The organism is Bacillus sp. J14TS2, assembly GCF_018333015.1.
Lineage (GTDB): Bacteria > Bacillota > Bacilli > Bacillales > Bacillaceae_C > Lederbergia.
The window spans coordinates 1-115,343 of the sequence record NZ_BORE01000004.1; the positions used below are offsets into that span (position 1 = coordinate 1).

The 115,343-nt window shown below is 38.1% G+C and carries 110 protein-coding genes, 1 other RNA gene and 1 other annotated feature (1 of these 112 running past the window's edge); of the genes, 12 read left to right on the forward strand and 99 right to left on the reverse strand.

The annotated features are described in order from the left end of the window. Positions 1 to 443 precede the first annotated feature (443 nt). The 25 genes from KI375_RS07040 to rpsU all read right to left on the reverse strand — a co-directional run bounded on the left by KI375_RS07040 (position 444) and on the right by rpsU (position 24,602). A complete protein-coding gene (locus KI375_RS07040) occupies positions 444 to 1,562 on the reverse strand; it encodes a Nif3-like dinuclear metal center hexameric protein (protein ID WP_212972812.1) in 1,119 nt (372 codons plus the stop codon). Beyond that, on the reverse strand, positions 1,559 to 2,266 hold the full coding sequence (locus tag KI375_RS07045) for a tRNA (adenine(22)-N(1))-methyltransferase (RefSeq protein ID WP_212972813.1): 708 nt from the start codon (positions 2,264 to 2,266) through the stop codon (positions 1,559 to 1,561). Before KI375_RS07045 ends, KI375_RS07040 begins: the two co-directional genes overlap by 4 nt. Positions 2,267 to 2,618: 352 nt before the next feature. After that, on the reverse strand, positions 2,619 to 2,972 hold the full coding sequence (gene cccA, locus KI375_RS07050; RefSeq protein ID WP_212972814.1) for a cytochrome c550: 354 nt from the start codon (positions 2,970 to 2,972) through the stop codon (positions 2,619 to 2,621). A gap of 144 nt (positions 2,973 to 3,116) precedes the next feature. Next, complete coding sequence (locus KI375_RS07055; protein ID WP_212972815.1) at positions 3,117 to 3,656, reverse strand: hypothetical protein; 540 nt, start codon at positions 3,654 to 3,656, stop codon at positions 3,117 to 3,119. A gap of 145 nt (positions 3,657 to 3,801) precedes the next feature. Then, complete coding sequence (rpoD, locus tag KI375_RS07060; protein ID WP_212972816.1) at positions 3,802 to 4,932, reverse strand: RNA polymerase sigma factor RpoD; 1,131 nt, start codon at positions 4,930 to 4,932, stop codon at positions 3,802 to 3,804. Between the two features lie 175 nt (positions 4,933 to 5,107). Continuing rightward, a complete protein-coding gene (gene dnaG, locus KI375_RS07065; RefSeq protein ID WP_244852389.1) occupies positions 5,108 to 6,928 on the reverse strand; it encodes a DNA primase in 1,821 nt (606 codons plus the stop codon). Positions 6,929 to 7,069: 141 nt separating this feature from the next. Then, on the reverse strand, positions 7,070 to 7,489 hold the full coding sequence (locus KI375_RS07070; protein WP_212972817.1) for a YaiI/YqxD family protein: 420 nt from the start codon (positions 7,487 to 7,489) through the stop codon (positions 7,070 to 7,072). 261 nt (positions 7,490 to 7,750) lie between these two features. After that, entirely contained in the window at positions 7,751 to 8,560 is an 810-nt protein-coding gene (locus KI375_RS07075) for a pyruvate, water dikinase regulatory protein (protein ID WP_207452714.1), read from the reverse strand. Between the two features lie 444 nt (positions 8,561 to 9,004). Further along, positions 9,005 to 11,062, reverse strand: a complete 2,058-nt coding sequence (glyS, locus tag KI375_RS07080) for a glycine--tRNA ligase subunit beta (protein WP_212972818.1) — start codon at positions 11,060 to 11,062, stop codon at positions 9,005 to 9,007. Continuing rightward, complete coding sequence (gene glyQ, locus KI375_RS07085) at positions 11,055 to 11,945, reverse strand: glycine--tRNA ligase subunit alpha (RefSeq protein WP_212972819.1); 891 nt, start codon at positions 11,943 to 11,945, stop codon at positions 11,055 to 11,057. Before glyQ ends, glyS begins: the two co-directional genes overlap by 8 nt. Positions 11,946 to 12,004: 59 nt before the next feature. Continuing rightward, positions 12,005 to 12,178: a binding site (T-box leader), on the reverse strand. A gap of 75 nt (positions 12,179 to 12,253) precedes the next feature. Beyond that, positions 12,254 to 13,012 carry a DNA repair protein RecO gene (gene recO / locus KI375_RS07090; protein ID WP_212972820.1) on the reverse strand — a complete coding sequence of 253 codons (759 nt, stop codon included), beginning with the start codon at positions 13,010 to 13,012 and terminating at the stop codon, positions 12,254 to 12,256. A 51-nt stretch (positions 13,013 to 13,063) separates the two neighbouring features. Then, positions 13,064 to 13,210, reverse strand: coding sequence for a YqzL family protein (locus tag KI375_RS07095; protein WP_207451427.1), 147 nt, complete (start codon positions 13,208 to 13,210; stop codon positions 13,064 to 13,066). A gap of 129 nt (positions 13,211 to 13,339) precedes the next feature. Further along, entirely contained in the window at positions 13,340 to 14,260 is a 921-nt protein-coding gene (gene era, locus KI375_RS07100; protein WP_212973160.1) for a GTPase Era, read from the reverse strand. Beyond that, positions 14,247 to 14,654: a cytidine deaminase gene (locus tag KI375_RS07105; RefSeq protein ID WP_212972821.1), complete on the reverse strand. Its 408-nt coding sequence runs from the start codon at positions 14,652 to 14,654 to the stop codon at positions 14,247 to 14,249. Before KI375_RS07105 ends, era begins: the two co-directional genes overlap by 14 nt. A gap of 253 nt (positions 14,655 to 14,907) precedes the next feature. Next, the gene (locus tag KI375_RS07110) at positions 14,908 to 15,291 is read right to left on the reverse strand and encodes a diacylglycerol kinase (protein WP_244852391.1); all 384 of its coding nucleotides are present in this window, start codon (positions 15,289 to 15,291) and stop codon (positions 14,908 to 14,910) included. Next, the gene (gene ybeY / locus KI375_RS07115) at positions 15,281 to 15,751 is read right to left on the reverse strand and encodes an rRNA maturation RNase YbeY (RefSeq protein ID WP_212973161.1); all 471 of its coding nucleotides are present in this window, start codon (positions 15,749 to 15,751) and stop codon (positions 15,281 to 15,283) included. The genes KI375_RS07110 and ybeY overlap by 11 nt, the downstream gene beginning before the upstream one ends. Beyond that, the gene (locus KI375_RS07120; RefSeq protein ID WP_212972823.1) at positions 15,735 to 17,918 is read right to left on the reverse strand and encodes an HD family phosphohydrolase; all 2,184 of its coding nucleotides are present in this window, start codon (positions 17,916 to 17,918) and stop codon (positions 15,735 to 15,737) included. Before KI375_RS07120 ends, ybeY begins: the two co-directional genes overlap by 17 nt. A gap of 375 nt (positions 17,919 to 18,293) precedes the next feature. Then, a complete protein-coding gene (locus KI375_RS07125; protein WP_212972824.1) occupies positions 18,294 to 19,268 on the reverse strand; it encodes a PhoH family protein in 975 nt (324 codons plus the stop codon). Positions 19,269 to 19,271: 3 nt separating this feature from the next. After that, positions 19,272 to 20,468 (reverse strand): sporulation protein YqfD, encoded by a 1,197-nt coding sequence (gene yqfD / locus KI375_RS07130; protein WP_244852393.1) that lies wholly within the window; start codon positions 20,466 to 20,468, stop codon positions 19,272 to 19,274. A gap of 3 nt (positions 20,469 to 20,471) precedes the next feature. After that, complete coding sequence (gene yqfC / locus KI375_RS07135; protein ID WP_374706820.1) at positions 20,472 to 20,720, reverse strand: sporulation protein YqfC; 249 nt, start codon at positions 20,718 to 20,720, stop codon at positions 20,472 to 20,474. A 176-nt stretch (positions 20,721 to 20,896) separates the two neighbouring features. Then, complete coding sequence (locus KI375_RS07140; RefSeq protein WP_212972827.1) at positions 20,897 to 21,337, reverse strand: hypothetical protein; 441 nt, start codon at positions 21,335 to 21,337, stop codon at positions 20,897 to 20,899. Between the two features lie 27 nt (positions 21,338 to 21,364). Next, positions 21,365 to 22,357, reverse strand: a complete 993-nt coding sequence (gene floA, locus KI375_RS07145; RefSeq protein WP_212972828.1) for a flotillin-like protein FloA — start codon at positions 22,355 to 22,357, stop codon at positions 21,365 to 21,367. 32 nt (positions 22,358 to 22,389) lie between these two features. Continuing rightward, a complete protein-coding gene (locus tag KI375_RS07150; RefSeq protein WP_212972829.1) occupies positions 22,390 to 23,694 on the reverse strand; it encodes an NfeD family protein in 1,305 nt (434 codons plus the stop codon). A 273-nt stretch (positions 23,695 to 23,967) separates the two neighbouring features. Then, complete coding sequence (locus KI375_RS07155) at positions 23,968 to 24,414, reverse strand: GatB/YqeY domain-containing protein (RefSeq protein WP_207451443.1); 447 nt, start codon at positions 24,412 to 24,414, stop codon at positions 23,968 to 23,970. A gap of 14 nt (positions 24,415 to 24,428) precedes the next feature. After that, on the reverse strand, positions 24,429 to 24,602 hold the full coding sequence (gene rpsU / locus KI375_RS07160; RefSeq protein ID WP_057983047.1) for a 30S ribosomal protein S21: 174 nt from the start codon (positions 24,600 to 24,602) through the stop codon (positions 24,429 to 24,431). Between the two features lie 746 nt (positions 24,603 to 25,348). On the opposite strand from rpsU, the gene KI375_RS07165 reads away from it, so the two are divergent. Next, on the forward strand, positions 25,349 to 26,269 hold the full coding sequence (locus KI375_RS07165) for a Na/Pi symporter (protein ID WP_212972830.1): 921 nt from the start codon (positions 25,349 to 25,351) through the stop codon (positions 26,267 to 26,269). 3 nt (positions 26,270 to 26,272) lie between these two features. On the opposite strand, the gene deoC is transcribed toward KI375_RS07165, so the two are convergent. From deoC to gpr, 12 genes are all read right to left on the reverse strand, one after another. Beyond that, positions 26,273 to 26,923, reverse strand: coding sequence for a deoxyribose-phosphate aldolase (deoC, locus tag KI375_RS07170; RefSeq protein ID WP_212972831.1), 651 nt, complete (start codon positions 26,921 to 26,923; stop codon positions 26,273 to 26,275). A gap of 495 nt (positions 26,924 to 27,418) precedes the next feature. After that, complete coding sequence (mtaB, locus tag KI375_RS07175; protein WP_212972832.1) at positions 27,419 to 28,771, reverse strand: tRNA (N(6)-L-threonylcarbamoyladenosine(37)-C(2))-methylthiotransferase MtaB; 1,353 nt, start codon at positions 28,769 to 28,771, stop codon at positions 27,419 to 27,421. Positions 28,772 to 28,775: 4 nt separating this feature from the next. Next, positions 28,776 to 29,528, reverse strand: coding sequence for a 16S rRNA (uracil(1498)-N(3))-methyltransferase (locus KI375_RS07180; protein ID WP_212972833.1), 753 nt, complete (start codon positions 29,526 to 29,528; stop codon positions 28,776 to 28,778). 12 nt (positions 29,529 to 29,540) lie between these two features. Continuing rightward, positions 29,541 to 30,482 carry a 50S ribosomal protein L11 methyltransferase gene (gene prmA / locus KI375_RS07185; protein WP_212972834.1) on the reverse strand — a complete coding sequence of 314 codons (942 nt, stop codon included), beginning with the start codon at positions 30,480 to 30,482 and terminating at the stop codon, positions 29,541 to 29,543. A 19-nt stretch (positions 30,483 to 30,501) separates the two neighbouring features. Continuing rightward, positions 30,502 to 31,629 (reverse strand): molecular chaperone DnaJ, encoded by a 1,128-nt coding sequence (gene dnaJ / locus KI375_RS07190; protein WP_212972835.1) that lies wholly within the window; start codon positions 31,627 to 31,629, stop codon positions 30,502 to 30,504. 194 nt (positions 31,630 to 31,823) lie between these two features. Beyond that, a complete protein-coding gene (dnaK, locus tag KI375_RS07195; protein ID WP_212972836.1) occupies positions 31,824 to 33,662 on the reverse strand; it encodes a molecular chaperone DnaK in 1,839 nt (612 codons plus the stop codon). Between the two features lie 39 nt (positions 33,663 to 33,701). Next, positions 33,702 to 34,313 carry a nucleotide exchange factor GrpE gene (gene grpE, locus KI375_RS07200; RefSeq protein WP_212972837.1) on the reverse strand — a complete coding sequence of 204 codons (612 nt, stop codon included), beginning with the start codon at positions 34,311 to 34,313 and terminating at the stop codon, positions 33,702 to 33,704. Between the two features lie 102 nt (positions 34,314 to 34,415). Continuing rightward, positions 34,416 to 35,441 carry a heat-inducible transcriptional repressor HrcA gene (hrcA, locus tag KI375_RS07205; RefSeq protein ID WP_212972838.1) on the reverse strand — a complete coding sequence of 342 codons (1,026 nt, stop codon included), beginning with the start codon at positions 35,439 to 35,441 and terminating at the stop codon, positions 34,416 to 34,418. Positions 35,442 to 35,551: 110 nt separating this feature from the next. Beyond that, positions 35,552 to 36,682 carry a radical SAM family heme chaperone HemW gene (gene hemW / locus KI375_RS07210; protein WP_212972839.1) on the reverse strand — a complete coding sequence of 377 codons (1,131 nt, stop codon included), beginning with the start codon at positions 36,680 to 36,682 and terminating at the stop codon, positions 35,552 to 35,554. Between the two features lie 386 nt (positions 36,683 to 37,068). Next, positions 37,069 to 38,898, reverse strand: coding sequence for a translation elongation factor 4 (gene lepA / locus KI375_RS07215; protein WP_212972840.1), 1,830 nt, complete (start codon positions 38,896 to 38,898; stop codon positions 37,069 to 37,071). Positions 38,899 to 39,097: 199 nt separating this feature from the next. Further along, entirely contained in the window at positions 39,098 to 39,433 is a 336-nt protein-coding gene (locus tag KI375_RS07220) for a DUF3679 domain-containing protein (protein WP_244852395.1), read from the reverse strand. A 66-nt stretch (positions 39,434 to 39,499) separates the two neighbouring features. Further along, positions 39,500 to 40,627 (reverse strand): GPR endopeptidase, encoded by a 1,128-nt coding sequence (gpr, locus tag KI375_RS07225; RefSeq protein ID WP_212972842.1) that lies wholly within the window; start codon positions 40,625 to 40,627, stop codon positions 39,500 to 39,502. Positions 40,628 to 40,946: 319 nt separating this feature from the next. On the opposite strand from gpr, the gene rpsT reads away from it, so the two are divergent. Continuing rightward, positions 40,947 to 41,207: a 30S ribosomal protein S20 gene (gene rpsT / locus KI375_RS07230; protein WP_212972843.1), complete on the forward strand. Its 261-nt coding sequence runs from the start codon at positions 40,947 to 40,949 to the stop codon at positions 41,205 to 41,207. 31 nt (positions 41,208 to 41,238) lie between these two features. On the opposite strand, the gene holA is transcribed toward rpsT, so the two are convergent. After that, complete coding sequence (gene holA / locus KI375_RS07235; protein WP_212972844.1) at positions 41,239 to 42,261, reverse strand: DNA polymerase III subunit delta; 1,023 nt, start codon at positions 42,259 to 42,261, stop codon at positions 41,239 to 41,241. A gap of 347 nt (positions 42,262 to 42,608) precedes the next feature. Between holA and KI375_RS07240 the strand changes: the two genes are divergently transcribed. After that, entirely contained in the window at positions 42,609 to 42,743 is a 135-nt protein-coding gene (locus KI375_RS07240) for a YqzM family protein (protein ID WP_207451477.1), read from the forward strand. 95 nt (positions 42,744 to 42,838) lie between these two features. Here KI375_RS07240 and KI375_RS07245 read toward each other — a convergent pair whose 3' ends face one another. The 3 genes from KI375_RS07245 to KI375_RS07255 form a co-directional block, all read right to left on the reverse strand. Further along, positions 42,839 to 45,136: a DNA internalization-related competence protein ComEC/Rec2 gene (locus KI375_RS07245; RefSeq protein ID WP_244852397.1), complete on the reverse strand. Its 2,298-nt coding sequence runs from the start codon at positions 45,134 to 45,136 to the stop codon at positions 42,839 to 42,841. A 120-nt stretch (positions 45,137 to 45,256) separates the two neighbouring features. Beyond that, complete coding sequence (locus tag KI375_RS07250; protein ID WP_212972846.1) at positions 45,257 to 45,718, reverse strand: ComE operon protein 2; 462 nt, start codon at positions 45,716 to 45,718, stop codon at positions 45,257 to 45,259. Positions 45,719 to 45,796: 78 nt separating this feature from the next. Then, positions 45,797 to 46,414 (reverse strand): helix-hairpin-helix domain-containing protein, encoded by a 618-nt coding sequence (locus tag KI375_RS07255; RefSeq protein ID WP_212972847.1) that lies wholly within the window; start codon positions 46,412 to 46,414, stop codon positions 45,797 to 45,799. A gap of 86 nt (positions 46,415 to 46,500) precedes the next feature. Between KI375_RS07255 and comER the strand changes: the two genes are divergently transcribed. Further along, positions 46,501 to 47,322 (forward strand): late competence protein ComER, encoded by an 822-nt coding sequence (comER, locus tag KI375_RS07260; protein ID WP_212972848.1) that lies wholly within the window; start codon positions 46,501 to 46,503, stop codon positions 47,320 to 47,322. A gap of 123 nt (positions 47,323 to 47,445) precedes the next feature. Here the strand turns inward: comER and KI375_RS07265 are convergent, their stop codons facing one another. From KI375_RS07265 to KI375_RS07300, 8 genes are all read right to left on the reverse strand, one after another. Next, positions 47,446 to 48,186: a class I SAM-dependent DNA methyltransferase gene (locus KI375_RS07265; protein ID WP_212972849.1), complete on the reverse strand. Its 741-nt coding sequence runs from the start codon at positions 48,184 to 48,186 to the stop codon at positions 47,446 to 47,448. Next, positions 48,186 to 48,542, reverse strand: a complete 357-nt coding sequence (rsfS, locus tag KI375_RS07270) for a ribosome silencing factor (protein WP_212972850.1) — start codon at positions 48,540 to 48,542, stop codon at positions 48,186 to 48,188. The genes KI375_RS07265 and rsfS overlap by 1 nt, the downstream gene beginning before the upstream one ends. Positions 48,543 to 48,772: 230 nt before the next feature. Further along, on the reverse strand, positions 48,773 to 49,336 hold the full coding sequence (gene yqeK, locus KI375_RS07275) for a bis(5'-nucleosyl)-tetraphosphatase (symmetrical) YqeK (protein ID WP_212972851.1): 564 nt from the start codon (positions 49,334 to 49,336) through the stop codon (positions 48,773 to 48,775). Then, the gene (locus KI375_RS07280; protein WP_212972852.1) at positions 49,326 to 49,901 is read right to left on the reverse strand and encodes a nicotinate-nucleotide adenylyltransferase; all 576 of its coding nucleotides are present in this window, start codon (positions 49,899 to 49,901) and stop codon (positions 49,326 to 49,328) included. The genes yqeK and KI375_RS07280 overlap by 11 nt, the downstream gene beginning before the upstream one ends. 17 nt (positions 49,902 to 49,918) lie before the next feature. Then, complete coding sequence (gene yhbY, locus KI375_RS07285) at positions 49,919 to 50,209, reverse strand: ribosome assembly RNA-binding protein YhbY (RefSeq protein WP_212972853.1); 291 nt, start codon at positions 50,207 to 50,209, stop codon at positions 49,919 to 49,921. Then, on the reverse strand, positions 50,203 to 51,042 hold the full coding sequence (gene aroE / locus KI375_RS07290; RefSeq protein ID WP_212972854.1) for a shikimate dehydrogenase: 840 nt from the start codon (positions 51,040 to 51,042) through the stop codon (positions 50,203 to 50,205). Before aroE ends, yhbY begins: the two co-directional genes overlap by 7 nt. Before the next feature lie 28 nt (positions 51,043 to 51,070). Beyond that, on the reverse strand, positions 51,071 to 52,180 hold the full coding sequence (yqeH, locus tag KI375_RS07295; RefSeq protein ID WP_244852399.1) for a ribosome biogenesis GTPase YqeH: 1,110 nt from the start codon (positions 52,178 to 52,180) through the stop codon (positions 51,071 to 51,073). Further along, on the reverse strand, positions 52,177 to 52,698 hold the full coding sequence (locus tag KI375_RS07300; protein ID WP_212972856.1) for a YqeG family HAD IIIA-type phosphatase: 522 nt from the start codon (positions 52,696 to 52,698) through the stop codon (positions 52,177 to 52,179). The genes yqeH and KI375_RS07300 overlap by 4 nt, the downstream gene beginning before the upstream one ends. A gap of 321 nt (positions 52,699 to 53,019) precedes the next feature. Here KI375_RS07300 and sda point away from each other — a divergent pair, with 321 nt between their 5' ends. Next, positions 53,020 to 53,166, forward strand: coding sequence for a sporulation histidine kinase inhibitor Sda (gene sda / locus KI375_RS07305; RefSeq protein ID WP_207451493.1), 147 nt, complete (start codon positions 53,020 to 53,022; stop codon positions 53,164 to 53,166). 31 nt (positions 53,167 to 53,197) lie between these two features. Here the strand turns inward: sda and KI375_RS07310 are convergent, their stop codons facing one another. Then, positions 53,198 to 53,998: a phosphatidylserine decarboxylase gene (locus tag KI375_RS07310; protein WP_212972857.1), complete on the reverse strand. Its 801-nt coding sequence runs from the start codon at positions 53,996 to 53,998 to the stop codon at positions 53,198 to 53,200. Positions 53,999 to 54,090: 92 nt separating this feature from the next. Here KI375_RS07310 and pssA point away from each other — a divergent pair, with 92 nt between their 5' ends. Next, positions 54,091 to 54,627 carry a CDP-diacylglycerol--serine O-phosphatidyltransferase gene (gene pssA / locus KI375_RS07315; RefSeq protein ID WP_212972858.1) on the forward strand — a complete coding sequence of 179 codons (537 nt, stop codon included), beginning with the start codon at positions 54,091 to 54,093 and terminating at the stop codon, positions 54,625 to 54,627. Positions 54,628 to 55,058: 431 nt separating this feature from the next. On the opposite strand, the gene KI375_RS07320 is transcribed toward pssA, so the two are convergent. Continuing rightward, complete coding sequence (locus KI375_RS07320) at positions 55,059 to 56,855, reverse strand: M3 family oligoendopeptidase (protein WP_212973162.1); 1,797 nt, start codon at positions 56,853 to 56,855, stop codon at positions 55,059 to 55,061. A 158-nt stretch (positions 56,856 to 57,013) separates the two neighbouring features. Here KI375_RS07320 and sigK point away from each other — a divergent pair, with 158 nt between their 5' ends. After that, a complete protein-coding gene (gene sigK, locus KI375_RS07325) occupies positions 57,014 to 57,742 on the forward strand; it encodes an RNA polymerase sporulation sigma factor SigK (protein ID WP_212972859.1) in 729 nt (242 codons plus the stop codon). Positions 57,743 to 57,824: 82 nt separating this feature from the next. Here the strand turns inward: sigK and mtnN are convergent, their stop codons facing one another. The 19 genes from mtnN to KI375_RS07420 all read right to left on the reverse strand — a co-directional run bounded on the left by mtnN (position 57,825) and on the right by KI375_RS07420 (position 76,904). Next, positions 57,825 to 58,520: a 5'-methylthioadenosine/S-adenosylhomocysteine nucleosidase gene (gene mtnN / locus KI375_RS07330; protein WP_212972860.1), complete on the reverse strand. Its 696-nt coding sequence runs from the start codon at positions 58,518 to 58,520 to the stop codon at positions 57,825 to 57,827. 16 nt (positions 58,521 to 58,536) lie between these two features. Further along, complete coding sequence (locus KI375_RS07335; protein ID WP_212972861.1) at positions 58,537 to 59,190, reverse strand: YrrS family protein; 654 nt, start codon at positions 59,188 to 59,190, stop codon at positions 58,537 to 58,539. 80 nt (positions 59,191 to 59,270) lie between these two features. Continuing rightward, a complete protein-coding gene (locus KI375_RS07340) occupies positions 59,271 to 60,998 on the reverse strand; it encodes a penicillin-binding transpeptidase domain-containing protein (RefSeq protein WP_212972862.1) in 1,728 nt (575 codons plus the stop codon). 161 nt (positions 60,999 to 61,159) lie between these two features. Next, positions 61,160 to 61,636: a transcription elongation factor GreA gene (gene greA / locus KI375_RS07345; RefSeq protein ID WP_212972863.1), complete on the reverse strand. Its 477-nt coding sequence runs from the start codon at positions 61,634 to 61,636 to the stop codon at positions 61,160 to 61,162. Between the two features lie 194 nt (positions 61,637 to 61,830). Then, on the reverse strand, positions 61,831 to 62,472 hold the full coding sequence (locus tag KI375_RS07350) for an O-methyltransferase (RefSeq protein ID WP_306419790.1): 642 nt from the start codon (positions 62,470 to 62,472) through the stop codon (positions 61,831 to 61,833). Then, positions 62,469 to 63,638, reverse strand: coding sequence for an endolytic transglycosylase MltG (mltG, locus tag KI375_RS07355; protein ID WP_212972864.1), 1,170 nt, complete (start codon positions 63,636 to 63,638; stop codon positions 62,469 to 62,471). Before mltG ends, KI375_RS07350 begins: the two co-directional genes overlap by 4 nt. Before the next feature lie 213 nt (positions 63,639 to 63,851). Then, on the reverse strand, positions 63,852 to 64,136 hold the full coding sequence (locus KI375_RS07360; RefSeq protein WP_207451509.1) for a DUF1292 domain-containing protein: 285 nt from the start codon (positions 64,134 to 64,136) through the stop codon (positions 63,852 to 63,854). A gap of 12 nt (positions 64,137 to 64,148) precedes the next feature. Next, positions 64,149 to 64,565, reverse strand: a complete 417-nt coding sequence (gene ruvX, locus KI375_RS07365) for a Holliday junction resolvase RuvX (RefSeq protein WP_212972865.1) — start codon at positions 64,563 to 64,565, stop codon at positions 64,149 to 64,151. A gap of 3 nt (positions 64,566 to 64,568) precedes the next feature. Further along, the gene (locus KI375_RS07370; protein ID WP_207451511.1) at positions 64,569 to 64,835 is read right to left on the reverse strand and encodes an IreB family regulatory phosphoprotein; all 267 of its coding nucleotides are present in this window, start codon (positions 64,833 to 64,835) and stop codon (positions 64,569 to 64,571) included. Positions 64,836 to 65,016: 181 nt separating this feature from the next. Continuing rightward, entirely contained in the window at positions 65,017 to 67,641 is a 2,625-nt protein-coding gene (gene alaS / locus KI375_RS07375) for an alanine--tRNA ligase (protein WP_212972866.1), read from the reverse strand. 410 nt (positions 67,642 to 68,051) lie between these two features. Beyond that, positions 68,052 to 69,122 (reverse strand): AI-2E family transporter, encoded by a 1,071-nt coding sequence (locus KI375_RS07380; RefSeq protein ID WP_212972867.1) that lies wholly within the window; start codon positions 69,120 to 69,122, stop codon positions 68,052 to 68,054. Between the two features lie 438 nt (positions 69,123 to 69,560). Then, a complete protein-coding gene (locus KI375_RS07385; RefSeq protein WP_057989149.1) occupies positions 69,561 to 69,749 on the reverse strand; it encodes a hypothetical protein in 189 nt (62 codons plus the stop codon). Then, a complete protein-coding gene (locus KI375_RS07390; RefSeq protein ID WP_212972868.1) occupies positions 69,721 to 70,239 on the reverse strand; it encodes a PRC-barrel domain-containing protein in 519 nt (172 codons plus the stop codon). Before KI375_RS07390 ends, KI375_RS07385 begins: the two co-directional genes overlap by 29 nt. A gap of 26 nt (positions 70,240 to 70,265) precedes the next feature. Further along, positions 70,266 to 72,665 (reverse strand): SF1B family DNA helicase RecD2, encoded by a 2,400-nt coding sequence (gene recD2, locus KI375_RS07395; RefSeq protein WP_212972869.1) that lies wholly within the window; start codon positions 72,663 to 72,665, stop codon positions 70,266 to 70,268. A 20-nt stretch (positions 72,666 to 72,685) separates the two neighbouring features. Then, a complete protein-coding gene (locus tag KI375_RS07400) occupies positions 72,686 to 73,354 on the reverse strand; it encodes a tetratricopeptide repeat protein (protein WP_212972870.1) in 669 nt (222 codons plus the stop codon). Positions 73,355 to 73,514: 160 nt separating this feature from the next. After that, entirely contained in the window at positions 73,515 to 74,630 is a 1,116-nt protein-coding gene (mnmA, locus tag KI375_RS07405; RefSeq protein ID WP_212972871.1) for a tRNA 2-thiouridine(34) synthase MnmA, read from the reverse strand. Positions 74,631 to 74,644: 14 nt separating this feature from the next. Beyond that, positions 74,645 to 75,787 (reverse strand): cysteine desulfurase family protein, encoded by a 1,143-nt coding sequence (locus KI375_RS07410; protein ID WP_212972872.1) that lies wholly within the window; start codon positions 75,785 to 75,787, stop codon positions 74,645 to 74,647. A 41-nt stretch (positions 75,788 to 75,828) separates the two neighbouring features. Then, the gene (gene cymR / locus KI375_RS07415) at positions 75,829 to 76,248 is read right to left on the reverse strand and encodes a cysteine metabolism transcriptional regulator CymR (protein ID WP_207451526.1); all 420 of its coding nucleotides are present in this window, start codon (positions 76,246 to 76,248) and stop codon (positions 75,829 to 75,831) included. Then, the gene (locus KI375_RS07420) at positions 76,245 to 76,904 is read right to left on the reverse strand and encodes a YczE/YyaS/YitT family protein (RefSeq protein WP_244852402.1); all 660 of its coding nucleotides are present in this window, start codon (positions 76,902 to 76,904) and stop codon (positions 76,245 to 76,247) included. Before KI375_RS07420 ends, cymR begins: the two co-directional genes overlap by 4 nt. 602 nt (positions 76,905 to 77,506) lie before the next feature. Here KI375_RS07420 and KI375_RS07425 point away from each other — a divergent pair. After that, entirely contained in the window at positions 77,507 to 78,754 is a 1,248-nt protein-coding gene (locus KI375_RS07425; RefSeq protein ID WP_212973165.1) for a replication-associated recombination protein A, read from the forward strand. Between the two features lie 48 nt (positions 78,755 to 78,802). Here the strand turns inward: KI375_RS07425 and KI375_RS07430 are convergent, their stop codons facing one another. The 9 genes from KI375_RS07430 to KI375_RS07470 all read right to left on the reverse strand — a co-directional run bounded on the left by KI375_RS07430 (position 78,803) and on the right by KI375_RS07470 (position 90,344). Continuing rightward, positions 78,803 to 81,031 carry an AraC family transcriptional regulator gene (locus KI375_RS07430; protein ID WP_212972873.1) on the reverse strand — a complete coding sequence of 743 codons (2,229 nt, stop codon included), beginning with the start codon at positions 81,029 to 81,031 and terminating at the stop codon, positions 78,803 to 78,805. Between the two features lie 146 nt (positions 81,032 to 81,177). Next, entirely contained in the window at positions 81,178 to 82,680 is a 1,503-nt protein-coding gene (locus KI375_RS07435; RefSeq protein ID WP_212972874.1) for an extracellular solute-binding protein, read from the reverse strand. A gap of 83 nt (positions 82,681 to 82,763) precedes the next feature. Beyond that, the gene (locus KI375_RS07440) at positions 82,764 to 83,621 is read right to left on the reverse strand and encodes a carbohydrate ABC transporter permease (RefSeq protein WP_212972875.1); all 858 of its coding nucleotides are present in this window, start codon (positions 83,619 to 83,621) and stop codon (positions 82,764 to 82,766) included. A 25-nt stretch (positions 83,622 to 83,646) separates the two neighbouring features. After that, positions 83,647 to 84,612 (reverse strand): ABC transporter permease, encoded by a 966-nt coding sequence (locus KI375_RS07445; protein WP_212972876.1) that lies wholly within the window; start codon positions 84,610 to 84,612, stop codon positions 83,647 to 83,649. Positions 84,613 to 84,980: 368 nt separating this feature from the next. Next, complete coding sequence (locus KI375_RS07450; RefSeq protein WP_212972877.1) at positions 84,981 to 85,748, reverse strand: tRNA threonylcarbamoyladenosine dehydratase; 768 nt, start codon at positions 85,746 to 85,748, stop codon at positions 84,981 to 84,983. Positions 85,749 to 85,923: 175 nt separating this feature from the next. Next, positions 85,924 to 86,112, reverse strand: a non-coding RNA gene (gene ssrS / locus KI375_RS07455) — 6S RNA. 340 nt (positions 86,113 to 86,452) lie between these two features. Then, positions 86,453 to 88,222: an aspartate--tRNA ligase gene (gene aspS, locus KI375_RS07460; RefSeq protein WP_212972878.1), complete on the reverse strand. Its 1,770-nt coding sequence runs from the start codon at positions 88,220 to 88,222 to the stop codon at positions 86,453 to 86,455. 14 nt (positions 88,223 to 88,236) lie between these two features. Next, on the reverse strand, positions 88,237 to 89,499 hold the full coding sequence (gene hisS / locus KI375_RS07465) for a histidine--tRNA ligase (RefSeq protein ID WP_212972879.1): 1,263 nt from the start codon (positions 89,497 to 89,499) through the stop codon (positions 88,237 to 88,239). Positions 89,500 to 90,167: 668 nt separating this feature from the next. Continuing rightward, positions 90,168 to 90,344 carry a hypothetical protein gene (locus KI375_RS07470; RefSeq protein ID WP_207451543.1) on the reverse strand — a complete coding sequence of 59 codons (177 nt, stop codon included), beginning with the start codon at positions 90,342 to 90,344 and terminating at the stop codon, positions 90,168 to 90,170. Positions 90,345 to 90,749: 405 nt separating this feature from the next. Here KI375_RS07470 and KI375_RS07475 point away from each other — a divergent pair, with 405 nt between their 5' ends. Further along, the gene (locus KI375_RS07475; protein ID WP_212972880.1) at positions 90,750 to 91,997 is read left to right on the forward strand and encodes an N-acetylmuramoyl-L-alanine amidase family protein; all 1,248 of its coding nucleotides are present in this window, start codon (positions 90,750 to 90,752) and stop codon (positions 91,995 to 91,997) included. A 352-nt stretch (positions 91,998 to 92,349) separates the two neighbouring features. Here KI375_RS07475 and dtd read toward each other — a convergent pair whose 3' ends face one another. The 6 genes from dtd to KI375_RS07505 all read right to left on the reverse strand — a co-directional run bounded on the left by dtd (position 92,350) and on the right by KI375_RS07505 (position 101,385). Continuing rightward, a complete protein-coding gene (gene dtd, locus KI375_RS07480; RefSeq protein WP_212972881.1) occupies positions 92,350 to 92,787 on the reverse strand; it encodes a D-aminoacyl-tRNA deacylase in 438 nt (145 codons plus the stop codon). A gap of 111 nt (positions 92,788 to 92,898) precedes the next feature. Further along, complete coding sequence (locus KI375_RS07485) at positions 92,899 to 95,091, reverse strand: RelA/SpoT family protein (RefSeq protein ID WP_212972882.1); 2,193 nt, start codon at positions 95,089 to 95,091, stop codon at positions 92,899 to 92,901. 485 nt (positions 95,092 to 95,576) lie between these two features. Further along, positions 95,577 to 96,089 carry an adenine phosphoribosyltransferase gene (locus KI375_RS07490; RefSeq protein WP_212972883.1) on the reverse strand — a complete coding sequence of 171 codons (513 nt, stop codon included), beginning with the start codon at positions 96,087 to 96,089 and terminating at the stop codon, positions 95,577 to 95,579. Continuing rightward, positions 96,080 to 98,440 carry a single-stranded-DNA-specific exonuclease RecJ gene (recJ, locus tag KI375_RS07495; RefSeq protein WP_212972884.1) on the reverse strand — a complete coding sequence of 787 codons (2,361 nt, stop codon included), beginning with the start codon at positions 98,438 to 98,440 and terminating at the stop codon, positions 96,080 to 96,082. The genes KI375_RS07490 and recJ overlap by 10 nt, the downstream gene beginning before the upstream one ends. Positions 98,441 to 98,659: 219 nt before the next feature. Continuing rightward, complete coding sequence (secDF, locus tag KI375_RS07500; RefSeq protein WP_212972885.1) at positions 98,660 to 100,930, reverse strand: protein translocase subunit SecDF; 2,271 nt, start codon at positions 100,928 to 100,930, stop codon at positions 98,660 to 98,662. Between the two features lie 131 nt (positions 100,931 to 101,061). Then, entirely contained in the window at positions 101,062 to 101,385 is a 324-nt protein-coding gene (locus KI375_RS07505; RefSeq protein ID WP_207451558.1) for a post-transcriptional regulator, read from the reverse strand. Between the two features lie 114 nt (positions 101,386 to 101,499). Between KI375_RS07505 and spoVB the strand changes: the two genes are divergently transcribed. Continuing rightward, on the forward strand, positions 101,500 to 103,047 hold the full coding sequence (spoVB, locus tag KI375_RS07510; RefSeq protein WP_212972886.1) for a stage V sporulation protein B: 1,548 nt from the start codon (positions 101,500 to 101,502) through the stop codon (positions 103,045 to 103,047). Positions 103,048 to 103,436: 389 nt separating this feature from the next. On the opposite strand, the gene KI375_RS07515 is transcribed toward spoVB, so the two are convergent. Continuing rightward, the gene (locus KI375_RS07515; protein ID WP_212972887.1) at positions 103,437 to 104,090 is read right to left on the reverse strand and encodes a DUF421 domain-containing protein; all 654 of its coding nucleotides are present in this window, start codon (positions 104,088 to 104,090) and stop codon (positions 103,437 to 103,439) included. Positions 104,091 to 104,262: 172 nt separating this feature from the next. Between KI375_RS07515 and KI375_RS07520 the strand changes: the two genes are divergently transcribed. Beyond that, entirely contained in the window at positions 104,263 to 104,655 is a 393-nt protein-coding gene (locus KI375_RS07520) for a TIGR04086 family membrane protein (protein ID WP_244852404.1), read from the forward strand. 42 nt (positions 104,656 to 104,697) lie between these two features. On the opposite strand, the gene yajC is transcribed toward KI375_RS07520, so the two are convergent. The 11 genes from yajC to safA all read right to left on the reverse strand — a co-directional run bounded on the left by yajC (position 104,698) and on the right by safA (position 113,660). Beyond that, complete coding sequence (yajC, locus tag KI375_RS07525) at positions 104,698 to 104,976, reverse strand: preprotein translocase subunit YajC (protein ID WP_212972888.1); 279 nt, start codon at positions 104,974 to 104,976, stop codon at positions 104,698 to 104,700. 30 nt (positions 104,977 to 105,006) lie between these two features. Beyond that, positions 105,007 to 106,146 carry a tRNA guanosine(34) transglycosylase Tgt gene (gene tgt / locus KI375_RS07530; RefSeq protein WP_212972889.1) on the reverse strand — a complete coding sequence of 380 codons (1,140 nt, stop codon included), beginning with the start codon at positions 106,144 to 106,146 and terminating at the stop codon, positions 105,007 to 105,009. Between the two features lie 172 nt (positions 106,147 to 106,318). Continuing rightward, a complete protein-coding gene (queA, locus tag KI375_RS07535; protein WP_212972890.1) occupies positions 106,319 to 107,347 on the reverse strand; it encodes a tRNA preQ1(34) S-adenosylmethionine ribosyltransferase-isomerase QueA in 1,029 nt (342 codons plus the stop codon). 2 nt (positions 107,348 to 107,349) lie between these two features. Further along, complete coding sequence (locus KI375_RS07540) at positions 107,350 to 107,556, reverse strand: DUF2905 domain-containing protein (protein ID WP_212972891.1); 207 nt, start codon at positions 107,554 to 107,556, stop codon at positions 107,350 to 107,352. Continuing rightward, entirely contained in the window at positions 107,553 to 108,554 is a 1,002-nt protein-coding gene (gene ruvB / locus KI375_RS07545) for a Holliday junction branch migration DNA helicase RuvB (RefSeq protein ID WP_212972892.1), read from the reverse strand. Before ruvB ends, KI375_RS07540 begins: the two co-directional genes overlap by 4 nt. Before the next feature lie 223 nt (positions 108,555 to 108,777). Next, positions 108,778 to 109,386, reverse strand: a complete 609-nt coding sequence (gene ruvA, locus KI375_RS07550) for a Holliday junction branch migration protein RuvA (protein ID WP_212972893.1) — start codon at positions 109,384 to 109,386, stop codon at positions 108,778 to 108,780. A gap of 102 nt (positions 109,387 to 109,488) precedes the next feature. Then, positions 109,489 to 110,046, reverse strand: a complete 558-nt coding sequence (locus KI375_RS07555; protein WP_244852406.1) for a BofC C-terminal domain-containing protein — start codon at positions 110,044 to 110,046, stop codon at positions 109,489 to 109,491. Between the two features lie 203 nt (positions 110,047 to 110,249). Beyond that, the gene (locus KI375_RS07560) at positions 110,250 to 110,666 is read right to left on the reverse strand and encodes a hypothetical protein (protein ID WP_212972894.1); all 417 of its coding nucleotides are present in this window, start codon (positions 110,664 to 110,666) and stop codon (positions 110,250 to 110,252) included. A 176-nt stretch (positions 110,667 to 110,842) separates the two neighbouring features. Beyond that, positions 110,843 to 111,571 carry a YebC/PmpR family DNA-binding transcriptional regulator gene (locus KI375_RS07565; RefSeq protein ID WP_212972895.1) on the reverse strand — a complete coding sequence of 243 codons (729 nt, stop codon included), beginning with the start codon at positions 111,569 to 111,571 and terminating at the stop codon, positions 110,843 to 110,845. A 78-nt stretch (positions 111,572 to 111,649) separates the two neighbouring features. Next, a complete protein-coding gene (locus KI375_RS07570; RefSeq protein WP_212972896.1) occupies positions 111,650 to 112,624 on the reverse strand; it encodes a phosphotransferase in 975 nt (324 codons plus the stop codon). Continuing rightward, positions 112,617 to 113,660 (reverse strand): SafA/ExsA family spore coat assembly protein, encoded by a 1,044-nt coding sequence (safA, locus tag KI375_RS27920; protein ID WP_212972897.1) that lies wholly within the window; start codon positions 113,658 to 113,660, stop codon positions 112,617 to 112,619. Before safA ends, KI375_RS07570 begins: the two co-directional genes overlap by 8 nt. 186 nt (positions 113,661 to 113,846) lie before the next feature. Here safA and KI375_RS07580 point away from each other — a divergent pair, with 186 nt between their 5' ends. Further along, positions 113,847 to 114,401 carry a transcription repressor NadR gene (locus tag KI375_RS07580; protein ID WP_212972898.1) on the forward strand — a complete coding sequence of 185 codons (555 nt, stop codon included), beginning with the start codon at positions 113,847 to 113,849 and terminating at the stop codon, positions 114,399 to 114,401. Positions 114,402 to 114,508: 107 nt separating this feature from the next. On the opposite strand, the gene KI375_RS07585 is transcribed toward KI375_RS07580, so the two are convergent. Together KI375_RS07585 and obgE are read right to left on the reverse strand one after the other, a co-directional pair. Then, positions 114,509 to 114,979, reverse strand: coding sequence for an ACT domain-containing protein (locus KI375_RS07585; protein ID WP_212972899.1), 471 nt, complete (start codon positions 114,977 to 114,979; stop codon positions 114,509 to 114,511). Between the two features lie 12 nt (positions 114,980 to 114,991). Next, a protein-coding gene (obgE, locus tag KI375_RS07590) for a GTPase ObgE (protein WP_212972900.1) crosses the window boundary here: on the reverse strand, positions 114,992 to 115,343 show its 3' end. It continues 941 nt past the right edge of the window; 352 of the gene's 1,293 nt are visible here — the last part of the coding sequence; the start codon falls outside the window, past its right edge; its stop codon occupies positions 114,992 to 114,994.

Below are 115,343 nucleotides of genomic sequence, written 5' to 3' on the forward strand. Positions count from 1 at the left end.
TGGTGAATGAACATAGAGTTCACTGTTAGTTGCTACTTACTAAACCATTTTTTGGAAATTCACGGTGGTAGGTGTATTTCCTATACTTAAAAATGGGAAAAAAAGTATTTGACATAGTACGCTAAACAAGAACAAAAGCGCAAGCGCCCGTTTAGCGACGTACAAACTTTCATAGTAAGGATGAACAGCTAAAAACGCGTCGTCCTGGCGCAACGCTGTTCCGACCTACATCCTGTAGGCCTGAGATAAAGGATACACGGCGAAGCATGAGCCGATGTTGACTTATCATAGGAAGAAGCTGAAAGTTTGCTAGTCGCTGGGCGCTGGATCTAGACGACAAAAATCAAAATTATAACTTATCCACAAGCGTCAATTTTATAGTTTCCTTAACAATAGAAAAAGCACAAAATTCTTTATGAATTTTGTGCTTTTCTTCTATATTATCATAAAAAGATAAACGGGTTTGTATCTTCCTCTGATGGAAATATATTCACATCAAGTCGACTACTTTTACATTCATCCCTGAGGATCTCCGATACACCCTTCTTCATAATTTTTTCAACATTATGGCCAGGATCGACAATATTTAACCCGAGATTCATTGCATCATGGGCTGTATGATAATAGAAATCTCCTGTGACATAAACATCAGCCCCTTTGAATTTAGCTTGAGAGAAGTATTTATTGCCATCCCCGCCCAATACAGCGACTTTTTTCACTTTGTCCTCTAGATTACCAACAACTCGTATCCCAGGAGAATCCAATACTTTCTTAGTGAAAAGGGCAAAATCTCCTAGAGACATTTCTTCTGATAACTCCCCGATTTTTCCAAGTCCAAGCTCTTCCCCTTTTAAAGCAAGATCATAGAGATCATATGCCGGCTCTTCATAAGGATGTGCTTTCAAAATCGCTTTGATTACCCTTTTCTCTATTTCAACAGGGTAAACAGTCTCCACTTTCACTTCTGGAACGGCCTCAAGCTTTCCATACCGCCCAATATATGGGTCCGTATGATCGCCTGGTAAAAACCGCCCAGTCCCTTCTGCTGAGAAGGAACAATGACTATAATCCCCAATTGCTCCAGCACCAACTTCTCCTAAGGCAGTGCGTATCTTTTCCTCATCCTCTACGGGAACATAGACAGCTAATTTTCTTAGTTGCTGTTCATAAGTTGGAACAAGAATAGACGTATTTTCAAGCTTGAGCGCTTCAGCTAACATATCATTTACGCCCCCTTTTGCTATATCTAGGTTCGTATGGGCAGCATAAACAGTTATATCATGTTTTAGCAGCTTGGCCACAATTCTACCTTGGGCTAAGTCTGTTTGGATCTTTTTCATCGGCCGAAAAATCATCGGATGGTGCGCAATAATCAAATCGACCTCTTTTTCAATCGCCTCATCGACAACATTTTCTAATACATCTAAGGCAATCATAATATTTTTTACAGGCTTTTGAAATGAACCTACTTGTAGACCAATTGGATCTCCTTCAAACGCATACTTCTTTGGTGCAAACTGTTCAAATAATTGAATGATTTGACCTGCCTTTACTTCCTTCACATAATCTCCTCCCTTACTATGGCTATTTTGTTTATGAGCACTTGTTTTTTCTTCTCTATTACTTGATTCCGCTCTGCCTTATTTAATTCTAGTAACACTTTTTCCCATATTCGCAGTTCACCATGCCACTTTTGCTTAAAAAGGTCGTCCTTTTTTTTCAATAAGAATGGTCCTAATAAAAATTCCTTGCTTACATCTGTATAAGGAAGGGATGGATTACCATGTTCAGCTACAAGAACTTCATAATATTTCCCCTCTTCCTCTATCAACTGTTCAGCTATAAGCTGCCAGTTTTGCTCATAGAGCCACTTTCGTACTTTTTCAGCAGCTATATTGGGCTGAAGAATCAAACGGCTTACAGAGGCTAATTTTTGCTTCTGAGCCGATAATATTTCTGTAATTAGACTTCCTCCCATTCCAGCAATGATAATACAGTCTACTTGATCCGTGGATTGAAGCACTTCCAAGCCATTTCCCTTTCGAACCGAGATTTTGTCTGTTAAATGAGCCGCCTCAACCTGTTTAAGAGCTGATTGATAAGGTCCTTCTACAACCTCTCCAGCAATGGCGGAGATGGCGATTCCCTTTTTTACAGCGTAACATGGCAAGTATGCGTGGTCTGAACCAATATCAGCAATGCTCATACTTGATTTAATAAATGAAACAACGGTTTCCAATCTTTTCGACAGTTTTTCACTATTCATTCCATCACCCTTATTAGGAAAAGCGTAAGCGCCTTGGTGTAAGAAGAAAGGCTATGTTCGCGACGTCCTGTCACTTCGTCTGCACTCGTACTTCCTATATGTCGCAACGCCTTTCTGACCAACATCCTGTTGCCCTCTGACAAGCAAATATTGCTGAACCTTGGAAGGACGATCCTTCCCTTCATAGGTTTAGGCTTATTAAGCAGAACATCGACTAAAGGCGCGACATCCCGTGAGCTTCTCGGGGCAAGGCGCTGGAGCTAGATCCAGTATTAGCCAAATTTATACTTCTTATCTTTTAAAGTTAAAAGAGTTCCTTGCAAAATGCAAAGAACTCTTCTTACATACTTGGTTATTTTAGATTTGCCACATACTCAGCCATTTCATCAATATTATCTGGTTCTACCAATCCAGCTGGCATTCCACCATCTGTTCCATTGGTTAGAATCTCGGCAATTTCTTCTTGGGAAAGCCCTGTTCCATGAAGTGAAGGACCAGCACCGCCTTCTAGATTTTCACCATGACAGGAAATACAAGTTTGAGTTGCGTATGATTCAGGATCAAAAGCGACTTCTTCTTCGCCACCTTCTTCTCCTTCATTAGCTATTTCTTTAGCGTCCCCAATCCCTTTAATCCCGAGGAAAAAAATGATGACAAATCCCATTGCAAAAATTAGAAAATAGGGAACGAGTGGATTACGTTTCACTACTTAAGCCCTCCTTAGTAAGATCACTATGTATACAATATAAATTATGCTTCAAACAACTCTATTTTACTCGAAATACAAAAAAAGTAAAAGCTTTTGCAGTAAAATTCATGTATTATTCAATATTTAGCCAAAAATGACTTGCTAAATGATCATAACGAGAAGCAATAATAGTGTGGCGATAAAACCCGATAACGTGAAAAATAGCTTTTTCCCAATCAGTCCACCAACAATCCACATCATACAATTTAATAGTAGAAGCCAATATAAGCTAGCTGTCTTATTTTCAAAAAAAGCCGCATTGATTTGAACGGTATAAAAGAGTAGTAAAAAAGCTGCCGTAATATAGACAAGCATAGGATTTGATTTTTTTTTACGAAAATAAAACCAACAAAAAATAAGGACGACGACAAAAATAGACAGAAAAAGCGTTTGCATTCCAAATGAAATAGCTGTAATATATGTTATTACAGCCATTACTACGATAAATGTTACTAGCAGTAATGACAAAATAGCTTCCCATTGAAACATATTCTTGTTTCTTTTCCGTTTTTTGGGCTGTTGGTTTTCATCTCCCTGTGTATACAAGGCGATGAGGTAATCACAGTAATGCTCTGGAAGAATTTTATGCTCCTTCCAGAAATTGATTTCATGTAATAGGACGGTTTTTTTATCATCCTTCATTCGGAGTTGCCTCTCTTTTATATTATTGAAAAAGCATTATTATAAATCGTTAATAGGAAAGAGGGAGGGGGCAGACAACTGCCATCCCTCTCAGTAAAGAAAAAGTTTACTTCCGAAACCAGAAGTAAACTGTAAGTATTCCGGATTATTCTAAAAAGTCTTTTAGTCGCTTACTTCTGCTAGGATGTCTTAGTTTTCTAAGGGCCTTCGCTTCAATCTGTCTTATCCGCTCTCTTGTGACACCGAAAACTTTGCCTACCTCCTCAAGCGTGCGTGTACGACCATCATCAAGCCCAAAACGAAGTCTTAGCACATTTTCTTCTCGATCTGTCAATGTGTCTAATACATCTTCTAGCTGTTCTTTTAGAAGTTCGTAAGCAGCATGCTCTGATGGCGATGTCGCTTCTTGGTCTTCAATAAAATCACCTAAATGGGAATCATCTTCTTCTCCAATGGGTGTTTCTAATGACACAGGCTCTTGCGCGATTTTCAAAATTTCACGGACTTTATCTGGTGTCATGTCCATTTCTTCAGCAATTTCTTCTGGAGTTGGTTCACGACCTAAATCCTGTAATAATTGACGTTGTACTCTGATCAATTTATTGATCGTTTCGACCATATGCACGGGAATCCGGATGGTTCTCGCCTGATCAGCAATTGCTCTTGTAATAGCTTGACGGATCCACCACGTTGCATACGTACTAAATTTGAACCCTTTATCATAGTCGAATTTTTCAACTGCCTTAATGAGACCCATATTGCCTTCTTGAATCAAGTCTAAAAACAGCATACCGCGACCTACATAGCGCTTGGCAATACTTACAACAAGTCGCAGATTCGCTTCAGCTAATCGTTTCTTGGCTTCCTCGTCACCTTGTTCAATTCGCTTAGCCAATTCAACCTCTTCTTGAGCTGATAAAAGGTCTACACGTCCTATTTCCTTCAAATACATTCTCACTGGATCATTAATTTTTACACCTGGGGGAACACTCAGGTCATTTAAATCAAATTCTTCTTCACTTTCTTTTTGAATATCACTAACATTTGGAACCTCTTCCTCATCGGAATCTTCAACTAACTCTACCCCTTGATCTGTAAGATGCTCATAAAATTCATCCAGTTGATCAGAATCCAAGTCAAAATGACCTAGTTTTTCTCCAATTTTTTCGTATGTTAAAGTTCCAACTTTTTTACCTTGTTCAATCAATTGATCTCTCGCTTGATCTACAGTAAGTTCAGTATCAGTTTCATTGGAACGAGCTGATTTTTCAGCCATGCATTTTCCTCCTTCCAACATTAAGCTAACGCGATGCTTGTTTACGTATGCTAGGCTGTATTAATGCCATTAAGCTTCGTAAAACTCCTTAAACAATGGTTAGCTTCTACAGCATAAATATCATTTTTCACATGTATTCTTGCTCATCGAAGTAAAAGAATTAAGCTATATACAATCAAAGAGATCGGCGCAATTCCACTATTTCCTTAGCCAATTCTATTGCTTTCCCAAATTCCTTCTTTCGTTCAGCTGCTTTTTGTTCTGCTTGCTTTTCTTTTATCATTAACAATTTAGGATATTTCAACACATGGCCCACATAATCATTTAACTCTTTTTCACTATATTCATGATCAACAGCCAACATCTCTATTTCAGAAACAATTTTTCGTAATTTTACATCTGGAAGATAATTCATAAATAAACTTGAGTCTGGTTTATTTCCTTCCTCATAATAGCCAAGCAAATACGTAACGATCGCTTGATGCTCATCATAATGGAAGGCTCCATCCCCCATCATTTCCATGATTCGGTAAACTAATTCCTCTTGTTGCATCATTTTAGCAATTAATTGTCGTTCAGCTAATGCGATTGCTGGCAATCGTTGTTGTTTCGGAAGATCTGCTATTGGATGTTCTGATTGTCGCACCTCTGTCTGTTGTTGTTCGATTTCTTTAATGACAGGTGGTTGAATCCGATCATTTAGTTGCGACATTAAAGCTTCAAGAGACAGAGAAAATTCTTCAGACAACTGTCTTACATACATATCCCGTTCTACAGCGTTCCCTAACTTGGCAATTTCTATGATGGCACTATCGATAAAGCTGAGTAAATCCCCCTCATGTTGAAGGTTTTTCCCTCTTCGAAAATAAAATAACTTAAAAGCCATCCATGTTTGAGCATTCCCTATTACATCCGCACGGAATTTTTCTTCTCCATATTGCTGAATGTAGTCATCGGGATCCAATTGCTCAGGCAATTGAGCTACGGTCACATCCATCCCGAATCTTTCTAGTAAAGAACCTGATTTAAAAGCTGCCTCCACCCCTGCATCATCTGAATCAAGACAAAGGACAATGGTATTTGATAATCTTTTTAATAGCTGAATATGTTTTTCCGTTAGGGCTGTCCCCATAAGAGCGACACTATTGGAAACTCCAGCTCGATCGGCAGATATTACATCCGCAAAGCCTTCAAATAAAACTGTATATCCAACCCTGCGTATATGACTCCTTGCTTGGTAGTAATTGTACAAAAGTGAGCTTTTATGAAAAAGCAATGTTTCTGGAGTATTTAAATACTTTGGATGGTCTTCGTCTGAAAGGGATCTCGCTGAAAATGCGATAACTTTCCCTTTTTCATTTAGAAGTGGAAACATAATGCGATTGCGGAAACGATCAACAAAAGCCTGATCTTTGTTCCGACGAGCTAGCAATCCGGCTTTATCCATGGTTTCTAAAGAAAAGCCATGCTGTTCTAAATAATTCACCGCGAAATTCCACTCCGGCAAAGAATAGCCGATATTAAATTTTTGAATACTCTCCTTTGTAAAACCTCTTTTAAGTAAATGTTGAAGAGCATCGGCTCCTTCATTGGTGTTCAAGAGCAGATGATGGTAGAATTTTGTTAGCAATTCATGGGCCTTGATCATCTCAGCTTGCTCGGGAGGTAATGAACTCTGGTTATCGTTATAGGCGCTTGGGTCTATTTGAAGTTCAACATTTCCTTTCGCAGCAACCTTTTCAGCCGCTTCTTGAAAGGAGGTTCCTTCCATTTCCATAATAAAAGAAAAGGCATTTCCTCCCATCCCACAACCAAAGCAATGAAAGATTTGCTTTTCCTGTGAAACAGAGAATGATGGAGTATTTTCACCATGAAAAGGACACAGTCCAAAATAATTACGGCCCTGTTTTCTTAGCTGAACGTATTCACTAATTACATCAACGATGTCAACCGATTGTTTTATCTCGGCAATCTTATCCTCAGGAATCCTTGCCACACAGTCCATCTCCATCTATTAAAGTTAAACTTATTAACACGTTAAAGAAGATGTAAGAGATGATGAATTTTTTTATTTTCATCTAACTAGTTAAACATCCTCCTTATTCAATGAAAATAGCATATTTTTTGCCATTTATTTTTAATTCGACGCAAATGTTGAATCTCCTTCAAAATTCGACAACAATTCACAAAGAGTTTTTATAAACCTATTTCGATCACCATCAGTGAACGTCTTAGGCCCCTTACTGTAGTTCCCTTTTTTTCTTTCGATAGCAGATAAGTATCGAAAATCAAGGGCTGTTTGAATGGAGTCTTCTTTAAAAGGCACTCCACGTGGTGATAACACATGGACATTTCTCGCTAACGCTAAGCTAGCTAAGCCTATATCCTGTGTAATTAACAGATTGTTCGGGTGAAGATGATTTAAAATATAGAGATCTGCCGAATCCCTTCCAGGATCTACAAACACCCAATCTTCCTGATCATTTAAATCAGTAGGTTTATGATCGTAGGAAGCCACAAAGCGAACATGCCAGCCGTATTGATCTGCGGCTTTCATTATTTCCTTTTTTACAGGACATGCATCTGCATCAACAAATATGCGTTTATTATCTATAATTCTACATCACTCCGCTGATTCCTTCTTATTATGAAAAGTAATTAAGGAAACATGTCGTTTTTTCCCGTCTCCGGTAACTCTCCATTGTCCCTAGTGTATTCCTAAACGTTTTGCACTAAACCTTTTTTAGGCACTTATTGAACACAAAACTATATTATAACGTATTTCTAATAGTTTTGCCATGATTAACAACTGAATAATTTATCCTTTTCGGTGATTCATATAACTAATAATCAAATTAGCTGTTTCCTCTACCGCCTTATTCGTAACATCAATAATCGTACAACCAATTTTTTCGGAAATGAAATCAAAATATTCCAATTCTCTTTTTATTCTTTCGATGTTCGCATAACTTGCATTATCATTTAATCCTAGGGCGATTAATCTCTCTCGGCGGATATGGTTCAATTTTTCCGGACTAATTTTCAAACCAATACATCTTTTAGGGTCCACAGTAAACAACTCTTTGGGAGGGTCTATCTCAGGAAGAACTGGGACATTGGCCACTTTGATACTTTTTAATGCCAAGTGTTGGGATAAAGGTGTTTTCGAGGTTCTAGAAACTCCAATCAAAATAATATCAGCTCGCAGTAATCCCCGGGGGTCACGTCCATCATCATATTTAACTGCAAATTCAATTGCTTCAATTCGCTTAAAATAATCTTCATCTAACTTTCTTACTAAGCCAGGTTCATTTAATGGTGCTCTTTCAAATTTCTTTTCAAATTTATCCATTAATGGCCCCATGATATCAATCCCATTAATCTGATGCATGTATGTCATTCTTTGCATATATTCCCTTATCTCAGGTTTCACTAATGTGTACACAATCATTCCTTGATCCTTAATAGCTTTTGCTATGATTTGATCAATATCTTCCTTGTTCTCGATATAGGGATAACGATTAATTAAGGCATCTGAACCATTAAACTGCCTTAATGCTGCAATGGTTACAAGTTCAGCAGTCTCCCCTACAGAGTCTGATACTACATAAATAATAGGCTCAGTCACTAACTACACAACCCCTTTTGGAAGAGGCTGGGGCATAATTACAACGTTAAGCTCCAAAGACGAACAATGCATTACCTTTAGCGGAGGAAATATACGTAGACACCTGCGGGAAGTGAGAGTTCGGCAAAGCCTGAGGAAACTTGACACGCCCCGAGGAAAGCGAAGCATATTTCCGAAGCAGGGGTATATGCCCCCTAGTAATTCGATTTTTTCTTTGGTGCAAATACTTATGACCCAGTCTCTTTAATTTCAGACCCGCACGCAGCAGGTCAGAAGTCTTCAAATCATTACATCACTGAACAGGCGCTTGCGCTTTTGTTTCATCCAGCTCCAGCGCCTAGCCCCTCGAGGTCAAATAACCCTGAATCTAGAAAGGGAAAAACCCCCTTCCTAGTTTCAGGAACATTTGCTTGTCGGGGCTGATCAAGGCGCTTGCGCTTTTGTTTACTTCACGAGTATTTTATTCATATCTGCGAATTGATAGATGAGTTTAGCTAATTTTTTCATTTGTGCCAAGCGATTTGTTTTAAGTGATTCGTTTTCTGTCATGACCATAGTATGATCGAAATAAGCTGAAATCACTGGTTCTAAGGTGGCTAGTGATTGATAACGGGCTTCCACAGAGTGATCATTTGTCATTAAGGTTTCTACTTGCTGCCACTCTTCATACAATTTCTTTTCATATTCATTTTCGAAAAGATCCTTATGAATGTTTGCGGTTTGCTCTGCTTTGCTTGCGATATTTAGTACTCTTGATAATGATTCGACAATGGCCTTAAAGTTTGGTTGTTGACTATTTCGTTCCAATAGTTCAGCTCTTTGAAGGAGCTCTGGGATACTATTCCACTCACTGTCTAATATAGCTTCCACAATATCATATCGAATTCCTTTTTCTTCTAATAAATAATTTAATCTTAGTCTGAAAAACTTTTTAAGTTGTTCGTATAGTTCTTGATTACCTTCTTGATGATTTCCTTTTAAAACTAATTTGAATAGGGCTGGTAAGGTTATATCCCAGTTTTTCACCTGCAATATCTTTACGATTCCGGCAGCCTGTCGTCTGAGAGCATAAGGGTCCTGTGAACCAGTTGGCACTAAGCCGATCGAAAAGGAAGAAACGATCGAATCCAATTTATCAGCTATACTGATCACTGAGCCGACAATCGAACTTGGCGCCGGGTCCTCTGGATGAATCGGTTGGTAATGTTCTCTGATGGCTTGGGCTACTTCAGGTTTCTCACCGTGGAGCAAAGCATACTTTTCCCCCATAATTCCCTGCAATTCTGGAAATTCATCCACCATATTCGTCACTAAATCAAACTTACTAATTTCAGCCGCTCTGCTAATTGAGGCTTTTTCCAGCTCTGAAACATCCAGCATCTGTGCGATTTCTTCCGCGATCGATGTTACTCTCTTTACTTTCTCTGCAAGTGTTCCAAGCTTTTCATGGTACACAATATTTTTTAACTTCTCTAGTGCTTGGTCAATGGACAATTTTTGATCTTCATGATAGAAGAAATCCGCATCTTGCAAACGGGCACGGAGCACTTTTTCATTTCCTCTCATGACGGTTTCCAAATGTCGATGATCACCGTTTCGAACAGCAATAAAATGAGGAAGGAGCTGATTGTTTTGGTCTTCGACTGGAAAATATCGCTGGTGCTCCTTCATGGAGGTAATTAAGACTTCTTTCGGTAATTCAAGGAAGCTATTTTGGAAAGAACCTTGAAAAACAGTTGGATATTCCACAAGATTTGTAACCTCTTCTAATAATGTCGGGTCAACGGGAATAATCCAGTTTTGTTCATCCGCTAGTTTTGCTATTTGTTCTTTGATCGCTGCTTTCCTTTTTTCATAATCTGCAATCACATACTGGCCAAGTAACAGTTGTTCATATTCTTTTGGCGCTGTTAAGCGAATCCTCTCACCTAGAAAACGATGCCCATACGTTTGATTACCTGAATCCACATTGGCGACGGTGAATGGGATGATATTTTGCCCAAATAAAGCAACAATCCAACGAATGGGGCGGATATAACGTGTGTTTAAATTTCCCCAGTGCATATTATTTGGAAAATGAAGTGATGTAATAATTTCTTTCAGATCCGATAAGATTTCTTCCGTTGCACGCCCCTTTTCAAATTTCTGAACAAAAGCGTACTCTACCCCTTTTAATTCTTTAAAAAAGATATCACCTACTTTTGCTCCCTGAGATTTCGAAAAACCGACTGCGGCTTTTGACCAATTCCCTTCTTGATCCAATGCAATTTTCTTTGTCGGTCCCTTCACTTCTAATTCCGTATCTTCTTGGGATTCAGCTACATTGGATACAAGGACCGCTAACCTTCTCGGAGTCGAAAACGCGCGCACTTCTCCAAATTCTATTTTTCTTTCCTTTAACCACTCTTTAGTTTTTTTCTGTAATTGATCGGCAGCATCTAATACAAATCGAGCAGGAATTTCTTCAAGCCCAATTTCCAGCAATATATCTTGATTACTCATAATTGGCTTCCTCCTTTTGTTCTAGCATTGGAAAACCAAGTTTTTCCCGTTCCTCATAAAATGTTTTGGCAACTTGTCTAGCCATACTTCTCATTCTCCCGATATACCCGGTTCTTTCGGTTACAGAAATAGCACCTTTCGCATCAAGTAAATTAAAAACATGCGAACATTTTAAGATATAATCATAAGCTGGATGAACTAAACCATACTTCATCTGTTCCTTTGCTTCTGTTTCGTATGTGTTAAACAAATCGAATAACATTTTCTGATTCGATGTTTCAAATGCATACTTCGAATGTTCAAATTCTGGTTGGTAGAAAATGTCACGAATTGTAAATCCATTCGTCCATTCAAGATCAAATACATTTTCTTTATCCTGAATATAAGAAGCCAACCTTTCGATCCCATATGTTAATTCAACAGATACAGGTTTACATTCCAATCCACCCACCTGTTGAAAATAAGTAAATTGTGTGACTTCCATTCCATCAAGCCAAACTTCCCAGCCAAGACCCGCACAACCGAGAGAAGGATTTTCCCAATTATCTTCTACAAACCGAATATCATGCTCGAGTGGATCAATGCCAATTGCTTTTAAAGACTCTAAATACATTTCTTGAATATTGTCTGGAGATGGTTTCATAATCACCTGAAATTGATGATGTTGATATAAACGATTTGGATTTTCTCCATAACGACCATCTGCTGGTCTTCTTGATGGCTCTATATAGGCCACATTCCAAGGCTCTGGACCAATGGCCCTTAAAAATGTATAAGGACTCATGGTACCTGCCCCTTTTTCTACATCATAAGCCTGCATAAGAATGCACCCATAGTCAGACCAATGCTTTTGTAAGGTCAAAATCATCTCTTGAACATTCACTTCTGTTCATCCTCCATTCAATTTAAACATCAAAAAAACTCTCATCTCTATGCTTTTAGCATAGGGACGAGAGTTTACCCGCGGTTCCACCCTATTTGCTACTGTTAGCAGCCAACTTTTTCCATTTGCTGTTCAGGAATGCCGTTCACAGAATCTTCATACCTGGCTTTCACCATTCCAGGTTCGCTAAAATGAAACGATTTTCTGTTACTCTTTTCCTTCTTCACAGTCTAAATAAATGTTCTATAAGAAGAAAATAGCTGAAATTTGAGCAAAAGTCAATATTTACCGTTATATCAGTCAGTAAATTAGTCACCTAATTGGTTCTTCCACTTCCCTAATTGATCTAAAAAACGCTTCGTCTTTAAATTCAAACCAGAAAATTCATCGTAATAAGTGGAAATAACGTCTCGAAGTTCCTTTTTCGTTCCCTCTTTTACTGATATTGATCCTAGTCTATGGATATCAAAGAAATAAAATAATCTTAACAACTTAATCGTATTTTGCGAGACCGGAAAATAATGCGGATCCTTTTGGAAACAATTTTGACAGATTAGACCATTTTCTTTAATCGAAAAACCGAAGGATGCCTCAGTGTTTCCACAAAGAGCACAGTGATTCATCTCAGGATATAACCCAAAAACATTGAGCATTTTCATTTCAAATATATTTGTGATAATGTCAGGATCGTATCCTTCATTGATGTAGAGCAATGTTTGATAAAGTAATTCAAATAAAAATGGATTACTCTCTTTTTCTTCGGTTCCCTTATCAAGCAATTCGACAATATAGGAAGCATAAGCTGTTTTAAAAATATCTTCCCTTATATATCGAAGGGATGAAATCATTTCTCCTTGCTGAATTGTCCCTAATCCTCGTGTTCCGCTGATAACAAAGTATCCGTATGTAAAGAGCTGGGAAACGCTGGACAACCGATTACTTGGTTTCTTAGCTCCCCTGGCCATTCCAGCGATTTTTCCAGCCTCTCTTGTGTAGATTGTCACAATTTTATTTGATTCCCCATAATCTGTTGTTCTAATGACAATACCTTCAAATTTATTTACCATTGATTTTATCCCCTTTCACTGCATTCACAGCATTTGGGATAATTCACACGCTTAAGTCACTTGTGTGCAGTCTGCTTCGTCCGTATTTTCCCTACATGGCAGAATATTCAAATGCTCTTCTTTTTCAAGTTCTTTTAGAAGCAGATACGTATTGACATTACCTGTTTCTTTGAAAACTTTCCACGTAAATTCATACATTTTAAAATTCCCGCCTTTCCAAGTGATCAATTATTTTTCGTCTTCTCTAAGATAAAGCCGAATAAGATTATTTTCCCATCATCTCTTCTAACCATACTGTATAAAATTTGTCAAAGTTCCTTATATGTGTCAATATTCCTCTTCAGTAAAACCATAATCACGTAAATGGAACGCTTTATTTCGCCAATCCTTTTGGACCTTTACCCACAATTCTAAATAAACTTTTGACCCAAGTAACTTTTCAATATCCTCTCTAGCTCGTTTGCCGATTTCCTTTAACAGTTTCCCTTGTTTTCCGATGACAATCCCTTTTTGCGAGTCTCTCTCCACAATAATAGTAGCCATTACATCAATCATTTCTTTTTCCTTACGCCGTTCCATTTTATCAATCACCACAGCAAGGGAATGTGGTACCTCTTCCCTCGTTAAATGAAGCGCTTTCTCACGGATCATTTCCGATACAATGAACCTCTCAGGATGATCGGTAACCTGGTCTGCAGGATAAAATTGAGGACCTTCTTCAAGCCGTACCCGGATTTGTTCCAGTAGACGTTCAACATTATTTCCTTCTATTGCTGAAATCGGAATAATTTCTGCAAAATCATATTTTTCCTTATAAGTATCTATAGTGGTTAAAAGCGTATCTGGAGAAATAAGATCAATTTTATTGATCACAAGAAAAACTGGTGTTTGGATTCCACTTAGTTTATCCAAGATGAACTCTTCACCGCGTCCAAACCCTTCCTCAGCATTTACCATAAATAAAATAAGATCTACCTCTTTTAAGGAATTGACTGCAATTTTCATCATGAAATCGCCTAGTTTATGCTTCGGTTTATGGATGCCTGGTGTGTCTATAAAAATCATTTGTGCATCGTCTGTTGTTAAAACACCTTGAACTTTATTTCTTGTCGTTTGCGGCTTATCACTCATAATGGCAATTTTTTGACCGATTACGCGATTCAAAAAAGTGGATTTCCCCACATTCGGCCTACCAATGATAGAAATAAAACCAGATTTAAAAACTTCACTTTCTTCATTTCGATTCATCATGTATATCCTCCGCTGTAAATGCAAATGGCAATAGTTCTTCGACTGTTGTCTGTTGTTGATCTCCTTGGAGATTGGTTAAAATCACTGGCATATCCCTTGGACAGAACTCCGCTAAGACTTGGCGACATGCTCCACATGGAGGTACAGGCCGCGCTGTGTCAGCTATCACAAGTAATGTAGTAAATTCTGTTTCACCTTCTGAGACTGCTTTAAAAATCGCTGTCCGCTCTGCACAGTTCGTCATCCCGTAAGATGCATTTTCAATATTGCATCCTGTAAAAAGCTTTCCATCTTTGGTCAAAACAGCTGCCCCAACCGCAAATGTAGAATAGGGAACATAAGCTCTTTCTCTTGCATCGCTCGCTGCTGTTACCAATTGCTCCATATTCAAATAGTTCTCCTCATCTTTCATACCTTATTTTACTACAAATTCATTCAAAAGTTATCATTTTCAAGAAAGTTTTTTGAACATTTCCATTTCATGATCGAAAATGACCGTAAAATTATTTTACCGTACCTGCTTAACACATTCAAATTCTGGCATAGCTTTTTTTGCTAAATGGGTAAAAATGGGCGAATGCGCATACACCCTATTATATTTCTAAAAAAAAAAGAGCTTCAAAAAAATCAATTTTAGAAGCTACTTAATGAAATAACTGTATGATTTTTGGGCCTAAAATAAGGATACCGATTAAAACGGCCATCAGCGTATAAATTAACACTGCAGCGGCCGCTAAATCTTTTGCCTGTTTTGCTAAAGGCTGAATTTTGTCTGTAGCTAAATCAACAGCCCGTTCCATCGCAGAATTTACTAATTCTAAAGCCATTACGCCAAAAATGGAGATCATCATAAAAATCCATTCGATTTTATCAAGTCTTAAAAGAAAAGAGAGAATGATCACAATTACTGCAGACACAAGATGAATTTGAAAATTCTTTTCTACTTTAGCTGCATATTGAATCCCTTCTATCGCATACTTAAAGGCGGATACCAATCGCTTCAGAGATAAACTGCTCCTATCTTTCAAGACCAAAACCTGCCAATATGTCATTTTGCCTCATGAACATACGATTTTCATCCTCTCGGTTCATATGGTCATATCCAAGTAGATGTAAAAAGCCATGGACGGCTAGAAAGCCTAATTCTCGTTTAAAGGAATGTCCATATTCATGTGCTTGCTCCTTCGTTCGATCAAGAGAGATAATTATATCTCCAAGTACACGTGGTAACTGTGCACCTTGAATCAACTTCTCTCCTTCAGAATTCTCCTCAAGTGCGAAGGAAATCACATCCGTCACTTGATCCTTTCCCCGATATTCTTTATTGATTTCTTGTATTTTTGGGTTGGAAACAATCATTAAGGAAACTTCTGCGTCTTCACGAATTTCTTCTATTTCAGCCGCATACATTAATAGCTTTTCGACCATCTTTAAGTTTTCCTCTGTTAATTGTCCTGTCTCATCTATCGTATCAATTAGGAGTGCCACCATCTATCACCTTCTGTTGTTTTATGTCAGGATACTCAATTCGTGAATGAAATATGCCATTCAATGTCTCACAAAACACCTTTTTCGCCTTTTCAATTTCTTTTAAAGTTAGGTCGCACTCATTAAACTGGCCATCGAGCAGCTTATCTTGTGCAATCTGATGAACAAGTGTGCGAATTTCTTCTGGTGTTGGATTTGTCTTTGAGCGCACCGCTGCTTCTACACTATCTGCCATGCTAATAATCGCTATTTCTTTTGTTTGTGGTTTAGGCCCTGAATACCTAAACTCACTTTCAGCAATCTCTTCATTCTCTTTTTTTGCCTTATAGTAAAAGAATTTTAAAAGACTTGTTCCATGATGCTGTTCCGCAATATCAACAATCTCTTTCGGGAGCTTATGTTTTCTTAATTCCTCAGCTCCATCAGTTGTATGGGCTAGAATAATATCCCGACTCGTCTCAGGCGGAAGCTGATCATGGGGATTCTCGATATTTAATTGATTCTCAATGAAAAAAGGCGGTCTTTTTGTTTTTCCGATATCGTGATAATAACAACCAACCCTTGCCAAAAGTCCATTTGCACCTATTGCTTCACAAGCAGATTCAGCTAAATTGGCGACCATCACACTGTGATGATAGGTACCTGGTGTTTCGGTTAATATCTTCTTCAATAATGGATGGTTTGGACTCGACAGTTCAATTAATCTCATTGTTGATAAAATTCCAAATCCTGCTTCAAAAAATGGCAATAAGCCAATTGTGAATACAGCTGAAAGAAGACCAGAAACCACCGCATATAGAGCGTAATATAAATATTCCGTCGGTGTATACTGCCCACTCCCACTAAACATTAAAAACAAGATTAAGAGTAGGTTAATAAGGGAGATAAAAATCCCTGCACGCAAGATATGATTTCTTTCATTATGACCTGATAAAAACAAAATACCTGCTAGCCCACTAAAAAGAATATAGATGGCGACCTCAACATTGATCGTCCCTGCGATTCCATCATGAAAGACAATACTCCCACAGGTTGCAAGCATAATCGTCATAATCAAAGCCAACCGTTCATTCATCAATATTTTAATTAGCATCGGTGCCATTGCAGCTGGGAATATATATGCCATATCATTTATTTCTGCATCAATCAGACCAACAATTTTCATTACAACCAGAGAACAAATGAAAATGAAGCTTGATAGTAATAAGTAATTTTGCTTCTTATCTTCAGGCAAATCGATTCTTGAAAAATAAATATAAATCGAACCAATGACAAGGATAACAAGCAAAGCTAGTCCAATTAAAGGCTTGATGGTAGGATTACTTTTTAATAATCCGAGCAGCTCCAATTGACGATAGGAATCCCGATCAATTAAATGGCCTTCTTGAACAACAATTTGCCCTTGCAAAATTTTGACTGGCTCCACCTCAGCCATTGCTTGTTTTTTTCGTTCCTCCGTTAACTCTGGATCGTATAGATCATTTGGTACAATAGCGTATTGCCCCAATTCTTCTCCAGCCTTTTCCATTGCCTCAGGCAAATCTGCTGCCCTAATTTGATTCTGCACAAGCTTTTTCACATCATTTAAATCATCATCACGGATTTTTTCTGTCATCGCCGTTTCCACATTTTGGATCACGACATTTTTTGTTGTTTCTAAATCAGACTCTTCTGCCTGTAAAAGTGAATTTAATATCGTATCAGAAATGGAATCTGTAATATCCTCTGACACATTTTCCGTTAATTTCGATTTTAAGACTTTCAATCTGTCTTGTAATGGAATCTCTTCTGATTGTTCTTTTTTCTTTTTATCTTCTTCTTTTCCATTCTGATCTGATTCGTGGTTCGTTTCCGAAATAAAATCAAAAATAGAAGTTAGTAAAGAAACACGATTTTGTGCCATCTCTTTTTTAAACACATATACCTTATCTACTGCTTCAGATGCTTTTTCTCGCTCTTCTGCTGTTTTCATTTCATCTTCAATCGTCTTAGGTGAACGGATCGTTTTATCAGCGACTTGGAATTTTTCCATATCATATGTTTCAGGCTTCATATTATGATACAGAATTAACAGAAGCACTAAAGCCAATAAGCAATAAATCAATGTTGTGAACACTTTATAGCTTAGAAAAGAACGTATTTTACTTATGTATGCATGAAATTTCATAACATCCTCCATACCCTTTAATAGCTGACGGATATTCAGTTACTCAAATGATAGCAGTTTTTCACAACGAAAGCATTATTTTTTTAAGATTCCTAAGAAAAGCGCAAGGCACCCGTCTATCGGCGACAAGCAAATGTTTTGAAATCTAAGAGCCGTTTTCCCTTCATAGGTTTCAGGGAGGCTCAAACGCGACGACAATCGCTTCGTCTGCACTAGTACATCCTGTACGTCGCAACGCCGATGGACCCGCATCCTGCGAGCCTCTCGGGGCTAGGTGCTGGAGCTAGACCCTAACACTAGCCAATTTTTATACTTTCTTACCTTTTGTTAAAAAACCGTTTCACCCTTTTGGGCAAAACGGTAAAATGGCAGTGGTTAAGAACGTGGTAATTGATCATTACGTTCGTATGCTTGAATAATTCGCGAAACAAGTGGATGGCGAACAACATCGCTTTGATTCAGATGAATAAAAGAAATACCGTTTACATCTTTTAGAATCATTTCTGCCGCCATCAAGCCAGACTTTGCGCCTTTCGGTAAATCGACTTGGCTCGAATCCCCGGTAATCACCATCTTCGACTCGAAACCGAGACGTGTCAAAAACATTTTCATTTGCGCTTGAGTCGTATTTTGGGCCTCATCCAGAATCACAAATGCATCATCCAATGTACGTCCTCGCATATAAGCGAGAGGTGCTATTTCGATTGTACCACGGTCAATCAAGCGCTGGGTATGTTCTGCCCCAAGAACATCGTTTAACGCATCGTATAGAGGACGTAGGTAAGGATCAACCTTTTCTTTTAAATCACCTGGCAGAAAGCCAAGGCTTTCTCCTGCTTCAATTGCGGGACGTGTTAAAATGATTTTATTCACATGGTTCTTTTTCAGCGCATTCACCGCCATCACAACGGCCAAATAGGTTTTTCCCGTTCCTGCTGGCCCAATGCCGAATACAAGATCCTTTTTCCGAATCGAGTCTATATATTCACGTTGACCCAAAGTCTTTACGCGAATCGCTTTTCCTTTCGTATTTCGTGCAATCTCTTCATTAAAAAGATCAGCAAAATATTCAATTTTTCCAGCTTTGGCCATATTAGAAGCGTACGTTACATCTCTTTCGCTTACTTGAATCCCTTTTCGAATAACGTTTAGTAATTGATTAATGATTTGCTCGACTATTCCAATATCGGTGGTGTCTCCTGAGATTGTTATGCTTTCCCCGCGAGTCACAATCGACACTTTCCATTGTTCCTCAAGTAAGCGGATATGACTATCCGCATTCCCTAATAACCTATATGCTTCTTCTGCATTTTCTAATTCAATCTTTGCTGTTGTGTTTTCTTCAGACATCCGTCAGTCTCCTTGAATGATTGGTTTTTCTACGGCAATATTCTCTAAAACCTGAAAATTAATTGATAATGTAACTTTACCATTCTCGACTTTGTCTTGCAAAATTATTTCCTTATCAATACTGGCATCTGGAGGAATTTTCATTTCCAAGTCCCTTCTAGCCAGTTCCTTTGCCGCTTCTAGTGCTTCTTTTTGCTTTAAATTTCGATGAATTGCTTCTGTTTCTCGAATCGTCTCTTTTGAATACTGGATGGGAAGTTTTTTTCCCAAGAAAAAGATATCATTATTGTCTACTTCCGTTTCATATTTAGCAAATTCGTTTTTACCGAATCCCCAAATTGGCAATTGCAGCTTTCCCAAATGTAAAAAATACTTTCTCATTTCCCTTCCATTCAAAACCTTAAGAGGCGTATCCAGAGGGAAGCTCACCTTCGTATTATACCATGTGTATCCCCAAACCTCTCCCTCGGCAATAATCGCCCTAGACTTGTCTTCTTGGCCAATTTCACCTGAGACAAGCATTTGCCCTTTTTCAACCAATTGGTCTTTTTTCACAACTGCTTTTCCTTTTTCAACAAACATTTTCGCAATCACTGCTTTTTTATTTGCCACTAAATGACGTGGACTCGCCTCTTCTACTTTATCAGGCTCTGTTTTTTGTACGACTTGAAAATGATAAGTTGTCCCTTTTAATTCAACACCAACCCATGTAATGTTATCGATTTTATCTGTTAGCTTCTTTTGAATTTGATCTGGTTTTTCTGAAAACAAGTGCATAGATCCATTCACAATTCCCAGATTCGTCAATTCTTTTCTAATTTTATGTTCTGTTTCTGGATCAGCCCCTTGGATTTGAATCCCCCACGTAATATTAGATAAAAATAAAATGAGAACAAAAAAGAGTACAATTCCGATAGGAAACCCAATGTTTTTTAGTATCCTTTTCCAAAGGAATGGCAATCCTTCCCCACGTATAAAATAAAGAGTACAATCAGCTTTCCTTGCTACACGACGTAATCTGTGAAGATCAGGCCATGTAATATAAAAATACACTGTTCCTTCATAATTTCTTTTCACATTCCATATACTAAGTCCGGAACGAGCGAGCCGATTAATAAAGCGTTCCATTCCTGGTCCTGTCGCCTTCACTAGTACTCTGCCTGTCAAAAAAGTAATCCATTTATTTTTCAACCAAGCCACCCCCTATTCATTCAAATAAAGAACTTCTTCTATATTTCCTTCAAGTAAGATTTCTTCTGGCAGAATGGTTTTTAGAACAAAAGATTTTCCTTTTATTAATAGTTGCCCCTGTTTGAGGAGTAAGCGCAATTCATTATCTGTAAATACGAGCAGGCCGTTATGGTTTTCAATATAAATATGTAAATTTCCGACCATCGTTATCCTTGGAAGATCCATCATAATATCAGCGGGAAGTTCCATTTTTGATGTCATCCATTTTTTTATTTTCTTTGTCCACGTTTTACTCACATTAAAGAACCCCCTTTCCACTCATGTGTATGAGCAAAAAGGGGGTTTCATCACTTGTTTTTTATCTAAATTCGTCTTTGCGAGTCTCTAAATGAGAAGTACAAGGTATGACAAGCCTTCATGTACTGAATTGTGTTATCTTATGTCCTTCTTCGATTATAGGGTTTTCTTGCCCTCGGAGGCCCTAAAACCTCTGACATAATGATCCCATTTACGATATCTTTTTGTTTTAAGTCAAAATCTAGTTGTACCTCTTCATCGTATACTTCCGTATTGATAACTTCTATTTTTTTACGATGAAGTTCTTCCTCTCTATTTAGATCATTTAATTTAGCTGCCATTTCTTCTTGCTGTTTATAGAGATCAGGTTGAGTTTTAAGTTGATCTGCTGCGTCCTTCAATGTTCTAGCTTCTGTTGCTTCTGCAAAAGGAGAAGACTCTTCCCGTGCTTCCTCCATTTGCATCGGACGCGTTTGGACAGGTCTTGGTTGCTCTGATTGCTGCTTTTGGTTATTTATTTTACTTCGATTGAAAAGTAAACCAACGACCGCAACAATGATAAAAATGATAAATTGTTCCACAGGAGTTTCCCCCTTTCACTAGGGTTATTACTGGTCCTTACGATCATTCTTTGGTTTGGACATTTTTCCAATGGAATCTCTCATATCTGTATCAGCATCGATATTCTGGAGAGAATAATAATCCATTACACCTAGTTTCCCGGATCTAAGTGCTTCTGACATGGCTAATGGTACCTCTGCCTCTGCTTCTACCACTTTTGCTCTCATCTCTTCAACACGGGCTTTCATTTCTTGTTCATTGGCTACAGCCATCGCTCTTCTTTCTTCTGCTTTTGCTTGAGCAATCTTCTTATCTGCTTCAGCTTGGTCTGTTTGCAGTTGTGCTCCAATATTTTTACCAATATCTACATCCGCAATATCAATGGAAAGAATTTCAAAAGCTGTTCCTGAATCTAAGCCTTTTGTCAGAACCGTTTTTGAGATCATGTCTGGGTTTTCCAAAACTTTTTTGTGGTTATTGCTTGAACCAATTGTCGATACAACCCCTTCACCTACACGGGCAATGACTGTATCTTCTCCTGCACCCCCAACAAGGCGATCAATATTGGCTCTAACTGTGATACGCGCTTTCGCTTTTACTTCAATCCCGTCCATCGCCACACCTGCAATAAATGGTGTTTCGATGACCTTCGGATTTACGCTCATTTGTACAGCTTCTAACACATTTCGACCAGCTAGATCGATCGCCGCTGCGCGTTCAAATGTTAGTTCAATATTAGCACGTTGTGCAGCAATCAGGGCGTTTACAACCCTATCCACGTTACCACCTGCTAAATAATGACTCTCTAGTTGATTGGTTGTAGCTTGAATTCCTGCTTTATGTGCTTTAATAAGCGGGTTCACAACTCGCCCTGGAATAACGCGGCGCAGCCTCATCCCAATTAAAGTCACAATCCCAATTTTAACTCCAGCCGCTAAAGCTGAAACCCATAGTCCAATCGGTACAAAGGTAAATAGCACTAAAAGAACAATAATACCTACTACAATAGCTCCCAGCAAAAGTATCATATCCGTCGGCATATGCTTTCCTCCCTAAATCAATTTATTTTATGTTATATTTCGCGAACAACAATTCTTGAACCTTCCGCTTTGATAATTTTAACCTTTGTTTTAGCTTCAATATAACTTCCTTCTGCTACTACATCGATTCGTTCATCGTCCACCACAACTGTACCTGATGGCCTCAGATCGGTCAACGTAGTTCCTTCTCGACCAATCAAATCAAGTCGATTAACATTTGAGACATAGCCGCTTTCCGTATTTGTAGAATCGGTTAAAATGAGTTTTTTGAAAAATTTCATTCGTTTACCAAGCACCTTTATCATAATAATGATGGCTACCGCAGCAAGGAATAGTGCGATGATTACGGAAATCGCCATATAGACGGTGTTTTGCCCCGCCATAATAATACTACCAATAATTGCTACAGCTCCCAAGAGACCAGCAATGCCCCCTGGAAGGAAAAATTCAGCTACAATGAGAATGATTCCAAGAATAAACAAGATCAAGGTTTCATAACCAGCTAAACCGGCTATATAATGACCAAAGAAGAATAAGATTAGAGCTGTTAATCCCATCCCGCCGGCTACTCCAAATCCTGGTGTATAAAGCTCTAATACAAGTCCTAGGCTAGCGATTGACAACAGTATTGGGACAACCACTGGATTGGTCACTAGCTTTGCTAACGACTCCGCAAAGGTGCTCTCAACTGTTTGCGTATCTGCCCCTTTATATCCTAATGCTGTTAAAAGCTCATCGATATTTTTAACCGTACCGTCTGAATAGCCAACTTCTAAGGCATTTTCCGCATCCAAAGTCAATAAATCGCCTTCTTTTTTGAGCTCCGGAAGGGAGACATCCCCAATCGCCATCGCTTTCGCAATTTCTGGATCGCGATTCTTTTGCTTTGCTGCTCCCTCCATTGCAGCAATCCACATACTCTCTGCTTTTTCTCCAGCGGTATTCCCGTCTTGGTTGATAATAGCTGAAGCCCCCATTGTTGCATTCGATGTCATGTAAATCTCTTCTGTATGAAGGGCGATATATGAGCCAGCCGATAATGCCCGTGAATTGATAAATGTAACGGTTTTTATATGATCAATATCTAATATAAGATTGCCGATATCCATCGCCGCATCTACGGCACCACCTGGGGTATTCATATCAAAAATAATGACTTCTGCGTTTGCTTCCTTCGCTTCATTGATTGCACGATTCAAATATTTCTCTAGACCTTTTGTCACTTCTTCTTTGATCGGGATGACATAAACATTGGATTCTTCTGTCTCCGCAGACACAGGCACAAACGCAAGAATAGCTGCTAAAGAAAAACAAATGGCAATCAGAATTTTCCTCATCATTTTTCCCCCTTTCCGAAGCATATCTATCTTTCATACGAATAGGACTAAGAAAAGGATTCATTAATACTTTATTTTGCAGGTATTCCATTCAAAGAAATAAATCTGAGGATCTTTCATGCGAGATATGTGAAAAAAAAGCTGACAAGCTATCGCTTATCAGCTTTTCAGGGGACCCATAACCATAAGTTACGGGTCTGAAAGGACTTGTCACAAAATATGTGACGAATTTGGCCGTTCATCCATAAACGGCGATTCCGCTTTTGGGCTTCGTTATGATAAATGTTTTTGAACAAGTTTGCTAACCAATGAGCCGTCCGCTTTGCCTTTTACCTTTGGCATTAGTACACCCATAACCTTACCCATATCTGCTTTCGAAGAGGCATTGGTTTCTGCGATAGCAGCAGTGACAATCGCTTCTACTTCTTCCTCACTCAATTGAGTAGGCATGTATTCTTGTACAAAAACAAGTTCGCTTTGAATTTTTGTTACCAGATCTTCACGACCTGCTTTTTCAAATTCATGGAGGGAGTCCTTGCGTTGTTTCACTTCACGAGAAAGAACTGTCAATTCTTCATCCTCGGTTAATTGTTTTTTTCCGAGCTTTATGGCTTCATTTTGAATAGCTGCTTTCAGCATCCGAACGACAGATAATCTGTCTTTTTCTTTGCTTTTCATCGCTTGTTTCATATCTTCATTTAATTGGTCATGAAGACTCATGATCGCACCCTCTTTTAAAACTTACGTTTTCTTGCTGCTTCAGACTTCTTCTTACGTCTTACGCTTGGTTTTTCATAGAATTCGCGCTTTCTATATTCTTGCAAAGTACCAGTTTTAGAAACTGTACGTTTAAAGCGGCGAAGAGCATCTTCAAGCGATTCGTTTTTACGAACAACTGTTTTTGACATTTCTCTTTCCCTCCCTCCGAACATAACAATCACATGTTCATACATGAAAACCCATGTACCATGCAATTATATAATAAGCTGAATATATGGTCAACAATCTTTCACTTAATTATGCCTTTTCTTAATTGAGAAAAGGGAAGGATAGATTGTAGTTACGAGCCTACTCTTCGTATAAATTATCTTTTTATTTTTTGGAGGGGGTATGCAGTAGGCCTATAACTACACTCCCTGCAACATTAATTCCCTAAGAAGTCATCGACTTATGCTAAATTAACAACTAAAAATCAAAAATTATATTTCATTATCCCAGAAAACGACAATTGAACGAGCTTTACATGGCATAAAAATAATGGGAAGACCAAAATGTGGCTAGGAGGTGCTAATACAATCATTTTCTAGTTTTCTTTTTATAAAAAGAAACTTTTAATAGACTCTCGGAATTTCAACTTGTAAATCCGCTGAATTACCAAAAGCTTACTGGGAATCTAAGCTTTATTGAAGTCTCAGTATTCATTTTCATAATCTTTGTAAACATTTCCTACCAAGATAGTATGTGGTTGATCACCGCTACAGTTGCTCACTTTTCGCGGGGCTGGCAACGTCAAAAAATGAACTGCCCCCTGTAATGCGCTTTTTACAATAAGCAATTATGAAGTTGATTCAATTAGGTGAAATTAAAAGTCGATCCTTACTTGTTGGCATGTCCTCCATGTCTCCCCCATATGTTATATATAAGGGGGTTGGACATGCTACACATATTTATTTTTGTTTTATTAGCAAGCGCCTTTTTATTGGGCATGACATGGATGAGAGTTGGCCTCTTTAATTTATCTGGTAGTAGAATGGAAACCTGGTTGCAAAAATTCACTCGTTCACCCTTTATGGGCATGCTAGCTGGCATTGGAATGACCGCTGTCCTCCAAAGTAGTTCTGCCGTGACTGTGATTGCAGTCGGGCTTGTATCTGCGCGAATTCTCACATTTCCACAAACAATTGGCATTATACTAGGAACGAACATCGGCACAACGATCACATTGGAATTTTTCACTTTTGATTTAACTCGAATGGTCATCCCATTTATCATAGTTGGAATTTGCTTGCAGTTTTTCAAAAATACAAAATTCAAAAGCTCTGGTTTTATTTTCTTAGGAATTGGCATTATTTTTGCCTCTATGAACGGATTTGAACAATTAGCAAATTCAATTGAAGATGTTCCTTTTATGCAGAAACTCATATATACAATGAAAGATAATATTGCTATTTCATTCCTTACAGGAACATTCCTTACTGCATTCATCCAATCGAGTACTGTGATGACAGGAATTGCCATGACTTTTTTGACTTCTGGAACTTTCACATTGGATACTGGGATTGCTATTATGATCGGTGCTAATATTGGCACCTGTGCTACCGCATTATTAGCAAGTATTGGAGCCGGAAATGAAGCAAGACTGACCGCCTACGCCCATACCTGGTTGAACTTAATTGGTGCCATTATCTTTTTACCGTTCATCTCTATTTTAAGTCATACAAGTTCTATGCTTTCTGACCTACCAGCTACACAACTAGCACATGCAAGTGTTCTGTATAATATGGCCGTTTCTTTACTGATTTTACCGTTTGCTCGAAAATTCGGGCAGTATATAATCTGGCTTCACGGAAAATAGCTCTCATCCTTGAACAATGGCGACTCCGGAGCTCGTTCCAATACGGGTCGCCCCTGCTTCTAGCATTTTACAGGCATCTTCCTTCGTTTTAATTCCGCCAGATGCCTTGACGCCCATTTGCTCTCCTATTGTTACTCTCATTAACTTTATATCTTCAATTGTTGCACCTCCACCTGAAAAGCCTGTGGATGTCTTAACAAAATCAGCGCCTGCCTTTTTAGCCAGAATGCATGCTTGACGTTTTTCTTCCTCTGTTAATAGACTTGTTTCAATAATAACCTTTACCAAAGCTTTTCCAGTTGCAGCAGCACATACAGCAGCAATATCTTTTTGCACTTGATCATTTTCTCCAGCTTTAAGAGCACCAATATTGATGACCATATCGACTTCATCAGCCCCTTGTTCAATGGCGTGCGTTGTTTCAAACACCTTTGTTTCTGTCGTATTCGCACCAAGTGGGAAACCAACAACTGTACAAACCTTCACATTTGTTTTCTGTAAACATTGATTGGCCGTGGATACCCATTCAGGGTTCACACATACTGAAGCAAAATGATAATGACTTGCTTCCTCACATAGTTGGATAATCTGTTCTTTAGTTGCATCTGGTTTTAATAATGTATGGTCAATGATCTCTGCTAAATTCTCAGACATATAACAACACCCCTATCAATTTCTTTTAAATAAGCATACCATTTCTTCAGTTTTTGAAAAAGAAAAGCTATCCACCATAGAATGGGATAGCTTTTCAAAAGATCAGAAAGTATAAATTCAGCTAATTTCGGATCTAGCTCCAGGCCACCCGCTCGACATACAGAATGTCCTAATGCAGACGAAGCACTAGGATGGTGCGAACTTAGCCTTACTTCGCTTGCGCTTTTGTTCTAGTTTAGGAAATTTTAAAATTCTTGGTTTGTGGCTAACTGTTTACATTACGGTTGGTGTCTAGCTCCAGCGCCCAACGACTAGCAAACTTTCAGCTTCTTCCTACGATAAGTCAACATCGGCTCATGCTTCGCCGTGTATCCTTTATCTCTGGCCTACAGGATGTAGGTCTGAACAGCGTTGCGCCAGGACGGCGCGTTTTTAGCTGTTCATCCTTACTATGAAAGTTTGTACGTCGCTAAACGGGCGCTTGCGCTTTTGTTCCTACATAGCCATGGAATCTGTTTCTTGAATCTCATCCATTTCTCTTACGAATTTTCCCTCGTTGTATGGATAACCCGCTTTTGTAATTTTTACGCGAATTAATTTTCCAATCATGTCCTTCGTTCCTGGGAATACTACTTTCATGTAATTATCTGTATATCCTTCATACAATCCGCTCTCAGGATCCTCTTTATAAGGTTCCTCCGGGATAATCTCAAGAACCTCATTCTCAAAACGTGAAGCATATTCTTTTGCAAGCTGGTCTGATAAAGAAATCAAGCGATGCACACGATCGTTTTTCACATCTTCATCTATTTGATCCGTCATTCTTGCAGCAGGCGTTCCAGTACGCATGGAATATGGGAAGACATGAAGCTCAGAGAACTTATGTTTTTTTATAAAGTCATATGTTTCCTGAAATTCCTCTTCTGTTTCCCCAGGGAATCCAACAATCACGTCAGAAGTAACGGCTAGTCCTGGTAAAGCTTTTTTCAATCTTTCAAGTCTTTCCGCATAAAAGGCCATTGTATATTTTCTACGCATTCTCTTTAATACAGTGTCAGAGCCCGACTGAAGCGGAATATGCAGATGGCGAACAACAAGTTTAGAATTCTCCATTACCTCAATCACTTCATCCGTTAATTGGCTGGCCTCAATCGAGGAAATACGTAATCTTTTTAGACCTTTTACCTGTGATTCAAGGTCTCGCAATAACGCTGCTAAATTATAATCTTTTAAATCTTCTCCGTATCCACCAGTATGAATGCCTGTCAAAACAATTTCTTTGTATCCTGCATCCACTAATTGTTGGGCTTGGCGAATAACTTCTTGAGGATCACGGGAACGCATTAAGCCACGTGCCCATGGAATGATACAAAATGTACAAAAATTATTGCATCCTTCTTGGATTTTCAAAGAAGCGCGAGTTCGATCGGTAAAAGAAGGAACATCCAATTCTTCATAGACACGATTTTTCATAATATTGCCGACACCATTGATCGGTTGTCTTTCCTGTTTGTATTGCTCAATATATTCAAGCATTTTAATACGATCCTGCGTCCCAACGACAACATCCACTCCGGGAATAGCCATGATTTCAGCCGGAGATGTTTGGGCATAACATCCTGTTACACAAATAACGGCATCAGGATTTTTTCGGATCGCCCGTCTGATAACCTGGCGACTTTTTTTATCTCCAGTATTTGTGACCGTACAAGTATTAATGACGTATACATCTGAGCTATTTTCAAAATCGACACGTTCATATCCTTGTTTTTGAAACAATTGCCAAATCGCTTCAGTCTCATAGTGGTTAACTTTACAACCTAATGTGTGAAAAGCAACACTAGACATATCCTCACCTCAATAATTCAAAATGATAAGAAATGGCCGCCAATGTATATAACGGCGCTGTTTCTGTTCGTAAAATTCTCGGGCCAAGTCCACATATTTTAAAGTCATTTTCCAAAAGAAGGTTCTTTTCTTGATCTGTTATGCCGCCTTCTGGACCAAAAACAATAAACATTCTATCTCCAGCTTTCATTTCCGAAAGTATTTGAGCAAATTGGCTTTTCTCTCCTGCTTTTGCCGCTTCTTCAAAAGCGAGTACCTTCTGATCAAAGGCTTGGCTATATGCAATAAGCTCCTTTAGCCTTACTGGAGAATGAATAACGGGTAAGCGTTGACGATGAGATTGCTCAGCGGCTTCTTTTGCAATCTTTTTCCATCTTTGCCATTTTTTTTCTGCCTTTTTCTCTTCCCATTTCACTACAGATCGTTCGGCAATAAAAGGGATAAACTCAGTTGCTCCAAGCTCTGTCCCTTTTTGAATGATCCACTCTAATTTATCCACTTTCGGCAAACCACTTGCAATCGTTACATCGATAGGAAGCTCTTTGTCTTCTTGTTCCCACTCGATAATCTTTGCCTCTAACGATTCATCACTTATCGAATCAATTGTAACGAGTGCCGTTTTCAAATTGGAAAAGGCAACCCAAAAGCTGGCTCCTTCCTTCATCCTCATAACATGATTAATATGATGATACTCGTCACCTGAAAGAATAACCGATTTTTGTCCTTCATAGGTTTCATTTAGAAAATATCTTTGCATGGCTTTACTCCGTCATCTTTTTGTTGTAATAAAAGTGACCCAATCTTCCATTACGAGCGTTTCGACAATTTCAAATCCCGCTCGATTTAATGCCGTTTTGACGTCTTGTTTTTTCGGTTGAATAATCCCAGATGTTATAAAATATCCACCCTTACGAACAATCGATGCTGCGTCCTTGGTTAAACGGATTATGATGTCAGCCAGGATATTGGCTACAACGACATCTATATTATTCACTGAGAGACCAGTCAATAAATCGCCTTTACGAACTTCTATTTTTTCCTCTAAGTGATTTAATTGAATATTTTCTTTTGCCGATTCAACTGCCACTTCATCTAAATCAAGCGCCGTGGTAGTTTTTGCATTTAACAGGGCGGCAGCAATACTTAAAACACCAGATCCTGTACCAACATCAACGACTGTATCTCCGGCCTTTACCGTTTTTTCCAAGGCCTGAATACTCATGACTGTAGTTGGATGTGTGCCAGTACCAAAAGCCATCCCTGGATCCAATTCAATGATAAGCTCATCACTTGCCATCTTTTGATAGTTTTCCCAAGTAGGAACGATTGTAAATCGCTTGGAGATCTTAGCAGGGTGGTAATATTGTTTCCAAGCAGTTTCCCAGTCCTCTTCCTTTACCTCTGTTGTGGAAACATGATTTCTTCCAATGTCAATATTATACTTAACCAAATCAGAAATCTCTTTTTTGATCGAATCAATCGTCTCACCAATAAAATTATTGATGGGTACATACGCTTTAATGATGACTCCTTCTTCTGGATAATCATTTGGATTTAGTTCAATGATTTCTCCAAACCAATTCTCACGTTCTTTGGTTAATTCTAAAGGATCCTCAATAACGACCCCACTTGCACCAGCCTCATGGAAAATATTAGATATTGCCTCAACGGCTTCATTGGTTGTATGGACACTAATTTCATTCCATTTCAAATTGTCTCATTCCCTATCATCAGCTTTTAAAAGTCCGTTTCACTTTATCAAAAAAACTTTCGTGCTGCTCATCAGGAGTACTACCACTAAGTTCAGCAAAGTCACGAAGAAGCTGCTTTTGTTGGTCTGTTAGTTTAGTCGGTGTAATCACTTTTACTTGAACGTGCTGATCACCAGTCCCATAGCCACGAACATTTGGAACTCCTTTAGCACGTAAGCGGAATGTTGTACCCGTTTGGGTCCCTACTGGAATCTTTAATTTTACTTTTCCATAAAGTGTCGGAACCTCAATTTCATCCCCCAAAGCCGCTTGTGCATAGGTAATCGGCATTTCACAATAGATGTCATCACCATCACGTTCAAAGAACTCATGATTCTTTACATGGAAGACAACATATAAGTCTCCAGCTGGGCCACCTTTTGTGCCTGGTTCTCCTTCACCAGCGACACGCATTTGTTGTCCTTCATCAATACCTTTAGGGATCTTAATATTGATCTTTTTCCGTTTTTTGACTTTTCCGTCTCCACCACATGTTGTACACTTATCTTTAATAATTTCTCCAGTTCCTTGGCAATACTGACACACTCGCCGATTAACAATTCTACCAAAAGGTGTATTTTGTTCTACATTGAGTTGACCAGTCCCATTACAATGGGTACATTTTTCAGGAGAAGTTCCTGGTTTTGCACCACTACCGTGACAAGTTTCACAAGTTTCTTCCCTTGGTATTTCGATCTCTGTTTCCTTGCCAAACACAGCCTCTTCAAAAGATAGAGTCATTGTATATTGGAGATCCGCTCCTTGTCTCGGAGCATTAGGGTCACGTCGACCGCCGCCTCCTCCAAAGAAAGTGTTAAAAATATCTTCAAATCCACCGAAACCAAAGTCGGAGCCTTCACTAAAACCGCCTCCGCCCCCAAATCCTTGGGGACCAGCATGCCCAAATTGGTCATACTGAGCTCTTTTTTGGTCATCGCTCAATACTTCATATGCTTCCGTGATTTCTTTGAATTTCTCATCTGCCCCTGGTTCTTTGTTAATATCAGGGTGATATTTCTTCGACAAACGCCTATAAGCTTTTTTGATCTCATCTTTCGACGTATCTTTTGATATACCTAATACATCATAGTAATCCCTTTTGCTCATCTAAACACACTCCCGGATCCTTTTCACATAAATTCTATTCTAACATATATAATTTGTGGATTGAAAGTACTGATCTTAAGAAAAGCTCATACACACACTTTTAAGGGATAAGATTAGCCAGTCGATAGCCTTTCCACCCTTATAAGAAAAGCCAAAGCCGATTATGGGCTTTGGCTTTTTTCAAACCAATTCTTTTATTTTTTTTCTTCGTCGTCGTTAACTTCTTCATAATCAGCATCGACAATATTATCATCACTGTTTTCTTGTCCAGCTTCGCCGCCTTGGCTTTCTTGTGCTTGCTTAGCGGCTTCTTCATATAGCTTCATAGAAAGATTTTGGACAATTTCTTGTAATGCATCTTTCTTTTGACGCATCTCTTCAAGATCATTTTTTTCAATTGCGGACTTTAATTCCTCTTTTGCTTCTTCTGCTTTCTTGACCTCTTCTTCATCCACTTTTCCTTCAAGGTCTTTTAATGTTTTTTCAGTTGTAAAGACTAGTTGATCTGCTTCATTTCTCAGCTCAACCTCTTCTTTAAGCTTCTTATCTGCTTCAGAATTTTCTTCCGCCTCTTTTACCATTCTTTCGACTTCATCATCTGATAGACCGGAAGAAGATTTGATTGTGATATTCTGCTCTTTGCTAGTTCCAAGATCTTTGGCACTAACATTAACAATACCATTTTTATCGATATCGAATTTCACTTCAATTTGCGGCACACCACGTGGTGCTGGAGGGATATCCGTTAATTGGAAACGTCCCAAAGTCTTATTATCGGCAGCCATCGGTCTTTCACCTTGTAGCACATGGATATCAACCGCTGTTTGGCTATCTGCTGCAGTGGAGAATACTTGAGATTTTGCTGTTGGGATTGTGGTATTACGCTCAATTAATTTTGTAAATACTCCACCCATTGTTTCAATACCCAAGGATAATGGTGTCACATCAAGTAGGACAACGTCTTTCACGTCTCCTGTAAGGACTCCTCCTTGGATCGCAGCTCCCATTGCCACCACTTCATCAGGGTTCACACCTTTATGCGGCTCTTTGCCAACTTCTTTACGGATAGCTTCTTGAACAGCTGGAATTCTTGTTGATCCACCTACTAAAATAACCTTATCAATGTCTGAAGCAGATTTACCCGCATCTTTTAAAGATTGACGAGTCGGCCCCATTGTTCTTTCTACTAAAGAGGATGAAATTTCATCAAATTTTGCTCGAGTTAAATTAATCTCAAGATGAAGAGGACCAGCTTCTCCTGCTGTAATAAATGGTAGAGAGATTTGCGTTGAAGTCACGCCAGAAAGATCCTTTTTTGCTTTTTCAGCAGCATCCTTCAATCTTTGCAAAGCCATTTTATCATTAGCAAGATCAATTCCATTTTCTCGCTTAAATTCTTGTACAAGATAATCGATGATAACTTGGTCAAAATCATCTCCACCAAGCTTATTATCACCAGCAGTAGCTAGAACTTCAAAGACGCCATCTCCAAGTTCCATGATTGATACGTCAAATGTGCCTCCACCTAAATCATAGACAAGGATGGTTTGGTCTTCCTCTGTTTTATCAAGACCATAGGCAAGAGCTGCTGCTGTCGGTTCATTAATGATTCTTTCAACCTCAAGACCAGCAATTGTACCAGCATCCTTCGTCGCTTGACGTTGGGCATCATTAAAATATGCAGGAACTGTAATAACAGCCTTCTCGACTTTTTCACCTAGATAATCTTCTGCATATGATTTAAGATATTGCAAGATTACAGCAGATAGTTCTTGTGGTGTATAATTTTTTCCTTCAACTTCTGTCTTAAAGTCTGATCCCATATGACGTTTAATCGAGATTACTGTATTAGGATTTGTAATAGCTTGACGTTTCGCCACTTCACCAACTTGGCGTTCTCCATTTTTAAACGCAATAACAGATGGACTTGTTCTGTTTCCTTCTGGGTTAGGAATAACTTTAGGTTCTCCACCTTCTAGGACAGACACACAAGAGTTTGTTGTCCCGAGGTCAATTCCGATAATTTTGCTCATAATATTTTACCTCCAGTTAAATTATGTAAGACTTAACAATTATTGATTTACTTTCACCATTGATGGACGGATCACACGATCTTTTAAGATATAGCCCTTTTGGAGCTCTTCCACGATTTCATTGGATTCAAACTGTTCATCAGAAGTTTGCATAACAGCTTGATGATAATTAGGGTCAAATTGCTTTCCAACTGCATCAATTTGTTTAGCACCAGCTTTTTCAAGCGCATCTATAATAGATCGATAAACCATCTCAACACCATTTAATAAAGCTTCTGATTGCTCGTTTTCAGGTTCAAAAGCCAAAGCTCGTTCAAAGTTATCTATAGCGGGTAACAACTCTGTGATCAGTGTTTGCGATTTATATTTTTCACTTGCCTCCAGTTCCTGACGTGCACGGCGGCGTGAGTTTTCAAAATCAGCATATAATCTTACATAACGGTTTTCAGCCTCTTCAAGCTTAGCTTCCAATTCTTTAATTTTAGTACCTTCTTCTGTATTTTCTTGTTGATCCTCTTCTACCTTTTCGTCAGCTTGTTCAACCGTATTCTCATTATTTTCATCAACAAATTCGGTGTTGTCGCTGGTTTCATTCGTTATTTCATCTTCAAATTCTTTCTTTTCAGCTTGCTTACTCGCATCTTGTTGCATCACAGTCACCTCCTTAAAATAATAATCTGGTATTGCTTTTTGACAGCATTAACCAGTAGGAAACAAAATAAATTTCCTTCCTGATTGAACTTTGCACTCCCCTTAGCGGTATAATCTTGTCATCGCTAACGTCATATCTCTGCTCAAGAAATCTAATAAACTAATGACTCTAGAATATTCCATCCTCGTTGGACCGACAATAGCAATTGTTCCAACATTTTCATTCGCGATAGAATAGGTTGCTGTAATCAAGCTACAGTCTTCCATCATAATGTTATTATTTTCCTTGCCAATTTTAACATTAATCCCTCTAGGGGTGTGCTTGAAAAGTTCGTATATTCCTTTCCCTTCCTCTATCATATCCATGAATGACCGAATTTTTTCAATATCATTGAATTCGAAATGATTCAGCATGTTTAATTTCCCACCAAAGAAAAGTCGTTCAGATGCTGGAGAATCAACGGTTTCCATGATAATTTTAAAGAAATAATCATAACGTTCAATATTCTTCTTTAGAAGAGTTGCCACTTCTTTGTAGATTGTACGTCCTAATTCAGAAATAGGAATTCCAGAAAGTTTCTCATTTAATATATTGACCAACTTTTCAATTTCCCCAGCCGCAATATCATCAGGTAAAGTGAACAATCGATTTTCAACATGCCCCGTATCTGTGATGATGATTGCGACAGCCCTGTTATCATTCAAAGGGATAATTTGTAGACTTTTTAACTGATTTTCTTTTACAGCAGGTCCCAATAAAATCGCCGTATAATTTGTTAGCTCTGATAAAATTTGCGCCGATTTTTGGGCAATATTTTCTAGTTCGTAAAGTCGTTCACTAAATATCGAATGAATTTTATTCATGTCATCTTTTTTTAATTCTGGTGGTGATAACAAATGGTCCACATAATAACGATATCCTTTTTCAGATGGGACTCTCCCAGAAGATGTATGGGTTTTTTCTATAAAGCCCAGTTCTTCTAAGTCAGCCATCTCATTTCGAATCGTTGCTGAGCTAATCGCAAAAGGAATATTCTGTGATAATTTTCTTGAGCCGACAGGTTGGGCAGATCGAATAAAGTCATCAATAATTACCTGCAATATCAATAATTGACGATCTGTTAACAACTTTCATCACCTCTATTAGCACTCTATAAACTCGAGTGCTAAATCTATAAATAAAGTATCAAAATGACTAGATGATGTCAACGATTAATACTCAAAGGATACAAGATTTTTTAAGCAAGGAGAAATGCCTGGAAAACCACATTTCCTAAGAAACGGCCTTTTTCGGTTAGACGAATGTGATCATCAGCAATTTCTAGTAAGTCTCTTTCGATCATTTCCTTAATAGCCGACCGAAATGTCTGGAAAGGATCCAAGGAAAACTTCTTTTGGAAATGGGAAATGGAGACTCCTTTTGTTTTTCGCAGACCAAGAAACATCTCTTCTTCCAGTTTCTCTTTCATTGTCGGACTGTTTTCGGAGAAGATCGGAAGCTTTCCTTCCGAAATAGGTTCCATATATTTTTTTAATGGTCCTGCATTGGAATATCTTGTACCATTTATATAACCATGTGCTCCTGCTCCAAATCCGTAATACTCTTCGTTATTCCAGTATATAAGATTATGTTTGCTTTCAAATTCGCTTCGCGAAAAGTTGCTAATCTCATATTGCCGGAGCCCCTTCTTCTCCATTTCCTCCATTAGTAAACGATACATATCAGCCTCTTCGTCTTCACTAGGAAGCGGTAATTTACCTTTTCTCATTAGATTGTAAAAAATCGTTTTCGGCTCAACAATCAAGGAATATCCTGAATAATGTGGTAAATCGAGCGCAAGAGCTTTTTGAAGAGTATCTTGAAAATCTTCAATTGTTTGTCCAGGTAACGCATAAATCAAATCAATACTGATATTTTCAAATCCGACCTCTTTGGCTTGTTCAATAGAGCGATAGACATCATCGACTCGATGGGAACGACCTATTTTTTCAAGCAATTCATTGCTAAAGGATTGAACGCCAAAGCTTAAGCGATTCACTCCATAGTCTGCAAGAATTTTTAATTTTTCTTTGGACAAATCACCTGGATTGGCCTCAAATGTAAATTCGCCCTTTGTAAAAGGAAGACCTTCTCTAATGCCTTTACAAAGGCACTCTAATTGCCGCTCATTTAATGCTGTAGGAGTCCCCCCTCCCACGAAAATAGTTGCTAAGTCTTGCGTAGACTTTTGGTCCATCGTTAGCTTAAATTCATGAAAAAGTGATTGTAAATATTCATCAACAGGTTGTCCCTTTAAAAAGAATTTATTGAAGTCACAGTAATAACATATATGTTCACAAAATGGTATATGAATATACGCAGCTTTCATCTTATCACACCTTATCTTAAGAAAAGCGTAAGCGCCCTGATATAGGAAGAAAAACTAAGTTCGCGACAGCCTGTACGTCGCAGTGTCTTTCTAGCCAACATCCTGTTGCCCTCCGACAAGCAAATTTTCCTGAACCTTGAAAGGACGATCTTCCCTTCATAGCTTTAGGGTTATTAAGTTAGAACATCGGCTAAAGACACGACATCCTACGAGCTTTTTGGGGCTAGGCGCTAAAGCTAGATCCAGTATTAGCCAATTTATACTCTAACCTTTTAAGAAAAGCGCAAGCCTTTTAGGAGCTTTACGCTTAAAATTTTTCACCTTCTGCAAAAGGTCTAAACGAAAAAAGGAGTTAGCCTTTACGGGCTTATCTCCCTTATCAGCTTCTATTTTCCGTCTTCATCTCGCCTCAGTACTGCCATAAATGCTTCTTGCGGAACTTCTACTGAGCCTACTTGTTTCATTCGTTTTTTACCTTCTTTTTGCTTTTCAAGTAACTTACGTTTTCGTGAGATATCCCCACCATAACATTTTGCTAATACATTTTTTCCCATCGACTTAATCGTGGAACGGGCAATAATTTTTTGTCCAATCGCCGCTTGAACTGGTACTTCGAATTGTTGACGAGGAATTAAATCTTTTAATTTTTCAACAATTGATTTTCCACGCTCATAGGCAAAATCACGGTGAACAATAAAGCTTAATGCATCAACCTGCTCAGTATTTAATAGGATATCCATTTTTACTAAATTCGAAGGTTTATACCCAATCATTTCATAATCAAAAGAGGCATACCCTTTTGTTTGAGATTTTAATTGATCAAAAAAGTCAAATACAATCTCTGCAAGTGGAATTTCGTAAATAACATTTACTCGAATATCATCCAAGTATTGCATATCAACGAAGTTCCCTCTCTTCGCTTGAGAAAGCTCCATGACTGCTCCGACATAATCGTTTGGCACCATCATCGATGCTTTCACATAAGGTTCTTCCACATGATCAATTTTTTGCGGGTCAGGCATATTCGATGGATTGTCTACCTTTAACTCCGTTCCATCTGTTAAATACACCTTGTATACAACGCTTGGTGCAGTCGTAATAAGGTCAATTTTAAATTCTCTTTCAATTCGTTCTTGAATAATTTCCATATGAAGTAGACCTAAGAAGCCACAACGAAAACCGAACCCAAGTGCTTGTGAAGTTTCCGGCTCATAACCAAGTGCCGAATCATTTAGCTCTAATTTTTCTAAAGCTTCCCTGAGATCATTAAATTTATTTGAATCAATCGGGTATAGCCCGCAAAATACCATTGAATTTAATTTTCGATAACCTGGTAGAGGCTTATCAGCAGGATTATTCACTTGTGTAATGGTATCCCCTACTCTAGTATCTGCCACATTTTTAATAGAAGCGGTCAAGAAACCAACATCCCCAACAGTAAGCTCTTCTACAAGCATAGGCTTTGGAGCATGAACTCCAACTTCTAACACCTCAAATTCTTTCCCTGTGGCCATCATCTTAATTTTATCTCCTGGTTTAACAGTCCCCTCAGCAATTCGAATAGAGGCAATAACGCCACGGTACGCATCATAAATCGAATCAAAAATTAATGCTTTTAAAGGTGCATCAGGATCCCCAATAGGAGCTGGTACTTTTTCGACAACTTGCTCAAGAATCTCCTCGATTCCGATACCCGCTTTCGCAGATGCCAGTACAGCTTCACTTGCATCAAGCCCGATAACATCTTCCACCTCTTGCCTTACTCTTTCTGGATCGGCAGCAGGAAGGTCAATTTTATTAATAACAGGCAAGATTTCCAAATCATTATCTAGTGCTAAATAGACATTCGCCAAAGTTTGTGCTTCGATTCCTTGGGCCGCGTCCACAACTAATATGGCCCCCTCACAAGCAGCCAAACTTCGTGACACCTCATAAGTGAAATCGACATGTCCCGGTGTATCGATAAGATGAAAAATATAATCTTCCCCATCTTTCGCTTGATATTTTAATTGAACCGCATTTAATTTAATCGTAATGCCGCGCTCTCTTTCCAAATCCATGGAATCAAGAAGCTGCGCCTTCATCTCTCTAGCTGTTAAAGCTTTTGTTTTTTCCAATATTCTATCTGCCAATGTTGATTTTCCATGATCAATATGAGCGATAATAGAAAAATTCCTTATCCGTTCTCGTCTCTTTATCTTCTCTTCACGATTCATTCCGTTCACTCCTGTTAATCGACACATGTTTGCTAGGCTAAATTATAACAGCAGTATCGGGAAAAGTGAAATGGAAAAACGCTTCTTATTCTCTTATAAGCCATGAAAAAAGAACATCAGTGAACGGCAAAGAGCAATTTCCTTGCAAGCTTCACTCATGTTCGATTTCGTTTAGTCCACTACAAATCCTTATGCTGCCCTAAAAAAGACTTGCAAAGAAGTTAATAACTGCTTGGGCAATACTAGAAATTAAATCCGCTAATAACTTACCGATTTCTGAAAAAAAGTTAAACGATTTTGCTTCTTCCAGTTTTTCTTTTTTCTCATCTAAATTAAAGGAGGAGATTTCGTTTCCTAATACAGCAGCATTGAGAGATCCCTCATCCGTTGTTTCTATATTTACGGGGGTTTGGAAGGAGGAATCTGTATACCCTCTCATTTCGTTCATCCCTTGATTCGCTTTGTTCATACCGATTAAAACCCCTACAAATAAAATGGTAATCAGAAATATTGATTTGAATACAAACTTCCCCATTCCTTCCACCTCTCTATCATTTCCTCTACTAATCCGTATGCGGATAGAGAAAAGAGTAGAACAAAATTATCTTGTTTTAAACCCAGTATCTGTTTGATCCACTGCCGCATGTAAGGCTGCGTTTAAACCAGTTGACAATACATTTGCCATATCTTCAATAAACACATCTACTTCTTTTGGTGTCACCATTAAATTATGTCCTAAGGGTGCCAACACCTCGGAAATCAAACCTCTTTTCTCCTCTTCGTCCAAGATACCTAACATCCCTAAAAATGTTTGTCTTTCATTTTCCTCAGGTAGATCCTCTTCAGTCAATTTTTTCTTCTCTCCAAATGTCATGCCTGCCGGCGCCAAAGATTTTGAGGGCTGCCCTGACTCTCTTAATTCCTTACCAAAATGCTTTAAAATAAAATCAATGGTATCACTTGTAATCGTCACAGCATCTACAACAGTTGGGACTCCAATTGAAATCACCGGAACTCCTAGTGTTTCTTTACTTAGTTCTTTCCTTTTATTCCCTACCCCAGATCCCGGATGGATGCCTGTATCTGAAATCTGAATAGTCGCATTGACCCTTTCTATCGATCTGGAAGCAAGTGCATCGATCGCGATAACAAAATCCGGGTTAGACTTTTCTATAACGCCAAAAATAATATCACTCGTTTCAATGCCGGTAAGTCCCATTACACCGGGAGCAATCGCACTTACAGCTCGGTAGCCTTTCTCTACATTTTCCGGTTGTAATTGAAATAAATGCCTAGTTATGATTAAATTCTCACAAACACTTGGCCCTAGAGCATCTGGAGTAACATTCCAGTTTCCCAAACCAACAACTAAGCAAGTAGCATCTTTCGGAATTTTTAACATTTGTAAAAAAGAGTGGAACTCTCGAGCAAATATTTTTTCAACTTCTTGTTGTGTTTGACTATCTTGTGAGCGAATTCCTTGTACTTCAAGCGTAAGATAGTGACCTTGCTTTTTCCCAATTCGCTTTTCCCCTTCAGCTGTGACCGTTGCCATAGAAATCTTCATGTCCTGTTCCATTTTTTCCTGGATGATGACACCTTCAATTTCCTTTTTTTCGACCTTATCCTTTTTCTTTCCAGTTAATTGTTCTAAAGCTATTTCAAAAGCTTCTGTTGCAAGGTCAGTCCGAACAGAATATGGATTTAAATCTAAGTTTTTTTCTGTCATTTCTAGCTCCTCCATTCTAATGAGTGTTCAAAAGGAGGATAAAATGGACCAAGAAGTTCGAGGCGGTGACTTCGACGTTCGACACAGGACGTGTCGGTACTTAGCCGAAGATCTTTTATCTCGAAGTGTCATTTTTACCGGACTTTTTGAACATCCTCTTCTATTCTTTTCTTTTTCACATCATTTCCTTCCTTGGCAAATTTCATTCAGAAGTATTGCAATCCTGCTATCTGTTTGATAAAATATCCTTTGTTCTTATTGTTTATAATGGTATTGGTCGAGTGACATAGAATCTCGAGCTATACAGGAGGTGAAGAGAATGCCAAATATTAAATCAGCGATTAAACGTGTAAAAATCAATGATGCAAAAAGCGCACAAAATGCGGCAGCAAAATCTGCTATGCGTACTGCTGTAAGAAAGTTTGAAGCAGCTGCTACAGCAAACCAAGAAGATACAAATGAATTATTCAAGGCTGCAGTAAAACAATTGGATAAGGCAGCAACAAAAGGCTTAATTCACAAAAATACTGCTAACCGCCAAAAAGCTCGTCTAACTAAAAAACTTAGCAATTTGGCATAATTAAAAAAACGCCCCGTTTTGGGACGTTTTTTTAATTTTCATTTAGATTTCCTAGTTGTAGTAAAAACAATTCTAAAGCGACCTCTCTCCCTGCTCCACCTGTCTTAAGCTTTAGGTCTGTTTGCGATAAAAGATTGATTATTTTTCCTAATTCTGCTTCTGAAAAGGAACGTGCTTGTCCGGCGGCAAGTTTTACTCGAAAAGGATGAACCTTTAATGTACTGGCAATTTGCGGTTGTCCATATCCACGCTTCGTCAATTCCTTTACTTGATAAAGCAAACGAAATTGGCCGGCGATTAAGGCCAAAATTTTAATGGGCTCCTCATTTTGCTTCTGTAAATCGTAATATATTCTAAAGGCTTGATCCATTTTCCGTTGTACAACTTTATCAATTAGATCAAAGATATTTTGTTCTAATGACCGAGAAGCCAATTTTTCAATGGTATCTGTATGAACTTCCTCCTCGCTTCCAACATACAAAAATATTTTTTCGAGTTCAGAATGAAGTCGTGTTAAGTCAGATCCAACCAAATTTATTAGTAAATCAATTGCAGCTTGATCCATTTTGATTTGCTGGGCTATTGCTTGCTCTTGTACCCAAACAACCAGTTCTTTCTCATTTAGTTTTTTTCCTTCCACCACTTCAGCGTGTTTCTTTAGTAATTTCGTTATTTTTTTTCTTTCATCTAATTTTTCATAATCACCAGCAAATACTAAAATCGAATACGGCGCAGGTTCCAATATATAGGTCTCTAACTTTTTCAAATTATGTTCCACTTTCTCCTTCGGCTTTTCTGAGGTAAGAAAGATCGGATTATGTAAGATCACCAATTTTTTTTCTCCAAAAAACGGAAAGGTTTCTGCATCCTCTAACGCCTGATCTATCGAAGATTCCTCCATATCGTATACAGATAAATTAAAATCCATTTCTTCATCTGTTAACACATTTGTCACTATTTTTTGCTTTGTTTCATTGATTACATAACTTTCCGTTCCGTATAATAAATACAAGGGAGCAAATTGTTTTTTTTCTAATTGATTCCAAATTTTCATATTAGCCCTTCTCTCATTCATCTTCTTATTATATCGTAAGAAAGCTGAGCTCATTTGACAAGTACAAAGAGACAAATCAACTCATGCTGATTTGTCTCAGATCTATGATGAACGCCACAGAGAAAAGACCTAGGATTCTTTTTCTGAAGCGGAACATAGCACTGTGCTTATTACTGTTGGTTGTGATTCTGCAGAATATAAGAAGTGCTTCCTCATCTTCTTGTATCTATATTGTGACCTCATTGTTAAAAAGTATGGGTGTCAACTCTTGTCAACAGTGGTAATGGAAAAAGTGGATTTTTTTTAAGTCTTCGTCTATACTATAAGTGGAAATAGGAGGGGTAGTTGTGAACGAATTTGAAAAAAATGTACAATCGAAACGAAATGACGCGATAGACTCAGGTGTTGGTTTTGTCGTTTCTTTTGTTTTCTTCGCTGCTATTTTTGTATTAGGAACGGTCATTGAACTCGTAGGAAAATAACTTATTTAAAGAAAGTTTGCTTTCATGCAAACTTTTTTTATTTAGGGATAAGAAGACTGATTATGGATTATTTTCTTCTTTTGCTTTACAATATCTTATTGCGATATGGTTTGAAACGTTCCTCCTTCAGAAGAAAATTTATAATGTAAGGCTCCATGCTCATCGATCCGAAAAATCTTCACCTTGAACCTTTGAAGGTTTTCTAACACATCAGGATGCGGGTGTCCATAACGATTATTTTTCCCCGCAGATATGACTGCGTATTCAGGCTTGGTCCTTTCTAACAATTCAATACTTGTGGATGTCTTACTCCCGTGATGTCCGACTTTTAAAATATCCGTTGATAATTTTTCATAAGTCTGTAATAACTCCCTTTCTCCCTCTTTTTCCAAGTCACCCGTAAACAGCCACTTCATTCCCCCGAAGTCTGCCAGCAAGACAAGTGAAGAATCATTATCCAGATATTCTTCCTTTATAGGATAAATAAATGAAAATGAACCTGATTTATTTTGCCACTTTATCCCAGCTTTTGTAACCGCAATCTTCACATCCTTTTCTTCTGCCTTTGTAAGAAAAGCTTCCATCATTGGTTTCTCCCAAGAGTTCGGAGGAACATGGACTTCTTTTACCTTTATTTGTTTCAAAAGCTCCTCACCAGCCCCCATATGATCAATATCTGCATGTGTTAGGATTAATTTGTCTATTTTCTGCACCCCTTTACTTTTTAAAAATGGAATTAGAATACTTTTTCCTACATCAAATGGAGTTGCCCGCTCTTTCCACTCTTCCTGCGGAAAGTCAATCTGCCCTCCAGTATCAATTAGATAATTGCCACGATTATAGGGCAATTGAATAAAAATACTATCCCCTTGTCCGACATCAATAAAAACTACTTCTCCCTTTGGCGAATAATGTAATCCCACAAAATAGATGGTGAAAATAAATAGGAGTGGAAAAACCGCGACCAGCCGAAACTTTTTCTTTTCCCGTAAAAGAAAGTAGATCCCAATTCCTAATATGATAAAGAAAAGAGCCATGCCACTTGGCTTTCCTGTAATAACAGAAGAAAAATGCCATGAGCTTACATACATCACAAGATGTTCCGAAAAAATCAAGACCTTTGCTAAAAGATCCGTAAAATACCGAAAAATCTCATCATTCGCAAATTGTACTATCCAAGCAAAAATCGACGAAGGAAGGACAACCAGCGAATAAAACGGAACAAAAAACATATTTGCAACAAGACTTACGAGCGAGAATTCATAGAAATGCCACATTAAAATAGGGAGAGAGACGAGCATTGAAGTAAGGGATGTTTCAAACAAAGACTTAAGGAAAGATGTTTCTTTCGGTAAACTATTCGCCATTATGACTAAGCCCATTGATACGACAAAGGATAATTGGAATCCTGCTTGATAGACGATATAAGGATTAAATAGAATAAAGAGGATAAAGCTAATGGCAATCGTATCCATTGTTGTTAACGGCCATCGCCATTTTTTGGAGGACAAGAGGAGTAGCATCATCAGGATCGCCCTGACAACCGGAGGATTTGCTCCTGTGATCATGGCGTACATTGGCAGAGTAGCTACAAAAATCCAGTACGTGACTTCTTTAGTTAATCCGATCCATCTAAAAAAGTAATAAAGAAAACCCATTATGAACCCAACATGAAGGCCAGAAATAGCCAATAAATGGATCACCCCTAATCGCTGATAAGCGTTCAATAGATCTTCATCAAAAAAGCTTCGTTCTCCGAAAACTAGTGCATTCACATAAGGGAGTATAGTAGCGGGAAAGTTTTCTTCAACAAGTCGAATCCCCTGTTCGCGGATGTTGATGAAGTAACTAGAGAGGGATTTTTTACTAGAGGCGCAATTTTGAAGCATATTATTCGAAGGTTGGAAAATCCAGTGGATATCATGCCTTTTTAAATACTTAGCATAGTTAAAAGCATGTTCATTCGTGTTATTCATTGGTTCAAGCAGTTCACCTGAGATTTTACATTCAGTACCGGCTTGAATCGACGTTTTTAAGAATTCCTTTTCTTGCTCAGTTTGTATACGATACTGTAACTGAAGTTTTTCATGTTCGGTAACAACGACTGCTCGTAAACGATCTCCATCAATAAGAGGGTATTGTTGAAATGTAATGATCACGGTCATATCTCCTTGATTATAAATAGACAGATTGTTTTTTTCTTTTAGAAAACTAATACTTGAAAAAATCAAAAGGCATGTACAACAAGCGAGTAAGAGCCTTATATTTTTTTCAAGAATCACTCTAATTATGAGCAGGAGTATCAATAAAACAGAAAATACATGTAATTCAAATGTGAGTATGAGACCCGAAAGTGAAGCTAATGCTAAAAATATCCATCTGCCTGTAAACATAACATCTCCTTTTTCAATTTTATTGGATCATGCAGGAGCTGTTCAATCAAGCGAGACTACATGGCGCAGATCCCAACTCTTTTGAACAGTTCCATACCATAATCATTTAGAAAAAGCCTATTAGACACTCTCTGCAAATGCTAGAAAGACATCCTTATCTAGTGGAACTTTCTCTGTTTTCACATTTGCTTGTTCAAAGAGTTCTAGGGCGTAGGGATGATTTTTATAATCTTCCGCATAATAAACAGCCTTTATACCAGCCTGAATAAGGGCTTTACAACATTGCAAGCACGGAAAATGTGTAACATAAATTTCCGCTCCCTCTGTCGCTACTCCAAATTTTGCACATTGAAGGATGGCATTCATCTCAGCATGAATGGTTCTGACACAATGATTATCAACAATATAACACCCCTCATCAGCACAATGAGTGCCACCTGCAATCGAGCCATTATAACCGCCTGCAATCATCCGTTTATCTCTTACAATTGTGGCACCAACTGTAAGCCTTGTACAAGTGCTGCGAGATGATAGTAAGTGACTTTGTGCCATAAAATATTGATTCCAAGATATTCTTTGCATTCCTTTTACCCCTCTACTTTTTTCTCCTTATAACAGATTACCAAAAAACCACGTTTGAGTCAGTATATTTCTTCTGTGCTATTGGATTGTGATTTGTTCCTTTAATTTTTCGAATGTCTTTTCACCAATACCAGATATGTTCATAAGTTCTTCTATCTCTTTAAACAAACCATTTTCTTCACGATATTGTATAATCGTAGCTGCTTTACTTGGACCAATTCCCGATATTGTTTCTAGTTCGGTTGCATCTGCCTGATTGATATTCACTTTCTCATCATTACTCGAACTCATAGTGTCTACATGAGGCATTTCCATTTCTACTTCCCCGATTTCTGGAATATAAATCACCATCTCATCGGATAACTTCATTGCGAAGTTTATTTGCTTTTCATCAGCTGTTTTTAATAATCCACCTGCTTTTTCCACTACATCATCTACACGCTCTCCCTCGACCGCTTCATATAATCCGGGTTTCTGAACTGCCCCTTTTACATCGATAAAAATATTCTCAGGCGTAGATTTTACGTCCTGCATTTCCTTTTCAACTTGCTCTGACTCCAACTCCGATTCCGTCCAAATTGGTTCAGTCAACGCCTCCTCTTTCTGTTGGAACTTAAATACAAATAGAAGGAGTATAATCACTGCAATAATAACAATCACTATCATTTGTTTATATTTTTCAAACCAAATAAGCAATTATTCAATTCACCTCATATTATTATGAATATTTTGTGGGCACCAGCATACATTTGTTAGGAGTAATGGATGAAGGAGGGAGAAACGTGAAGGTCGGAATTATCGGAATCGGAAATATGGGTACCATTCTTTCTGAAGCACTTCTCACAGGAAAGGCCATATCTCCTTCAAACCTCATAATTATCAACCGCACAACAGCAAAAGCTGAGAGGCTTAGAGATAAATACCAAGGGATTACCATCGCAAATAATCCCAAAGAATTAATTGAAAGTTCCAACCTTATCTTTCTTTGTATGAAACCAAAAGATTTTTACAGTTTTCTGCAGGAAAACAAGCAATACTTTAGAACAGATCAATGTCTTGCCTCTATTACTAGCCCGATTCATACAGCTTGGTTAGAAAAAGTGGTTCCTAGTTCTTGTGTACGTACTATCCCAAGCATCACTAATCGCGCGCTCACGGGCGTTACATTAATTACTTTTGGAGAGCAATGTACAGATAAATGGAAGGATGACCTCCTTGAAATCTTTTCAATGATTTCTACCCCTCAGCTTATTCCTGAAGAAATCACACGTGTTTCTTCAGATATTGTAAGTTGTGGACCAGCGTTTTTTAGTTATATAACGAGGCGGTTCATTGAAGCAGCGGTCGCAGAAACAAAAATCGATAAAAAAACTGCTGAAATAATGTTTGAACATATGTTGGTTGGCTTTGGAGATCTCTTAAAAAAAGGGTATTATTCATTATCTGAGCTGGAAGAAAAGGTATGTGTGAAAGGTGGAATTACCGGGGAAGGCATTGATGTCTTAGAAAATGAACTAGGCGATACATTTGAAAAGGTCTTTCAAGCAACACATAAAAAATATACAAAGGAGGTGCAAGAATTAGAAAAGGATTTCATCGATTAAGTATAGTTTCGACGTGGTTCGCGATAATCCTGCTATTTTTTTAAATTTTTTCGATATTCAATCCCAGTGAGGGAGGGATGTGCGCCTTCCCCACTGGGATTAAATTCCCTTTAAAGATCGCTTTTACTTTTGACAGACAAAAAAGATTCTTTCTGACTCTTCTTGTGGGGCGTCTTTCGTAAAATCTGCTGTAATAGAACGTATTTTAAAGCCAGTTTCTTTTAACCATTTCGTAAAGTCAGCTACTGAATAGGTCCTTTGTGTATGAAATTCATCAAATCGTTCATATTGACCAGTAGCATGATCTTTTAGAAAAAAAGTAAGATCATGCTCTACCGTATAGGAAGTCTCTCCCGGATAACAATCCCATATATAAGAAATATCTTCATCTACATATGAAAAAGTTTGATCCATAAAGATTTTTTCTATTTTATACGGAGAATGAATATCAAAAAGGAATAGTCCATCTTGATCCAAGTGGGTAAAAACCCGTTGAAATGTTTGTACAACTTGGTCAGATGACTGCAGATAATTTAAAGAATCACAAAAAATTGTTACAATACTATATGTTCCTAAATCTTCTAGCTTGGACATATCTTGCTCATAAAATTGGATATTTTCACGAATACTTTCTGTCTTTTCGTGGGCAACCATTAACATATCCGAGGATAAGTCCACACCTGTCACTTCATAACCACTTTGTGCAAGTAATACAGACAATTCTCCTGTCCCACACGCAATTTCTAAGATTTGTTTTCCATTTACTTGATTGGCTTGTGTCTCGCGTTCCACCAATTGAAGCCATTTATGATAAGGCACATCACTCATTAACTCATCATAGACATAAGCAAAGCGACCATACATTACGGATTCACCCTGCTTAATACATCGATCATAGGTGCATCTCCCCAAAGTTTTTCTAAATTGTAATAGCTACGTTCATCTCGCTGGAAAATATGAGCGATCACATCCCCAAAATCCATGAGAATCCACTTTCCTTCATCAAACCCCTCTACTTTTTTAACATCTATTTCCATTTCTTCAGAAACATCTTTCATTTCTCGAGAAATTGCTTGCACTTGCTTGCCAGAATTGGCATGACAAATGATAAAATAATCCGCAATCAAGGATAAACCTTTCATATTAAGAACAACAATATCTTCTGCTCTCTTATCGTCAGCTGCTTTTACAAGAGTATCTAATAGCTTTTCTGTACTCAAAAACGAATTCCTCCCTTTTTTTAAATAGAACGAGATCATCTATAAATGGCAAGTCTACTAGTCACCGTTGATTTCCGTTCAGGTGGACGCTTTCCGGAGGCCTGCAGAATGTAGGTCGCAAAGGCACTGCGACGTACAAAGATGTACTAGCAGGCGAAACAACAGAACGTTGCAGTTTAAGTCTGCCGACAGAATGTCGCGAACTCAGTCATTATCCCCATGCAAGGTGCTTACGCTTTTCTAATTAAATCATTATAAGCTTCAAATGTATCTGGATAAATAGTGGCCTTTTTTGTTAATAAAAATGCGATTGTATTACTTAATGCTTTTAGCACCGATTCATCCAAATTTTTGCGAGCTAGTTCTCTCGTTTCGTTTATTCCTGGAAAATCTCTTTGCGGCTCGATATAGTCTGCCAAAAATATTATTTTTTCAAGACGAGACATATTTGCCCGACCAGTTGTATGGTAACGAATCGCATTTAATACATCATTGTCTTCTATCGCAAATTCCTCGCGAGCCAAATAGGCTGCTACTGGTCCATGCCATAACTCGGAATGATACTCTATTAGCCGTGAGTCTTCATTTGCTTTCAACAGCAACTTTTTTAACTCGGCCACAGCCATCATTTTCGCATAATCATGGAAGATTGCTGCTAATTCAACCTTGGGTACATCTTCCCCATATCTGTCTGCTAATATTATTGCTGTTTCCAAAACTCTAACGGTATGTTGATACCGTGGTCCAGCCCCTAATGATCTCTGAACAATTTTTAAAGCTTGATCACGATTCATATAAACCCTTCTCCTCAATATACTGAATCACATTATCAGGCAACAGATACCTAATAGAAAAAGACTGCCTACATCTTTCCCTAATGAGCGTAGAAGATATATCCACTTGGGGAATGTCGACATATTGAACCGGATAAGGGCTTTGCAGCTCATATTTCGGACGATTCACCCCTATAAAGGAGACAATATTAACTAATTCTTCAATGCCGTGCCACTTCGGCAAATACTCTACCATATCTGCTCCAATAATGAAATAATACTCCACCTCTGGGTTTCGTTTTTTTAACATTTTCATTGTATCAAGTGAATAGGATTTTCCTTGTCGCTCCAATTCAATTTTTTCAATGACAAAGCAAGGGTTCCCCCCAATAGCTAATTCTAGCATCCGCACCCTGTCTGACTCGGTTGTACCACTTTTCCTTTCCTTATGAGGAGGCTCTTGGTTAGGCATAAAAGCAATTTGATCTAATTTCAAAGTATGCAATACTTCATTCGCGATTACTAAATGACCGAAATGCGGAGGATCAAAGGTGCCACCTAAAATGCCTATTCGCTGTTTTTGCATGTTACAATCTCCTCATACTATGGTAATTCAAGTCGTTTATTTTCCTGCGATTCTTTATATAAAATGATCGTATTCCCAATAATTTGCACAAGTTCAGCATTAGCCCCTGCGGACAAAGCAGTGCCCACTGTTTCCCGATCTTCCTCACAATTTTGTAGGATGCTAATTTTAATTAACTCCCTTGCTTCAAGGGCTTCCTTGATTTGCTTAATCATATTATCATTTACTCCGCCCTTCCCTACTTGGAAAATCGGCTGAAGATGATGAGCTGTCGATCTTAAATAGCGCTTCTGTTTTCCGGTTAACATATGTTTCCTCCTAAATGTTTCATTACGATTTCAGTCATTCTTTGTGTATTAGGCATATCCCCTGTCCACTTCTCAAATGCCAAGGCACCTTGGTAGACAAACATCCCTATACCATTTTGTGTTTGGGCCCCTTGTTTCTTAGCCTGTTTTAAAAAAGTCGTTTGAAATGGATTGTAGATGATATCAGAAACAAAAGCCTGAGGGTTTAATCGAGCTAACGAAAAAGGGCTTTGATTCATTTCTGGGTACATCCCAATAGAAGTCGTTTGGATCACTAATGTATACTCATTTAGTCTATCTTCCGCTTCCGCAAAAGTTAAAGCAGACGAATGACCTTTATAAGGACACATTTCCATGAGATTGAGCGCACGTTCGACCGTACGATTGCAAATATCAATATGCCCAATCCCTTTTGATAATAATGTATAAAAAATTGCTTTTGCTGCCCCACCGGCTCCTATGATTAAGACCCGTTCATTCTCTAACCTTTCTTTCCATTCTGCTTGTAAAGCCTTAATGAACCCTTCCCCATCTGTATTAAAACCAACCCATTGCTTCCCTTCCCTGACCACCGTATTAATCGCTCCAATAGCTTCAGCTAATGGATCAATTCGATCTAAGAAAGGGATAATCGCTGTTTTATGTGGGATCGTAATATTAAAGCCTTCTACCCCTATTGCTTTCATTCCTTTAATGGCTATCTCAAGATCAGTTCCTTTAATATGAAAGGGATGATAGTAAGCTTCCATCCCTAATTCTTTAAATTCTTGATTATGCATTAGAGGAGACAGAGAATGTGCGATCGGATCCCCAATCACTCCATATAATTTCATCGTCAACATTTCCCCTTTTTTCTCTCTATTAAATAAGCGATTTTCGTAATAATACACTAACGCCTTTCGGAACATAGGCGGCGATTTTGGCTCCAGCTTCTGGCACAGTCACCCACCCGAGGCCCGAAAAGACAATATCTGTTTTACCTTCACGAATCGTAAAATCATGACGAATAAGCTCTGGGAATTCTTCAAGTTCATTTTTTCGTGGTGGTTGAAGCATGTCTCCAACATGATTTTCATATAAAGCATCAGCATTTTCTAATTTTGTCCGATGAATATCGAGTTCATTTCCCATATAACAAACAAGAGATCGACGTCCACCTTTTTCATAGTCTAGTCGAGCTAATCCGCCAAAGAACAAGGTTTGTTGTTCATTTAACTGAAATACTCTTGATTTTATTTCTTTTTTCGGTGTGATCATTTTTAAATCCTTTTTCCCTACAAAGTGAGCAATTTGATGATGATTTATAATTCCTGGCGTATCAATTAATGATTGGCCATCCTGTAAAGGAATTTTGATCATATCTAATGTTGTCCCAGGGAAATGAGAAGTCGTAATTAGGTTTTCCACTTCCGCCGCTTCATGCAAAATTCGATTAATCAGTGTGGACTTCCCTACATTTGTACAACCGACAACATATACATCTTTTCCCTGTCGATACTGATCAATTTTCTCAAGTACCTCTTGAATATGAAACCCTTTTTGCGCACTTGTCAGGAGAACATCGACCGGTCTAAGCCCTAATTGTTTTGCTTCACTTTTCATCCATTGAATCACTTTATTCGCTTTTACTGATTTGGGAAGCAAATCCGCTTTATTGCCAATAAGTAAAATCGGATTTTTTCCTACAAAGCGATGAAGTCCTGGAAGCCAACTTCCATTAAAATCAAAGATATCAACGATTTTGACAATCAAGCTATCCGTTTTCGCCAACTGATTTAAGATATTCAAAAAGTCTTGATCTGTAAGAGATACATCCTGAACCTCATTATAATGTCTTAAACGAAAGCATCTTTGGCAGATAATTTCTTCTTTTTCTAGTGAAGAACTTGGTGCGTAACCGACCCCTTTAGGATCTACAGTCTGGATCACGGCACCGCACCCATAACAAATATATTCTTCGGTATTACTCAATTTGATTCCTCCCAATCAATCAAGCCTTTTCGCTTGAAATTCGCCATTATCTTACGTTCAATTTTACGATTGAATTGAGTAAAAAAACCATCCGAGCTAGCAACTGGTACCACTAAAATTGTGTGTAATCCCATGCGATTCCCACCCAATATATCTGTGAGCAATTGATCTCCAATAATGACTGTTTCTTCTTTTTTCAAATTCATCGTTAGCATAGCCTTCTTAAAAGCCGTACGTAGCGGCTTTCTCGCCTTAGAGATAAAAGGTATTTCCAATGGATCAGAAAAAATCCGCACTCGTTCTTCATTATTATTAGACACAATGGTAATTTTAATCTGATGTTGTTTCATGTCATGTAACCACTCAATCAATGGTGGGGTCGCATTCGGTCGATCCCATTCAACTAATGTATTATCAAGGTCTGTGATAATCCCTTTGACCCCTTTTTCTTTTAATACGCTTGGAGAAATATGATAAATACTTTTGACATATTCTCCTGGCAAGAATTTTTTCAGCAATGATTTGCACCTCTATTAAAAAAATATATAAATGTATCTTACCTAACTTTTGACAAAATCGCACCTTTTTTGTTAATACCAAATACTTTTCGACATTTTCTAACAAACTCGAATCTGTGGATAACTTTATTCACTTTATTATAGTGGTTATATCAAGCTTAAACAGATTTATCCATACGTTGCCCACAAGTTATCCACTTCCACCTGTGGATAAAGGAACACTTGTTCCAACGATTTAATTTTGTTAAAGTAACAATAACGTTTAGACAACCTATTATTTTATGAATGCATGTTGAATTAAAATTGCTGGAGGTGAAGCTGATGAATAAGCTATCAGACGAACTATTGATTGAATCTTATTATAAAGCAAAAGAACTCGAATTGAGTTACGACTTTATTCAGCTAATTGAATTGGAGCTCCACCGGCGATCACTAGAAGAGTATACGGAAAAAGTAACTTTAAACTAACGAAAATGAACTTGATTCGTACGAAGCGTCTCTATCTTAATTTATGGCGCTTTGTTTTTATTTTCCCAATTGGCTCCCCGTATTTCACAGGAAGAGGCAGGTCTTGTTGTAATAGTGATTCAAAGGTTGCTTTTGGAAACAATAATATAACTGTCGAACCAAAAGAGAAGTAGGCAATTTCTTCCCCTTTTTTCCAAGTCTCATTGTGATTTGTCACCTGTACCGAATTGATCATCATCGCTCCAACTTTTATCATCCCCAAACGAACATCTTCGTGCTGTAATAATGTTATGATTCGGTAATTGCTCGCTAAAGTATCCTTCCCGTATTTTAAACCTAATGCATTTACAGGGAAAGACCTGTCGCCAAGGCTGTATTGATCCATTTTTTCCACTAATAATGGAGAATGTATTCTATGATAATGGGACGGACTTAAATAAATGATCATATACGTTCCTTCTACAAATTCCTGGGCTTGCTCCTTTCCACCAAGCATTTCCGCGATGGAATATCTTTTCCCTTTTACCATGATATCTTGATTTAAATCAACCGTCCCCATCTCTTTAATCACACCATCGACTGGACTCACGACCGTATCAAATTGTTCATTGATTGAGCGGACACCCGCTTTCAACCTCCGTGTAAAAAATGTATGTAAATTCGGATAGGAGCTCCATTGACCGGCCATTTCATCCAAATTGATTCGGAAAATTTTTGCATAAGGCTTAATAAGGGGTCGACTTATATTCGATTGTGCAAATCGTGAAAGGGTCTTTGAAAAAATCGGACCATTTGTCGCTCTAATCATAGCTCGGTATAATAGCTCTTTCAAAATATATTCCTCCGGTAAATAATTTTGTTAACATTTTCGTTGGAAAGTTTTATAATTATAAAGAAGACCTGTAATTAAAAGGAGGTGCTGTAATGTTAATCAATGTAATGGATATGACAGTTCGGTTGTTGAAAGCAAATGCTGCAAATTTTTTAACACTTATCAATTTAGGATTAGGTGGTTTTGCCATTATAGCCTGTATCAACGGTCAATATCATTTAGGCTTACTCTTCATATTTATTGCTGCATTGGCTGATCGATTCGATGGAATGACTGCCCGAAAGTTTCATATTGAATCTGATTTAGGAAAACAACTGGACTCAATGAGTGATATTATTTCATTTGGGGTCGCTCCTGCATTGTTATTATATCAGGGAATTCTTCATCTGTTTGGTTTTCCAGGAATATTTTTTACTGTTTTCTATATTGCTTGTGGAGCTTTTAGACTTGCTAGATTTAATATTACGGAAAATGAGGGGCATTTTACGGGACTCCCTATCACAGCCGCCGGATGTTTGCTTACATTGAGCTACCTTACTATTCCTTACCTACCATCGCACTCTTTTATTCTTATTAGCCTTCTTTTATCCATCATGATGATTAGTACTTTTACAATAAAAAAGGTTTAATATAAGCCGGTTCACCTCGAAAGAGTTGACCGGCTTAATTTAAACCAACAGGATGTTGATCTGAACGGCGTTGTGACGCACAGGATGTACGAGTGCAGACGAAGCGACAGGACGTCGCTGAACAGGCGCTTACGCTTTTCTTGTCTAGCTACAGCGCCTAGCGACTAGCAAATTTACGGCTTCCTCCTACGATAAGTCAACATCGATTCGTCCTCTGTCCTCATCGTGTTTCCTTTATCTCGTCTAAATCCTTTAAATTTGTACGTCGCTGAACAGGCGCTTACGCTTTTCTTGTCTAGCTACAGCGCCTAGCGACTAGCAAATTTACGGCTTCCTCCTACGATAAGTCAACATCGATTCGTCCTCTGTCCTCATCGTGTTTCCTTTATCTCGTCTAAATCCTTTAAATTTGTACGTCGCTGAACAGGCGCTTACGCTTTTCTTGTCATCTTCATAAATTCTTTTACGTCTTGGATGCACAGTTGGATGCCTTGTTCCCAGAAGTCTTTTTTGGTTAAATCGACATCTAGATGTTTTTTCGCGAGTTCTTCTACTGTCATGGCACCTGTATCCTGGAGAAGCGAGATATAGTTCTGTTCATAGCTTTTCCCTTCTTTTAACGCTTTGGCGTAAATGCCAAGTGAAAATAGATAACCAAAAGTATAAGGGAAATTATAAAATGGTACGTCTGTGATAAAGAAATGTAATTTTGAGGCCCAAAATTGCGGATGATATTCTTTTAGAGCATCGCCGTAAGCCTCTTTTTGTGCCTCTGTCATCAACTCATTTAGACGGTTTTTATTCACGATTCCATTTTTACGTTCCTCATAGAAACGTGTTTCAAATAAAAAACGAGCGTGAATATTCATTAATAGGGCAACAGATCGTTGAATTTTATCTTCCAAGAGGGCAAGCTTTTCATCATCATTTTGCGCTTCTTTCACCGATGCATCGGCAACAATCATTTCCGCAAATGTTGAGGCTGTTTCAGCCACATTCATCGCATAGTCACGATTAGCAGGATTCACTTCTTCTAGCACATAAGAATGAAATGCATGACCTAATTCATGAGCAAGGGTTGAGACATTCCCTGGTGTTCCAGAATAGGTCATAAAAATTCTTGATTGCTGACTATTTGGGAAAGACGTACAGAATCCTCCCGGCCGTTTGCCTGGTCGGTCCTCTGCTTCAATCCATCGCTCTGCAAAAGCCTTTTCCGTAAACTGAGGTAATTTATCTCCAAATTCACTAAAATGCTTTAAAATAAAATCTGCGCCTTCTTGATAGCTATATGTTTTATTGGATTTCCCAATCGGTGCATCTAAATCTTGCCAACTTAGCTGTTCAACACCTAGAATCTCTGCTTTACGTTGAAGAAATTCTACAAATGGTTGTTTATGAGCAGAAATCGTCCCCCACATTACATTTAGGGTCTCTTCACTCATCCGATTATACGTTAGAGCTTCTTTCAAAAAATCATCCCATTGTCTTTGGTGGTAAACAGATAATCGAAAACCAGCAAGATGATTTAATGTATCCGCCAATACATCAGATTCTTGCTCCCATGATTCTTCCCAAGCAGTAAATATTTGTTGACGTACTTGTGGATCAGGAGACGAGAATTTATTGGCAGCTTGCCCAACAGATAGCTCCGTTATTTCTCCATTTTCTCCAAAAGGAATCTTTATTTTGCCAACAATTGTATCATATAGTTCTCCCCACCCATGATAGCCATCCACACTTAAAGCATGGATAAGGGCTTCCTGTTCTTGTGGTAACTTTTCAGATGCCTGTTGTCTTTTTTCATTCAATACGAATGTGATTTCTTGAAAATCAGGCCTTTTTAATAAGCTTAGCCAAATATTTTCTTCGATCATGGATATTTTTTCATCGAATACGGTCAGAAGCGTTTCAAATTGGGCACGTAATGTTGTGACGATTCCACGCAATTCATTTGCCTTTGCATCGTTTAAATTTTGGGCTTGCAAACAACTGACAAATGCTCCTGCCTGTCCCATATTATCAGCGACAGTTTGCATAGTTGCTAATAATTCCAAAAGCGATGTATCATTGTTGCTTGTCGGAATTGTCCAATGTTCAACACGATCTTTAAATTGGTTCAATTGTGAATGTAAGCTTTGTAAATGTTTGGCAAATTGGGGTGATTCACTTCCCCCTTCGAAAAAAACATCTAAGTCCCAAATCTCTTCATAATGACTTCTCAATATGATTCCTCCTCAACCTTGTCTTCCAATTCATTATAAAAGACTTATCCTATTTTTCATAATTTTAGAGGTTCTTCAAGTTTTTAGCCTGGACAAGCAAAACTATTCAAGTGGACTCATATACATGAGATATAGGCGAAAGCGGAGATGGAGGTGAGGATTTGTCCGGGATACTAGCGGCAATTGGGTATTTATTCAAAGAGCTAATGTTCCTTGTTTCATATGTAAAAAATAACGCTTTTCCACAACCTTTATCCCCAGAAAAAGAAAAACTCTACTTAGAACAAATGGCTGAAGGAGATGAAACAGCACGTAACCTTTTAATTGAACATAATTTACGGCTTGTTGCCCATATCGTAAAAAAGTTTGAAAATACTGGTGAAGATGCCGAAGATCTAATTTCTATCGGAACAATCGGATTGATTAAAGCAATTGAAAGTTATTCCTTCGGTAAGGGGACCAAGTTGGCTACTTATGCTGCCAGATGTATTGAGAATGAAATCTTGATGCATCTACGGGCATTAAAAAAGACAAAAAAAGATGTGTCATTACACGATCCAATTGGTCATGACAAAGAAGGGAATGAAATTTCCTTGATCGATGTTTTAAAGTCAGAACTGGAGGATGTATTTGACACCATTCAATTAAATATGGAATTGGAACGAGTTAAAAAATATATTGATGTTTTGGATGATAGGGAAAAAGAAGTGATTGTCGGCCGCTTTGGACTAAACTTAAAAAAAGAAAGAACACAGAGAGAAATTGCAAAGGAGTTAGGAATATCAAGAAGTTATGTATCACGAATTGAAAAACGAGCGTTGATGAAAATGTTCCATGAATTTTATAGGGCAGAGAGAGAAAAACTCAAAAAAACGCAGGGAGATGATTGATGAATACCTTTATAAAGAATCATAATTTTCACAACAACAGGGCAACCAAAGTGACATTGATTGCCCTGCCCTCTTTGCATTTTCAGGATATTTCCTTGATCATTTCTACTACAAGCTGAGCGGAATGAACAGCAGCAGTCTCAAGGAATTGATCAAATGAAATATTGGAATCTTTTCCCGCTATATCAGATAAAGATCGGATGACGACGAAAGGAACATCAAATTGCCATGCTACTTGTGCAATCGCAGCTCCTTCCATCTCAACCGCATAAAGATCCTGAAATTGTTGACGAACAAACTCCACTCTTTCAGGGTCATTCATAAATGAATCACCTGTTGCAATCAGTCCTTCTACTGTCTGAATCTCGTCAATTTTCTCAGCGGCTCTTACCGCCTTCTCTACAAGAAAAGGATCTGCCTTAAAAGCTGGTGGCATTTGTGGAACTTGACCATATTCATACCCAAAAATAGTGGCATCAACATCATGATGGCGAACCTCTGTTGAGATCACTAAATCTCCAATATTTAAGTCAGGGTGATAACCACCAGCCGAACCAGTATTAATTACAATATCTGGTTTGAATCTTTCCAATAATATCGATGTTGACATTGCTGCATTGACTTTTCCAATGCCAGATTTCAATAAGATTACTTGCTTGTCCTCTATTTTCCCAACTGTAAACTCACAATTAGCAACAATCTCTGTTTTTATATCGACCATTTGCTTTCTTAATATCGAAACTTCTTCCTCCATTGCACCGATGATTGAGATGACCATGCTGCATACCCCATTCCTATTCTTGACCTTTATCGTTTTCGATTAACTTCTTCACTTCTGTCGGTTTCCAACCCTCGCCATCAACCCATTCAAGATAGACCCGATAAGCTTCATTTGGCTTACTTGATTCAGATACTGTCATAACAGCTTGACTTCCTGTATCGTCGCCTTTTCTAGTCCACCAATTTGTCATACTGTCTGGGGAGATTCCAATGGCATAGGCAGCAGCCTTCTCTTTTTCATTCCAATCTGTCGATCCCATTTCTGAAGAATATTGATGATCACCTGATTGTTCTGTGCCAACTGGCTTCCATGAAGGATCATTGATCACTTTATCAACATTTGCTTCATCACTATCTTCTTCAATTACCTCTTCGTCCTCTGCATTCTCATCCGTTTCTTTCTCTTCATCCGCATCTTCTTCTTCTCCTGCTTTATCTGTTTTGTCTTGCTTATCATCTGATTGTTGATTTTCCTTTGTTTGTGCTTCTGTTTTAGCTGCCTCTTTCATTTCTTTCTCTGTCTTACTATCTGTTAGGAAAATATTGCCACCCACTATCAGAATAAGAATGACTACGATCGCAATCAATGTATTTAGTACAATATTTGTTTTCCTTCGCTTTGCACGTTGTTCATAACGTGAATTGATCCGATTAAATTTATCTGGCATATAATCCACCCCATTTCCATTGTCTTTATCATATCATGGACAGGAAAAAACGTGAATTAAATTTTCTCTTATTTGCTATTCTATTTCTCCTCCTCATGGATCATCTCAACTAAATCAGCATAAAGACTTGTTACTGAGCCTTGATCATCTTTCACCCCTAAATTAACCGTCACAAGAACGTATTTGGGATTTTCAAAAGGAAAATAACCAGCAAACCATTTGTTATACAACTGCTCATCCTCAGCTTGCATACCCGTTTGTGCTGTACCGCTCTTCCCTGCTACATCATAAGGGAGATTTTGAAAATAAGCACCCGTTCCTTCTGGATCTGTCACAACTTTTCGAAGTAATTGCTGCATTTTTTGTGCAGTAGCAGTTGAAATCGATACGTCTTTTTTATCCTGCGCAGGAAATTCAAACATTGAGCTTCCGTCCGCATATTGTATCTCGGATGCAATCCTAATCGATTTCCCTTTCCCTCCCCTTGCAATCGTCGCCATCATATTGGCAACTCCAATTGGCGAGACACGAACCTCATGCTGGCCGATTCCAGTTTGCGAAATAAAATTATGGTCAACTTGATCATGATTTTGCAAAAATATTCTTCCTGTTGAAGCTGTAAATTGTTTGAAGTCATTTAGATAAAAAACATCACCTTCCCAGCTCTGAGATCCAATTAAACCTAATTTTTCGGCATAAGCTTCTAATAAATGGGGGTCCTTGTCCTGAATCTTATTAGCAACTTCTGCAAATGTGCGATTGCAACTACGCGCAAAGCTATCTTCTATATTCAACTCACCTAATTGGCGCTTAGCACTATTGCCCCTAATATCGAGGTTACAATCAAAATGGTCCGAATTCGTTATTAATCCTTCTTCAAATGCCGCTGTAGCCACAACTGTTTTAAAAACGGATCCCGGAATCTGCGCTTCAAACATTTGATTGACCACCCCTTTATCATCAAAAGGGCTTTGACTGTTAAGAACAGGACGAGATGCATCCGCAATCACTGTACCTGCTTCGATATCCAATAAAATAGCCCCACCATTCTCAACTTCATATTGATCTAGTAGCGATTCCATCTTTTCTTGTATCGTTCGATCAATCGTTGTTTTCACATTAAGGGGATAATACGGATTATTCTCACCTGTATATTTGACATCAACGCCAAACAAAGGGTTCCCTATTGCATCCACATGAAAAATTAACTTTGTCGGTGTATCAGGTAATAAAAACTCATCGAATTGCGCTTGTAAGCCGGTAACTCCTATTTTTAAATCACTGATGTTTTTATCCGGATATCTTTCTTTAAGTTTCTCATTATTTTCACCAACTACACCAATAAGTTGGGCTGCCGGTAATGTATCGGGAATCCATTTTCGTTTTAAGGAAACAACTCCAGGAATATTTAATTCGTTGATCTTATTAGCTTGTAACTCGGTTAATTCCCCATAAATAAAAGGAGATGCAGCATCCTCTATTTTCGCTGCTAACTGTTTTGATGGAACTTGTAAAATTTCAGCTACTCCGTTTTGATCCCACTCAATCCCTTTTAAAAAAGGGAATAACACCAGAACCATCTCTTCACGATGTGAAAGTGGCTTATCCTTTGAATCTAAAAACAGCCCGCGTCCATCATCAATGAATACTTGCTGTGTCCTTTGCTTCACACTTTCTTCAAAAAGATTAACCTCATGTTTCGAAAAATGTTCGGTTTGAAATAATTGAATTTGCATTAATCTTCCTAATAATAGTCCTAATCCTAATAAAATACTGATTGATAAAAAGACAACACGTTTCTTGCTCATGCAACCACCTCAAGAACAGTGTAGCCTTTTTAACAATTAATCAACCTACAGCTGGAAAATAAAGGGTAAATTGCAGCTTCCATCACTAGACCAAGAACTATTGAAGAAGGAGCCTCCCAAAAGTCCATTGACTGACTTTTGAGAAGCTCCCTCTTTATTCTTTATTGAATTGAAACAAGTCGTACTTTCATTTCTCCACCAGGTGTTTGCACATTCACTTCTTGATCTACCTTATGCCCCAATAAACTTTTCGCGATTGGAGAATCGTTTGATATTTTCCCTTCAAACGGATCTGCTTCCGCACTTCCAACAATCGTATACGTTTCCTCGTCACCATCAGGAAGTTCAATAAATGTGACCGTTTTCCCTAATGTGACCGTATCTGAATTCAGATCATCATCCTCAATGATTTTCGCATTACGGATCATATTTTCTAAAGTTGTGATACGTCCCTCTACAAAAGCTTGTTCTTCTTTTGCAGAATCGTATTCCGAGTTCTCAGATAGATCTCCAAAACTACGAGCAATTTTAATACGTTCCACAACTTCTTTTCTTTTAACCGTTTTTAATTCTTCTAGTTCTTGTTCAAGTTTTTCTTTACCTTCTTCTGTCATTGGGTAAACCTTTTCGACAGCCATTCCCTTCACTCCTTATCTGTTTAAAACCTCTATATATTAAATATTGAATGTATACATGATAACGCGCCTATTTAGAGGCGCGCATGTTCTTCATGTGAGTACATGTATATATAGTATCTATGCTATATTATTACAAAAATAACTTTTGTTCAAGATAGGCTTATCTTTACACAATTACAAATGAATATCAATATTTATACTTTCCGACTCACTGCCAAGCCATCCCCAACTGGGAGAATAACCGTTTCAAATTCATCTTGGCTCATTAGCCATTGATTAAAATTTTCCAGCTTTTCTGCTATTATTGTCAATCTTTTATTTTCCCCAATAGTTGGATCTGCTACTAATCCTCTGAATAAAACATTATCAATATAAACACATCCTGATGGTGCCAGTAAATCGCTGTACATTTCAAAGAATTTTTTATATTGTCCCTTCGCAGCATCAATAAATATAGTATCAAAGGGACCGTATATGCTCACAGTTTCAAAAACATCTAATGCATTTCCATGAATGATGTTGATTCTTTCTTCAAAACCAGCTTGCTGGATATAGTATTGAGCTCTTTCCACCTTTGATTCGTCGATTTCTATGGTGACGATCTGGCTATCCGCTAAAGCCTCTGCCATTCTAAGAGCGGAATATCCAATAGCTGTGCCGATCTCCAAAATACGTTTCGGTTTTTGGAGCTTCATCATGTGTAACATTACTTCTATACCGGCTAAATCCATAATAGGTACATGTTCATCTTTGGCATATTGCTCCATCTCATAAAAAATACTTGGACGAGTACCCATAAGAGAGTGGAGATAATTTCTTACCGATTCATCTATCACTCCGAAGCTTCCTTCCTTTTATCTGTTATATGTTTTTTCTTTAAAGCATTATGCTCTTCCAATGTTTTTGCGAAATACACATCCCCTGTCCCATATTCTGCTAGGAAGTAAAGATAATCGGTATCAGCAGGGTTCAAAACAGCTTCGATCGACTCCTTACCAGCATTTGCAATGGGGCCTGGCGTTAATCCTTTATGCACATACGTATTGTAAGGAGAATCTACTTGCAGATCTTCATACATTGTCCTTACTTGATGTTCCCCTAAGGCATAAGCAATTGTTGGATCTGTTTGTAAAGGCATATCTTCCTCTATACGATTTACAAAGACGCTTGAAATCTTTTTGCGATCGGCTTTAGCTGTGGCTTCTTTTTCAATTAAAGATGCCATCGTCAACAATTCATGAACACTCATTTTTTTCTCAGAAAGCGCTTCGTTATAGTTCGCTAATACAATTTGCGTTTGCTTTATCATTGGATCAATAATCGCATCTAATGATGGCTTTTCCTCATAAAAAGAATATGTTGCAGGATAGAGGTATCCTTCAAATGGATGCTTAATTGCATCAGCTTTCATATCATCTGTAATAATTTCCGGATATTTTTCCGCAAATTCATCCACTGTTTTAGGATCGTCTAATTTTTCCATAATCTCCTTTGCTGAATAATCCGTTTGTTTAGCCATTACTTCTGCAATTTGCTCTAGTTGAAAACCTTCAGGCACAGTGATTTTAAATACTTCTTTGCTGACTAATTTCCCGGTTTGCAGTGCATCCGTAATTTCCGCTAATGTCATAGAAGGAGAAAATTTGTAATTTCCCGCTTGGAATCCAGAAATGTTATTAAATTTTACATAATATTTGAAAATCGTTCCATTTTTAATAATTTTCTTTTCTTCTAATAATTGTCCAATCGAGCTCGTGGAGGATCCAATAGGGACTTCAACTTCTTTTTGCTTTTGATTATCAGGATCAAGTGGTTTCAATGATGATTCAATATATATATATCCCCCCAAGAAGACTCCCCCCGCAGCCAATACTAAAATCAGGGCGATAATGGCTACAATTCTCCTAATGGTTCTCGCCTCATTTCCTCTCTCAATCAAATTATTTTTAATGATCGTCTTTTTGGATAATTTATTGTTTTTCTCGCGACTTTTACCCGCCACGTACAATCCCCCTTATGAAGCAAAAAAGCTACTCTATATTTTTCCTGTTCATTATACTATAAAAAATGTCTAATTTACTCGTAAAATGAAATATAACATTAAAAACCGAAGTATAAAAGGGAGATACTGCCTGTTAATGCGGGATAAAAGAGATGGACCTAGCTTTTATTATGAGCTAGGTCCATCTCTTTCATTATTCAGAAGATTGTTCTGTTATTCCTCTTCTTCAGCCAGAAAAGTATTTAGCATTTCTTCAATCATATCCCATTCTTCTTCTGTTTCAATGGGTTGAAGATTTCCACCATCACTCTCATTATTTTGGTTGTAAGCAGACGCATGAATTTCGATATCTTCCTGCTCATCTTCTTCCGCTCCTGCTGGGAAGTACAATACGTACGATTTATTGAATTCTTCCGAATCAAAGGTGAATAAAATTTCATGTAACTGTTCATTTCCCTCTTCATCTACAACTGTAATAAATTTATCTCCGTTTTCCATATCTTCACCTCATTATTGTTGGCTATCTAAATAGCCCTGTAAAATCATACTAGCGGCCATTTTATCGATAACCTTTTTTCTTTTCTTTCGACTTACATCTGCTTCAAGTAATACGCGTTCCGCCGCCATTGTACTTAAACGCTCATCCCATAATAAAACTGGTAATTGAAATTGCGTCTCTAATTTTTCTGCATAGGATTTGGAAGCTTCCCCTCTTGGACCAACCGTATTATTCATATTTTTCGGGAAACCAACGACAATTTTTTCTACAGCGTATTCGTCAATGATTTGTTTAATTCGCTTCAAACCAAAATGCTTTTGTTCTTCATCAATTGGGATGGTCTCGATCCCCTGGGCCGTCCATCCCATTTCATCACTGATCGCTACACCAACTGTCTTGGATCCTACATCTAAACCCATGATTCGCATATATTATTCCTCTCGATGCTGCTTTAAATACGATTTAACCAGCTCTTCAATGATTTCATCTCTTTCTAGCTTTCGCATCATATTCCGTGCATCCTGATGACGTGGAATATAGGCTGGATCCCCGGAAAGTAGGTAACCAACGATTTGGTTTATCGGGTGATATCCCTTTTCTTGAAGAGCTCCATATACCTGTAATAAAACCTCTTTTACTTCCCGCTCCATCGGATCCTCATGAAAATCAAATCGCATTGTTTTATCAAAAGAGCTCAATATATAACACCTCTCTTAAGACATATCGTAAAAGTGATGTTCAAAAAGGAGCAAGTCGGCTACGACACTGACATCAAACACCATCTGCCGACATATTTTTCACTGGACTTTTTGAACATCCTCTTAAAGATATGCCCAATTGTTAAACATTACCTTTATTGTACATGATTTCGACTTGGAATCAAACGGATTTCACCCAATCCTTGACATAGTTTAACGCTTCTTCCAATTTTTCGGGGTTTTTCCCTCCAGCCTGAGCCATATCTGGACGACCGCCGCCGCCGCCGCCACAAATAGCTGCAACTTCCTTTACTAATTTGCCGGCATGATATTTTTCAGTTAAATCCTTCGTAACTGCTGAGATAATATTCACTTTTCCGTTATGACTTGAAGCCAAAACAATGATACCTGAAGTTATTTTTTGTTTTAAATCGTCAACTGTTGTTCTTAATGTATTCATGTCCGTTGAATGAACTTGACTCACCAGAACTTTAACACCTTGAATCATTTCGACTTGATCGAGTATTTCCCCTGCTTCTTGATTCGCCATTTTGGCTGATAAAGATTCATTTTCACGGTGAACTTCTTTTAATTCATTTAACAGGGATTCCACTCTCTGAACGAGATTTGTTGGTTTTGTTTTCAGACGTTCTGCTAACGTATCAAGCTTCTTTAATTCGCTATTGACGAGTTCATAGGCAGCCTGACCCGTTACAGCCTCAATTCTTCGTGTTCCAGCCCCAATTCCACTCTCAGAAAGAATTTTGAAAAAGCCAATGGAAGCACTATTTTTGACATGACATCCACCACATAATTCAAGACTATAATCACTAATAGAGACAACGCGAACCACTTCACCATATTTCTCACCAAATAAAGCCATGGCTCCTTTTTCTTTCGCCTGGTCAATCGCCATCGTTTCAATCGTGACAGGTAATGATGCCCAGATCTTCTCATTCACAATATGTTCAATTTCTGCTAATTCGTCTGGTTTTATTTGCCCAAAATGAGAAAAGTCAAAACGAAGCCGATCGGGGCCAACATAAGAACCTGCTTGGTTTACATGTTGCCCAAGAACATCTTTTAAAGCTTGATGCAGTAAATGAGTAACCGTATGATTTTTTTCAGTATGACGACGCTTCGTTTCGTCTACTTGAGCATATACTGCCATGCCTTCCTTCAATACTCCTGCCTCCACCTTTGCTTTATGAAGATTTTGCCCATTTGGCGCCTTCTGAACTTCTGTTACTTGTACGAGTAAATCCCCGCTGGTTAACTGCCCATGATCCGCAACTTGACCACCACTTTCCGCATAAAAAGGTGTCTTTTCAAGAATAAACTCCACTTCATCTCCGGTAGCTGCAGATACTACTAGCTTTCCATCCTTTACAATCGCTTGGACTTTCGTTTCCACACTTAACTGTCCATAGCCGATAAATTCACTTTTTACATTGATATCACCTAGTACGCCGCCTTGAATATGCATTGATGCTGAATCTTCACGAGCAGATCTGGCCCTTTCCCTCTGCTGCTCCATGGCCTTTTCAAAACCTGAGTGATCAATGCCCATTTGTTCTTCTTCAGCATACTCCTCCGTTAATTCTACAGGGAAACCATACGTATCATACAGCTTAAATACATCTGCCCCTTCAAGCACTGTCTTACCTTCCTTCTTAGCCTGACGGATCATAGCAGATAAAATCTCTAATCCATCATGTAATGTCTCATGAAAACGATCCTCTTCATTCTTCATCACTTTTTGAATAAAATCCGTTTTCTCTATAACATTTGGATAGTAATCCTTCATAATATCTGCAACGGTCGGGACTAATTGATACATAAACGGTTTTTCAATTTGAATTTGTTTAGCATATCGTACAGCCCTTCTCAATAAACGGCGTAATACATAACCACGGCCTTCATTGGAAGGTAAAGCCCCATCGGCAATCGCAAAGCTTACTGTACGAATATGATCCGCAATGACTTTAAAGGCTGTTCCTGTTGCTGCCTCATAGGTTTGACCAGAAATCTTCTCTGTTGCACGAATAATCGGCAAAAATAGGTCTGTGTCAAAGTTGGTTGGAGCATTTTGAATAACAGACGTCATCCTTTCCAAGCCCATCCCTGTATCAATGTTTTTCTTTGGTAAAGGCGTATATGTTCCATCAGGATTATGGTTAAACTGGGAAAAAACTAAATTCCAAATCTCTAAATAACGTTCATTTTCTCCTCCTGGATAAAGTTCGGGGTCATTTGGATCATCGCCATACTCAGGACCTCGATCATAGAAAATCTCCGTATTAGGACCGCTTGGGCCTTCTCCAATATCCCAAAAATTTTCCTCTAAGCGAATAATTCGCTTTTCCGGTAAACCAATTTTCTCATGCCAAAGGGCAAAAGCCTCATCATCCTCAGGATGGATTGTCACTGATAATTTTTCACCCTCGAAACCAATCCATTTCGGATCTGTTAGGAATTCCCATGCCCATTCTATCGCTTCTTCTTTAAAATAATCACCGATCGAGAAATTACCGAGCATTTCAAAAAAAGTATGATGTCTTGCTGTTTTCCCTACATTCTCAATATCGTTTGTGCGAATTGATTTTTGCGCATTGACAATACGAGGATTCTCAGGTTTTACCCGGCCATCAAAATATTTCTTTAAAGTGGCAACTCCGCTGTTAATCCATAATAATGTTGGATCATCTTGAGGTATTAAAGATGCACTCGGTTCGATTTTATGGCCTTTTTCCTGAAAAAAGTCCAAATACATTTGCCTAATTTCTGCTCCTGTTAATTGTTTCATCTCTTTCACTCCTTAAAAAAATTTGCGCTCACTTGCAGGATCTGGTAAAACATCTAGCCATCCTTTGCTTTTCAAACAAAAAAAGCCCCGCCCCTATGCAGGGGCGAAGCTATATTCACGGTACCACCCTGATGAGTCAACTAAAAAAGCGTTAACTCTCTCAGTGCTTTAACGTAGCAAACGGCAGGAATTAGCTGCTCTCAGGATTGGCGTGTTGTTAATGTTCCGAATAGAATTTCTTTCAGCCTTGGAAATTCCTCTCTAGTATCCGTCCTTTTTTAACAACTAGATCCTTCATCAAGTTCCATTTATTAACTTAGGCCAACAGGATGTTGGTCAGAACGGCGCGATTTTAGCCGTTCAACCTTACCTATAATCGCATTATAGAAAGAGAAGCATGATTTGTCAATCTATGACTGTCTAGTTTTTATTAAATAGTCCCTAGAATGAACAATCGCGATCTTTATTACAGCCAAAATGGGGATGGATAATATCATTCCTATCACTCCAAAGACCTCCCCTCCAACAACTAAGGCTGCCATAATAAATAGCGGATGCATATGAAGGGATTTCCCAACAATAAATGGTGATAAAACATTCGCTTCTAAAAATTGAATAATCAGCATCGCGATCGTGGTAATAATCGCTAATTTGGGTGAAGTTAATAAAGCGATTGCCACTGTGGGCACTAAGCCAATAATAGATCCAAAATAAGGAATAATATTCGTAACGCCGATAAAAATTCCTAACATAATTGGATAATCTACTTTTAAAATGACCAAGGTGATAGCCGATAAGATAGTGACTAAAGCACACACTAAAATTTGACCGCGAATATATCCACCCAATGATTCATTTACCGCCTCGAGAAATTTCTGTCCATTTCCACGCCATTTTTTTGGTGCTATGTACCACGCGGCTCTTTTTAATAACGAAATGTCTTTGAGCATATAAAAGGAAATAAACGGAATGACCGCTATGATCACAAGATGGTCGATTAACTTAACAAGAGAATTAATGCTTTTTTCAATCCAATGATTGAACCAATTCTCTAACGCGTCAATCTTATCATCAATTTGATCTTGAATGCCGTCGGGAAAATGAGATGTTGATACTTCAAGATGGTGAATCCAGTCTCGGTATTGTCCGATAAAAATCGGGAGCTGGTCTGAAAAATCTCGAAGTTGGCGAATAAACATTGGAATTCCAGCATAAAGCCCATAACCCATTCCTACAAAAAAGACCACATAAATAATCGTAATTGCTAATGTTCTATTGACACCGAACTTCTCTAAACGAATAATAATCGGATGCAGAAGATAAGCGATAAATCCACTTAATAAAAAAGGCATCACTCCAATCATTATCGCTCTTAATAAAGGTATCCATACTGGTTTGATCAATAGGAAGCAATAAAGAGTTAGAAAAATGAGTAACACAATACTAAGCTTTAATATAAATTGGAGATGACGCTCTTTCAAAAATTCTCCCTCCTCGCCGTAAGATAAACCCCCGGGCATTCACCGAGTTGGATAATACAAGATTTTCTTGTAACTACTTTTTTGGGATATTTCACTTTTTTATTGAACTACCATTTTATATTGAACGAAATCGCAAATGGCGAATCTGCTAATCACCATTAATCTCCGCTCCAAGCGGAAAGCGAGCAACTGTAGTGGAAATCAACCACACACTATCTTTGTAGACAATGTTTACAAAAACATAAAAGAAAACACACTTGTGCCGCTTCTTTGACATGTCTTTTTTTGAAAAGGTTTTGAAAAACCTCGATTCTCAGTAAACTTTTGGTAATTCGGCGGGCTTATCCTTGAACTTTCAAGATTCTATTTAGTTTCTCATGCAAAGGGAGAATTTATGTAATAAAAAAAGGGAAGCCCCAAAACAGGCTCCCTTGCTAATTAACTAAGCTTGCGGAGTTGCTCATCAAATAAATCATCCAATGAACTAAGGCTTCCATCCTCTTCGACTTGATGAGTATGGATTGTTTCCTTTCCAATGGATAATTCAATAAAGCAATTCCAACAATAATATTGATTGACGCCGATCTTACCGAGATCCTTACTTTGGCAATTCGGACATTTCATCATCATCATGACCACCTCGTAACTTATTCACTGACATTACGAGTGTCTCTTCTCTAATCTGGGGTGGAAGTGAAGTCCGAATGATTCGTTTTCCTTTGGTGATATCAGAAAAGAAACCATCTGTCAGCTCATACCCTACGATGGTGCCCATCTCTTCTAAAAAATATACATCATCTAATAAACCTAAGGTTTCTCCTTCTTGAGAAATGGTCTTGATTTTTGTTAGGGGCTGATCATGTGTCATGGTATATGTCCGTTCATCTTTGCTATAGGATCTAAGTTTGTCGTCAGAGCGAAGCGTGATCCCGCTCTCTTCCCAAGCAGTTACTTCTTCCATTGGCAAAATAAATTTCTTCCCCATTAACCCTTTTTTCTGTAATAATAAATGAGTTACACGGCCATTCTCATCAATACAAATATCACAAACTGAGCCGAAAAGCTCACCTTGATGATCATATATAGGCGTGTCCTTTAAGAGGGAAAAGGTCCGCAAAAGAATCTACTCCTTTCCGAACATCTTTATTTTCCCTCTGCCTCCATAAAATCATACGGCGTAACATTTTCCATTCCAATCATCGGATCAATCATCATCCACGTCTCTTCTGATAATTCATCGCCAACTTCTTTTTCCTCGTTCAATTGCAATGAACTCAATTTTTCGTAAAGGGATGTTTTCCTTTGTTGATCATCTTCCCTCTGGATCCCGATTTGGAATGCTTGTTCTTCCCCACATAAAACTAAAGACTTTTTACTTCTGGTAAGCCCTGTATATAATAGATTTCTTCTTAGCATGCGATAATAACTACGCACAACTGGCATAATGACGATTGGAAATTCGCTTCCTTGAGATTTGTGTATAGAGCAGCAATAAGCAAGCGTAATTTGATTCAAATCTGTTCTTGTATAAGTGACTTCTGTTCCTTCAAAGGATGCAATCACCATATCCTGTTTTTCGGTTGTTTCCTTTGCCGTTAGAATTGAAATAATTTCACCGATATCGCCATTAAAAACATTTTTTTCAGGCTGATTGACAAGTTGTAAAATTTTATCTCCAATTCGATATTTCGTTTCCCCAAATGAAAGTTCTTTTCTTTTTTGATCTTCATTTGGATTAAATATTTCTTGTAAGATTTGATTCATTGCATCAATTCCTGCAGGTCCTCGATACATCGGAGCTAACACTTGGACATCCATGGCGGTATATCCCTTTTTTTTAGCACTTAAAACAATTCGTTTGATCACATCACCCATTTGATCTGTATGACATTTGATAAAAGAGCGGTCTTTTTGCGGCTCTAATAGATCAGTAGGGATTTCACCTTTTTTCACTTGATGTGCAAGCTCGATGATGGAAGAACCTTCTTTTTGCCGATAAATATCCGTTAATTGAACAACTGGAACAGCATGTGATTTTAATAAATCTTTTAATACTTGTCCTGGTCCAACAGAAGGTAATTGATCTTCATCACCTACCAGTACCACTTGAATTTGAGAAGGAAGTGCTTTAAATAATTGATGTGCTAGCCATGTATCAACCATCGACATTTCATCGACGATCAATAATTTACCTTCTAATTCCCGCTCTCCATCAGAATCTAGATTCTCCTGTGCAGTCATTCCTAAGAGCCTATGAATGGTCATGGCTGGTAATTCCGTTGACTCTGACATTCTTTTTGCGGCTCGACCTGTTGGTGCTGTTAACAGAATAGGAAACGGCTCTTCTTGTTTATACGCTTTTGGGTCCAGCGAGCAGCCATGCAGCTCACCATAAAGTTCGACAATCCCTTTAATAACGGTTGTTTTCCCAGTACCTGGCCCACCTGTTAAAATCATGATCGGGTTGGTCAAAGCCGTTTGTATCGCCTCTTTTTGTGACGGGGCGTATTGAACATTTAGTCGTTCCTCCAACTTCCCTAATGCTAATAAAAATTCCGATTCAGGAAATTGATCAGCATATTCCGTCTGTTCCATCACCCGGTTAAGATTTGTTACAATTCCCTTTTCAGCAAAATAAAGCGAAGGTAAATAGATCCTCTTTTTTTCACCTATAATTTTCCCTTCTTCTTCAAGACTAATAATCTCTTGTGCAATATTATCATAGGGAATTTCTATATGTTGACTATCTTCCAATAATCCTTTTACTTTTTCTAATAATTCTTCTGCTTCAAGGTACACATGTCCATTTTTCAAACAATCTTGTTCAAGAAAATAGAGACAACCCGCTTTAATCCGATCAGGATGATTCCCAGTAATCCCTAATTGTGAACCTAACTCATCTGCTCGTCCAAATCCAATGCCTTCTACATCTTCAATTAATTGATAAGGATTTCTTTCCAAAATAGTCAAGGTTTCTTCCTTATATACCTGGTAAATTTTCATAGAGATTTGTGGACCAAATCCATATTGGTTTAACCCTACCATAATTCTTTCAAGCCCCTGGTGTTCCAGTAATGTCTCATACAAATCTTTTGCCGTCTCTGGGGCTAATTTTGGAATCGAATCAAGTAAGGATGGTTGTTCAAGAATTCGACTAATCGCAGCTTCTCCAAGCTCTTCTACAATTCTTTCGGCGGTCTTTTTGCCAATTCCTTTAAATAATTCACTGGACAAGTAAGTGATAATCCCTTGCTTGGTTTGCGGCATTACCTTTTTAAAATGACTTGCACTAAATTGTAGACCAAATTTAGGATGCTCCTTCATTTGCCCATAGAAAACATACGATTCTTCGTCCTGTAATTTGGGAAAATGGCCAACAATTACGGCTTCTCTATCTTTTATTTCCATATCTGTTTTCTCAATCCTTATTCTGACCACAGAATAGAAATTTTCTTCATTATGAAAAATAGTCACAAGATGATGTCCTTGGATATATTTTTCCTGCTCAGAAAAAAGATCGAGCGAGTCTTGCCGCACATCCATACTTCTCTCTCCTAACAGCTTTATTTCTTACTTTCCAATAATTCTACAACAGCCTTTCTTGCATTTAGGGCTAATACATGATCTGGTTGAATGGCTACTGCTTGATCTAATAATGAGAGGATGTAATCGGGGTCTCCTTCTGTAACCGCATGAGCGATTGCTACATTATAATAAGCATCCGCATGTTGTGGATCTTTTTCTATGACGATTTGTAGTTGGTTGATCGCTTCTTTATAGGCTTCAGCTTGGGCTAATGCCAAACCATATTGAAATCTTGCTTCTACATCATCCTCATTTAATTCTATACTTCGTTGTAAATAGGGAAGCGCAAGGGTAAATTTACCTAAGGACATAAAACACATACCAAGCATATAATACAAATCATTGGTATCCAATCCATTTGCGAGCGCCTTCTCAAACATCCCTACAGCTTGATCATATTTTTCTTGATTGAAATAATAATTTCCATAGCTATAAAAAGCAGCCGCAGCCTGATCATCAAGTTCAATCGCTTTTTGTAAAAACGATTCAGCACGTGCTGTTTCTCCAATCGAGATCAGTACATTAGCAAAATTCACGTACCCGACGGGATCCTTAGGGTTCTCTTCAATCACTTCAGTAAATAATTGAACTGCTTTTTCAATCTTTCCTTCTTGTAATAACTCGATTGCCTGTTTATTTTTATCCATACCTCACACTCCGAACCATTTTCTAATGAAATTATAGCACAAAATTAATCGCTGATGGTTTCTCAACTATCTCATTCCTGGATTAGAAACATTAATTTTTATATCAAAAATGTCAGCCGTGATCGACTGACATTTCTAGAAGTTATATAGTGTATATTGTCTATCCAACATACATAAGTTGAGAATCCTCTTTATAAATCTGATCAATTGTTCCGCCACCTAGACATTCTTCTTCCTGATAGAAAACGACCGCCTGTCCTGGTGTAACAGCTCTTACGGGCTCTTTAAAGATCACCTTTGCTTCTTGTCCTGGTAAAATATGCACTTCCACCTTTACATCTGGTTGGCGATAACGGAACTTAGCAGTACATTCAAAAATTGCCGGTTTTGGTATAGTAGATATCCAATTGATATTTGTCGCAATCATGGAATCTGAGTATAGAGTTGGATGATGAAATCCTTGTTCAACAAACAATATATTTCTTTCTAGATCTTTTCCAACCACAAACCATGGCTCACCTTCTCCGCCAATCCCAAGGCCATGACGTTGACCAATCGTATAATACATGAGTCCATCGTGTTGTCCCATCTTTTGTCCATTTAATGTCTCCATCCGGCCTTTTTGTGCAGGTAAATAGTCTTGTAGAAACTCCTTGAAGTTTCTTTCACCGATAAAGCAAATGCCAGTACTATCTTTTTTCGAAGCTGTAGCAAGCCCAGCCTTTTGAGCTATTTCACGTACTTCTTTTTTACGTAATGACCCTAATGGAAACATGACTTTTTCCAATTGTTGCCCACTTAATTGATTTAAAAAATATGTTTGATCCTTATTTTCATCCAAGCCTCTTAACATTTTAACTTCTTTTCCATCATTAACTACTTGAGCATAATGTCCTGTAGCAAGATAATCCGCCCCAAGATTCATGGCATGATCTAAGAAGGCTTTAAATTTAATTTCTTTATTACACATCACATCTGGGTTAGGTGTTCTCCCAGCTCTATATTCATCGAGAAAGTACGTAAATACTTTATCCCAATATTCCTTTTCAAAATTCACGGCATAATAAGGAATGCCAATTTGATTACAGACTTTGATGACATCATTATAATCCTCTGTTGCTGTACAGACTCCATTTTCATCAGTATCATCCCAATTTTTCATAAAAATACCGATAACTTCATAGCCTTGCTCTTTTAATAAAAGAGCGGCAACAGAAGAGTCAACGCCACCAGACATACCGACAACTACTCGGGTATCTTTTGGTGCTTTTTTCATCTTAAATCTTCCTTTCAATTTTGAAACCTGCGAACAATTTTGGCGATTTCCTTTCCTGCTTTCACCATTTGTTCTTCTGTATTATCAATCCCAAAACTAAAGCGAACCGAATTGCGAACCCGCTCCGATCCTTCGCCAAACATCGCAACTAAAACATGGGAAGGTTCAACTGAACCTGCTGTACAGGCTGAACCACTAGATGCCGCAATCCCGACTAAATCAAGATTTACAAGCATTGATTCCACATCTGTCTGCGGGAAACTAATATTCAGGATCTGTGGCAAACCTTCAGCAAGCGCACCATTTATATTCCAATCAATTTTTTCCGCTTCAAATGTTTTGGTCATTGTAGCTTTTAGCTGTGAAAAAAATCCTGCTTTCTTCTCTAAATCATCCATTGCTATTTGAGATGCCTTGGCAAAGCCAACAATGGACGGCAAATTCTCCGTACCGGCTCTCCGCTTTCTTTCCTGCTCTCCGCCATATAAAATAGGAACGATACCTGTGTCAGCCTTTATATAGAGCATACCAATTCCTTTTGGACCATTGATTTTATGAGCTGTTACCGACAGCAAATCAACGCTTAACTCGGTGACATCAATCGGTTTTACTCCATATGCTTGAACAGCATCTGTATGAAAAAGCGCTTGATGGGATTGTAATAAAGAAGCAATCTCCCTTATTGGTTGCAATGATCCGACCTCATTATTTCCATACATAATTGTCACTAAAATGGTATCAGGACGGAGTGCCGCTTTCACTGAGTCTAGAAGTATTTCTCCTTGCTCATTAGGACTTAAATAGGTGACGTCAAACCCTTCTTTTTCCAGATACTGACATGTATGAAGAACAGCATGATGCTCGATTTTAGAGGTAATAATGTGTTTACCCAAATGTTTCTTTGCTTGAGCTGTTCCTAAAATGGCTAAGTTATCTGCTTCTGTTCCCCCACTCGTAAACACGACTTCATCAGAATTAGCCCCGATACTTTGAGATAAAATCAACCGCGCATCATCCAATTGTTTCCGTGATTCTCTGCCAAAAGAGTGAATACTAGAGGGATTTCCGAATGTTGTATTTAGGACCTCTGTCATTTTATCTAGTACGAGTGGATGCAGCGGAGTCGTTGCTGCATGATCCAAATAAATTCTTTCCAATTCTCTCACCTATTTCATTTCAAACTGACCTTTGAACAGATTTAAATATAAAACATATAAGGGGTCTCTGTTCCATCCTCTTCATAATTAGCTAAATCCTCAATGGTCGTGTTATCTAAAACATCTTTCACTGCATCGCGGACTTTCATCCATAAATTGCGTTTGGCAGGTTCTTCTTCTTCAATGCCTTCAACCGGACTAATCGGCCCCTCTAATACACGAATAATATCGCCTGCCGTAATCTTCGCTGGTTCATTAGCGAGGATATACCCTCCATAAGCACCACGGACACTTTTCACTAAACCAGCATTTCGTAATGGCCCAGCAAGCTGCTCTAAATAATGTTCAGAAAGGTTATGTGTTTTGGCAATTGATTTTAGTGAAATCGGGCCCTCTCCATATTTCTTACCTAATTCAATCATAATAGTTAATCCATATCTTCCTTTAGTTGAGATTTTCATAATTCTGCACTCCGTTCTATTCTTTGATCTAATTTATTATTCACCTTTAAAAACTTTCTTGCTATAAACTGACATTGAGGTAATGCAAATCCAATAAAAGTACCTACCGTTAGGCTAAAGATAATCGTTCCATAAAAAACAGGTCCTCCTAAAATCCAACCAACTGCAAGGACAATCACTTCCATGATTCGCCTCACTGTCGCAATTTTCCAGCCTGTTTTTTCCTGTAAAGCAAGCATAAAGCTGTCTCGAGGACCAGCCCCCATTTCAGCTGAAAGATAGATTCCCATTCCATATGCGTTAATGATCATCCCAATAAAAAACATGAAAAACTTCTCAACCATATGATCTGGTTCGATCAGAAAGGGAATTTTCATATACATATCAATGAACAATCCAACAAGAATCATATTCAAATAGGCGCCAAATTTGGGCCATCTTTTCATTAATAAAGACGAGCTTCCTAACACAATGAATCCAATGAGAATAGACCATGTTCCAATTGTTAAACCAAGTTGATAATAGAGCCCAACATGTAAAACATCCCATGGAGATACTCCAAAATTTGATATAATCATAAGGACAATCCCAAAAGACATAATGAGAAGCCCGATCACAAAAAGGAAGAATCGTTTATATAGCTCTACATTTTTCACCACATCAGACTCCTTCACATTTCACTATTATAGCATATCCATCATATTTAATGCATATATCTGACTATTTTGGTATGATAAAAACAAAAGTGTAAGCGCCCGTTTAGCGACGTACAAACTTTCATATTAAGGATGAACAGCTAAAAACGAGCCGTCCTGGCGGCAGACTCAAACGCGACGACAATCGCAACGTCTGCACTAGTACCTCCTGTACGTCGCAACGCTGTTCTGACCTACATCCTGTAGCCCTGAGATAAAGGATACATGAAATGCGAAAGACGGCTGATTAGGAGCGACAAGCAAATGTTCCTGAAACGAAGAAGGGTTATTTTGCGGAACATCGGTTAAAAGCTCGACGTCCTGTCGAAACACCGATGGACTCGCATCCTGCCAGTCTCTCGCTCCTGCCGTCTGTAGCTAGACAGCACGGCGAAGCATGAGCCGATGTTGACTTACGCAAACAGAAGCTGAAAGTTTGCTAGTCGCTAGGCGTTGAAGCTGGATGTCAATTACAACCTTAAAGTTATCCATAAGCTAAGATTTTATATTACTCTAAGCAGTTTGGAGAGATATTTGTGAAGAAACAACCTTTAGCTTTTAGAATGCGTCCCAAAAACATCGATGAAGTAATGGGACAGCAACATTTAGTTGGTGAAAATAAGATTATAGCAAGAATGGTCAAGGCAAAGCAATTATCGTCCATGATTTTATATGGTCCTCCTGGAATCGGTAAAACATCGATTGCCAGCGCGATTGCCGGAAGCACACAATATGCTTTTCGTGCTTTAAATGCCGTGACAAATAATAAAAAAGATATGGAAGTGGTCGCCGCTGAAGGAAAAATGAGTGGAAAAGTGATCCTATTGCTTGATGAGGTTCATCGTCTTGACAAAGCGAAACAAGATTTCTTACTCCCCTATTTAGAAAACGGTACAATTATTTTAATTGGAGCCACAACAAGTAATCCTTACCATGCGATTAATCCGGCAATCAGAAGCCGCTGTCAGATTTTCGAATTATTTCCATTAAGTGAAAATGAAATTAAACAGACATTAAAACGTGCATTAGAAGATCCAGAGAGAGGGCTTGGTACTTATTCCATCTCCATCGAAGAACAGGCTCTAGAGCATTTTGTTACGGCAAGCAATGGGGATGCTAGAAGCGCTTTAAATGCTTTAGAGCTAGCTGTTTTATCAACTGATCCTGCTGAAGACGGACAAATTCATATTACGGTGAACGTCGCAGAAGAATGCTTACAGAAAAAAAGCCTAGCCCATGACAAAGATGGCGATGCTCATTATGATGTTTTAAGTGGTTTCCAAAAGTCGATTAGAGGCAGTGATGTCAATGCAGCTCTTCATTATTTAGGGCGGTTGATCGAAGCTGGGGATCTGCCAAGTATTATTAGAAGGCTTTTAGTAATTGCCTATGAAGATGTCGGTCTTGCCAATCCTCAAGCGGGATCTAGAACCCTTGCCGCGATCCAAACAGCTGAAAAAATTGGATTCCCCGAAGCGCGTATTCCGCTGGCCAATGCTGTGATTGAATTATGTCTGTCCCCTAAATCGAATTCAGCCATAACCGCTATAGATCAAGCACTTAGTGATATTAGAGCAGGACAAAGCGGGGAGGTTCCTCTTCATTTAAAGGATGCACATTATCAAGGAGCCAAAAAACTCGGCAGAGGGATTGATTATAAATATCCTCATAACTATGAGAGTGGCTGGGTGAAACAGCAATACCTCCCTGATAAACTAAAGCACAAACAATATTATGATCCTAAAAAGACAGGGAAATTTGAACAGGCCTTAGCAACGGTCTATGAGAAAATTAGGAAGAATAATCGTTAATAAAAAATAGCACAAACTTAAAAGCTGGAGGCATCATTCCTGGTAGCATTATGAATGGTATTTTTTTCGATATTGTCCAGGTGTCATGCCTTCCACCTTTCGAAATGAACGAATAAAAGAAGCCGAGCTATTGAAATGAAAGATCTCCGCAATCTCAGAAACCTTCAAATTTGTTTCTCTTAACATTTGTTTCATTTTTTTTACTCTAAACTTTAAAAGGTATTCACTGAAGCTTAGTCCTGTTGCCTTTTTAAATACTCTGCTAATATAACTAGGATGGAAATTTATCTTAGCAGCTATCATCTCAAGCGTTAAATTGCTAGTAAATTCCTTTTCTATAATGGATATGACACTTACTGTGATATTAATTTGTGCGCTCCTTTGTTTTTCGGCATACTTTTCCAAAATCGGTGGTAGTATAGTCTTTGTTAACCAATTTCTAACTTCATCTATATTCTTGTGTCGTAGTATCTCCTCAAATAATAGTTTATTGCCGAAAAGAGCTTCCAAAGTTTCATTCAATTCTTCAACAAGCTCCAAAAGCTTAGAAAGTAATTGCACCATTATGTTTTGATATTGCTGAAAAGAAACATTATCTTTTGTAACCGTTGTCATAAATTCGTTTATTAATCGTTCAGCCTCTTCTGTATGTGCACCCTTTATCGAATCTATTAGCTCCTGACAAACCTGTTTCGGAAAAATGCTTTTTTCAGTGTGATCTAGAACAACATCATCAATACTTATGATCGTTCTAGGTTCTATTTTCTGATAAAACCTAAGTGCCTCTGTTGCTTCCTTGTAAGCATGTTCGGTGTTAGCTAGATTTCTATAAGGGCGACTAATTCCAATACGAATGTTTAATTCATGATAGTTCTGAACCAAACGATGAATTTCTTCAGCCAAACTGTATAAATATTTATTATGATCTTTTGGATTTTTTTCATTGATTTGTATGATGTTCACTTGGTAATCATCCAAAACTACCGGAGGAAAGCGTACTCCGATAGGAACCGATTTGCTGATTAGATTCTTAATTGAATATAATATTAATTCATTATCTGCTTCTTTGTATTTAGCTTTTTCCGGCACATCATTTTGAATAACGAGGACAGCCAGTGATTGCCAATCTATATTAAATTCTAGATCCTCTACCATTTCATTGATTTTTTCAACTTTTAGTTGTCCCATAAACAAACCTAAAACAAAGAATTCTTTTAAATGTTCTCTTTGACTTTTAATCTGATCCTGAAATTGAGAAATCCCATTCCGTATACTTATAAATTCATCCTTTAGATTTAAAATGTTTTTACTACCTTCGTGAGACACAACAGATTGATACATGTGAAGAATTGGCTGATACAAATGCTTGGAAGATAAGAAGACAGCAATAATTGTAGCAAGCAAAATAATTCCACACACAATTGCCGTATACCAGCCGATATCCTTTGAGTCCTTAGTGATAGCTCCTATCGGGACAATGGATAAATAGGTCCAATAATTATAAGAAGATTTACTAAAATTAACGCCAACATGCTCATCATTTATTTTCAACGTAAAGTAACCATTTTCCATTTCTTTTCTTCTGAGTTCATTAATCAGCTTATCCGATGTAAGAAGGTGATTCCAAGATCTACTTTCAGAAATTAGTTGGTAATCACTATCCAATACAAAAAAATTTTCTATATTTTTATTTCCATTCATTAGCTTGCTAATTTCCTTCTTGGGAATTGATATCCTTATTAGCCCTTTTGGTTCATTCGTTAACAAAGGTAGTTTTTTTACTAAGTTGACAGATTCCACATTGTCCTGCGAAATCGTCATCCAAGCTGAAGAATTGGGAATTTCTTTTACAGTGGAGTATTTTCTAAAATATCCCGTTTCACTAGGATAATTTAATCCAGCTTTTGTAATCATCCAGTTTTCTCTAAAATTAATTAGTTCTATCTCGTCACTCCATAATTTGTTTGTTTGGAATCTTTTCATCGCAGCTAATAAATCTCGATATGTTACAAAATCTTTAGAAGTTAACCTACGTTCATAGTTAGAGGTAAATAAGGGGGACAAAATAAATTGTGTTACATTATTATCTAGTGTCTCTAGGTGATATTCTAGACTCATCCTAGTCTGCTGTAAAACTTGCATATTTTCTTTTGCAACTTTTTCTTCTATTTCGCTCGCTGCTTTGTAGTAAGATAGAACGCCTAATATAATAACAGGGATAGTTGATAATAATAGACTAAATATAAATAGTTTTTTATAATATCTTGATTTTTTCATAAAGATCCCCCTTATTCCACCATAGTATTCAGGCTCTCCTAATATATTAATCTTAATATTTCAAAAGTTACAAGTGACTTTTAGGGGATTCCATTGTAATAAGACAGGCAGCAAGAGATACCTGTCTCAAATTTTATAAGCCAATATTATTGTTCTAATTTAGCATATTCTGCGGCATACTCTTCTCCCATTTTGTCTCCGCCGCTAGCTCGCCATTTTTCTATTTCTTTTTTCCAACCATCTTCATCCAATTGCCCCATAATAAACTTTATATTTGCATCAGAAATGGTTGTATTTAATTGTGGTCCTTTATCGGCTTGTGTGTCTGAAATTAATCTAGTTGCAGGATTATGAATAGCAAAAGATTCATTTTCAATCGGAAGTTCTATTTCTAACTTCTCTAGCGCTGAAATATCACCTTCTAGCGCATTCGTTTCCGCTGGTACAATTCCAAGTGGTAATGTGTAAGGAAGAATGACATCATTATGAAGGTCTGCTCCCTCATTTAAAACAGGCTTTTCATCAACCAAGTCATAATGCTTTCCTTCAATTCCCCATTTAAATAATGTATGCATTGGCTCTTCCTGAAGTTTTTCAAAAAAGGCTAAAACCTGAAGTAATTCCTCTTCTGTTTTTATAGCTGACTTTGGAAAAACAAATATCCCATTATGTCCTCCTCCTGCAGGAACCCTCTTTCCATGAGGTCCCTCAAGTAAACTGAATGCTCCCAATTCTGCATTTGGGTCATGTTCTCTAATTCGATTATACATACGTACAATCGAATTACTCGTATCAGGCCAAACTCCTGCTTTTCCCAGAGAAAAGGCTTCTTCCCATTGAGAACGCTCAATAACAGCAAAATCTTCTGTAATTAATCCATCGTCATATAACTTTTTAAAGAATTTCAACCCATCCAAATATTCTGGAGTGGATGTTGTATGAATAAACTCTCCATCTTTCTCTTCCCAACCATTTGGTGCCCCAAATAGAGGAGCAAACCGATTAATCAATCCTTCCTTTTCCACAGTCATACCGTACGTATCATCCTTCCCATTCTGATCAGGATCATTATAGGTAAAAGCATGGAGCATTTCGTAAAACTCTTCAATCGTTTCTGGTTCCTTCATTCCCAAGTTATCCAACCAGTCCTTTCGGTAGGTATAGATATCACGGGCTAAAGGTCGAATCCGTGGAAGTCCATAGGTTTTTCCATCGGTGGAAATATTTTCGAAAATAATTGGATTAATGCTTGATAAGTTTGGAAATTGATCTAAGTAAGGGCCAATTTCCCAAAACAGATCGCCCCTAAACGCATTAATCATATATGGCTCTCTGAACTGATTCATACCGATGACCATAGGCATATCTCCTGAAGCAATGACAGCCGGTAACTTTTCTGAAAAGGTTGCACCTGGAGCAGCTTGGATATCCAATTTTGTATTTGTATATTTCTCTATCGCTTTTTCAACATCATTTCCTTTTTGCGGGAATTCGATGCCATCGAAATGCATCATAATACTAATTTCTAATTCTCCATCCTGGTTAGAACTAGGTTTTTCACTAGCCACTTGCTCTTTCCCACTACAACTTACTAAAAAAATTACAGGTAACACCAACCCAATCATAAAAACAAGTAATTTCTTCAACATGGCTCTTTCTCCTCCTTTTTTCAGACAAAATTGATTTATCCTGTCTTAACTGTCTGTTACAGCCTGCCGATTAAAGTTTCACCTTATCCTTTAACAGATCCTAGTAGTACCCCTTTTGCAAAGTGTTTTTGTAAGAAAGGATACACTAACAGGATAGGGACGGTGGAAATCACAATAACTGCCATTTTAATTCCTTCTGAAAAAACAACTGCATCATCTGCAATTTCAGAAGAATCTCCAATTGAACCTTGAGCTAAGATCACAACTTGTCGAAGCAATACTTGCACAGGCCATTTTAATGGATTATTAATATATAAAACAGCATTGAAATACTGATTCCATAATCCAACTGAGTAAAAAAGACCAAAAGCAGCCATTGCTGGCAATGATAGAGGGATGACGATTCTAAATAAAATACCCACTTCATGACATCCATCTATTCTCGCCGATTCCTTCAACTCTTCCGGTATCCCTTGAAAAAAGTTTTTCATAATTATAAGGTAAAAAGCACTGATAGCATTAGGAATCATTAATGCCCATAATGAATCTATTAGTCCCGTCCCTTTGACGATAAAATACGTAGGGATCATCCCCCCATTAAATAACATTGTAAAGATTACGAGCAGCAAAATGATCCGCCTGCCCGCAATATGAGTATGTGCTAAAGCATAGGCCATTAACGAGGTAAAAAATAAGTTAATAAATGTTCCTAAAATAGTGATATAAACCGAGACGCCCATACTTCTTGCAAATGTTTCAGTTGAAAAAATATAACGGTATGCATCTAAAGAAAAACCTGTTGGAATGATCGATGATGAATTGGAAAAAGATGTCATTACAACATATAAAAACGGAAGAACAGTTACCATGGCAATAATAAATAAAATCAGGTGGTTAAATACATCGAATATTCTACTTCCAATCGTTTTATCCTGAATCAAGAGCTATACCTCCCCCCGCTATTTACTAATAAATCCCCTCTTCACCAAATTTCTTTGCCAATGAATTGGCACCTATAACTAATATAAAACCTACAATCGATTTAAATAGACCGACCGCTGCACTGTAGCTAAATTGTCCTTGTCTGATTCCAACTTGATATACGTAAGTATCAAAGACTTCTCCAACTTCACGGTTCATTGCATTTAACATAAGGAAGATTTGTTCAAAGCCCAAATCCAAGAAATTCCCAAGACGAAGAATAAGCAAGATCACTATGACACTACGGATAGAAGGTAAGGTAATATGCCACAATAGTCGCCACCGATTGGCACCGTCAATCCGCGCAGCCTCATATAATTGTGAATTCACACCCGCTAAAGCAGCAAGAAAGATAATTGTTCCCCATCCAGCATCCTTCCAAATCATTTGAATGATGATAAGTGGACGGAACCAATCCTGGCTCATTAAAAACGGGATCTTATCGCCTCCCACCCAAGAGATAAGTTCATTTATGATTCCACCTTCTGTAGTTAATAAAATATAGCTGATCCCAACAACAACAACCCATGATAGAAAATGGGGAACATAAACCATGGTTTGAACAAAACGTTTGAACATTTCTTTTCTAACTTCATTCAATAAAAGGGCAATAATAATGGTGATAGGGAAGAAAATCATTAAGTCTAGAAACGCAATATATAGGGTATTTCTAAACAACATCCAAAACTCTGGTTCACTAAAAAACCTTTCAAAATGTTTGAATCCTACCCACTGGCTATTCCATATACCTAGGTGGGGCTGGTAATTCTGAAAAGATATTAAAACGCCCCACATTGGCATGTATTTATAAACAAGAAAATAGACAAGACCTGGTAATAAAAATAAATAAAGCCATCGATCTTTCCACAAACGAATTGTAAGCGGTTTCCTTTTTGGCGTTAAAAACTTCTGCTTAGTAGTCTCAGCTAACGGCGTTACTTTAGAACTCATGGATAAACCTCCTTTTCTTGTTTGATTTTCGAATTTACTAAAAAATCTATTCCCAATAGGATTATTGCCTATATATAAATTAACAAAGCCCCTAATTACAGTCTATATCCATCTTATAACCTTATTTAGTGAATCTTTATGAGTCATACAAAGCCATACATTGCATTTATAAATCCAAAAAATAAACATACATCTCTTAACCTTAACTATCCATTTCATGATTTATAGAAGAATAGGAGCGGCCGCTATGTGCCACTCCTATTTCTCCAAATACCCAAAAAAGAAAATAAGACCGAAACAAAAGAAACATAAATCGAAAATAATTTATGTTTCTTCGTTTCGGTCCATTAAAAAACTCATTTGTTCAACTATTTACGATCCTTTATTCGTTCGATTGTAATATCTTTAATAATTTCCCTTACGACATAACTAGCCGCAATTAAACCCGCTGTTGAAGGAACAAAGGCATTGGAAGAAGGAGGCATTTGCGCTTTACGAATATCCGATTCGTCATTCCCCACGGTCTTTCGAACATCTTCCTTGATCACAATTGGGCTCTCATCCGAAAAAACAACCGGGATTCCCTTTCTGATCCCTTCCCTCTTCAACCGCGTCCGAATCACTTTCGCAATCGGATCCGTATGGGTCTTCGAGATATCACTTATCTTCAAGCGTGTAGGGTCCATCTTGTTTGCTGCACCCATGGAAGAGATTATCGGAATTTTCCGCTCTAAACATTCCTTCATTAATAAAATTTTGTAACTGATTGTATCTGAGGCATCTACTACAAAATCAGGTTGTTGTTCAAAAAACAGGTCCGAGGTTTCTTCTGTATAAAACATTTTCAAGGAAACTACTCTACATTCGGGATTAATATCTTGAATCCTTTTCTCCATTAAATCAACTTTCGGTTGACCGACAGTTGATAATAACGCAATCAATTGTCGATTGACATTGGTTATATCTACATCATCTTTATCAACCAAAATCAGTTTTCCAACTCCAGATCGAGCTAAAGCTTCTGCTGCAAAAGTACCTACCCCACCTACTCCTAGAACAGCTACTGTACTGTTCTTCAGCCGCTCAAGCCCTTCTTGTCCAATCGCTAATTCATTGCGCGAAAATTGGTGTAACATCTTGTTCAACTCCGTATAATCAGTTTACTTTCAAAAAATATAATATCGTCTCATAGATTTCACTGCTAGATAACATAACGAGATCGTGTGAAACATCGCAAGCTAATAGAGTCCATTTTACACAGTAAAAAACAACCAACGTTTCTCCAGCTGGTTGTATCATTGAAAAAAATGGATAAATCCCGATTATGCCGTCTTTTTAACCTTTGTTTTGAACCCGCTCTAGGCAGGTGGGTGTCCTGCTACAAACCTCATATGTCCTCTCAAGCGGAGGCTTATACTCGGAAGGTAGACAAACAGACTCCCGTAATTATAACTTGTCGGTCAAAACGATAAGGCATTAGGACGAACACATCAGGATTTATCCTGTTAATAAAATATTATCACAGGTTATTTATTTTTTCAAATGGAGCGAAATGGGGATTTATCCCTGTTTTAAGATAAGAAAGTATAGATTTTGGCTAATGCTTTATTTAACTCCAGCGCCCAACGACTAGCAAACTTTCAGTACCCTCCTACGATAAGTCAACAACGATTCCTCTGCAATCTCATCGGATTTCCTTTATCTTTGGCCAACAGGATATTGGTTAGAACGGCGTTGCGACGTACAGGATGTACGAGTGCGGACGAAGCGACAGGACGTCGCGAGTTTAGCCGTTCAACCTTTAAGTTTGTTCATCGATAAACGGACGCTTGCGCTTTTCTTAATCCTCTTTCACCAAATGCAAATGTAATTCCTGTAACTGTTGTTCACTTACGATGTCTGGCGCCTTCATTAATAGGTCACTCGCACTTGCTGTTTTCGGAAATGCAATCGTGTCACGCAAGCTGCCACTACCGGAAAGAAGCATGACTAGACGATCTAAACCAAGGGCGATTCCACCATGTGGAGGAGTTCCATATTCAAATGCTTCAAGCAGGAAACCAAATTTTTCTTTCGCTTCCTCTTCTGAAAATCCAAGTGTCTTAAACATTTTTTCTTGGATATCTTTTTCAAAAATTCTCAAAGATCCTCCACCAAGCTCATATCCATTTAACACAAGGTCATAAGCCTGTGCTTTTACTTCTGCGGGATTTGTTTCTAGCTTATCAATATCCTCACGAACAGGCATCGTAAAAGGATGATGGGCAGCGGAATAACGACCTTCCTCCTCGTCGTATTCTAATAATGGCCAATCCACAACCCAAAGAAATTGATACACAGATTCATCAATTAATTTCAGGTCTTTTCCTAATTTTAAGCGTAAAGCCCCTAAGGCATCTGCAACAACGGAACTCTTATCTGCCACAAATAAAATTAAATCTCCAGATTGAGCGGAGAGCGTTTGACATAATTCAGCTTGCTCTGATTCCGAGAAAAATTTCGCAATCGGCCCTTTCAAAGTGGTCTCTTCGACTTTCATCCAAGCCAATCCTTTTGCTCCATATCTTGCTGCAAATTCTCCAAGGGCATCAATATCTTTACGGGAATAGTGCTGATTGCCATCTTTCACCACAATTGCCTTTACTTGTCCCCCTGATGACACTGCTCCTGAAAATACCTTAAAGCCGCTATCCTTTACAAGTTGAGATACATCATTCAGTTCCATTCCAAAACGAGTATCAGGCTTATCAGAACCGAATCTTGCCATTGCATCGTCATACTTTAGAATTGGAAATGGTGTTTCAATCTCAATATTCTTCGTTGTACGCATTATTCTTTTCATCATTGCTTCCATCATGTTTCGAATATCATCTTGACTCATAAAACTAGCTTCAATATCCACTTGTGTAAATTCTGGCTGTCGATCTGCTCTCAAATCTTCATCTCTGAAACACCGGGCAATCTGATAATATTTATCAAATCCACTTACCATCAATAATTGTTTAAACAGCTGTGGAGACTGAGGCAATGCAAAAAACTCGCCAGCATGTACCCTACTTGGAACTAAATAATCCCTTGCTCCTTCAGGTGTGCTCTTTGTTAAAATCGGTGTCTCCATATCTAAGAACCCTTCGTCATCTAGAAAATTACGAATCGTTTTCGTAATATCGGAACGCATTTTAAATACGGAATACATATCGGGTCGACGTAAATCAAGATAACGATATTTCAAACGAATTTCCTCAGCGGCATCTGTTCGATCTTCAATCATAAATGGTGGCGTTTTGGCTTCGTTGAGCACGGTGATATCTGATACGAGCACTTCAATTGTCCCAGTAGAAATATTCGGATTTATTGTGCTATCCTCTCTCTTCACAACCTGGCCACGTACATCTAGTACATATTCATTTCTTACTTTTTCTGCTTTTTCCAAAGCTTCTTTTGACATATCAGGGTTAAATACAATTTGAACAATTCCTGAACGGTCACGTAAATCAATAAAGATTAGCCCGCCTAAGTCTCTTCGTCTTTGAACCCAGCCTTTTAAAACAACGGACTCTCCAACAGCCGATTCTGTTACTTCTCCACAATAATAAGATCTTCCAAACATCTCTTTTCCCCCCATCAACTTAACAATTCCTCTTTAAGATGCTCCAAGACGACTTCTTTTTGTTCTCCGGTCGCAAGGTTTTTCACTGTTGCTACACCTGAGGATAATTCATCATCCCCAATGATCACGGCATGTTGCGCACCAAGACGTTCTGCAGCTTTAAACTGTGCTTTTAATTTCCGATTCATATAATCTCGTTCAACAGATAGACCATCACGACGTAAATTTTCCAACAACGCAACCGAATAATCTTTTGCTTTTTCGCCTAGAGCGATAATATAAGCATTGATTTGTTTGTTGTTTTTCATTGGAACAGCTTCTGCCTCTAAGGCTTGAATTAATCGTTCTATACTTAAAGCAAATCCGATCCCAGGAGTGTCAGGTCCCCCCATTTCTTGTACGAGGCCATTGTATCTGCCACCGCCGCAAAGAGTTGTAATCGCTCCAAACCCTTCCGCTTCACTCATAATTTCAAAAGCAGTGTGATTATAATAGTCCAAACCTCTTACAAGAGTAGGATCGACAACAAATTCAATGTTCATGCCCTGTAAATAATGCTGCACTTGCTTGAAATAAGTGGCTGAATCATCGTTTAGAAAATCGAGAATAGATGGAGCTGAAGCCATTAACTCATGATCACGATCCTTTTTACAATCCAAAATCCGAAGCGGATTTTTTTCTAATCTTTCTTGACAATCTGAGCAGAATTCATCAATGCGTGGTTGGAAGTGTTGAATCAATGCATCTCGGTGAGCCTTTCTGCTTTCTCGATCACCAAGACTATTTATAACAAGCTTCAATCGTTTAAGGCCTAAGCTACGATAGAATTGCATTGCTAGAGCAATCACTTCTGCATCTATGGCTGGATCCATACTGCCTAGTGCCTCTACACCAAACTGTACAAATTGTCTGTATCTACCTGACTGTGGGCGCTCGTAGCGAAACATAGGTCCGAGATAATAAAGCTTAACAGGTTGATTAGGTAACCCAAACATTTTATTTTCCGTAAAAGAACGCACAATCGCAGCTGTTCCCTCTGGACGTAATGTCAGATCTCTTCCCCCACGATCCTGAAAGGAATACATTTCTTTCTGAACAATATCAGTCGTATCCCCCACACTTCGTTGGAATAATTCTGTTTGTTCAAAAATGGGTGTTCTTATTTCTTGATACTGATATAATTGACATACTTTTTTAGCTGTTTCCTCAATCCATTGCCATTTCTCTACTTCCCCTGGCAAAATATCCTGTGTGCCTCTAGGTATTTGAATCGCCAATGTTTAATCCCCCTTACATTTTTTCATGACTATATAGCTAAACGGACATTTTTTCTACAAAAAAACTCCCGTCCCTTGTTCCGAAAAACAAGGGACGAGAGTTTATTTCCCGCGGTGCCACCCTTTTTAAAGCTATATATTTAACAGCTTTCACTTTAACCGTTATCGCCTGCGTACGTCCAACTTCTACTATCTTTAAGAGGATGTTCAAAAAGTTCGGTAAAAATGACACTTCGAGAATAAAGGATCTTCGACTAAGCACCGACACGTCCTGTGTCGAACGTCGAAGTCACCACATCCTGTGGAAGTTCGTTGGCTTGTTTCTGCACTGCTCATGTATCAGGTGATAAGGATCCTCCGTGTTGCCCACGTCCTGTGGGTAACACGGAAGTCAGTACATCCTGTACAAGTCCGCTGCTTAAAACTGCGCCGCCTTGAACTTCTTGGTCCTTTTTATCCTCCTTTTTGAACACACACTTTATGGGTTCGAAGAGGAAGCCTACGGAATGTGCTTCATTAAGAAATATATCAGAGAAATGCTTTCAACCGAGGCATTTCCTCTCTTTCTGACCATTCTTAATTACTTTTTCCCTCATCAGCTTAATATTGTAATTTGATTATTTTATCATACGAATTTCGCGCTTCTTTGTCAATAGCTTCCAAATATTTTAAGAACGATAAAGACTTTTTTTCCAAGCTTTTATTTCCGATAAAGTTAAACCAGCCTCATGAATGGATTCATGTAATAGATCCATATTATTTTTTTCACACTTATCTTGTAAATCCATTTGAATGATCTGGGAAGAGCTATAGATTAATGTTTGATTTTTCTCATTCGCTCTCATTTATTCTTTCCTCTCTTTTAAGTTTTGTAATAGTATGTCCTGTAAAAAAAGTTTTATTAAAAAAGGATTTTGAACAAGTATCAAGAATACTTACATTGATAATGAACTATGCAAGCTGGTACAATGAGGTGAATCCGAATAAAAGCGCAAGCGCCTTGATCAGCCTGACAAGCAAATGTTCCTGAACCTATGAAGGGAAGGGGCATTAAGTAGAACATCGTCTAAAGACACGTCATCCTGTTGGAAGACTCAGGACGCGACGTCCTGTTGTTTCGTCTGCACTAGTTCGCAACGCCGACGGATTCTCGCTTCTGCGAGCCTAGAAACGATGGCGCATGGAGCTAGATACAAACACTAGCCAAATTTATACTTTCTTACCTCATTAGAAAGGCGGTTTTATTTGCGGTGAAAAAAAGAATGACTTTTTTAACAATCACAGCATTATTTGTAGCAATTATTATGTATTTTTCTCCTGTCACATCAGCAGATTCCGAAAAAGTGACGATTACAGGTGAGATTGTCAATGTTCGCGAACAACCTGGGACAACTTATTCTATTGTTACCCAAATTCATCAGGGGGAAACCTATACTCTAATAGATCATAAAGATGACTGGTATAAAATTAAATTGAGTTCCAATCAAACTGGTTGGATTGCAAGCTCGTTAGCGGAACAACAAGCGAAAGCAAAGACTGTAATGGCAACAGTCAATACCGATATTTTGAATGTTAGAGCTGAAGCAGATTCAACTAGCTCGAAAATTGGGGTTCTTCACCAAGGGGATCAAGTGAAAAAAATTGGAGAACAAAATGACTGGAGCCAAATTGAATATCAATCTAAGAAAGCCTGGGTAAATAGTGCCTATTTAAGTATAGAAGAACGTGTATCTGCTACAACTGATGAAAATCCGATTAGAATTTTGTATGACGGGACGAATGTCCGGAAAAAACCTGCCTTAAAATCCAAAATTATGACACAAGTTTCAGCAGGGGATACCTTTTATCCGTTAGAAAAAAAAGGTGACTGGTATAAAATTGAGTATGCTAGTGGAAAAACAGGATATGTAGCAAGTTGGATTGTCAGCGCCTATGAAGGGGATCTACAATTCAAAGGAAAACCAGGTGCTAAAACAATCGTGATTGATCCCGGGCATGGTGGAAGAGATCAAGGGGCCACTGGTGTCAATGGAAGTCTTGAAAAAACTCTAAACTTGGAAGTAGGAAATCTGCTTGCACGTAAATTAGATAAGGCAGGCTTCAATGTCGTTCTTACTCGTTCCACAGATAAGTATGTTAGCTTAGAATCAAGGACAGAACAAGCACATTATGAACAGGCAGATGCCTTTATCAGTTTACATTTTGACAGTATTGAAGATCAACAAGTTGTGGGGCATACTTCTTACTATTATAATGAGCAAGATAAGGTTTTAGCACAAACAATCCATAATGAAATTACAAATATGGTCGAGCTGCATGATCGCGGGGCCCGTTCTGGGGACTTTTACGTCCTAAGAGAGAATTTACAACCAGCCATTTTGCTAGAATTAGGATATATCAGTAACGCTCATGAAGAAAAGATTATGAATTCCCAATCATTCCACGAGCAAGTAACCGATGCAGTTGTTAAAGGATTGAATAAGTATTTTGATGAATAGAACGGGAATATTTCGAGTTCGAACATGAAACATCACAGGCTGACGCACGAATCAAAGCCTGTGATTTCCCTTTATGCTTGGCCCCATCTATTTTTCTTTTTCTATGCTTTTAAACATTCAATATATTTGGAATACCTATTGCTATACTTCTACGGCATATAAAGCCAGTTTCCTGTGAAATCAGACACACCTAAAAAATTATTAATCATATTATTCAAGCTGAAATGGTTTGACATTTTCTCCCGGAAAAAAAGCACTTCTGCGTAAATCAACTATTCACTTCTAATTTAAAAAAGGAGCCTCCAAAAGTAGGTCATTGAACTTTTGGATAGCTCCTTTTTTGCTATAATATTCATTTTTCAAGAACCAATGTAACAGGTCCTTCATTCACAAGCGATACATCCATCATTTCGCCAAAAACGCCTGTTTCAACCTGCAGCCCTTTCTCTCGCAAAATATTATTGAAATAATCATACAATGCTTCTGCTTCTTCGGGCTTGGCCGCTTTCATGAAATTAGGACGCCTCCCTTTCGTGCAATCCCCATAGAGTGTAAATTGAGAAATAGACAAAATAGAACCTTCTTCATCATATAAAGAGCGATTCATTTTCCCATTTTCATCTTCAAATACACGCAGATGAAAGATTTTTTCGGCCATCCACTCACAAGCTTGCACTGTATCTCCTTCTTGAAAACCAACTAATAACATGAACCCACGCCCGATTTCCCCTACAACTTCTTCATTTACCGTAACGTTTGCTTTTTTACATCTTTGCAAGACAACCTTCATTCTAGATAAACCCCTTTAAGAAAATGCTCAAAAAGTTCGGCAAAGGCATCTCGGCCAATGGTGATTAATGTCAATGGCTTTAGTCGCCTTGCTCCTTTTTGAACATGCGATTTAATTCATAATCCTACGTACGGAATAAATGTCCGGTATTTGTTTGATTTTATCGACAACCTTATGCAAATGGCTAATATTTTGAATAGAAATGGTCATCAGAATCGTCGCCATTTTATTGCGATCAGCTCGTCCAGTAACAGCTGTGATATTTGTCTTCGTTGCACTGACTGTCTGTAAAACTTCATTTAGAATTCCACTACGATCAAATCCAGTAATTTCAATATCAACCTTATACTCTTTGTGCTGATGGGTAGCTGTTTCCCATTCTACCTCAATCAGACGATTACTCATTCCCTCTGTATCAATGTTTGGGCAATCAGCACGATGAACAGAAACACCTCTACCTTTTGTAATAAAGCCGATAATGTCATCTCCAGGTACAGGATTACAACAGCGCGAAAGACGGATCAAAAGATTATCTGTTCCTTTCACTCTTACACCTGCATCATGGCGTTTAGGACGAGAGTCTGTCTTCGTTTCAGCTATCATTATTTCTTCTATTTTTTCTTCTTGATCTCGCTGCTTTCTTAATTTTTCAGTTAAGCGATTTGCCACTTGGAGGGCAGAAATACCATTATACCCTACACTCGCGAACATATCTTCTTCATTTGAAAAATTAAATTTGTCGGCCACTTTTTGAAGATTTTCAGATGTCATAACCTTTTTCACTTCAAAATCTAGCTCTTTTATTTCTTTCTCTATTAATTCTCGGCCTTTTTCTATATTTTCCTCTTTACGCTGCCGCTTAAAAAACTGTTTGATTTTATTTTTTGCTTGGGAAGTTTGGGCAAGCTTTAACCAATCTTGGCTAGGTCCATAGGAATGCTTCGACGTTAATATTTCAATAATATCGCCTGTTTTCAACTTATAGTCCAGTGTTACAATCTTACCATTCACTTTAGCCCCTATCGTTTTATTCCCGATCTCAGAATGAATACGATAGGCGAAATCAATTGGTACAGAACCAGCTGGGAGTTCGATGACATCACCCTTTGGCGTAAAAACAAAAACCATATCCGAGAATAAGTCTATTTTCAAAGATTCCATGAATTCTTCTGCATCATCCGTTTCATTTTGAAACTCAAGAATTTCACGGAACCAACTCAATTTTTTATCCAATGTGTCTTTTGAATCATTGGTTTTTCCTTCTTTATAAGCCCAGTGGGCTGCAACCCCGTATTCAGAAATACGATGCATTTCTTTCGTACGAATTTGCACCTCTAAAGGCTCACCTCTTGGCCCAATCACTGTTGTATGAAGAGACTGATACATATTGGGCTTAGGCATCGCAATATAATCCTTAAAGCGACCAGGCATTGGCTTCCAACAAGTATGAATGATTCCTAAAGCGGCATAACAATCTTTAATACTATTGACAATAATCCGCACGGCTAATAAATCATAAATTTCGTTAAATTGCTTATGTTGAACAACCATTTTACGATAAATGGAATAAATATGCTTAGGCCGTCCATACACCTCCGACTTTATTTCCATCTCGTCTAATTTTGCTTTTACGCTTGTCATGACGTCTTCTAAATACTGCTCTCGCTCTTCTCTTTTCCTTTTCATTAAGTTGACAATTCGGTAGTATTGCTGTGGATTCAAATAGCGCAAAGCCGTATCTTCTAGTTCCCATTTAATCTTTGAAATACCGAGACGATGCGCAAGTGGAGCAAATATCTCAAGTGTTTCGTTCGCGATTCTTCTTTGTTTAGGAGCTGGTAAGTGTTTTAGAGTTCGCATATTATGAAGTCTGTCAGCTAGCTTAATTAGGATCACGCGAATATCTTGAGCCATAGCGACAAACATTTTCCGATGGTTTTCAGCTTGTTGTTCCTCATGTGATTTGTATTTAATTTTTCCTAGTTTTGTGACTCCATCAACGAGCATCGCTACTTCACTGGAAAAATCATTGGAAATATCAGCTAACGTCACTTCCGTATCCTCTACCACATCATGAAGAAAACCCGCCGCGATTGTTGCTGGATCCATCTCTAAGTCAGCTAGAATGCCAGCCACTTGAATAGGATGGATAATATAAGGTTCACCGGATTTACGAAATTGATCTTTATGAGCATTCTCAGCAAACTTATAAGCCCTTCTAACAAACGCAACGTTTTCCTCATTTAAATATTCACTTGTCTTATTGAGTACATCTTCTGCCGATATGTTTTGGTCTTTTGCCATGAGGATCACCTTTTATTTAAATAATAATTACCATGTCGTGTTACTAGTGGATGTTCAAAAAGATCCGGTAAAAATGACACTGCGAATTTCTTCGTTGGCTTGCTTTTCCGCTACTCACGTATTAACTGCATACGTTCCGCTGCTCAAAGCTACGCCGCCTTGAACTTTCGACGTACAGGATGTACCAGTGTCGGTGTTGCTGACAGGACGTCAGCGTCTTTAACCGACTTGGTCCTTTTTATCCTCCTTTTTGAACACGCTCTACTATCTATATTATCGAATATTAAGACATTCTGGAATAAAATGACACTTTTTTTCAAAAGAATTTGATTACAGCCATTTTCATATAGACTAACTATCCGTATTAGATGAATAGCCGAGAGCTGTATGTTTTTGATACTCTGGTCTTAAAGAATAAGGAGGGCTGTCACAATGTTCCTCTTAGCTTGAGAGTAAGTTACATTGGACAGCCCTGACTATATGAATTAAAACGTCATTAATGAAAGTATATCATAACGATCAAGCTTTTCTCTTCCGTTCAAGTAGGAAAGCTCTATTAAGAAAGCGATTCCAACGACAATCCCGCCTAATTTTTCGACTAGTTCTATCGTTGCAAGAATGGTTCCGCCTGTAGCTAATAAATCATCTGTTATTAACACGCGTTGGCCTGGCTTAATGGCATCCTTATGGATGGTTAATATATCCTTCCCATATTCTTTGCCATAATCGGCTTTGATTGTTTCGCGTGGTAGCTTTCCATCTTTTCGAACAGGAGCAAATCCTAAGCTTAATGCATAGGACACAGGGCAACCAATAATAAAGCCCCGAGCTTCTGGGCCGACTATAACATCCACTTCTTTTTCTTTTGCATACTGAACAATTTGATCTGTTGCATAATGATAGGCTTCCCCATTATCCATTAAAGTTGTAATATCCTTAAATACTACCCCTTCTTGTGGCCAATCAGGTACGATCGTGATAAATTGTTTTAAATCCATGTGCTTACTTCCTCCTCTGCCAGCACCTTTTGTGCAAGCCTCTCATCAAACCATTTTTTTAGTTCATCATATGTGGAATAAGTAAATTCCCTTTCCACTTTTATTTGTTCTAACTTGATTTTGTATGTAGGTGAATCATCTAAATCCCTTTTTCCTTTTTGGGGATTTATTTTAATGAACCCATCCTTTATTGTAACAAAATCTAGTTCAAAAAACACTTTTGACATAAATAAAATGGTTTCTTTGGACCAGCCACGGTGAGTAGCTAGATCTTTTCCATATTTTTTCAGATCAAAGGTCCCTCTTTTTAATAGAAATGCATAATACCATTTAAAATGACTTCTCGTCGGTACAGTCGCAAAAAAGTGAGCTTCTTCTTGTAGAAAATGGGTATAGATCGCTGCCGGCATTTTATCTTTTACAAGCGCCTCTATCCATGAAATTTGTGACGGTAGGTCAAATAAGATGATATTTCTTCCATTTATATCTAAATGTTCGGCATCTTCTTTCTCTGTTATACATTTGCTTTCGAGATTAGCGCCATATGCCTTAAAATGCTTTTCTGAAAAAAAGATAAACAATCCTTCTTTTTCTTTTAAATAAGTCATCCAGTGTTCAAATTGGCGATTTCCCCGTAAATCAAATAGTTGCCATTCCTCAATCAAGACATCTTTCAAGAATATCTGCGGCTTCCTCTGATTATTCCATTCATTTATAGAGAGTTGCCCGATAACAGATGCCGTAGCTCCAAGTGAGAGATCTGGGGCAAGATGTCCCAGATGAAATCCAATCCCATCAAGAGATTGATCCTGCTGTGCTAGGGTCATACGCAAATGATTTTTGTTTGCACCGATTTTTTTAGTTGATGTAATCATTGCCTTTTCAATCAAGATTTGTGGTTTAGGATTCCCCATTCCATACGGAGCCAAGTGATTTAATTGGGCGATAGAATTAAGATCGATCTCTGTGAGTGAAATGGCTGCATCTACTTCTGTTATGGGTATTAAATCTTCCGTGTTCAATTGATCCTTAGCTGAATTGTTTAATCTTTGCCGCAGTGTATCAACATCATCAATTGCTAAAGACATTCCTGCTGCCATGGCATGCCCACCGAAATGAGGAAGGATGTCAGAACAAGTGGATAAATTATCAAAGAGATTAAAGCCTTGTATGCTTCTTGCAGATCCTTTCGCCATCCCCGTTTCTTCATCAAAACTTAGAATAATCGTTGGCCGGTAAAATTTCTCTACTAATCTAGAAGCCACAATCCCGATAACCCCTGCATTCCAACCTGTTTTTCCAATAACAAGGACTTTGTTTTCCGCAAGGTCGAAATGATCATGAACCATTTGAATCGCCTCATCAGCAATGGATGAGACAATATGCTTACGTTCATTATTCATCTGATCCACCTCTGCGGCTAGCATTTTTGCCTCTGAGGCATTATGGGTCTGTAACAGTTGAACAGCAGGACCGGCATGTTCTAGCCTGCCAGGAGCATTCAAACGCGGGCCAATCGTAAATCCAACTGTTTCTTCATTGATCTCAGAAATGGTATTCCCTGCTAATTCACATAACTCTTGTAAGCCAAGACGCGGGGTATTCGCTAATTTCTTTAAACCTTTTTTGACAAGTGTGCGATTCTCCCCATAAAGAGGGACCAAATCCGCAATCGTTCCAATTGCTACTAGATCAAGTAAATCTTCTGGAATATCTCCATTTAAAGCATGTGCTAACTTAAAAGCAACCCCCACTCCAGCTAAGTTTGCATATGGATATGTAGAGCCTGGAATGTTTGGATGGATAATCGAAAAGGCTTCTGGGAGCTCTTCCCCAGCTTCATGGTGATCTGTAATAATTAAATCAATGCCTAATTCTTTTGCCTGCCTCGCTTCATCTAAGGCGGCAATGCCAGTATCGACTGTAATGATTAATTGTATCCCATCTTCGGATGCTTTCTGAAAAGCTTCCTTGTTTGGTCCATATCCTTCTGAAAAACGATTGGGTATATAATAAGTAACATTGGCTCCCATTTTTGATAAAGTTTCTAACAGAACGGTTGTACTTGTAACACCATCGGCATCATAATCGCCGAATATCAAGATTGGCTGCTGTTCATGAATGGCTAGTTGGATTCGTTCAACTGTTTTGTCCATATCTGAAAAAAGAAAAGGATCATATAGCTCTTCTCTTTCTGCATACATAAAAGATTGTGCTTCTTCTTTCGTAGATATTCCTCGATTCACTAACAAGGTTGCTACAAGAGGAGCAATATCGAGTTGTTGTGATAATTCATTGGTTAGCTGCTGATTCGTTTCCCGCACGATCCAGCGACTACTTGGCTGTAACATCTTTTCACTCCTTTAAAAATTGGATCTTTCTTCATTTGATTGGTTTATACGGACTAAGAAGAACGAAGACATTATGTAAATGAGGATTATTCATTAATTTCCGTTTTTCCTATCTAGAATAAGTGGACTTGGATTAATAGGTAAAACCGCAGTATCCTGCGGTTTCACCTTGGCTATCAACGTTTCTTATGCAAAAAATCGATACACATGATTTACTTTTTATACTTGTGGCTCATCTGTCCATTTCTTTTTCTCTTTGACCGTGTCGATTGGCCCTTTCTTCTTTAACTCTCTTACTTTCATATCATACCATAGTTGGGCTGAAATAAAGATGGACGAATAGGTTCCTGCAAGTAACCCTACTAATAAAGCAAAGGAGAAGTTACGGATCGACTCACTCCCTAGGATTAATAAAGCAACAACTGTTACAATAACCGTTAATACTGTATTAATCGAGCGTGTCAATGTTTGCCGTAAACCCTGATTCACGACCATCGCAATATCTTCTTTCGTTTTCAAACGGCGTTTTGCTGTCATGTTCTCCCTTATCCTGTCAAAAGTAACAATTGTATCATTAATTGAGTAACCAACAATCGTTAATACGGCGGCAATAAAGGTTAAATCAACTTCCAACCGGGTCAAACTAAATACCGCGACAATAAAGAATGCGTCATGAAGTAGCCCTATTATAGACGTAAAGCCCATTGCGAACTCAAAACGGAAGGACACATAAATTACAATACCAATCGCTGCAAAGAGCAATGCAAAGAAAGCATTCTTGATTAGTTCTTTCCCTACTTGTGGGGAAACTGTACTTATATTTGGTTCTTTCCCATACTTGTCATTAAAGTATGTTTTTAATTGAGCGACTTCTTCATGATCCAATACTTCATCTTTGAAACGCGCAACCCCAATCTCATTGTTATTACCAGCCAATACGATATCTTGCGTATCGATGCCAAACTCTTTCAAATCAGAACTAACTTCTTCAGTAGTGATAGGCTTTCCTGCATCAATTTCAACCCTTGTCCCACTTGAGAAATCAATTCCTAAATTCAAGCGGAAGACTGCTAAAACAATAATTCCACCAACAATTAAAATCGATGAAAACATATAAAATTTCTTTCGATGTTTAACAAAATCAAAGCGATCAAATGGTGTTGCCAAATCATGTGTTGTTTTATTTTCGGTTAATTTGAAAATAGCTCCACGTTTCACACCAAACCAGCCTGGTTTCTCTTTAAAAAAGCGACTATCGATTAATAGGCTTAGCAACCATCTCGAACCAAAAACAGCTGTAAAGAAACTCATTAAGATGCTGACAATTAACATCGTTGCAAAGCCCTTAACAGAACTGTTTCCAAAATAGAATAAAACGCCCGCAGCAATTAATGTAGTAATATTAGCATCTAAAATAGCTGTAAAGGATGACTTACTTCCCGCTTTAAAAGCTGATGAAATCGTTCTTCCCACTTTTAATTCTTCTTTAATCCGTTCATATGTCAGAATATTCGCATCAACTGCCATCCCGACTCCCAGTATCAATGCAGCAATTCCAGGAAGGGTTAATACAGCTCCCATTAAATCAAACACCAGCAGTATTAAATAGATATAAATGGAGAGTGTCACGGTTGCAACTAGACCAGGTAGGCGATAATAAGCAATCATAAAGATAAAAATAAGCAAAACACCTAAAATACCTGCATTCACCGTTTTACTTAAAGCCTGTTCTCCAAACGAAGCTCCGACTGAAGTAGAATAAACCTCTTTCAATTTTACAGGTAATGCTCCTGCATTTAAAAGATTGGCTAAATCTTTTGCTTCTTGTGTTGTGAAATTCCCCTCAATTGATACACTTGTATCATTAAAAACTTGCCTTACATACGGGTCGGAGAGCAACTTAGAACTGCCAGTTTTAGACGCTTCTTTGTAAGAGTCCACACCTTCTTCAAAATCCAGCCAAATTGCTAGAACATTATTCGGTGCCATATCAACAATATCTTGTGTAACATCACGAAACTTTTTCCGATCCTTCATTTCAACTAGAACAATTGGCTCATTCGTGTTTGCTTTAAACGACTGTTCAGCCGCACCTTCTACTAAATCTGTTCCATCTAATTTAACCTCGTCATTAACATCTCTAAAGGTTAAAACAGCTTGCGTACCGAGTGTTTCTCTTGCCTGGTCTTGGTCTTCAACCCCTGGCAATTGTACACGAATCCGGTCCGTTCCTTCTATTTGAATATTGGGTTCACTTACGCCCAAAACATTAATCCGTTTATTTAATGCTTCTGTCGTATGTATAAGAGTATCGTTATCTATTTTTTGATCTGCATTAACAGCTTCTACTTCATATAAGACTTCGAAGCCTCCTTGCAAATCAAGGCCTAAATTTATATTTTTTAAAATCGCATTTGTTGTTGACCCACCTAAACCCGCAAATAACAGGATAATTAGGAAAAAAACAACAATTCTACTTCTTTTTACCATTATTGATAAATCCTCCTCGCCATAATGAACACAAAAACCTATATGTAAACTCTCAGAATGAAGTCAATATGATTATTATGAATCAGTAAAAAAAAGCTGTCAATCATTTCTGTATGTATTTCATCGCTTATTTAATCGACTTTATCTTTAGTATGGAGCAATTCTTCTAATTCATTAGAATCTAAATCCGAGAATAAATCTGGAGATTTATAGGCCTCAACGGTCGCAAAATTCATATAATCCCCTATTTTCACCGAAAGAACATCTGAGACTAATTCATACATTCTAATACCTTCTTTATATTTTTTCCATTTCTTCTGTATAAGAAACGTCCATAAATCCCTTTTCTCAATAGTCCCATAGCCTAAAACAGTAAATTCTTCGATTTTACTTTGTAATGCAAGGTCAAGTATATGAAAGTAAGAATCATAAGGATGTTCTTGTTTTGCGTTCATCGTCTCCGCCCCCGTTTTATTAAATGTTCACAGATAACTTGTCATGCTTTGTCCACCTATTAGCATATACTCATTGTAATCCAATGGAACAGTTTTGAGAAGGCAGGGAAGGAAATGAATAAATTTTTAAAAGGAACAATCATCTTAATGGCTGCAGGACTTATCACAAAACTTCTTGGTTTTATAAACAGGATTGTGATTGCTCGTATGATTGGAGCAGAAGGGGTCGGATTATTTATGATGTCTTATCCTACCCTTATTCTTGTTATTACCATTACACAAATGGGGCTGCCTGTTGCCATTTCAAAAGCTGTTGCAGAAGCGGAAGCCAAAGGGGATCGAAAGAAAACGAAAAAGGTATTAGCAGTTTCTTTAGCTGTAACTGGGACATTATCACTCATTTTCACACCCACTTTAATGTTGATTTCACCGCTCTTATCCCAGACCTTATTCACAGACCCGAGAACACTGTATCCATTGATGGCCATTACCCCGATTATCCCGATTGTCGCTGTTTCATCGGTTATTCGTGGCTATTTCCAAGGAAAACAGAATATGAAGCCCTCGGCGATTGCTCAAGTATTAGAGCAAGTTGTCAGAATCTCTTTAATCGCCGTTCTGGCAAAACAATTTCTGCCAATGGGGATTGAATATGCGGCTGCGGCAGCAATGGGCGCATCCGTTATTGGTGAACTAGCTTCGTTTATTTACTTATTTATTATGTTTAAAGCAAAGAAAAAATTTAGAGTTCGTAAAAGGTTTTTTCAATCTGTGCATGATGGAAAGAAAACATTAGGAGAACTTATGCATGTAGCCTTGCCGACAACCGGTGGGAGATTGATTGGATCGGTTACCTGGTTTCTAGAACCGATTGTTGTCTCACAGAGCCTGCTCTTAGCTGGAATAGCAGCCGGGATAGCGACAAAGCAATATGGGCTTTTAACGGGGTATGCTTTACCTTTATTATCCCTCCCCTCTTTCTTTACACATTCATTATCCACCTCTCTAGTACCAGCTATTAGTGAGGCCAATGCCAATAGAAACCAATTGATGGTAGAATACCGCTTTCAGCAATCTTTACGTTTCGTCTTAATGGCTGGCTGTTTATCGACGGTGATTTTATATGTGTTTGCTGAACCCTTGATGAAATGGTTTTACGGGAGTTCCGATGGTTATGAGTTCATTCAATTTCTGGCTCCATTCTTTTTATTCACCTATTTCCAAGGGCCATTCGGTGCCATATTACAAGCGCTAAATTTAGCTAGTGCAGCGATGATCAATAGTCTTATCGGTTCAGTTTTAAAAATACTCGTTATCTTTGTATTTGCTTCACAACCGGCATTTGGTATAAATGGCGTCGCTCTAGGGATGGCCGCAGGAACAGTACTCGTCACACTTTTACATTTTGCGACCGTACTGAAAAAAATACAATTCACTGTCTATTTAGGTATGTATACAAAATTTATTTTGGCCACCTTATTATCCGGGATTTCGGGTATTCTTTATATGCAATATGTGCTTGAACAATACCCTACTCTCCCTTTCTTGGCCATTGGGATTGTGCTCGTCACTTTCATCTATCTGATATTTATATTTTGTTTTAAATTATTAACAAGAAACGACCTCATTCGCTTGCCTTGGTTTAATCGGATTCTTAGATAACAAGAAAAGCGCAAGGCGCCCGCTACCTTCGACAAGCAAATGTTCTGAGACAAAGAAAGGCGTTCTTTGCCTTTCATTGGCTCAGGTTATTATGCAGAACATCGGCTAAGTTCGCGCCGTCCTGGCGCAACGCCGATGGACTCGCTCCTGCGAGCCTCGAGCCGATGGCGCCTGGAGCTAGACACCAACCACAAGGTAAACAGTTATCCACAAGCGACAATTTTATAGTTTCCTTAATAAGAACAAAAGCGCAAGCGCCTTGATCAAGGAAGAAATGCTAAGTTCTTGCCGTCCTGGCGGCAGACTAAACAGTGTCGTCATGTCGCTTCGTCTGCATCCCTACCATAAAGCCGATCCTCCTGTAAGAGTGAGACTTTTTAACGACGTTGTCATGATTTTAAATCATCGTAATCAATAAAAAACTTTCCGTCCTGAAAACTGCAAAAGGAAATTTGCTCAATATCTTGATGACCGCGTCGTTCTAATTCTTTTCTTAACCAAGATTCATCTTTATTTACCTCATCTAAATGTTCTGTTTGAATTTTTCCATTCAAAATAAGTGGAATTGTGTAAGAACCTGTCTTAGTCTTTTTATCTTTTTTAATGACCGAAAGTTCGCCCGAAGTCTCAAGTATAGCAAATTCAACATCGCCAATATTTGTAATATCTTTTTGCCGCAACTGCATAAGCAAGTCGTCAAAATTATAGCGGATCTTTTTCATTTCTTTCTCATCCACTTTTCCTTTATTGATGATTAATGTAGGTTTACCATCCATTAATCGTCTGAATTTACGGCTTTTTAAGGAAATAACAGCTAATCCTAATTGAATCAACATAAGTGTGACCATTGGAATAATAGTATGTGCTAAAGGGTCCTCATGTTGCTCGATCGCAATAACCGCCATTTCCCCCATCATAATAAATACAACAAGATCTAAAACACTTAGCTCACCAATTTCTCGCTTACCCATCAATCTAAAAATAATAAATATGACCGCATATAATATAAGCACTCGCCCAATAATCACAAAAACGTTTTCCATATCACTATCCTCCCTTTTTTATCAGCATTTTTAGTATGTGAGGAAAAAACATAATTATGAAAGAATCTTCTTTTTATGAATCCTATTAAAAAAGAGAGACAAGTACTTCTAAAAAACTCTTTTGTGAATATGCTTGTACAGAGGGATATACGTTGTTGGTAGAAGGGAGAGATTGGGAATCGAAATGAAAAACTTTGCTGTTTCAATTATTTATGGATTAATGACCATCCTAGTTTTTGCAGTACTATCCAGTCTTATTTTTTCACTCATTTTGTATTTTAGTAATACACAAGAACAATCTGTAAGCCTATTAATTACAATCATTTCATTTTTCGCTGTATTTTTCGGTGGTTTTATAAGTGGAGGAAAACGAAAACAAAAAGGTTGGGTCATTGGAGGAGCCACAGGGATATTATACTCGCTTATCCTTTTATCTTACCAATTTTTAGGACATAGCTCTTTATTCTCCTTAGAACAATTGATTTATCACATTTGTTATATTTTAACAGCTACAATGGGAGGGGTTCTCGGGGTAAATATTTTATCCAATTCAGATCATAAATAAAGAAAAAAGAAGCTGTCATTGAGCAGCTTCTTTTTACAAGATTTAGGATTGTACACTATTATTTGATTCTAACACTTCACGGACCGCATTACGATCGTATGTAAGTTTACTGCCATCGCCACATTTAATTACAATAGTTCCTTCATCCAATGCTTCGATTCGACCATGTAAGCCGCCAATCGTGACAATTTTATCTCCTTTTTGTAGGCTGCTTTGCATTGAATTCACAGCCTTTTGACGCTTTTGATTTGGCCGGATCAATAAGAAGTAAAACAAGATGATCATAATAATAAAAGGTGATAAACCGATTAATTGTTCCATAAAAACCCTCCTTTTCTTATAAAATCTATATTAGAAATTTTTCGCGTCTGGAGAATTAAATCCATAACGCTCAAAAAAATCTTTTCTGAAGTCACCTAGGCGATCTTCTCTTATCGCTTGTCGGACCTGCTCCATCAATTTTAACAGAAAATGCAAGTTATGGTAAGTCGTAAGTCTTATTCCAAACGTTTCGTCACATTTTATTAAATGGCGAATATAGGCTCTGCTATAATTCCTACACGTATAGCAATCGCAATTTTCATCGATTGGATTAAAATCACGGGCATAAGCTGCATTTTTTACGACTAAGCGACCATTCGAAGTCATCAAAGTTCCATTTCTAGCAATTCTTGTTGGCAATACACAATCAAACATATCAATTCCTCGAATACTTCCATCAATTAATGAATCCGGGGAGCCAACGCCCATAAGATAACGCGGTTTGTTACTAGGTAATAATGGAGTGGTAAACTCTAACATTCGATTCATAATATCCTTTGGTTCACCAACGGATAAACCACCAACGGCATAACCGGGAAAATCGAGGGATGCTAAATCACGAGCACTCTGTTTCCGAAGGTCTTCAAATTCTCCGCCTTGGACAATTCCAAAAAGTCCTTGATCTTCTGTTCGATTATGAGCGCTTAAGCATCTCTCTGCCCAGCGAGAAGTTCGTTCAACTGATTTCTTCATATAATCATGAGTAGCAGGATATGGTGGACATTCATCAAATGCCATCATAATGTCTGAGCCAAGGGCATTTTGAATTTCCATTGATTTTTCCGGAGAAAGAAACAGTTTGTCCCCATTTAAATGATTGCGAAAATGGACACCCTCCTCCTCAATCCTTCTAAACTCACTTAAAGAAAAGACTTGAAATCCACCTGAATCTGTTAAGATCGCTTGATCCCAATTCATAAAAGAATGAAGACCACCTGCTTCTTTTATAAGTTCATGACCAGGCCGGAGCCAAAGATGATAAGTATTACTTAATATCACACCTGCCCCCATTTTTTTTAATTCTTCAGGTGACATCGTCTTAACTGTTGCAAGTGTTCCTACAGGCATAAACATAGGGGTCTCATATGATCCATGAGGGGTATGTAAGACCCCTAGTCTTGCTCCTGTTTGTTTACATGTTTTTATTAATTCATAAGTGATCGCGCTCAAGCTTTCCAATCCTTTCTCTTTCTATGAGGATGTTCAAAAAGTCCGGTAAAAATGACTCTGCAGGATATATGCTCTTCTACTAAGTGCCGACACATCCTGTGTCGAACGTTGACGTCAGTGCTTTTAACCGACTTGGTCCTTTTTATTCTCCTATTTGAACATGCACTCAAACTTAAATCAACAACATGGCATCTCCAAAGCTAAAAAAACGATATCTTTCTCTTACTGCTTCTTCATACGCATGAAGGACCTGCTCACGACCAGCTAGAGCACTCACAAGCATAATAAGAGTCGATTTTGGCAAATGGAAATTTGTGATCATTCCATCAATAGCTTTAAATTCATAACCAGGGTAAATGAAAATATCCGTCCACCCATTCCCCTTTGTAAAATGACCGTTATGAGCAGATGCAATGGTTTCAAGGGTTCTTGTAGAAGTCGTACCAACCGAAATAATTCTTCCCCCTTGTTTTCTTGTCTGGTTCAACAAAGCCGCGGTCTCTTCCGACATTCGATAAAACTCTGAATGCATGTCATGTTCCTCAATATCATCAACATTAACCGGTCTAAATGTCCCTAATCCAACGTGAAGGGTAATATAGGCAATATGTATCCCTTTTTCGCGTATTTCCTCAAGAAGATCTTCAGTAAAATGCAATCCAGCTGTGGGAGCTGCTGCCGATCCTCGTTCCCTTGCATAAACAGTTTGATAACGGTCTTGATCGTCAAGTTGCGTTTTAATATAGGGGGGAAGCGGCATTTTACCAAGTTGATCGAGCACTTCATAAAAAATTCCATCATATTGAAATTCAAGAATACGGCCGCCATGCTCTAATTCATCTTGGCAGACAGCTTTTAGCTGACCATCCCCAAATGTTATTGTCATGCCTTTTTTCAAGCGCTTAGCAGGCTTTACTAATGTTTCCCATTGATCCCCATTTAATTGTTTTAACAATAATACTTCAACCTTCGCACCTGTTTCAACCTTTAAACCAAATAATCTCGCAGGGAGCACCTTAGTATCGTTTAAAACTAAACAATCACCTTTGCGTAAAAAGCTTATTAGGTTATGAAAAGTCTCGTGTGTGACCTTTCCTGTTTGCTTATCCAAAATCATCAAACGACTGGAGGATCGGTCTTCCAGTGGGACTTGTGCGATTAATTCTTCCGGTAATTCAAAATCAAATTGATCCAATTTCACAACTATCTAAACCTCCCAATCAAATACAGAACCACTGTTAATATTACACTTAGGAGTATGGATGTTACAACTGGAAAGTAAAATGTGAAATTTTCTTTCTTTACAATTATGTCTCCAGGCAGTTTACCTATTTTTACAAATTGCGCAATAAAGCCGACCGCAAAAATAATTCCTCCTATGATCATGAGAGCTTTTGCCGTCCCATTCACTGTTCCGGCACCTCTAAATGAAAATGTTCGTACACAAGCTCTGTCACCATTCTTCCTCTTGGTGTCCTTTGCAGAAAGCCGATCTGCATTAAATAAGGTTCATAGACATCTTCTATAGTCATCGCTTCTTCCCCGATGCTCGCGGCGATAGTACTTAATCCAACCGGTCCTCCTCGAAACTTATCAATCATCCCTTTTAAAAGCTTATGATCAATATTATCAAGACCTAAACGATCGACCTGTAATAACTCTAAGGCTTGATCTGCAAGTTGTTGAGTGATCACTCCATCTCCCCTCACTTGCGCAAAATCACGAACCCTTCTCAATAATCGATTTGCAATCCTTGGCGTTCCACGTGAGCGCCGAGCAATTTCAATTGCACCTTGCCCCTCAATCTCTGTTTCTAATATTTCCGCTGTACGATGGATAATATTTGTTAATTGATCTTCAGTATAATATTCTAAACGACTTAATACCCCAAAACGATCGCGTAAGGGTGCTGAGACAGAACCAGCTCTTGTGGTTGCCCCTACAAGCGTAAAAGGTGGAAGATCAAGGCGAACAGATCGAGATTCTGGCCCTTTTCCGATGACAATATCTAAACAATAGTCTTCCATTGCGGGATATAACACTTCTTCAATTGCTCTAGGCAAACGATGAATTTCATCGATAAATAATACTTCTCCTGGTTCAAGAGACGTTAAGATAGCTGCTAAATCACCAGGTCTTTCAATAGCAGGTCCAGAAGTTGTCCGCACATTGACGCCCATTTCATTAGCAATCACAACAGCTAGAGTCGTCTTCCCAAGTCCTGGCGGCCCATAGAGAAGCACATGATCTAATGTTTCTTTTCTTAATTTTGCTGCTTCAATAAAAACAGCTAAATTTTTCTTTACTTCATTTTGTCCGATATACTGGGATAAAGTTTGTGGACGGAGACTCTGTTCAAAAGAAAGATCATTTACTATTGCTTCGCTAGATAATACTCGTTCTTCCATCCCATCTCTTCCTTTCTAATGAATGTTCAAAAAGAAGGATAAAAAGGACCAAGTCGGTGACTACGCTGACAACGCCGACATTAGTACATCCTTCCTGTATGTCGAAAATTCAAGGCGGACTTGCACTGACCTCGACGTTCGACACATGATGTACCGATACTTAGTCGAAGATCATATATCCTGCAGTGTCATTTTCACCGGACTTTTTGAATATCCTCATCTATCAAATCATCAATAATTGTAAAGCCTGTTTAATATACTGATCTGTTGTTAAGTCCTTCCCCTGTAATTTTGGTTCGACCTTTTTTAATTCACGTTCGGAGTAGCCAAGTGAGCCCAATGCTAATAATGCTTCTTTCAACTCATCTTCAGCATCATCTACTACAGTCTCTTCTTTTTGAACAGTCGCAGCCACTTCAGGTAAAGTCACAACATCTTGTAATTTTCCTTTTAAATCAAGGATCATTTGCCTCGCTGTTTTCTTTCCTACACCAGGAAATTTAACAAGAAACTTCTCATCTTCATTTTCAATTGCCTGGATCACCTGTGCCGGTTCTCCATAAGCCAAAATGGCCAAAGCTCCTTTTGGGCCAATCCCTGAGACATTCAAAAGCTTCTTAAATAGGATCTTTTCTTCAAATGTCGTAAAACCATATAAGGCGATAAGATCTTCTCTAACATGTTGATATGTATAAACAATCGTTTCAACATCCTGATTCTTTGAAAAAACAAATGGATTAGGCGTTAAAATTTGGTAGCCGATCCCATTGTTTTCTAACACAATATACTCAGGTCCAATGTGTTCAATTATCCCTTTTATATACTCGTACACTAGTTTCTCTCCTCTTTCATACTAACCTTTATTGTAACATAAAACTGTCCATTAATGAGGGATAAAATTCCTTCTGTTACTGCAAACTTAAAGCCTGACTCCCTAAAAAGTCAGGCTTTTCTTTTCAGTTGAATACTGTTTCATTGTTTCTAATACTTCTGTAAAGGTCTCTTTTGTTTGGATCGGGATTCCCTTCTTAAGCTCTTCTCTTTTATTCCCCTCTAATTTTTTCATATCAATTTGAAAAAAGGAATGGATAATATCTTCTTGATCAGGGCTGCCATTAAAAATCGATAAGGTACCGTCCTCTTGCAGACCAAAGAAGCCATTGACTTTTAATAAGGGGGAGATATCATTTACTTCCCTTTCAAAAGTAACTCGTTTTTCATCTATATCAATTAGCTGCCATTTTTCATATTTAGACCAAAAATCTTCTAGTGCCCATATGGTTTCGCTTACTATTTCTTCACTTATGTCGCCATCTAAATATTTCCTTTTTAGCAAAACCTCAATCTCAAGCGGACTTTCAGGAATGTAAACTGGCTCTTCCTCAGATGTTGATTGTGCTTGAGCCCTCTGCATAGCTAATGATGGCTGATTCGCTAAACTCACTACTACTAAGATCATAAATGAAATAAGCAATTTTCCCGTAAGTTTCATACGGATCACCTCTTTGCCTATAAATTTAATTCTTAGAATCTATATTGCCCATAAAATAACATTCATATCCAAATTTTTATTTTGACTCTTTTCATATTCCCACGCAGGAATCTGAATTCCCAAATAATTGAACTGTAAAATGGAGAGAGTTGCTTCTGGGTTGCATGTATTCATTGCGATAGCACATCAGTCCATGGCTAGGTCTATGGTTTAAAGTTTAATAATGCCATTAAATTTGCTGTATTGCCCTCAAATGTGAAGAAATATGGTTTATTTTCCCCATCAAACATCATTAAATATGGACTTTCTTGACCAGTAAAAATAATAATTACCTCATCTACAAGATCATCAAACCATTGGTTTTTCATCATAATATTAGGCTCCAAAGGAATTCTCATCATCCACCCTTTATTTGGAATCGGGTTGTGATGAACATATACACCTGTTATGCCTTCAAGTAATTTCCCTACTTCTTCTTGTATATCTGTGTCTTTTTGTACATATTTTATAACCTTACCTTGCTGTATATCGAATATTTCTATTTGCAGGTTAGTTTGCGCCATAGCGTTTGTTGCAATAAAATGAAAAGCAAAGATATAAACCAGAATCTTTTTTAGCATTTGGACACCTCGATGATATTGTTCCCCAAAAATAGAGCAGTATTTATAAGTCATGATTGGGGCTATCCTTAAAGTAGAAAAGTGTCCAAGCCGCAGACCTTCATTCGGATTTCAATCCTAATATTAAATAAACCAGTGAGGATAAAAAAATCCCCACTGGTTGAAATTTCACCTTATCATTCATTTGCAAAATTATGATACACTTCCTGTACATCGTCATCATCTTCCAGCACATCTAACAATTTTTGCATTTTCTCCGCTTGTTCACCCTCAAGTTGCGTATAGGTTTGTGGCACCATTGTGATTTCAGCAGTGGCAAACGTAAAGCCTTGGTTTTCTAGAGTTTCTTTTACCTCTATGAAGCTTTCAGGATCTGTATAAATTTCAAAAGCTTCTTCGCTTGTTTCCATTTCCTCGCCACCAGCTTCAATGACTGATAAAAGCATATCATCTTCGACTATATTTATATCTTGACGATCTATAGCTAAATATCCCTTCCGATCAAACATATAAGCGACACAGCCTGTTTCACCAAGATTCCCGCCATTTTTATTGAATGCCACTCTCACATTTGTCGCCGTTCGATTTTTATTATCGGTTAAACACATCACCATCACAGCTGAACCACTTGGGCCATATCCCTCATAGATAATCTCTTCATAATGTTCCGTATCTTTGTTCCCAGCTGCCTTGTCAATCGCCCGCCCGATATTATCATTAGGCATATTTTCTGCCTTTGCTTTCTCCACCACAAGTCGCAAGGAAGGATTTGTACCTGGATCAGGACCACCCAATTTCGCGGCCACATAGATTTCCTTGGCTAACTTTTGAAATACTTTTCCCCGTTTGGCATCTTGTGCATTTTTCCTATTTTGAATATTTTTCCATTTTGAATGTCCTGCCATGTTAAACTCCCCTCTCCCATGACTTCATTTCCTTAACTATATCGAAAGTTGGAATAACGAGCAATCTTTCCACACATATTATAAAGATTCAACTTTCTTCATGATCTCCTTATTAAATTTCATTCTTTGCTTAAATTGTTTAAGTAATAGAGTCTCCATCATTGGCCATCTTCTTTTTTGCTCAAGTGAATGACTCCGTGTAAAATGCAGCCACTCTCTAAAAATATCTGTTGGGTACACAAGGGCTGTTATAAATGCTGCTTTTGTTTTGAATGGCTGGATAGGCTGAAATGAAAATAAACGTTCAACCTCCCAATTCAGATGGGGGAGAATCCGATTAGAAAGCTGCAAATAATCAATATGTGCTGGTGCTAAAGCAATTAAATCAAAATCAATTAGCCATAACCGATTTTTTTTATCACGAATAAAATTATGACTAGCGACATCGCCATGTATAATACAACGGGGTTCTTCCGTGAAAAAGGAAGCCTGCTTTTGCATTTTATCAAGAGCCCAATCGCCGAGATCTGCAAAATAACTTAACTGAGAACGGAGCGGATGCTGGGTATATAGAGAAAGTGTCTGCCTAAAGTCGGTTAATCTTTTTTTCCATTTATTTATTTGTTCAAAAACAGGCATTTGCTCTCTTACGGTATTGGATATAGTGCTGGTTGCATGATGATATGCTTGCAGTAATAAGAAAACATCCTTAATATCAGGTCTATGCTGATAATTAATGTTCCCCCCTGCCCCAGCTTCGATAAATTGGATGAGCCCAAAAACTCTATCGCTTAGTATAATTGGTTTCGGGTGGATGGAATAGGTCTGGGTAAAGCCATTCTTCTTTAATTCTTCTGTAAAAGATACTTGTCTTGCAAAAAGGGACAATGTAGAAAATTCTTTCAAAATCCAATGTTGATTTTTTGTACTAGCTTGCCATACCATTTTTTTTATTGGTTTGATTCGAACAAAAGGAAGTTCAAAATTCTCCCTTAATAAAAGAAGGAGACGGCGTTGTATCCCGTCTCTTTCTTCTGAAAAATTATTATTCATTTCCTTCCCCTTGATTGGGTCGAACAGGCATAGCGTAAGTGGGCGGTATCGCTGTTCCTACAGGTGGATATCCTCGATACATTTGCCCCTGCATAGGCATTGGCTGCCCTTGCATGCCATAGGGTTGTGGATGGAACTGAGGTATTTGATTTCCACACCCACAATCCCCCCCTGCTTGATTCATATAATTAGTTTGTGGTGGCATCGGTTGCTGGAAGCCAGCCATTTGCATACCAGGGTGGTGGTAAGGTTGAGCCATACCATGCATCATCCCCATATGCTGATTATCGGAAGAACTTTCCATTTGATGCTGTGTCCCACCATAATATGGTTGTTGCATTCCTACATAGTCATCCGAAGATTCATCCACTTCCCATTGCATTTGCGGGCCATAACCAGGCATCTGCATGTGAGGTTGATAAGGCATCATCGGAGCCCCTGTCATCATCCCTTGTACTTGTGGCATCATATATCCTTGATATGGCTGCGGTTGTGGGTACGGGTAACAAGGATCAAAACACGGTTGTGGCATCGGATAGCACCCATACATAGGTTGCTGAACTGGCATTTCCTGTATAGGAGATTCCTCTTCATGTTGTACAGGCTTTTCCTTTGGAGGCACCGGTTGTTGCATCTGTTGACTCTGCATTTGTTGCATATTCATCGTATAATAATTGTTAATATCAATTTCTGGTAATGGCTGTGGTTGAGGCATTACCGGTTGATAGATATACTGCGGTTTTTCTTTTTTTGGCTTTTCCTTCGGTGGCTTCGCAACGGGCATCGGTGCTTCTTTTTTAGGCGAAAAAGGGTGTTCTGCCTTAGGCATTTCCTTTTGTCCCGATGGCTGGTGATGAACCGGTTTCTCCTTCGCCCCTCCACCTGAATGACCAGGAACTTTAATTTTCATTCCCGGCATAATCATTTCTGGATTGGACAATTGTGCATTTAACTTTTTTAGTTCATCAAAATTCACACCATACTTTTGGGCAATATTCCATAATGTTTCTCCTTTTTGTACAATATGGATCTTCACAAATTTTCCCTCCTCAAGCTCAGTCTATATAGTGTATGAATGATTGGGCAAAATGCTAATAATCTTCATCAAAACTTATGAGATTGGGCGGTTATTTATGACAAATCCAGTTTGTCCTTGCTAAATAATGATGAAGAAGCGAAGAATATGATAAGATAGGCTTAGATTATGGAATGGAGGGATTGAATGAAGAAGGAAGGAAGAAAAATTCTTGGAGAAGAGAGAAGAGAAACATTACTTTCCTTATTAAAAGAAAAGAATGCTCCCATTACAGGAAGTGAGTTAGCCGAAAAAACTGGGGTCAGTAGACAAGTTATCGTTGGAGATATAAATTTATTGAAGGCACGGAATATCCCTATTATTGCTACAAGTCAAGGCTATTTGTATATGCGCTCCCCTCAGGAAAATCTCCTTATTGAAAAAACCATCGTTTGCTTACACACACGTAGCCAAACAGAAGAGGAACTGAATATTTTAGTCGATCACGGCATCACAGTAAAGACTGTGGCTGTCGAACATCCCATTTATGGAGATCTTACTGCCTCTCTTATGGTCTCTAATCGAAAAGAAGTGGAACATTTCCTCAATAAAGTAAAATTAACGAATTCCTCCCTTTTGGCGGATCTCACATCAGGTATTCACTTACATACGATAGCAGCGCCTAGTAAGGAAGCTATCGAAAAAGCGGAAAAAGAATTAAAAGCCACAGGGATACTAGTCGATGAAAATGAAACACCTTAACCAGACCATGATTCTGGATAAGGTGTTTCTTTTACAACATTCTAATTCATCTTTTCCGCTGAATATTCAACTAAATGACATTTAGTTGAATATTCCTTCTGATGTGATTACCCACCTGAGCTCAATACATCAACTCGATCAACAAATTCCAGTCGATTCAGTTCGGCAAGGAGATCATCAATTTCATCATTCATATTCGCGATATCCAGTGACAGAGTTACATTTGCTCGTCCTTGTAAAGGAATCGTTTGATGTATGGTTAATACGTTGCAAGCATGCTTGGCAACAATTGCTAATAAAGTAGAAAGAGACCCTGGCCGATCTTCAAGATAAAAGAACAACGAAATAATTTTCTCTTTTACAACCCTGTGAAAAGGTAAAACTGTGTCTCGATATTTATAAAACGCACTACGACTTAAATCAACTTGTTGGACAGCATCCCAAATAGAAACGGACTTTTTCCGCTCAATTAACTCTTTTGCTTCCAATGTCTTTTTCATTGCTTCGGGTAGAACATCTTCTCGCACCAGATAAAACTTTTTTTGATATTCTTTCTCTCCCAATATCCTCTCCCCCATTCACCATAGGTGTTATTCAATAAATTCAAATTCAAATTCTAGAATTCGAATAATGTCTCCATCCTTCGCTCCACGTTCTCGCAATGCATCATCGACGCCCATTCCCCTCATTTGTCTAGCAAACTTGCGGACCGATTCATCCCTTGAGAAATCTGTCATCTTAAACAGGCGCTCGATTGAATCTCCATTTATTACAAAAGCACTATCTGGGTCTCTTGTGATCGAAAATTGATCCGGGTCTTTTTCATAGCGGTATACAACACGATGAATGTCCGAATCAGCGTCTTCGGTCTCATAGAGCGGAAATTCTGGGGTTGTTTCCAATTGATTCGCTACTTCAAATAATAAATCTCGGATTCCACTC

Bases quoted from the DNA above. Each gene is read 5' to 3' on its own strand.
- yqfC (WP_374706820.1), bottom strand. From the start codon at position 20,720: ATGACATCAAAAATGGAACTTCCCGCTGATATTATGATGGATCTTCCA.
- yajC (WP_212972888.1), bottom strand. From the start codon at position 104,976: ATGGAACAATTAATCGGTTTATCACCTTTTATTATTATGATCATCTTG.
- aroE (WP_212972854.1), bottom strand. From the start codon at position 51,042: ATGAAATTATATGGAGTGATTGGGGATCCGATCGCACATTCTCTGTCT.
- KI375_RS07180 (WP_212972833.1), bottom strand. From the start codon at position 29,528: ATGCAAAGATATTTTCTAAATGAAACCTATGAAGGACAAAAATCGGTT.
- KI375_RS07515 (WP_212972887.1), bottom strand. From the start codon at position 104,090: ATGGAAAACGTTTTTGTGATTATTGGGCGAGTGCTTATATTATATGCG.
- hemW (WP_212972839.1), bottom strand. From the start codon at position 36,682: ATGAAAGCTGCGTATATTCATATACCATTTTGTGAACATATATGTTAT.
- KI375_RS07470 (WP_207451543.1), bottom strand. From the start codon at position 90,344: ATGAGAGCGAATGAGAAAAATCAAACATTAATCTATAGCTCTTCCCAG.
- secDF (WP_212972885.1), bottom strand. From the start codon at position 100,930: ATGGTAAAAAGAAGTAGAATTGTTGTTTTTTTCCTAATTATCCTGTTA.
- KI375_RS07070 (WP_212972817.1), bottom strand. From the start codon at position 7,489: ATGAAAGCCGCAGATCAATACGGCTGGCATGTTCGCTTTGTGGCTTCC.
- KI375_RS07435 (WP_212972874.1), bottom strand. From the start codon at position 82,680: ATGTTGAAGAAATTACTTGTTTTTATGATTGGGTTGGTGTTACCTGTA.
- recJ (WP_212972884.1), bottom strand. From the start codon at position 98,440: ATGTTACAGCCAAGTAGTCGCTGGATCGTGCGGGAAACGAATCAGCAG.
- aspS (WP_212972878.1), bottom strand. From the start codon at position 88,222: ATGTTTGGAAGATCTTATTATTGTGGAGAAGTAACAGAATCGGCTGTT.
- greA (WP_212972863.1), bottom strand. From the start codon at position 61,636: ATGGCTGTCGAAAAGGTTTACCCAATGACAGAAGAAGGTAAAGAAAAA.
- KI375_RS07425 (WP_212973165.1), top strand. From the start codon at position 77,507: ATGCGTCCCAAAAACATCGATGAAGTAATGGGACAGCAACATTTAGTT.
- KI375_RS07245 (WP_244852397.1), bottom strand. From the start codon at position 45,136: ATGTTTACAGGCAGATGGATATTTTTAGCATTAGCTTCACTTTCGGGT.
- rpoD (WP_212972816.1), bottom strand. From the start codon at position 4,932: ATGGCTGAAAAATCAGCTCGTTCCAATGAAACTGATACTGAACTTACT.
- ruvX (WP_212972865.1), bottom strand. From the start codon at position 64,565: ATGCGAATCATGGGTTTAGATGTAGGATCCAAGACAGTTGGTGTAGCG.
- recO (WP_212972820.1), bottom strand. From the start codon at position 13,012: ATGGTAAATAAATTTGAAGGTATTGTCATTAGAACAACAGATTATGGG.
- dnaK (WP_212972836.1), bottom strand. From the start codon at position 33,662: ATGAGCAAAATTATCGGAATTGACCTCGGGACAACAAACTCTTGTGTG.
- sda (WP_207451493.1), top strand. From the start codon at position 53,020: ATGAATAAGCTATCAGACGAACTATTGATTGAATCTTATTATAAAGCA.
- ruvB (WP_212972892.1), bottom strand. From the start codon at position 108,554: ATGGAAGAACGAGTATTATCTAGCGAAGCAATAGTAAATGATCTTTCT.
- glyS (WP_212972818.1), bottom strand. From the start codon at position 11,062: ATGAGTAATCAAGATATATTGCTGGAAATTGGGCTTGAAGAAATTCCT.
- mtaB (WP_212972832.1), bottom strand. From the start codon at position 28,771: ATGTCTAGTGTTGCTTTTCACACATTAGGTTGTAAAGTTAACCACTAT.
- yhbY (WP_212972853.1), bottom strand. From the start codon at position 50,209: ATGTTAACCGGAAAACAGAAGCGCTATTTAAGATCGACAGCTCATCAT.
- KI375_RS07560 (WP_212972894.1), bottom strand. From the start codon at position 110,666: ATGCTAAAAAAGATTCTGGTTTATATCTTTGCTTTTCATTTTATTGCA.
- cymR (WP_207451526.1), bottom strand. From the start codon at position 76,248: ATGAAAATCTCAACTAAAGGAAGATATGGATTAACTATTATGATTGAA.
- KI375_RS07360 (WP_207451509.1), bottom strand. From the start codon at position 64,136: ATGGAAAACGGAGATAAATTTATTACAGTTGTAGATGAAGAGGGAAAT.
- mnmA (WP_212972871.1), bottom strand. From the start codon at position 74,630: ATGAAAAAAGCACCAAAAGATACCCGAGTAGTTGTCGGTATGTCTGGT.
- KI375_RS07155 (WP_207451443.1), bottom strand. From the start codon at position 24,414: ATGAGTCTTCATGACCAATTAAATGAAGATATGAAACAAGCGATGAAA.
- KI375_RS07565 (WP_212972895.1), bottom strand. From the start codon at position 111,571: ATGGCAGGACATTCAAAATGGAAAAATATTCAAAATAGGAAAAATGCA.
- KI375_RS07450 (WP_212972877.1), bottom strand. From the start codon at position 85,748: ATGTTACACCAATTTTCGCGCAATGAATTAGCGATTGGACAAGAAGGG.
- dnaJ (WP_212972835.1), bottom strand. From the start codon at position 31,629: ATGAGCAAAAGGGATTACTATGATGTATTAGGTATATCAAAAGATACG.
- KI375_RS07400 (WP_212972870.1), bottom strand. From the start codon at position 73,354: ATGGATAAAAATAAACAGGCAATCGAGTTATTACAAGAAGGAAAGATT.
- KI375_RS07490 (WP_212972883.1), bottom strand. From the start codon at position 96,089: ATGGATTTAAAACAATTTATCACGATCGTACCTGATTGGCCACAAGAA.
- rpsT (WP_212972843.1), top strand. From the start codon at position 40,947: ATGCCAAATATTAAATCAGCGATTAAACGTGTAAAAATCAATGATGCA.
- holA (WP_212972844.1), bottom strand. From the start codon at position 42,261: ATGAAAATTTGGAATCAATTAGAAAAAAAACAATTTGCTCCCTTGTAT.
- deoC (WP_212972831.1), bottom strand. From the start codon at position 26,923: ATGTCTGAGAATTTAGCAGAGATCATTGACCATACATTATTAAAACCA.
- grpE (WP_212972837.1), bottom strand. From the start codon at position 34,313: ATGCAACAAGATGCGAGTAAGCAAGCTGAAAAGAAAGAATTTGAAGAT.
- KI375_RS07485 (WP_212972882.1), bottom strand. From the start codon at position 95,091: ATGGCAAAAGACCAAAACATATCGGCAGAAGATGTACTCAATAAGACA.
- KI375_RS07055 (WP_212972815.1), bottom strand. From the start codon at position 3,656: ATGAAGGATGATAAAAAAACCGTCCTATTACATGAAATCAATTTCTGG.
- KI375_RS07280 (WP_212972852.1), bottom strand. From the start codon at position 49,901: ATGCAAAAACAGCGAATAGGCATTTTAGGTGGCACCTTTGATCCTCCG.
- mtnN (WP_212972860.1), bottom strand. From the start codon at position 58,520: ATGGTCATCTCAATCATCGGTGCAATGGAGGAAGAAGTTTCGATATTA.
- KI375_RS07385 (WP_057989149.1), bottom strand. From the start codon at position 69,749: ATGATGAAATGTCCGAATTGCCAAAGTAAGGATCTCGGTAAGATCGGC.
- KI375_RS07125 (WP_212972824.1), bottom strand. From the start codon at position 19,268: ATGTCTGAAGAAAACACAACAGCAAAGATTGAATTAGAAAATGCAGAA.
- KI375_RS07250 (WP_212972846.1), bottom strand. From the start codon at position 45,718: ATGCAAAGAATATCTTGGAATCAATATTTTATGGCACAAAGTCACTTA.
- KI375_RS07585 (WP_212972899.1), bottom strand. From the start codon at position 114,979: ATGGGGGAGAGGATATTGGGAGAGAAAGAATATCAAAAAAAGTTTTAT.
- KI375_RS07340 (WP_212972862.1), bottom strand. From the start codon at position 60,998: ATGAGCAAGAAACGTGTTGTCTTTTTATCAATCAGTATTTTATTAGGA.
- floA (WP_212972828.1), bottom strand. From the start codon at position 22,357: ATGCCGACGGATATGATACTTTTGCTGGGAGCTATTGTAGTAGGTATT.
- alaS (WP_212972866.1), bottom strand. From the start codon at position 67,641: ATGAAACAATTAACAGGAGCAGAAATTAGGCAAATGTATTTGGACTTT.
- KI375_RS07150 (WP_212972829.1), bottom strand. From the start codon at position 23,694: ATGAGGAAAATTCTGATTGCCATTTGTTTTTCTTTAGCAGCTATTCTT.
- gpr (WP_212972842.1), bottom strand. From the start codon at position 40,627: ATGACAGAAAAAAACTTAGATTTAAATCCATATTCTGTTCGGACTGAC.
- KI375_RS07220 (WP_244852395.1), bottom strand. From the start codon at position 39,433: ATGGGGAAGTTTGTATTCAAATCAATATTTCTGATTACCATTTTATTT.
- pssA (WP_212972858.1), top strand. From the start codon at position 54,091: ATGTTAATCAATGTAATGGATATGACAGTTCGGTTGTTGAAAGCAAAT.
- dtd (WP_212972881.1), bottom strand. From the start codon at position 92,787: ATGAAGGTTGTCTTGCAAAGATGTAAAAAAGCAAACGTTACGGTAAAT.
- KI375_RS07555 (WP_244852406.1), bottom strand. From the start codon at position 110,046: ATGAAACTTACGGGAAAATTGCTTATTTCATTTATGATCTTAGTAGTA.
- yqeK (WP_212972851.1), bottom strand. From the start codon at position 49,336: ATGAATCGTGATCAAGCTTTAAAAATTGTTCAGAGATCATTAGGGGCT.
- KI375_RS07165 (WP_212972830.1), top strand. From the start codon at position 25,349: ATGCTACACATATTTATTTTTGTTTTATTAGCAAGCGCCTTTTTATTG.
- KI375_RS07120 (WP_212972823.1), bottom strand. From the start codon at position 17,918: ATGAAATTTCATGCATACATAAGTAAAATACGTTCTTTTCTAAGCTAT.
- KI375_RS07570 (WP_212972896.1), bottom strand. From the start codon at position 112,624: ATGAATAATAATTTTTCAGAAGAAAGAGACGGGATACAACGCCGTCTC.
- rpsU (WP_057983047.1), bottom strand. From the start codon at position 24,602: ATGTCAAAAACAGTTGTTCGTAAAAACGAATCGCTTGAAGATGCTCTT.
- KI375_RS07505 (WP_207451558.1), bottom strand. From the start codon at position 101,385: ATGAACGCAAAACAAGAACATCCTTATGATTCTTACTTTCATATACTT.
- KI375_RS07430 (WP_212972873.1), bottom strand. From the start codon at position 81,031: ATGAAAAAATCAAGATATTATAAAAAACTATTTATATTTAGTCTATTA.
- KI375_RS07335 (WP_212972861.1), bottom strand. From the start codon at position 59,190: ATGCCAGATAAATTTAATCGGATCAATTCACGTTATGAACAACGTGCA.
- KI375_RS07580 (WP_212972898.1), top strand. From the start codon at position 113,847: ATGAAGAAGGAAGGAAGAAAAATTCTTGGAGAAGAGAGAAGAGAAACA.
- lepA (WP_212972840.1), bottom strand. From the start codon at position 38,898: ATGAATCGTGAAGAGAAGATAAAGAGACGAGAACGGATAAGGAATTTT.
- KI375_RS07265 (WP_212972849.1), bottom strand. From the start codon at position 48,186: ATGTATGGTCGCTTTGCTTATGTCTATGATGAGTTAATGAGTGATGTG.
- KI375_RS07045 (WP_212972813.1), bottom strand. From the start codon at position 2,266: ATGAATAGTGAAAAACTGTCGAAAAGATTGGAAACCGTTGTTTCATTT.
- KI375_RS07445 (WP_212972876.1), bottom strand. From the start codon at position 84,612: ATGAGTTCTAAAGTAACGCCGTTAGCTGAGACTACTAAGCAGAAGTTT.
- spoVB (WP_212972886.1), top strand. From the start codon at position 101,500: ATGAATAAATTTTTAAAAGGAACAATCATCTTAATGGCTGCAGGACTT.
- recD2 (WP_212972869.1), bottom strand. From the start codon at position 72,665: ATGGATGTGCGGCAAGACTCGCTCGATCTTTTTTCTGAGCAGGAAAAA.
- KI375_RS07095 (WP_207451427.1), bottom strand. From the start codon at position 13,210: ATGTATGAATTTACGTGGAAAGTTTTCAAAGAAACAGGTAATGTCAAT.
- era (WP_212973160.1), bottom strand. From the start codon at position 14,260: ATGAATCGAAATGAAGAAAGTGAAGTTTTTAAATCTGGTTTTATTTCT.